Genomic DNA, 111,861 nt, shown 5'->3' with positions numbered 1-111,861 from the left:
CTGGAAAGGCGTGTTCGCTCGGTCATGAGACGATTGCAATTACGCCCTCAAAGAATCCGTTCTTATTTCCGGCATCCACGTATCGCCTACGCAGCATGATTTGGTGTATTTGATTGCCGGGTTAATATGTTGTCGTAGTTGACCTTGGTGAGGTTGCCTTCTTTATCTTTAATCAGCGCACCTTTTGCGTCGCGTTTAAAGATCTTCTTATTGGTGAACTTGTCACACAGGGCGATGAACTCGTCCACTGTCATGTCCAATGGGCGCAAGATTTCTTCCAGGCTTTTCCCCAGATACTCCCACGGGAACTTGCCATCCAGGTTCTTGACGATATCCATGCCATCTTGCCTGGTCAGGCGTTCACGGCGAATGTGCAGGCAGGCGTGGTCGGTGGCACGACTGAAACCAAACTTGAGGAACTTGAAGTAGTCGTGAATCCCGTGCTGATGATTGTCCAGGTTTTCATAGTTGACCATGGAGCCTTCGGCTACTTTTTCATAGGTATGAAAACCATGTGCCTGGGCGATCAGCGAGTTGGACAAGCCATCCCACGGAATGTAGTGCCCAAGGAACAGGCCGGTAACGCCCACGCGTGTCAGATCTTCATCACTAGGGTAGGTGTAGGAGATCAAGTGTTTTGCTTCGATGCCGTCGGTGCCGATGAGGTCGGAAACGCGCATGCCCAGCAGGCCACCGAACTCTTCCAGCCAGCGACGGTTGAGGACGTTATTGCTCGCTGCAGCAGCAGGGCCGCCATATTCGTTTTGCGAGTTCTCTCCCCATACGATCAGTGGGATGTTGAACTGAACGGCTGCTCTGACCGGGATGGTGAAGATTCCCACGTGCTCTGGCCAGGCGATGTCGCCCACCTGGGTCAGGCCAATTCGATTGAGCTTCGCGCGAATCCGTGGGTTTGGGGACATCTCCACGTAGTCGACACCGAGGTGTTTCAGGTTTTCGATGTTTTTCCGGCCAATGTCAGAAAGGTCGCAAGTAGTCGAGGTTACGCACAGTGGGTTCAAACCCAGTTGCAGCATGCGTATCACCTGGTAGGTGCTGTCTTTCCCTCCGCTGACAGGAACAATGCAGTCCCAGTTGTCACCGGTCTTGTTCTTGTACTTGTCGAGAATGACCGCCAGTTCTTTCTTGCGTTGGTCCCAATCGACTTCGTTTCGTTGTTCATAGCTGCGGCAGGCACTGCAGATACCCTCATCATCGATATAGAGATCAGGTTTGGTGTCTGGCATTACGCAGCGCTTGCAATAAGTCAGCATCTTTTAACGTCCTCTCGAAAAACAAATTTACTGGCTGCTATCCCGAAGCCGCACGGCCTTGAAAAGATATTCAGCCATTTCCCAGTCTTCTAGCGTGTCGATATCTTGAACGCGATGTCGTGGCAGTACGATCGGTAGCGATCTTCTGCCAAAAATTACCCGGGTTTCCAGCCATGCGGCGGAGGTTCCCCAATAAAATTGGCCGGCGTCATGGTAGGCATGTTCAAGATCTTGAGAGCGGACAGTGAAGTACTCGGGGTTGAACATATCAACGTGGCCATCGTCATCTATGCGGATGGCGCGTTGAATTGGAAATGCGTAGCTGGTGACCGAAAAAGCGTAATCCCCTCCTTCTTTATCCAGCGCATTCAACCCCTTGAGGATGTCCTGGCTGTCGATAAGAGGGGCGGTGGCATAAAGGCAGCAAACATATTGAGGGTTAGAACCTTGAAGGTTTAACCATTCAATGGCGTGACGCACTACGGGGGTAGTGCCCGTATGATCATCGGATAGCTCCGCTGGCCGCATGAACGGTACGCTAGCCCCATGCTGAACAGCAACTTCAGCTATTTCGGCGTCGTCCGTAGAGACGATGACCTGTTCAAAGCAGCCACTTTTTAACGCTGCCTCGATGCTCCAGGCAATCATCGGCTTGCCGCAGAACTCTTTGATGTTCTTGCGTGAAATACGCTTGCTGCCACCGCGAGCAGGGATGATTGCGACGTTCATGCCGAGAGAGCCTTGCGCAGTGCGAGCACAACCTGATCCTGCTGCTGCTCAGTCATCGTCTGAAACATCGGCAGGCTAATGGCTTCGCGGTAATAGCCCTGTGCTTCCGGGTAATCTTCAGGCTTGATACCCATCTGCCGATAGTAAGGCTGGGTGGACACCGGGATGTAGTGCACATTCACGCCAATGCCTTGCTCGCGCAGGGATTCAAATACCTGGGCATGTGTCTTGTCGATCTTCTCGAGCTGCAGGCGAATTACATACAGGTGCAGGCCGGAATAACTGTCTGGATGCTGCCAAGGCGTAGTCACCGGCAGTTCAGTCAGCAATTGATCATAGCGTCGGGCCAATGCGTGACGTCGGGCCACGTATTGGTCGAGGCGCTGAACCTGGCTAACGCCCAGAGCCGCTTGCAACTCTGTCATACGGTAGTTGTAGCCAAGAGCGATCTGCTGGTAGTACCAAGGGCCATCAGATTCATGAGTCATCTGGGCCGGATCACGGGTAATACCATGGCTGCGCAACAGCGCCATCTTTTCGGCCAACTCCCCGTTATTGGTCAGGGCCATACCGCCTTCAGCAGTGGTGATGATCTTGACCGGGTGAAAGCTGAATATCGTGATGTCGCTAAATCGGCAGTTACCGATGAACTCGTTCTGATACTTTCCGCCGATGGCATGCGACGCATCTTCGATGACCTTGAATCCATAACGCTTGGCTAGCGCATGGATGGCCTGCATATCGCAGGGCTGGCCACAAAGGTGGACGGGAACCACCACTTTAGGCAGTTTTCCTGCGCGCTCCGCCTGCTCCAACTTGAGCTCCAATGCCCGTGGACAGAGGTTGTAGGTGACGGGGTCGATGTCTACGAAGTCCACCTGGGCGCCGCAGTACAGCGCGCAGTTTGCCGAGGCGACAAAGGTGATTGGAGTGGTCCAGAGCCAATCTCCAGAGCCTACTCCCAGCGCCAAGCAGGCGATGTGCAGCGCAGATGTCGCGCTGTTCAGCGCCAGAGCATGCTCAGCACCAACATGTGCTGCTACCGCTTGCTCAAAACGCGGCACCATAGGGCCTTGAGTGAGAAAGTCGGACTGCAATACCTCCACTACCGAATCAATGTCTGCTTGGGTAATGTCTTGGCGGCCGTAGGGGATCATGGATCAGATACTCCCGATTTTTTCGCGATTGAGATCTATCCATGCCTGCAGCGCTTCACCGGTCATCCACTGGCTGTTGCTGTCACTGGCATAGACAAAGCCTTCGGGGACTTTATGACCGTCCTTGATGCGCTCTTCACAGGTCGACCAGTTGTTGATTGTTGGCAGAATCTTGAAGTGCTCCGGGTACTCGTAGGTGTAGTAAGCATCCTCGACGCTGATCATCTGCTCGTGCAGTTTCTCGCCAGGACGGATACCCACTACTTCCTGCTGTGCATCTGGGGCAATGACACGAGCCAGGTCGGTGACCTTCATGGATGGAATCTTCTTAACGTAGATTTCACCGCCTTCCATATCCTCAAAGGCATGCCATACCAACTCCACACCTTCTTCAAGAGAGATCATGAAGCGAGTCATGCGCTCATCGGTGATTGGCAGTACGCCTTTATCCTTGATCGACATGAAGAACGGGATCACCGAGCCGCGAGAACCCATGACATTGCCATAACGAACGACGGAGAAGCGGGTTTCGTGCCCACCGGAATAGGAGTTCCCAGCGATGAACAGCTTGTCGGAAGCCAGTTTGGTGGCACCGTATAGATTGATCGGGCTGCTGGCTTTGTCCGTGGACAGGGCGACAACGCGCTTGATGCCTTTATCAATGCAGGCATCGATCAGGTTCATGGCGCCGTTAATATTGGTCTTCACGCATTCGAAAGGGTTGTACTCGGCCGTCGGGACAATCTTGGTGGCAGCCGCGTGAACGACATAGTCCACACCATCAAGGGCGCGATACAGACGGTCTTTGTCGCGAACGTCGCCAATGAAGAAGCGCACGCGAGGGTCGCCTTCGAACTTCTTCGCCATGTCCCACTGCTTCATTTCGTCACGAGAGAAAATGATGACTTTCTTCGGATTGTATTTGGCGAGGGTCATCGGCACGAAGGTGTTCCCGAAGGAGCCTGTGCCACCAGTGATAAGAATGGTCTGGTCGGTGAGCATGAACTGTAATCCTATTTTAAGCTTTGAAGTTGAACCAAGGCATTGGATGCACTTTGTTTGAAAGCCACCATGTGCCAACGAAAGAGAAACACTGAGTCAGCATGAATGCTTGGGCTGCACCTACCAATCCGTTACGTTCTACCAGGAAGTACATCAGTGGAATGTTTATCAATCCAGTGATCAGGGTGATCAGTGCCAGAATCGAATTTTTATTTTCGAAAAAGACATAGTTGGTGACCATGTAGTAGCAGCCACCAAAGGCGAAGCCAATCGCAATGTAGATCACCAGTTCGCTTGAGGCCTTGAACTCGTGGCCCACCACGAAGCTCATGACCCATGGGGCGAGCAAGCCAAAGGTGGTGGCCATGACGAGCAGGAACACCATGTATAAATAAGAAAAGCCCACAATGCGCGAGCGCGGTATCTCTTCCTTGCTTGCCAGGTTTTTCATCAGCCAGGGTGCATAGACCTTATTGAAGGACTCGGTAACCAGGCCTATCACTTGTCCAAACTGCAGGGCAACCATGTAAAGACCTGCCTGTCCCACGTCAAGCAACTTGACGATGATGAGCCGGTCGGTGGCGACAATGAGCAGCCCGCCAATGACATGCGGAATCAGTGGAATACCGAACTTCAGCGCGTCCCTGCAGTGGGCTCGCCACACCACGGGTTTTCTCAGCAGGCCGTCTTTCCACAGCCAGAACAATCCGATTACGCCAAACAGGGCTATGGCAATGCTTTGCGCCAGTACCCGACCTTCCCACGCCATGCCGACCAAAAGTATGAGCACGAGTGAACCGCCCGCGTTCAGAAGGCTTTGCGTGACTTGAAACGCACCATATTTTTTCGCCTCACCGGCAACTTGCCAGAGAGACAGGCGAATGTTACCGAGGAATTGGAAGCCTGAAACCACTACGGCGACCAACAGCCAGTCCATGGGCAAGCCAGTGATCGGTGCGAGCCAGGGCCGAAGGGCGAGGGTTATAAGGAAGATGGTCGTTGTACTGACGACCAGGATCCCCATGCATGTCACTACGTACTCGGCCAACTCTTCCTTGTTGAGCTGAAAGTAACGAACCCCAATGGCTCCATGGACGCTCAGGCCCGTGAATGCACTGATAATGCTCAAGCAAATGCCAAACATGGCGATGGTGCCGTAGTCCGCCGGGCTCAATACCCGGGTCAGAATGGGCAGGAGAAAAAATGGTATGGCCGCATTCAGGATATTCGCCCCGAAGTAAATGGCCGTGTTACTCACCAGTTTTCTACTGTCGCTCATTGATTCGCAACGCCAGCCGCTACCAGGCACTCAACGATCCTTACCTGATCTTCGATCGTCAGGTAGGGGTGCATGGGCAGGCTCATTACCTGTTCTGCAACTTCATCACCCAGAGGCAAACGGGCGCTATTGTCCGCGACAGCCGGTTGCTTGTTCAGGGGAATCGGGTAATGCACGGCGGTTGGAATGCCCTGTTGCTTCAACTTCGCCTGCACGGCGTCTCGCTCTTTTACCCTGATGGTGTATTGCGCGTAGACACTGGTGTTGTGGGGCTCGACGTAGGGAATCGTTTTGATACCGGCCTCAGTCAACAACTGTTCGTAAGTGTTGGCGACTTGTTGACGCAGCAGGATTTCCTTTTCAAAAAGCTCCAGCTTGGCCAACAGAATTGCTGCCTGCAGGGTATCCAGGCGGCTGTTTACGCCAACCCGGACATGGTGGTAGCGACGATCCTGTCCATGACGAGAGATTTGCCGGAGGATCACCGCCAGGTCATCGTCATTGGTGAACATTGCGCCGCCATCGCCATAGCAGCCCAAGGGTTTGCTTGGGAAAAAGCTTGTGCAGGCGATGCTCGTCAGATTGCAGGAGCGCTTGCCTTTATAGCTTGCACCGAAGCTTTGTGCGGCATCTTCAATCACCGGTACATGGTATTTGGCGGCGATACTGTTGATCGTGTCGAAGTCCGCACACTGACCATACAGGGAGACTGGGATAATGGCTTTGGTACGTGGAGTTATTGCCGCTTCCAGGTGCTTTGGGTCGAGATTGTAGGTGCGAGGGTCGATATCCACGTACACCGGCTTGGCGCCTAGCAGGGCCACCGTTTCTGCGGTGGCGATGTAGGTAAAGCCAGGTGTGATGACTTCATCGCCGGGGGCAATGCCCAGCGCCATCAGGGCGATCTGCAGGGCATCGGTACCATTGGCGCACGTAATGCAATGCTTGGCCCCTACTGATATGGCGAGCTTTTCCTCGAGCTCGGCAACTTCAGGCCCGAGGATGTATTGGCCGTGGGAGAGGACTCGCTGGATGCCTGCGTCGATCTGTTCTTTGATCAGTGCCTGTTGGCTTTTCAGGTCGATAAATTCGATCATGCGCAGCTCTCCTCCTTGCTCAATAGTTTCCCGTGCAGGCTGTAATGAGCCCCGGTATGTTCACAGATAGCCCTGGCCTGGCCTTCCACGGGCAAGTCCAGTTGCTCGCCGAACTCGCTCATCCAGCCAATTTGCCGAGCCGGAACCCCAACCATCAGGGCGTACGCAGGTATATCTTTGTTGACCACCGCGCCAGCGCCGATAAAGGCGAACTCGCCAATGGTCACGCCACAGACGACGGTGCAGTTGGCACCCAGCGTCGCGCCTTTTTTCACCAGAGTGTCCCGGTACTGGCTTTTGCGTTCAATCAGGGAGCGCGGGTTGTAGACGTTGGTGAAGACCATGCTGGGGCCACAGAACACGCCGTCTTCCAGGATGACGTTGTCGTACACCGACACGTTGTTCTGGATCTTGCACTGGTCGCCGATCACTACCTTGTTGCCGACAAAGACGTTTTGCCCAAGCGACACCCCTTTGCCTATGCGCGCGCCGCCGCAGACATGAACGAAATGCCAGATGCGCGAGCCTTCGCCGATCTGGGCGCCGTCATCGACTATGGCGCTGGGGTGAACTTGATAGGGCATGAGAACCTCAGCGAGCCAGATTGGCGAGGAATGGGTGCCCTTCGCCGTCCTGCGACGCAACCGGCGCAGCGCAACGGATGACTTCGACGGTTTCGACGCAGTGCCGCGCGTCCTCGATGCCGTACCCCTTGCCGTCCAGGATTGCCTGGTAGCTGACGGTATGCAGATCGGTAAAGCCTTCGGAGAACTCTATCTCCTGGCCATCAACAGTGATCGAGCGATAGGTCGGCTTCTTGCCCTTGACCGCATCAGGCAGATCATTCCGATCAATGGACAAGAACCAGCGTACCCGGGCGTTCTCGTATTCCAAGTATCCCGCAGCTTTGTAAGCACTGCTGTGGTGGACGACATTGCGCTGCAACTTGCCAAAAATGAAATGCAGCATGTCGTAGAAATGCACACCAATATTGGTGGCCACGCCGAATGACTTGCGCTGGTCGCCTTTCCAGCTCTCCATGTACCAGTTACCGCGGGAAGTGATGTAGGTCAGTTCGACTTCATGCTTGTGGGCACGCTTTTCGTTCTGGACTTTCTCTTTGAGGTCAATGATCGCCTGGTGGTGGCGCAGTTGGAGAATATTCCAGAGGCGCTTGCCCGTCTCGCGCTCGGTCAGGGCCAAGTCGTCCAGCAGGGTGATAGTTGGAACCAGTGGCTTCTCGCAGATGACATCGCAGCCCATGCGCAAGGCTGAGGTGATATGCGGGTGGTGCAAGTAGTTGGGGGAGCAGACGGACACGATATCCAGTGCTTTGGCCGGATCGCGTTTCAAGCGCCAGGCGTAATCGTAGAAGCGTTCGAACTCGGTAAAGAACTCGCTTTGCGGGGAAAGACTGTCGATGATGCCGACCGAATCGTTGATGTCATAGGCACAAACCAGCTCATTACCGGTGTCCTTGATGGCTCGCATGTGGCGTGGGGCTATGTAGCCGGCTGCGCCAATCAGGGCAAAACGTTTCACTAGAACGCTCCAAATAAACTTGTCTGGGATAGACCAGGAATAAAAAATTAAGCCTTGACGATGTGGGCTTCAGGCTGACGGTATTTACCACGGCTATCAATGATCAGCTTGGCGCTGGACTTGATCAACTCATAGTCAAACTTGTCGTGGTCGGTGGCTAGAATCACTGCATCGAAGTGGGTCAGGGTATCGGCGTTCAGAGGCACACTGGAAAGGTTGAAATGGTGTTCACGCATTTTCGGGAAAACAGGGACGTGAGGGTCACTGTAAGAGACGATGGCGCCTTTGGCTTCGATCAACTCCATGATCTCGACAGAAGGTGACTCACGCATGTCATCGACATTCTTCTTGTAAGCGATGCCCAGTACAAGGATGCGGCTACCCTTGAGGGCGCGGCAGTCATCATTCAGAGCATCCACGAGTTTGCTCACCACATACTCGGGCATGGCTTGATTGACTTCGCCGGAAAGCTCGATGAAGCGGGTATGCAAGCCATATTCTCGTGCCTTCCAGGTCAGATAGAAGGGGTCGATCGGAATGCAGTGGCCGCCCAGGCCCGGTCCCGGGTAATAAGCGGTGAAGCCGAAGGGCTTGGTGGCAGCGGCATCCACTACCTCAAAGATGTCGATGCCCATGCGGTCGGCGACGACTTTCATTTCATTGACCAGGCCAATATTGACCGCGCGGTGGATGTTCTCCAGCAGCTTGGTCATTTCCGCAGCCTTGGTCGAGCTCACCAGCACCACCCGGTCGATTGCCTGTTCGTACAGGGCAACGCCTACCTCGAGGCAACTTGCGGTATGGCCGCCAACTACTTTCGGAATCGTGCGTGTTTCAAAGTCGGGGTTGCCCGGGTCTTCGCGTTCTGGCGAGTAGACCAGGAAGATATTCTCGCCAACCTTGAGTCCACCCTCTTCAACGCGAGGCAGCAGTTCTTCCTCGGTCGTCCCGGGGTAGGTGGTACTTTCCAGGGATACCACTTGGCCGGCACGCAAATAGGGCTTTAGCGAGTCGGTAGTGTTGATCACGAAACTCATGTCCGGCTCGCGATACTTATTCAGCGGAGTGGGAACGCACAAGATCAATGCATCGCACTCGCTGACGCGGCTGAAGTCCACGGTCGCTTCAAAGCCACTGGCATGGGCGGCAGCAATCTTGCTGGCAGAAATGTGCTCGATATAGCTTTGGCCAGCATTCAACTGATTGACCTTGTTCTGGTCGACATCAATGCCCAGCACGCGAAAACCAATTGCGTTGTAGCGCAACATCAACGGCAAACCGACATAGCCAAGCCCGATAATGCCGATCAGAGCTTCTCTGCTCTTGAATTTTTCAATGCTTGCCTGTTTGATGTCTGACATCAATTAAAACTCCGACTGGACTTTCGTCTTAATATTGAATAAGTGTTTAATTTTAAGTTGTCATGGTGCTGGAAGTTTTAATTTTATTAAGTGAAATAAACTATTAAAATCCAGGTCTGCCTCGAGCGATAATGCATAAGGCGGTCCCAGCCTCCAGCATGTCTTGCGCAAGACTCCTTTCGCGAGCTCCGTTTGTGACAGCGCGGCACACTGAGTATAAATCGGTGGCCCTGATCGGCCTGGCACACCAGGCGTCCACGGTCAGTTGTTCGCGGTCATTGAGGCAAATGCTGGATTGGCTGTTCCCACCTGTGGACGAGTGCAGGCTTGACGGGCCTATGAGAAGCAGATCGACGTCAAAGCTGCTTATGGCAATGCCGCTTTTGCAGCGAGAGGCTGCTGCGAATGATGCGGTCAAAACTTCTCCCCCTGAGTGCTGCATACCGCAGTAGCCGCCGAATCTGTCGTCATTGAACGGGGCATTTTACCTGTATTCGGTGAAATGTCCGATAGCCTCGTCAAGGTCTTCGCTAGCTGGACGTTTGAAAGAGTCAGGTCGTGGGCTCAAATCGCTGCCGGCAAGGGGATGTGACGAAGAGGCTTGGGATGGGGGGCAAGCTGTTCAAAAAATGCACATCGCTCTGCAAGCCTTGTGGAGCAAAGGCTGTAGCACGTTTCACGCAGGTTATCCACAGGCGGCTCCACAGGGATTGGGGGTAAGCCACCCACAACTGTATGACCGTCTTATGTCATTGATCAAAAAACAGGCGATAGCCGTGAGGCCCCGTGGAGCAAGGTCTGTAGGAGCTTTCTCCCAGGTTATCCACAAGCTGTTCCACAGTGGATGTGGGTAAGGCCCTCAGGCTCAGTAGCATCCTGACGATTCCCAGACCCGCTGCGCACTGTGGTGCAGGATGCCGTGGCGCCGGGCCAGGGCCTGGCGGTCTTTGCTGTAGCCGCCGCCAATCACCCCGACCACCGGGATGTCGCGGCCCAGGCAATGGCGCATGACACGCTCATCGCGCTCGGCGACCCCGGCGTCGGTCAGTTTCAGGTAGCCCAGGGCGTCGTCCTTGTGCACGTCGACCCCGGCGTCGTACAGCACCAGGTCCGGTTGGTAGAGCGGCAGCAGGTAGTTGAGGGCGTCATCGACCACCTGCAGGTACTCGCTGTCGCCCATGCCCATGGCCAGGGGAATGTCCCAGTCGCTGGTGGCCTTGCGCGCCGGGAAGTTCTTTTCGCAGTGCAACGAGACGGTCACCGCGTCCGGGGTATGTTCGAGAATCCGAGCGGTGCCATCGCCCTGGTGCACGTCGCAATCAAAGATCAGCACCCGGCTGACCCGACCGGCCGCCAGCAGGTAATGACTGATGATCGCCAGGTCGTTGAAGATGCAGAACCCGGCCGGGTAGTCGTAATGGGCATGATGGGTGCCCCCGGCCAGGTGACAGGCCAGGCCATGTTCCAGGGCCAGCTCGGCCGCCAGCAGCGAGCCGCCGACCGCGCGCACGGTACGTCGCGCCAGGGCTTCGTTCCAGGGTAGGCCCAGGCGCCGCTGGTCTTCCCGGGACAACTCGCCGCTCATATAGCGTTCGATATAGCCAGGGTCATGGGCCAGGGCCAGGATCTCTGGAGGGCAGAGCTGCGGGCGCAGCAGGTCGGCATCCCGGGTCAGGCCGCTGTCCACCAGGTGGTCGCGCAGCAGGCGAAATTTGTCCATGGGAAAGCGGTGTTCCGCAGGAAACTCGGGGCTGTAGTCATCGTGATAAATCAACGGCAATGGCATGGCAATTTCTGATAGGAACCCGTGAAGGATCCTACCAGCGATGTAGACTTGCTCCCATGGATTATGGAGGGCCCCGATGGAGCCGATATTGCAACTGGAAAGCGCGCGGCTGTTGATGCGCCAGTGGAGCGATGAAGATTTGCCGGCGTTTGCGGCAATGTGCGCCGACCCACAGGTCATGCGGTACTTCCCTGCGCCCTTGAGCCGACTGGAAAGTGCGGCATTGATCGGGCGAATACGCGGTCATTTTGCCGAACATGGCTTTGGTTTGTGGGCGCTGGAGCGCAAGGACAGCGGCGCCTTTATCGGCTTTACCGGCTTGGGCGTAGTGGGTTTCGAAGCGCCCTTTACCCCAGCGGTGGAAATCGGCTGGCGCCTGGCCCGTGAACACTGGGGCCTGGGCTATGCCAGCGAAGCGGCCTGGACCGCTCTGCGCTGCGGTTTTGACCGCTTGTCGCTGAAAGAGGTGGTGGCGTTCACCACAGCCAGCAATCAGCCGTCGCAGAAAGTCATGCAAGCCATCGGCATGCACCATGCTCCAAGCGACGACTTCGAACATCCCGCGCTGGCCGGCGATCACCCGTTGCGCGCCCATGTGCTGTATCGCATCAACCGCGAACAATGGTTGGAAACCTTGCATGGATAGGGCGGCAGGGCGTTTAGAATGTGCCGATTATCAGGATGCCCCCTGATTGAATTGCCCGCCGCAGCCAAGACTGCGCGGTATTGCTCTGTGTGAGGAGATCCTGAATGAGCCACGTGTTGGAAGATCTGGTCGACCTGTTGACCCTGGAACCGATCGAAGAAAACCTGTTTCGCGGTCGCAGCCAGGACCTGGGCTTCCGCCAGCTGTTCGGCGGCCAGGTGCTGGGCCAGTCCTTGTCCGCAGCCAGTCAGACCGTGGAAGAAGCACGCCATGTGCATTCCATGCACGGTTACTTCCTGCGCCCGGGCGATGCCGGTTTGCCGGTGGTCTACCAGGTGGACCGGGTGCGTGATGGCGGCAGCTTCAGTACGCGCCGGGTGACCGCGATCCAGAAGGGCAACCCGATCTTCACCTGCAGCGCTTCGTTCCAGTACGACGAGCAGGGCTTCGAACACCAGAACCAGATGCCGCAAGTGGTGGGCCCGGAAAACCTGCCCTCGGAGTTGGAAATCACCCAGCAGCGCGCGCACCTGATCCCTGAGCACATGCGTGAAAAACTGCTGTGCCCGAAACCCATCGAAGTGCGCCCGGTCACCGAAAAAGACCCGTACAACCCGCAGCCGATGGACCCGGTGAAGTACGTGTGGTTCCGCGCCGACGGCGCCTTGGCCGATATCCCGGCCTTGCACAAGTACCTGCTGGCCTATGCCTCCGACTTCGGCCTGCTGACCACTTCGATGCTGCCCCACGGCAAATCGGTGTGGCAGAAGGACATGCAGGTCGCCAGCCTCGACCACGCGCTGTGGTTCCATGCCGATCTGCGCGCCGACGACTGGTTGCTGTACGCCATGGACAGCCCATGGGCCGGCAATTCCCGTGGTTTCTCCCGTGGCAGCGTGTTCAACCGCGCCGGGCAACTGGTGGCGTCGGTTACCCAGGAAGGTCTGATCCGTCATCGCAAGGACTGGGCATGAGCCTTTCGGACATACGCCATTGGGTGTTCGATATGGACGGCACCCTGACGATTGCAGTGCATGATTTCGCCGCCATTCGCCAGGCCCTGGATATCCCCCCGGAAGACGACATTCTGACCCATCTCGCGGCCTTGCCCGCCGCAGAAGCCGCGGCCAAACATGCCTGGCTGCTGGAGCATGAGCGTGAACTGGCCCTGGGCTCACGCCCGGCGCCGGGGGCGGTGGAGCTGGTGCGCGACCTGGCGCAGCGCGGCTATCGCCTGGGCATCCTGACCCGCAACGCGCGGGAGCTGGCCCATATCACCCTGGAGGCCATCGGTCTGGCGGACTGCTTTGCCATCGACGACGTGCTGGGCCGCGATGATGCGCCGCCCAAACCGCACCCGGGTGGCTTGCTGAAGTTGGCCGAGGCCTGGGAGGTGACGCCCGGCGCCATGGTGATGGTGGGCGACTACCGCTTCGACCTCGACTGCGGCCGCGCCGCAGGCACGCGCACGGTGTTGGTCAACCTGCCGGAGAACCCATGGCCGGAGCTGGCGGATTGGCACGCGGCAGACTGCGGCGCGTTGCAGAAAATGATCTAGCGAGGGCGTTTGTTCCCTTGGAGCCGCTGCGGCCCGAGTCTTCGGCAGCGGCTACAGATGGCTTCTAGTGGCGAGGGAGCTTGCTCCCGCTGGGGCGCGTAGCGCCCCCCAATAAAGTCCGCCCCCTCAGCGGGCGAACAATGCCTTCTGCCCCTCAGGCGAGGTCAACATCCCATCTCCGTTGTGCCCCACCCCCGGCACCTCCACCAACCGATGGCTCAACTGCGGGTGGCGCTGCTTGAGGTAGTCGAAATAGTTGTGCCCGCGAATCAGGCGATAGGCGCCCTGGGCCTCGGCTTCACAACTTTTATCCAGTGCCGGATGGTTCGGATCGGTGTCCTGCTGGCCCAGCAGGTAGGTGATAGTGCGTGACACGTACGCCTGCTCCAACTGCTCCGCACTCTGACCCCGGGCGTAGTCCGGCAGCTGCTGCAGGCCGTATTTCCAGTTGTCGAAGCCCGGGCAATCGGCTGCATCGAACCGCACCGGCCGCTGCGGGCTGAAGTACGCATAGGACGATGGGTTGGCCACCACAAAGCGCAGGCTGATGCCTTCGCGTTGCAGGGTCGGGTGATCGTGGCCGATCAGAGCGAAACGCTGCACCACTTGGCCACCGCCGGAATGGCCGGCGACCACGATTTCCTTCAGCGCCGGAAACAGCGTGTGGTTGCCCAGGTGTTTGATGATCTGGTCGAGGGCGCCATAGGAGCTGACCTGGCCCGGGCCGATGGATGCCTCGCCCGCCATCCAGTCGTTGCCCTTCCAGCGCAGTACCTGGCGGTCCAGGTGGTTGCGCTGCACGTCGGACTCATTGAGAAACTGCGGCGCGATCACCAGGGTGTTCGCGCCTTGCCCGGCCTGGCTGGCGGCCTGTTCGGCGCTGTGCAGGTAGGTCTGGGCATTGCGCAGGCGGCCATGGACGATGATCAGTGCGCGCTGGATCTGCGGCAGCGGCTGTCGCCAATCCTGGCTCAGGCCCACGGCCAATTCACCGCCGTCCAGCGCCAGGCGCTCGGGGCTGATGTCCTTGACCCCATGTTCCGCCGCCTGTGCGCTGGCACAGGCGATCCACAGCGCAACCAGCGTCAGTACGCGCATTTTTAAAGGCTCTTCGCGGCGAAGGTGTCGCACTGGCCGATCTGGCCCTGGCTGAAGCCGGTCTTGAACCAGCGCACGCGCTGCGCCGAGGTGCCGTGGGTGAAGGAGTCCGGCACCACACGTCCCTGGCCTTGTTGCTGCAAACGGTCATCACCGATGGCATTGGCGGCGTTCAGGGCTTCTTCGATATCCCCGGGCTCCAGCCAGTTCAGGCGTTTTTGCGCATGGTTGGCCCAGACTCCGGCCAGGCAGTCGGCTTGCAGTTCCTGGCGCACCAGCAGCCCGCCATCGCCCTGCATCTGCCGGCCTTGCTGGCGTGCAGCCTGGATCTTGGCCGAGACCCCGAGCAGGGTCTGCACGTGGTGCCCGACTTCGTGGGCGATTACATAGGCCTGGGCGAAGTCGCCGGCGGCGGAAAAGCGCTGGGACATTTCGCGGAAGAAGTCCATGTCCAGGTACACCTGCTGGTCGGCAGGGCAGTAGAAGGGGCCGGTGGCCGAGGTGGCGGCGCCGCAGGCGGAGTTCACCCGACCGCGGAACAGAATCAGTTTGGGTTGCTGGTACTGGCGCCCGGCCTCCTGGAAGATCTGGCCCCAGGTGTCTTCGGTGTCGCCGAGGATGGCGCGCACGAACTCGGCCTGTTGATCATTGGCCGGTGGTGCCTGGCGCGTCTGGGTCGTGGCCGGTGCCGATTGCTCCATCTGCCCGGTCAGTTGCCCGAGGATCTGCATCGGGTCCTGGCCGGTGATCCAGCCGATGCCGACGATCAGCAGGATGGCCGTCAGGCTCAGGCCCTTGCCGCCGCCGAAACGCATGCCGCCGCCACCGCCACCGCTGTCATCGCGAGCATCCACCACGTTGTCGCTGCGCCGCCCTTTTTTCCAAAGCATGGGGTGAATCCTCGTTATCGTTGGCTGTGAGTGTTGCTGGTGAGTGGTGCCGACGCCAGTCCGGTCGTCAGGCATTTGCGCGCACGTTACCATTGCCCGCGGCCGCATCGCTGCTGTCCAGACCTATTCGGGGCTCACTATTGAACATCGATACCCGCATCAAATTCCGTCACCTGGTGTGTTTTCTTGAAATGGCTCGCCAGGGCAGCCTCGCGCGTGCCGCCGATGTGCTTGCCGTGAGCCAGCCGGCGATGTCGAAAACCCTCAAGGAACTGGAGCAACTGCTCGATGCCAGCCTGTTCCTGCGCAGCAAGGCCGGGCTCAGCCTGACCGAGGCCGGCCGGGCCTTCTTGCGTTATGCCGGGCCTTCGGTGCAGGCCCTGCGCGAGGGTGTGGATACCCTGCGTGGCGGTGAATATGCGGCCGGAGTGGTGCGCCTCGGGGTGCTGTCGACCGCTGAAAGCCTGCTGCTGCCGGAAGTGGTGCGGCGCCTGCACCAGCGCCACTCGGCACTGGCGGTGAGTGTGGTCACCGGCCCCAGCGCCTACCTGTTGTCGCAGCTGCGGGTCGGGGATGTCGACCTGGTGGTGGGGCGCATGACCGAGAGCCCGGAGATCCAGGGCCTGAGCTTCGAGCACCTGTACAGCGAGTCGATGACCCTGGTGGCGCGCCCGGAGCATCCCTTGCTCGCCGGACCTCTCGATCGCGACGCCGTGGAGCGCTTTCCCCTGGTGCTGCCGCTGGCGGGCACTACCATCCGCAAGTTCGCCGACAGCCTGTTTGTGCAGTGCGGCATCGGCCAATCCCGGCAGCGCCTGGAAACCCTGTCGGTGACCTTGAGCCGGCGTTATGCGTTATCCACTGATGCGCTGTGGATCGCCCCGCTGGACGCGGTGCGCCTGGACCTGGCCAACGGCGAGTTGTGCGAGATCGACCTGGGGTTGCGCGAGCCCGGGGGCTCGGTGGGGATTTCGAGCAACGCCAGCCTGCCGCTGTCGCTGGCCGGGCAATGGTGCGTCGACGTTCTGCGGGAAGTGGGCAGCGCTTATCGTGAAGGGCTTTATCCATAACCATTTGGTTATGGTTGGCGGGCGGCTTTTCAATTTTCCGCTTCCTGTTGTTGGGTGAGACTGCGAGGGCAGCTCCATAAATCCAACAACAGGAGATCGACATGTCTGATGCAGACAGCAGTCGCTTCGTGATTCGCGACCGTAATTGGCACCCCAAGGCCTTGACCCCCGACTACAAGACGTCCGTCGCCCGCTCCCCGCGCCAGGCACTGGTCAGCATCCCGCAATCGGTGAGTGAAACCAGCGGCCCGGATTTCTCCCACCTCAAGACCGGCCGTTTCGACAACGACCTGCTGCTCAACTTCAACAACGGCGGCTTGCCGGTGGGCGAGCGCATCATCGTTTCCGGGCGGGTCTGCGATCAGTACGGCAAGCCGATCCCCCATACCCTGGTGGAGATGTGGCAGGCCAACGCCGGCGGCCGCTACCGGCACAAGAACGACCGCTACCTGGCGCCCCTGGACCCGAACTTCGGCGGCGTCGGCCGGGCCCTGACCGACCGTGACGGCTACTACAGCTTTCGCACCATCAAGCCCGGGCCGTACCCCTGGCGCAACGGCCCCAACGACTGGCGCCCGGCGCACATCCACTTCTCCATCAGCGGTCCGTCCATCGCCACGCGCCTGATCACCCAGTTGTATTTCGAAGGCGATCCGTTGATCCCGCTGTGCCCGATCGTCAAGTCGATTGCCAACCCGGATGCGGTGCAGAGCCTGATCGCGCGCCTCGACATGGGCAACGCCAACCCCATGGACTGCCTGGCCTATCGCTTCGACATCGTGTTGCGCGGCCAGCGCAAGACCCATTTCGAGAACTGCTGAGGAGCTTGCCCATGCCTATCGAACTGCTGCCCGAAACCCCTTCGCAAACGGCCGGCCCTTATGTGCACATCGGCCTGGCCCTGGCCGCTGCCGGCAACCCGACCCGCAGCGATGAAATCTGGAACCAGATGGCCAAGCCTGACGCGGCCGGCGAACAGATCCTGCTGATCGGCCACGTCTACGACGGCAATGGCCATCTGGTGCGCGACTCGTTCCTGGAGTTCTGGCAAGCCAACCACGAGGGGGTCTATGACCCGGTCTTCGATTCGGAAAAAACCTTCAACAGCTTCGGGCGTACCGCCACCACCTTCGACGCCGGCGAGTGGACGCTGAACACCATCAAGCCAGGTGTGGTGCAGAACGCGGCGGGGGTGGCCATGGCGCCGCACATCAACCTGTCGCTGTTTGCCCGGGGCATCAACATCCACCTGCACACCCGGCTGTACTTTGCCGACGAGTCGGAGGCCAACGCGCGCTGCCCGGTGCTGAACCTGATCGAACAGCCGCAACGTCGCGAAACCCTGCTGGCCCATCCCTGCGAAGTCGACGGCCAACGCGCCTACCGCTTTGATATTCGCATCCAGGGTGAAGGCGAAACCGTGTTCTTCGACTTCTAGAAAGACCCCGGCGCCATTGGACTGCCAATGGCGCCTAATGCCCCCTCATTTCAACGATCAAACACGTCCCACTGTGGCGCGAAATCCGGGCTGACCTGGCGCTGGTCCTTCGGCAAGTCCGCAATCAACGCCCGATCCTCATCGTCCAACTGCACCTGCAAAGCCCCAAGATTGGCCAACTGGTTGGCCTGGCTGCTGGCTTTGGGAATGGCCGCGACGTTGTCCTGATCCAGCAACCACTTCAATGCCACCTGGGTCGGCAGCACCCCGTGTTTGGCGGCGATCTGCTGGATCTGCGGGATCTGCGAAACCTTGTTGCGGGCCAGCGGCGTATAGGCGGTCAGCACCATGTCGTGCTGGCGTGCATAGTCCAGCAAGCCGCTCTGGCCCAGCAGCACGTGGTACTCCACCTGGATGGCCGACAACGGCGTACCCAGTTCTTCGACCGCCCGGCGCAGCAGCGCCAGCGGGAAGTTGGCCACGCCTATATGGCGGGCCAGGCCTTGTTCCTTGAACGACGCCAGGGTTTCCAGGGTGCGTTGCAAGTCCATGTCGGGGGTTGGCCAGTGGATGTGGAACAGGTCGACGTAATCGGTCTGCAGCGCCTTGAGGCTGCGCTCCATGGAGTGGCGCATGGCATCGGGTTGCAGTTGGTCCCACCAGACCTTGGTGGTGACGTGGATCTGCTCCCGGGGCACGTCGGTGTTGCTCAGCGCCTGGCCGACCGCCTCTTCGTTGTTGTAGGCCTGGGCCGTGTCGATGTGCCGGTAACCGAGGCTCAACGCCTGTTCCACGGCGCGGGTGCATTCCTCGCCCAGCATCGGCCAGGTACCCAGGCCCAGCTTGGGCATGTGCAGGCCATGTTGGGTCAGGATGGGGCTGTTGGCTGAGTGCTGCATGGTCGATCTCCTATTCGTAAGCGATGGCCCCGGCGATGTGGCGTCCGGCAATGTAGCCGAACGTCAGGGCCGGGCCGAGATTGATGCCGCCGGCGGGGTAGTGGCCGCCCATGATGCTGGCCATGTCGGTGCCCGCTGCGTACAAACCGGCAATCGCCTGGCCTTGGCCGTCGAGCACCTGGGCGTGCTGGTTGACCTTGAGCCCGGCAAAGGTGCCGAAGCAGCCCGGTTGTAACTTCACCGCGTAGAACGGGCCGTGCTCGATGGGCGCCACGCAAGGGTTGGGCTGGTGCAGCGGGTCGCCCTGTTTGCGGTTGTAGGGGGTCGAGCCGCGGCCGAACTCCGGGTCCTGGCCCTGATGCGCGTGCCGGTTGTAGTGCGACAGGGTCTCGCGCAAACCGTTCACATCGATGCCGCAGGCCTGGGCCAGGGCTTCGATGGTGGGGGCGCTTTTCAGGTAGCCGCTGTGGATAAAGGGCGCCACCGGCAACGGGAAGGGGCGGGAGATGCCCAGGCCGTAGCGGCGCTGGAAGCCATGGCTGCAGATCAGCCAGGACGCCACTTCCTCGCCTTCCGGCGCCGCCGCGACCATGGCCCGGACGTAATCGTAGTAACCGTCGGCTTCGTTGACGAAGCGCCGGCCATTGCTCAGCACGCCGATGATCCCCGGTTTGCCGCGCTCGATGATGTGCGGGAAGTGGCCGACGCTGCCGTCCTTGTACGGCACGGCGGACACCGGGGCCCAGGCCACCGGCGACTCCATGTCGCTGTCGACCTGGGCGCCCACGCTTTCCCCCAGGCGCAGGCCATCGCCGCTGGCGCCGAGGGGCGGCAAGGCCAGGTGTTCGTGGCCACTGGGGGTGCGCGGGAACAGCGCCTTGCGGCGTTCGATATCGTTGGGGAAGCCTCCGGCGGCGAGTACTACTGCCTTGGCCGCATTGATGCGGATCTGTCCGCGCGCGGTGCTGACCACTGCGCCGGTGACGGCGCCGTTGTCCTGCAGCAACTCGGTCACCGGCGCCGACTCCCAGAGCAGCACGCCCAGGTCTTCGGCGGACTTGGCCAGGCGCGCCACCAGGGCTACGCCGTTTACCAGTTGCATGGCCCGGCCATGGACGGCGAGGTCCAGCAGGTGGCGGCTGAAGCGCCGGGTCACGTGCCAGGCGGCGGGCAGCGAACGGGTCAGGTTGAGGAAGGCCGAGAGGTCGGCGCCGGCCATGATCGGCATGCCCATGAATGAGGTTTCGCGCAGGGTTCTGCGCAAGCGCTTGAGCAGCTTGCCGACCTGGCGTGCGTCGTAGGGCGCGGCGATTACCGAGCGACCACCGGTGCCGGCCCCGGGGCTGTCACCGTGGATATCGGCAATCCCATTGCCGTCGGCAAATTGCAGGGCGGTGTGGCGCTCGAAAAACGCCACCATGCGCGGCCCGGCTTCAAGAAAGGCATCGATCAGCGCCGGTTGGTAACGCGCGCCCAGTTCATGCTTGAGGTAGGTGCGCGGCAGCTCGACGTCTTCGATAATCCCCGCGCGCTGGGCCAGCGGGTTGCAGGGTACCCAGGCCCAGCCGCCGGACCAGGCCGTGGCACCGCCGAACACCGGGTCCTTTTCCACCACTATCACCTTCAAGCCGTGCCAGGCGGCGGTGACGGCGGCTGAAAGCCCGGCCGCGCCGGAGCCGACAATCAGCACATCGCAGTCGATATCGGGGTGATGCAGGCTGGGTGCGGCAGACATGGGCGAAAAAACTCCGGAGCAGGGGATTTATTATTTTTTGGAACTTGATTCCAAAAAATATACGGAGTCGAATAGCGCACAGCAAGGCACGCTGAGCGAGTGGAGCCGTGCCGATGCTTTTTTTGTGCGGTTATCGAACGATGCCGCGGTGTATTTCCCATTGCGCCGGTTGTCTCTAGAATCGGCCAAATTTCGTCTGGACCCCCACCATGGCCGGCAGTCAAATCGAACGCGTGTTCAGCGTTCTGGAAAGTCTTACCAGTGACCCCCGGGGTGTGCCGATGCAGGCCCTGTCCGAGCAACTCGAGATCCCGAAAAGCGCCACCCATCGTCTGCTGGCGGAGCTGATTCGCCTGGGGTACGTGCGGCAGAATCCGGACAACCTGCGCTATCAATTGTCGACCAAGCTGGTGGCCATGGGCTTTCGCTACCTGGCCAGCAGCGGCGCCGATATCGTGCAGCCGGTGCTCGACCGGCTGGCCCAGGAAAGTGGTGAACTGGTGCGCCTGGGGGTGATCGAGGGCGAGCGCCAGACCTGGATCGCCAAGTCTCAGGGCGCTCGTTCCGGCCTGCGTTACGACCCGGACATGGGGCGCGAGGCGCCGCTGTTCTACACCGCTTCCGGGCATGCCTGGCTGGCCTGCCTGAGCGACGCCGAGGCCCTGGCCCTGGTGGAGCGTCAGGGCGCCGGGGTGCCGGATGAGCTGGGGCCGAATGCGCCGCGCTCGAACATTGAATTGCTCGAACGCCTGCGCCTGGCGCGGGAGCAGGGCTATGCCTGGGTCGAGGAAAGCTCGGCGGTGGGCACTTCGGCCATCGCCGCGGTGGTGCGTCATCCGATGGATCAGCGGGTGGTGGGGGTCCTCAGCATCGCCGGCCCCAGCGCCCGCCTGCCCCTGGCCCGCCTGCACGAACTGGCGCCGCTGCTGCTGAGCTTCGCTGCCGAACTCAGCGCCGCAAGCCAAGCCTCCGAACTCTTCAACTGACAACAGCTTCGCCCTGTAGCCGCTGCCGCCAGGCTGCGCTGGCCCTGCGCCTCGACACTCATACATCTGACGCCACCACGGCGTCCGCATCGGCCAGAGCAGCCTCGTGCCTCGGCAGCGGCTACGGGTTTGCAGCACGGCTTGCTTGTAATGGGTTTGGAAAGTTGTGCGCTGATCGGACAGTATTTTGTTTTGTGCTTGTGTGAAAGTGGAACTGAGTTCTAAATAATTTGAATTGAGCTTCCCGATAACAATCACAAGAGGATCGCGCATTGAGTTCGCCACTGCGTATCGCCCTGATCGGCGCCGGCAACATGGGCCAGCAGCATTACCACCACCTCAAGACGCTTGCCGAAGCCCGGCTTTGCGCAGTGGCCGACCCTGGTCCCCAGGCGGCCGAAGTCGCTGCGCAATGGCAGGTGCCGCATTACGCCGACCACCGGCAGATGCTGGCCGAGTCCCGGCCCGACGGGGTGATTGTCGCCAACCCCAACAACCTGCATGTCAGCACCGCCCTCGATTGCCTGGCTGCCGGCGTGCCGGTGTTGCTGGAGAAACCGGTGGGTGTGCAGATGGACGAGGTGCGCCAGTTGGTGGCGGCCTCCAGTACCAGCGGAGTGCCGGTGCTGGTGGGGCATCATCGCCGGCACAATCCACTGATCGTGCGGGCCCATGAGTTGGTGCACGGCGGCGCCCTCGGGCGGCTGACCACGGTCACCGCGCTGTGGCAATTGCGTAAACCCGACAGCTATTTCGAGATCCCCTGGCGTCGTGAAGCCGGGGCCGGGATGTTGCTGACCAACCTGATCCACGACCTGGACCTGCTGCGTCACCTGTGTGGCGAAGTGCGCCAGGTTCAGGCGATGACCAGCAACGCCGTACGCGGTTTTGCCAATGAGGATTGCGCGGCCGTGCTGCTGCAATTCGACAATGGTGCCCTGGGCAGCCTGACCGGTTCCGACGCGGTGGCGGCGCCCTGGAGCTGGGAACTGGATTCCGGCGAGAACCCGGTGTACCCGCGCCAGGCCGATCAGCCCTGCTACCTGCTGGCCGGCACCGGCGGCGCCCTGAGCATCCCGCAGCTCAAGCGCTGGCAATACGCCGAGAGCAGCGGCGGCTGGCATCAAGCGTTGCAGGTGGTGCAGGAAAGCTTCAGCGAAGATGAGGCCTTGCGCCTGCAACTGCAGCATTTCGTCAAAGTCGCACGGCGTGAAGTCGAGCCCCTGGTCAGCGTCGCCGATGCCGCGCGCACCCTGGCCCTGATCGAGGCGATCCGCGAAGCCGCCGAAACCGGCCGGGCCTGTGCCCCGGCGCTGATTGAGTGAAGCCCATGACCCACGAATCTTTTCCCTGGCCAGCCTCACCGTGCTCGAGCTGTCGCCGCCGCAAATGGTCGAGGTCGCGGCGCGCGCCGGCTACAGTCACGTCGGCCTGCGCCTGGTGCCGGCCACCCCGGAAGAACATCATTTCCCGCTGGTGGCCGACGCCGACTTGCGCCGCCAGACCCTGGCGCGCCTGCGCGATACCGGGATCGGCGTGCTGGATGTGGAAATCCTGCGGCTCAAGCCCGAGACCCGGGTCGCCGACTTCGAAGCGATCCTCGCGGTGGGTGCCGAGTTCGGTGCCAGCGAATTGCTGCTGGCCGGCAACGATCCCGATGAGGCGCGCCTGACCGACAACTTCGCCGCGCTCTGCGACCTGGCCGGGCCCTACGGCTTGCACCCCCATCTGGAATTCATGCCCTGGACCGATGCACGCAACCTCGAACAGGCGGTGCGGGTGGTGGAGAATGCCGGGCGCGCCAACGGCTGCGTGCTGGTGGATGCCTTTCATTTTGATCGCTCGGCATCGTCCCTCGATGACCTGGCCAAGGTCGCGCCGGCACGGCTGCGCTATGCCCAGCTGTGCGATGTGGCGGGCCCGCGGCCGGACGATATGCAAGAGATCCTGCGCCAGGCGCGCAATGAGCGGCGTTTCCCCGGTGATGGCGACTGCGACTTGGCGGGGCTCTTGCATTGTCTGCCGGCCGGCTTGCCACTGAGCCTGGAGATCCCGGCTGTGCGCTTGATGGAGCAGGGCGTGAGTGCCTTGCAACGGGCGCAAATGGCCCTGGACAAGACCCGGGCGCTGTTGGCGAGGATCTAGAGCGGCAGATGAACCTATCGCCGGACAGCGGGTTCCTACAAGATGTCGTGACCTTGCAGGAGCCGGATTGGCGGCGATACGGCCTGAACCAGGATTAAAACAAGGACCTCCAATGACCATCAGCACACCCCTTTCCGGTGTCAACCAGCCTTTGAAAGGCATCCTGCTGGTTGTCCTCGCGACCTTCCTGTTTTCCAGTCACGACGCGTTGTCCAAATACCTCTCCGGTTTCTACCCGATCATCATGGTGGTCTGGGCCCGGTACCTAGTGCACACGCTGCTGATGGCCGGGATCTTCCTGCCGCAATCGGGCCTGCGGGTACTGCGCACCAAGCGCCCGCTGTGGCAACTGGCGCGGGCCCTGTGCCTGCTGGGCACCAGCCTGCTGTTCACCTCGGCGTTATTGTTCATTCCCCTGGCGGAAGCCACGGCGGTCAACTTCCTGGCTCCGGTGCTGGTCACGGCCTTGTCGGTGCCGCTGCTGGGCGAGCATGTTTCCCGGGGGCAGTGGCTGGCGGTGATCTGCGGTTTTATCGGGGTCATTATCATCATCCACCCCGGTGGCGAGCTGTTTACCCCGGCGGTGCTGCTGCCGTTTTGCTCGGCCCTGTGTTTCTGCTTTTACCAACTGCTGACCCGCAAACTCGCGGAGTACGACAGCCCGACCACCAGTAATTTTTTTGCCGGGCTGTGCAACACCCTGGTGATGAGCGCGCTGGTGCCGTTTTTCTGGCAAGTGCCGACCCTGACCCACGGCATCTTGATGCTGGCGCTCGGGACCTGCGGCATGACCGCCCACCTGTTCCTGACCCAGGCCTTTCGCCTGGCGGCGCCGGCCTTGCTGGCGCCGTTCGGTTACTGCCAGATCGTGTTTGCCGGGCTGCTGGGCTGGCTGCTGTTCAGCCACACGCCGGACCTGATCACCCAGGTCGGCATCGCGGTGATTTGCCTCAGCGGCCTGGCCGCGGCCTGGCAACAACGGCGTCGCTGAGCCGGCCTAGAAGCGAAAGCGCAGCACCAGGTTCTGCAACCCGGTGGCCAGTTGCGCAAGCTCCTGGCTGGTGGCGTTGGTGCGGGTCGAGGCGTCGGCGCTTTCCAGTGACAGGTCGCGAATGTTCAGCAGGTTGCGATCCACCTCGCGGGCGACCTGGGCCTGTTCTTCCGAGGCGCTGGCGATCACCAGATTGCGCTCGTGGATCTGCTCCATGGCCCGGGTGATCTGCGCCAGCGCCAGCCCAGCCTGTTCGGCCAAGGACAAGGTCTGGGCCACGCGCTGGCTGTTGCCCTGCATCGAATGCAGCACGCCGTCGGTATCGCCCTGGACCCGGGCAATCATCTGCTCGATCTCCTGCGTCGACTGCTGGGTGCGGTGGGCCAGGGCTCGCACTTCATCGGCGACCACGGCAAACCCGCGTCCGGCTTCCCCGGCCCGCGCCGCTTCGATAGCGGCATTCAAGGCCAGCAGGTTGGTCTGCTCGGCAATCGCGCGGATCACGTCCAGCACCTTGCCGATCTCCCGGGATTGCTCGGCCAGGGTCTGCACCTGTTGCAGGGCATTGCCGACGTCGCCGCTCATGGCCTGGATCGAGTCCAGGGTCTGGTTCACCCGTGCCCGGCCCTGAGTGGCCTCATCACTGGACAGGCGCGTGGTGTCGGATGTCGACACAGCGTTGCGCGCCACCTCTTCAACGGCGCTGGTCATCTCGTTGACCGCCGTCGCCGCCTGTTCGATCTCATTGTGCTGGCGTTGCAGGCGGCTGGAATCCTCAAGGGTGCTGTGGCTCATCTGCTGTGCGGCGGCGGTCAGTTGGGTCGAGGTGCCGCTGATGGATTGCAAGGTGTCGCGCAGGCTGCCCTGCATGCTGGCCAGGGCTCGCAGCAGGCGCGCGGTTTCGTCTTTGCCGCGGCTCTCGATGGTCTGGCTCAGGTCGCCGGCCGCCACCTGCTCAGCCACGCCCACCGCCTGGCGGATCGGCCCGACGATACTGCGGGTCAATAGCCAGGCCAGGGCCAGGGTCAGCAGGGCGACAGCGAGCAGGGCGCCGATTACGGTGAATTTGACCTGGTTGTACAAGGTGTCGGCATGCTGCGCCGACTGGCTGACTTCGGCGGCGGTCAGGTTCATCAACTCGGCGAACTGGTCGCCGGTGCGGGTCGAGTAATCCTGGATCTGGCCGTTGAGCAGCGCGTTCATTTCCACGCTGCGGTTGGCCTGGGACAGCGCCTCGTACTGGTCCAGGGCCTGGCGGTAAGTGCTCACGGTGGCCACGAACTGTTGGTACTGCTGCCGGTTGTAGTCACCCACCAGCGGTGCGAATTTTTCCAGGGCCTGGTCCAGCCAACCTTCAACCTGATGCAGGCGGGCGATGGTGGGCTCCAGCACCTTGGGGTCGCGGTTGAGGGCCATGCGCAGGCTGAGCACGCGGATGCTCAGGACGTAGTCGCGGATTTCTCCCAGGTAGCGGGTGCTGGGCAGGGACACGGTTTCCGTGTGCTGGCCGGTGGCGCGGACTTCGGCCATCTGTTTCAGGGCGAACAGGCCCTGGAGCAAAACCAGCAAGGCGATGACGCCAAAGCTGATCACGGCACGTTGGGCGATGCTCAGGTTAACCAGGGGCATGGGAGGGCCTGCGTAGCGGGAAGAAAAAAATAAGAGGGCGTCGAGAAAAAAAGCGCAGGCCCGTTGAACCGGGCCTGCGCGAAGGGAGCGTCAGTCTTCGATTTTCGGAATTTTGCGCGGGGCCATGAAGTACAGCCAGATCAGGGCAATGAAGTACATCGCCGGGATCAGGGTGAACAGCACGGTGTAGTTGTTGTTGGTCACGGTCAGGATATGGCCCACCAGCTGGGTCATGAACATGCCGCCGACCGCAGCGCACATGCCGCCGAAACCGAACACCGTACTCATCATGTGCTTGGGCGTGTAGTCCATCACCAGGCTCCAGATGTTGGCGGTCCAAGCCTGGTGGGCCCCGATGCCCAGGGAGATGGCGAAGACCGCCAGCCACAGGTTGGCCGTGCCGGCCGCCATGATCACGCCGATGATGCAGCAGGCGAACAGGAACATCGACATCAGCCGAGCCTTGATCGGGTTGATCCCGCGGCCGATCAGGAACGACGAGAGAATGCCGCCGCCGACGCTGCCGAAGTCGGCGGTCAGGTAGATGATGATCAGCGGGATACCCATCTGGGTCACGCTGATGCCCAGGTTGTATTGCTGGTTGAGGAACGGCGGCAGCCAGTACAGGTAGAACCAGAACACCGGCGCGGTGATCGAGTAGGCCAGGGCGAAGGCCCAGGTGCCACGCATGCGCAGGATTCGCGAGAAGGGCACGCGGGTTTGCTCGGGTTCGACTTCTTTCTGGATGTACTCCAGTTCAGCCTGTTTCACCGTCGGGTGATCTTCCGGGTTGTAGTACTTCAGGCCCCAGAACAGCAGCCAGATCCCACCCAGTGCAGCCATGCACAGGAACGCTGCCTGCCAGCCCCAGACGTGCAGGATCAACGGCAGCAACATCGGGGTGAACATGGCGCCGACGTTGGTCCCGGCGTTGAAGATGCCGGTGGCCACGGCGCGTTCGCCGGCCGGGAACCACAGGCGCGTGGTTTTCACGCAGGCCGGGTAGTTGGCGGCCTCGGTCAGCCCGAGGATAAAGCGGCAGACCATAAAGCCCAGGGCCGAGGTGGCCAGGCCGTGGGCGCCGGTGGCCAGGCTCCACAGCAGCACGGCGCAGAAGAACACGCGCTTGACGCCGATACGGTCGATCAGGCGTCCCTGCAGCACGAAGCCGATGGCGTAACCGACCTGGAACCAGAAGTTGATGTTGGCGTAGTCCATCGCCGTCCAGCTCATCTCCTTGGCCAGGATCGGCTGCATCACGCCCAGTGCGGCGCGGTCGATGTAGTTCAGGGTGGTGGCGAAAAACACCAGTGCGAGCATGCCCCAGCGGGTCTTGCCGACCGCCATGGCGCCGCGGATCTTGTCGCCTATACCGCCGTTGGCGGCCCCGAGGCGCGAGGCCATGGAAGAGCTTTGCGAAGGAATCATGTTGGCCATCCGTTCAATGACTGACGAGCGTCGACTCGTCGGGACTCAAGGTCGCTTGATCAATTCAGGAGTGCGGGCCGGCCGCAGGTGAACTCGAAGATTGATCGGCTGAAGGCTTTCGTCGGCTCCCGGGGGGGAAGGGGGCGAAAGCGGTCTGATCCGCTGGGTACGATTCAGCCCAGGGGGCGTAGAGCGTCCGTATGCAGAGTGCCAATAGCGTCTGGGCCAGGCGAGAACCGGAGGGGAAAGCAGGAAAGCGGGGCGTTGAGTGCAAGCATGAGGGTCTACCCGATTTTTGAAATTTTTATGGTGTGTTCTGGGTCTAGGGTGATTGAGGCCGGGGGTTTGCTGCCGACTCAATGTGGGGTGGATGGTGCGCAGTGGACGAAAAATCGTCAATTCACCAATGGCCATTGTGTTCGATAATCGCCCTAAAAACTAACTGGTTCGTACACTTTGAATTGCTGTATAGATGGGCTCGCTGAATAATTCGCTCACCTAATAAAAGACGCGGACCTCGTGGAGCCGCCGTACGTCGTGATCGTACGCGTAGCGCACAAGGGCTGCCTGATGAGCGATGCGGCCGAGCAGATGGCCTGCACCGCGCCCGCCAGGCCCGCTGCGGCCGGTACCGATCGCCGCCTGTGCGGCTACAGAGCAGTCATCACCGGGAGTTGAAACATGCAGCGTTCCATTGCCACCGTATCCTTGAGCGGTACCCTGCCGGAAAAACTCGAAGCCATTGCCGCCGCCGGTTTTGACGGGGTGGAGATCTTCGAAAACGATCTTTTGTACTACGACGGCAGCCCGCGCGAAATCAAACAGATGTGCGCCGACCTGGGCATTGCCATCACCCTGTTTCAACCCTTCCGTGACTTTGAAGGCTGCCGCCGCGACCGGCTGGCGCGCAACCTGGAGCGCGCGGAACGCAAATTCGACCTGATGCAGGAGTTGGGCACCGACCTGGTGCTGGTCTGCAGCAACGCCTCGGCCGACAGCGTCGGCGAGCAACAGATCCTGATCGACGACCTGCACCTGCTGGCCGAGCGCGCCGGAGCCCGGGGCTTGCGTATCGGTTACGAGGCGCTGGCCTGGGGCCGTCACGTCAATACGTATCAACAGGTCTGGGACATCGTGCGCCAGGCCGACCACCCAAGCCTCGGGGTGTTGCTGGACAGCTTCCATACCCTGTCGCTCAAGGGCGACCCGGCGGCGATTGCGCAGATCCCCGGGGACAAGATCTTCTTCGTGCAAATGGCCGATGCGCCGATCCTGGCCATGGACGTGCTGGAGTGGAGCCGGCATTTCCGCTGCTTCCCGGGGCAGGGCGAATTCGATCTGCCGGGTTTTCTCGCGCCGATCATCAAGAGCGGCTACACCGGCCCCTTGTCCCTGGAAATCTTCAACGACGGCTTTCGTGCCGCACCGCCACGGGCCAATGCCGCCGACGGCCTGCGCTCGCTGTTGTACTTGGAAGAGAAAACCCGCGACCGCCTGCTGCAGGAAGGGCAACCGGTGGCCAACCTCGACCAGTTGTTCGCACCGCCGCCGGCCAGCGAGTACGGTGGCACCGAGTTTCTCGAATTCGCCGTGGACGAAGCCCTGGGCGCCAAGCTCAGTGGCTGGCTGGAACGCCTGGGTTTTGCCAAGGCCGGCCAGCATCGCTCGAAAAGCGTCAGTCTGCTGCGCCAGGGCGATATCAACCTGATCCTCAATTCCGAGCCTTACTCTTTCGCCCACAGTTTCTTCGAGGCCCATGGGCCTTCGGTCTGTGCCACGGCGATCCGGGTCAAGGACAGCGCCAAGGCGCTGGAGCGGGCGGTGGCCTATAAAGGCCAGCCTTATCGTGGGCTGGTCGGGCCGAACGAGCTGGAACTGGCCGCCGTGCGCGAGCCCGATGGCAGCCTGATCTACCTGGTGGACCAGGAAAATGGCGGCCAGCACCTGTACGACACCGACTTCAACATGCTGCCCGGTGTGGTCGCCAAAGGCGGCCTGCAGCGCATCGACCACATGGCCATGGCGCTGCCGGCCGACACCCTCGACAGCTGGGTGCTGTTCTACAAGAGCCTGCTGGATTTTGCCGCCGACGATGAGGTGGTGTTGCCCGACCCTTACGGCCTGGTGAAAAGCCGCGCCTTGCGCAGCCGCTGCAGCTCGATCCGCCTGCCGCTCAATATCTCGGAAAACCGCAACACTGCCATCTCCCACGCGCTGTCGAGCTATCGGGGGGCCGGTGTGCACCACATCGCCTTCGATTGTGCGGATATCTTCGCCGAAGTCAGCCGTGCCAAAGAGGCTGGGGTGCCGTTGCTGGACATCCCCCTCAACTACTACGACGACCTGGCGGCGCGCTTCGATTTCGACGATGAGTTCCTCAGCGAGCTGGCCTATTACAACGTGCTCTACGACCGCGATGCCCAGGGCGGCGAGCTGTTCCACGTGTACACCGAGCCGTTCGAAGGGCGGTTCTTCTTCGAGGTCATCCAGCGCAAGAATGGCTACGTCGGATACGGCGCGGCGAACGTCGCGGTACGCCTGGCGGCCATGGCCAAGTCGCGCAGCGGTGCGGTGCGCCAGGCCAAGTTGTAGGAGTTTGGTAACGCGGGGCGGTCCAGGTCGCCCCGGTGCTTTCTTTCGCTGGCACACGCGGCCCATAATCGCCCGCGTGTGCAGCGTTGGCCGTGAGCCCAGAATGACAATGACCCCAGAACTCTCCGTAGCCCCCGAGCAACCGCTGGTGGAGCCGCGCAAGAGTCGCAAGAACAACCCGGAAAAGACCCGCGAGAACATCCTTCAAGAAGCCATTGTCGAGTTCGTGCAGCAGGGCCTTTCCGGCGCCCGCGTGGATGCCATCGCCGAGCGCATCCATACCTCCAAGCGCATGATCTATTACTACTTCGGCAGTAAGGAACAGCTCTACGTCGAGGTCCTGGAAAAGCTCTACGGTGACATCCGCAGTACCGAGAGCCGCCTGCACCTGGCGGAGCTGGAACCGCGGGAAGCGATCCGGCGCCTGGTGGAATTCACCTTCGATCACCATGATCGCAATGTCGATTTCGTGCGTATCGTCAGCATCGAAAACATCCACAACGCCGAGTACGTCAAGCAGTCCAGCGCGATCAAGGCGATGAACAACACCATCCTTCATGCCCTGGGCGAGATCCTCACACGCGGCCTCGAGGCGGGGGTATTCCGCAGTGGGCTGGACCCGCTGGACGTGCATTTGCTGATCAGTTCGTTCTGTTTCTACCGGGTGTCCAACCGGCATACCTTTGGCGAGATCTTCCAGATCGACCTGCCGGACGAAAGCATCAAGCAACGCCACCGGGAAATGATCTGCGAATCGGTGCTGCGCTACCTGCAGGCCTGAAGCGGTCCCTCGAGCGTCGACAAAAAAGCCCGCCCCTGCGTGTGACCGCAGGCGGCGGGCTTTTTACGTCATGGGGCGGGCAGGTCGGATACAACCTCTGGCGGTTCAGCTAAGCTCCGCGCTTCCCTCCCTCAACGCCAAGGAATGCATCATGGGCAATCCCGTCCCAACCCTGAAAGTCATCCTGATCCTGATGATTGTGGTCGACTCGTTCTGGCTCGCCGAACGCTTGCTCGGCCTGCTGAGCACCAGCCTGTTCGACTGGATGCCCAGCGCCCTGATCAGCGTGATCGGCATCTTCAGCAGCGTGTTGATGATCCTGTTCAACATCCTGCTGGTGGCCTTGCTCTCGCGCTTGCAACTCAAGCCCGAATAAGCCGGCGCTCCATGGGCCCTCTGTAGCCGCTGCCGCCAGGCTGCGCTGGCCATTTGCAGCACTGCGTTTCTCCAGGGGCGCCGCGGCATATGTTCAGGGCGCGGCTATAGACTCAGCCGTTCATGCTCTGAAAATGCTCCAGCATGCGCTGGGCGTCCGGGGTCACGCCGCTGAACAGTTCAAAGGCCTTCACCGCCTGGAACACCGCCATGTTGCCGCCGTCCAGGGTCCGGCAACCCAGGGCCCGGGCGTTGCGCAGCAGTTCGGTTTCCAGCGGGAAGTAGACGATTTCCGCGACCCACAGCGCAGGCCGCAGCAAGGCGGCCGGCACCGGCATGCCCGGCAGCTTGGCCATGCCCATCGGCGTGGTGTTGACCAGGCCCGAGGCCCTTGCCAGGGTGCTGCTCAGGTCGACACCGGCCTTGGCGCGACCGGCACCGAAGTGCTGGTTCAGGTTGTCGGCCAGGGCCTGGGCACGGCTCGCTTCCACATCGAAAATACTCAGCTGCTGCACACCCTCGCTAAGCAGGGCATGGGCCACCGCCGCACCGGCCCCGCCAGCCCCCATCTGCACCACCTGGTCCAGGGCCACACCCTGCAGGCCGCGACGGAAGCCTTCGGCAAAACCCAGGCAGTCGGTGTTGTGGCCGATGCGCTTGCCGTCCTTGAGCACCACGGTGTTCACCGCGCCGATGCCACGGGCTTCGGGGGACAGCTCATCGAGCAGCGGGATGATGCTTTGCTTGCAGGGGAAGGTCACGTTGAGGCCGGTGAAACTCATGCGTTCGGCGGCCAGCAGCAAGTCGGCCAGCGCGCTGCTGTCGAGTTGCAACGGGTCGAGGTCGATCAGGCGGTACAGGTACCGCAGGCCCTGGGCATCGCCCTCATGTTCGTGCAGGGCCGGGGTGCGCGAGGCCTGGATGCCGGCGCCGATCAGGCCGGCGAGAATGGCGTTGGTTTTGCTCATGCGATTCACCCCTTCAAACGCTGGCTGAAATGTTCCAGTGCCAGACGATAACCATTGCTGCCGAAACCGCACATCACCGCCTGGGCGATCGAGGACACGAACGAATGGTGACGGAACGGCTCGCGGGCATGGACGTTGGACAGGTGCACTTCGATCACCGGCAATTCACTGGCCACCAGCGCATCGCGGATGGCCACCGAGGTGTGGGTCCAGGCGGCGGGGTTGATCACGATGCCGGCGCAGCGGCCACGGGCGGCATGAATCCAGTCCAGCAGTTCACCTTCGTGGTTGGTCTGGCGAAACTCCACCGCCAGCCCGAACTCTTCGGCGGCGCGGCCGCACAGGGCAGAAATATCTGCCAGGGTTTCATGGCCGTAGGTCGCGGGTTCGCGGGTGCCGAGCAGGTTCAGGTTGGGGCCGTTGAGCACCAGGACGATAGGGGGCATAGGGGGTGAATCTCCGTTGTTATTGTTGGCGTGGCGTGCGAGGCCCGCTTGTGCGGATAAATTGTACTAACTGGTTAATTAGGTCAATTGCAGGGTGTCGACGGAGGAGGCCGCGCGGCATTAAGTGTTCGTTTATCGAACAACTTCCCGTGCCCTGAGCTACAAACCCGAGTCGCCGGAATGGCTGAGCACTTGCTGGCCGTAGTGCTGGTAGCGGCGCGCGCTGGACGTCAGGGCGGCGAGGGCAAGGCCCGGGCAACCCGTTTCAACGGAAAAACAGGCGGCCGTTCGTGCAGGGTGGGCTGCGGCGCGCCCTGATGCCTTACCGAGGTTGTTGCACCCGTGCGGTGGTAGATGGGTGCTGATATCAATTGAAAATGATTCTCGACAAGCCGTAAGATGCCCGCCAATTTCCTTCAAGTTCCAGGGAGTCGGTTTGTCGGACGTGGATCTCAAGGGCCTGTTTCTCAAGCATGCCGCTACCTTGCGTGGGTATCTGGCGCGCAAGGTACGGGACCCGCAGTTGGCTGCCGACCTGGTGCAGGAGAGTTTCCTGCGCCTGGCCGAGCAGACCCGTGGCGAACGCATCGACAATTCACAGGGGTATCTCTACCGAACGGCCAGGAATCTGCTGATCGACCATGTTCGTCAGGAGGCGCGGCGCAAGACTGACACCGTGTCCCATGAAGCGCTGGCTGAAATCGAAGATGAACTGGCCGGGTTGGAGGCGCAGGCGATGGCGCAGCAACAGCGGATGGCATTGAAGCAGGCGATGGCTGAACTGCCACAACGGACCCAGGAGATTTTTCGCCTGAACCGGATCGAGGGCATGACCCATGCCGAGGTGGCCCGGCACTTGAACATTTCCGACAGTTCGGTGCAAAAGCATCTTTCCCGGGCGTTGGCCTATGTCATGCAACGCCTGCAAGGCACCGATGAGCGGCCCGCCGACGAATGAATTACGGTAAATGTCGGGGTTAGACGTCACTGCTTATATATAACGAGAAATCGAGATTCACACGTGAATAGCCAGGGTCCGCAAGAGCGCAGTATCACTGAGGCGGCCGCCGACTGGGCGGTGCGTTTGCACGCCGGTCACTTGAGTGCGGCCGAGCAGGTCGAGCTTGAGCAATGGCAGGCCCGCGATAGCCGGCATGGCCCGGCCTTGCGTTTTGCCGAGCAGACCTGGGCGGCCCTGGGCGAACTGCACCTGGAACCGGACAGTGCCCGGCTGACGCCGGCACGCCGTGCCTCGGCGCCTGCCGCCGAGCCCACACGACCTGCAGCACGCCGGCGGCGCACTGGGCGCCTGGCAGCCAGTGTGGCGGCGCTGACCCTGGCGGTCTGTGTCGGCTGGTGGCAGGGGCCGCAAGCCCTGTTGCGCATGCAGTCCGATTACCTGACCGCCAAGGGTGAGGTGCGTACGGTGCAACTGACCGACGGCAGTCAGGTGGAGCTTGATTCAGGCAGCGCCATCAGCCTCGATTTCACCGATCAGCAGCGCCAGGTACGGCTGCTGGCAGGTTCGGCGGTGTTCGATGTGGCGCCCATGGGCCCCGGGGAAACCCGCCCTTTTGTGGTGGAAAGCGCGGGCGGCCAGACCCGCGCACTGGGCACCCGGTTTGTGGTCGGGCGTGAAAGCAGCCAGCAGGCCTGGGTCGGCGTGCTGCAGCACAGTGTCGCTGTCAGCCTGCAATCCCCGGCGCAGCAGGGGCCGGGCAAACGGGTCCTGGAAGAAGGGCAAAGCGCGCGCTACAACCCGCAGACCGGCGTGGTCGCGCTGCAGGACTTCGACCTGCAGCGCGCCACCAGTTGGCGCCGTGGGGTGCTGGTGTTTGATCGCCTGCCCCTGGCCAATGTGGTCGAGCAGCTCAACCGCTATCGCCCGGGGCGCGTGGTGCTGACCAGCAGCGAGTTGGCCGAGCGCCAGGTCAGTGGCGTGTTCCGCCTGGATATGCTGGACACGGCCCTGTCCACCCTGACTCGGGAATTGCAGGTGCAGCGCTTTGACCTGGCCGGTGTCAGCCTGATTTATTGAGCCCTGTCCCGGGGCTTTTTCGATTGCGATAAAAAAACCTGAAAAAAACTTACTGAGTTTTCGCCCCTGGCACGTCTTGCTAGTGAGATGCATTCGCATACACACAAGATGGCCAGCGTGGGGATAACAACAATGAGGGGAAGCAGTCGCAAGGAAGCCAGTACCGGTCGCCGGTTGGCCCTTGCTGTTCACCTGGGAGTCGCAGGCTGGTTGGCGGGCGTTGGCCTGTTGCACGCCGCCGAGCCGGTTGGCGCCAGCCAGCCGAGTGCCGATCAGCAGTACCTGTTGAACTTCGAAATCCCCGCACAACCCCTGGGGGCGGCGGTCCTGGCCTTTGCCGAACAGGCCGGGCTGCAAGTGTTGTTCGACAGCCAGCGCCTGCAAGGGCTGCAAAGCTCGGCGCTCAATGGTCGCTACAGCGTGCAGGAAGGCCTGGCGCGGCTGCTGGGCAATGCTCCAGTGGAGTACCGCTTCACCGGTGAGCGCCAGGTGACCCTGAGCCGGGTCGCCGGCGGCCATGATGGCGCCCTGGCGCTGGCCACCACGACTGTCACCGGCAACCGCGAAGGCAAGAAAGGCGACTGGGTCTATGGTGATCCGCGTTCGGTGAGCGTGATCGGTCGCGAGCAACTGGACCGCAACCCGCCGCGGCATGCGGCAGACATGCTGGAAGAAACCTCGGGCGTGTACTCGGCGGTCAACCAGCAGGACCCGGGCCTTTCCGTGAATATCCGCGGGATCCAAGACTACGGCCGGGTCAACATGTCGATCGACGGCATGCGCCAGAACTACCAGCAGAGCGGCCACCAGCAACGCAACGGCACCCTGTATGTCGATCCGGAATTGCTCTCCGAGGTGGTCATCGAAAAGGGCGCGACCTCCGGCATGGGCGGCGCGGGAGTGATTGGCGGGATCGCCAACTTTCGCACCGTCGAAGCCAGCGACCTGCTCAAGCCGGGCAAGGAAATCGGCGGGCGCATCCGCCTGACCACCGGGCTGGGCGGGCGCAGTAACGGTACGCATTTTATCGGCAGTTCCGCCTTTGCCATCGGCACCGAGGCCTGGGACATGCTGCTGGCCGCCAGCGAGCGGCACCTGGGGGATTACAACCCGGGCACCCGGGGCAGTATCGGCGAGCTGCGCACCGGCGCGGCGATGGACCCCACCGCCACCGACCGGGTGAAAAACTCCACCGTGGACTACACCGCCTCGGTGATGCGGTCGCGCCTGCTCAAGCTCGGGGTCAACCTGCCGGCGGACCAGCGCCTGCAACTGAGCTACCTGACGACTGAAGTGTCCTACGACGACGCGAACATGATGAACGTCGAGAACGGGCAACTGTGGGAAAAGCTCGGCAGCAGCAAGGTCCGGGCACAGAACTTCGCACTCGATTACAGCTACACCCCGGACAACCCGCTGATCGACTTCAAGGCCAAGCTCTACTACGTCGACAACCGCAACGATCAGAGCACGGTCCGCGTCCGTTCGAGCCCGGGTTACTCCATCACATACCAGACCGATACCTACGGCGCCCAGGCGCAGAACACCTCGACCTTCGCCCTGGGCGAGCTGTCCACGCTCAAGGCCAACTACGGCCTGGAGTTCTTCTATGACAAGGTCCGTCCGGACTCCAGCCAGGCGGTGGCCAGCGGGTCGGCGGTGAATGCTTCGGCGGCGGAGGCCATGACCCCCGAGGGCGACCGGGCCCTGGGCAGTCTGTTCGCACGCCTGGATTACGACTATGACGGCTGGCTGAACATGAACGCCGGGCTGCGCTATGACCGATACCGCCTGCGCGGCGAGACCGGGCTCAATACCCGGACCTTCGTGATTGGCGCCACCCCCCGGCAGATCACCGTGCCGGTGACCTACGACGTGGACAATCAGGAGGGCCGCCTGTCGCCGACATTCGGCCTGTCGGTCAAGCCGGGGGTGGACTGGCTGCAACTGTTCGCCACCTACGGCAAGGGCTGGCGTCCGCCGGCCGTCACCGAAACCATGATTTCCGGGCGCCCCCACGGTGGCGGGGCCGAGAGCATGTACCCCAACCCGTTCCTCAAGCCGGAGCGTTCCACGGCCTGGGAGGTGGGGGTCAATGTGCTCAAGGAGAACCTGTTTTTCAGCGAAGACCGGCTGGGGATCAAGGTTGCCTACTTCGACACCCGGGTCGACGACTTCATCTACATGAACATGGGCGTGCAGCCGCCGGGTTATGGCATGGCCGGCATCGGCAACAGCGCCTACGTCAACAACCTGGAAGAAACCCACTTCCGTGGCGTCGAGTACCAGTTGGACTATGACGCCGGAAGCGCCTACGGCCAGCTGTCCTACACCCACATGATCGGCAGCAACGACTTCTGCGCCAAGACCGCGTGGCTGGGTGGGGTGACCCAAGCCGTCAAGCAAGGCTCGGGGCGTGGAGCCATCGTGGTCGGCATGCGCCCCGATGATGCGGCCAACGCCGCCACCCAATGCAGCGCGATCCTCGGCTCGGCCGAGCACATGCCGATGGACCGTGGCGCGCTGACCCTGGGCGCACGCTTTTTCGAACGCAAGCTGGATATCGGTGCCCGCGCCCGTTACAGCGCCGGGTATGCGGTAGAAGGCACCGCCACCACCACCGTGTCCCAGAGCGGCGTCTACCCGGCGGACTGGAAGCCCTACACCGTCTACGACCTCTATGGCAGCTACCGCGCCACCGATGAACTGACCCTGCGCCTGGCCATGGAAAACGTCACCGACCGCGCCTACCTGGTGCCCCTGGGCGACGTGCTGGCCTTCACCCTCGGCCGTGGCCGCACCTTGCAGGGCACCGTGGAATATCAGTTCTGACCCCTTTTGCCCAATGACGGGCAAAACCGGAGCCGGCAGGAGTCGGCTTCGGAGTGACCAACCTATGTATTGGAGTTTTGCATGAGCATTTCAATTTCTTACAGCGCTACCTACGGCGGCGTCAGCGTTGCGAACTACCTGACTGACTGGTCGGCCTACTTTGGCGACGTCAACCATCGTCCGGGGCAGGTGGTCGACGGCACCAACACCGGCGGCTTCAACCCGGGCCCGTTCGACGGCACCCAATACGCGCTGAAGAGCACCAACAGCGACGCCGCGTTCGTGGCCGATGGTGAATTGCACTACACCCTGTTCAGCGCGCCGAGCCACACCGTCTGGGGTTCGCTGGACACCATCTCCCTGGGTGACACCCTGGCCGGCGGCACCACCGCCAACCCGTACAACCTGGTCAGCCAGGAAGTCAGCTTCACCAACCTGGGCCTCGAGAGCCTGAAAACCGAAGGCCGTGAAGGCGACGTGCACAAAGTCATCTACGGCCTGATGAGCGGCGACAGCTCGGCCCTGGCTGGAGAAATCGACGCCCTGCTCAAAGCCATCGACCCAAGCCTGTCGGTGAACTCGACGTTCGACGACCTGGCGGCTGCCGGTATCGCCCACGCCAACCCGGCTGCTGCCGACGTCGGCCTGGTGGGTGTGCAGGACGTGCCTCAGGACTGGGCCCTGGCGGCCTGAGTGCCGGTTTGAGGCATAAAAAAGCGAATGCCGGATCGCTCCCGCATTCGCTCGCTTGAATCACCTCCGTCGCCCGAGTTTTCGAAGGCCAGGGCGGCGGTGGTGGCAAATTCTGGGGAGCGCCGTGGTGCCTGTCAATGCACGTGGCGCGCCTCTTGCCGATCCGTTCTGCAAGAACGGATGGCGCTCTATCCCTCGACATCCAACAGGACACCTTGATGAGCAGGCCGAATTCACTTGCCGGTTCCGAGACGCTGGCGGCCCTGGCGGCCTATAAAAGCGGCTTCTTCAACATCGGCCTGTTTTCGGCGGTGATCAACCTGCTGATGCTGGCTCCGGCCCTGTACATGTTGCAGGTGTATGACCGGGTGCTGGCCTCGGGCAATCAGATGACCCTGTTGATGCTGACGCTGATGATCCTCGGCCTGTTCGGCCTGATGGGCGCGTTGGAGTGGGTGCGCAGCCAGGTGGTGATCCGCCTCGGCACGCAGATGGACATGCGGTTGAACCAGCGGGTGTACGACGCCGCGTTCGAAGCCCAGCTCAAGGGCAGCCCCCAGGCCGCCGGCCAGGCCCTGAACGACCTGACCGCGCTGCGCCAGTTCGCCACCGGCAATGCGCTGTTCGCGTTTTTTGATGCGCCGTGGTTCCCGGTGTACCTGCTGGTGATCTTTCTGTTTCACCCCTGGCTCGGCCTGCTGGCCCTGGGCGGCGCGGTATTGCTGGTGGTGCTGGCCTGGGTCAACCAGCACATCTGCCAGGCGCCGTTGAGCGCGGCCAGCCAACTGTCCATCAGCACCAGCCAGCAGGCCACGGCCAACTTGCGCAATGCCGATGTGATCGAAGCCATGGGCATGCTGGGTGCCCTGCGCGGGCGCTGGTTTGCCGGGCATCAGGCGTTTCTGGCCCAGCAGAACCTGGCCAGCGAAAAGACTGCCACCGTCAGCGCCTGGTCCAAGGGCGTGCGTCTGGCCCTGCAATCGTTGGTGCTGGGCCTCGGCGCCTTGCTGGCGGTGCAGGGTGAAATCACCCCGGGGATGATGATTGCCGGTTCGATCCTCATGGGCCGGGTGCTGAGCCCGATCGACCAACTGATTGCGGTGTGGAAACAATGGAGTTCGGCGCGCCTGGCCTATGAGCGCCTGTCGGCTTTGCTCCAGGCCCACCCGGCGCGCCCGCAACGCATGAGCCTGCCTGCGCCGCGTGGCGAGTTGCAGGTACAAGCCCTGAGTGCCTGCGCCCCGGGCAGCCGGCGGCCGGCCTTGAGCAACCTCGGGTTCAGCCTGCCGGCGGGCAACGTGTTGGGGGTGATCGGCCCGTCCGGTTGCGGCAAGTCGACCCTGGCTCGGCTGCTGGTCGGGGCCTGGACGCCGCTGACCGGCAAGGTGCGCCTCGACGGCGCCGACCTTGGGCAATGGGATCGCCAGCAACTGGGCCCGCATATCGGCTACCTGCCCCAGGACGTGCAACTGTTTGCCGGCAGCATTGCCGAGAACATTGCCCGCCTGGGGCCGGTGGACTCGGCCAAGGTGCTGGCGGCGGCGCAGATGGCCGGGGTGCACTCGTTGATCCTGCAATTGCCCCAAGGCTATGACACGCAGTTGGGGGAGGGTGGCGCCGGGTTGTCCGGCGGGCAGAAGCAGCGCATCGGCCTGGCCCGTGCCCTGTATGACCTGCCGGCGCTGATCGTGCTCGATGAGCCCAACTCCAACCTCGATGAAGCCGGCGAGCAGGCCCTGCTCCAGGCCATCACCCAGCTCAAGCAACAGCAGCGCACGCTGGTCCTGATTACCCACAAGCCCAACGTCCTGACCCTCACCGACCAGTTGATGATCCTGCGCGACGGTCAGCTGCAGGCCTTCGGCCCGACGGCGCGGGTGCTGGAGGCGAGCCAGAAAGCCAAGGCCCCGCCAGCGCCCCCGGTGAGCAACCCGGTGACCGCGTTGAACATGAATTACCGGCTGGGCGTAGCGACCAGTCCTGAAGGGAAAAAAGCATGAGCCAGTCCCACGCCAGCGCGGCGCCGCCGCTGCCTACCGCCGAGGCCCCGAGCAATGTGCTGCCCCTGGACCACAAACACCATTCACGCCTGGGTTGGCTGCTGGTGCTCGGCGGCTTTGCCGCCTTTCTGGGCTGGGCGGCGTGGGCGCCCCTGGACAAGGGCGTGGCGGTGTCCGGCAAGGTCATGGTTTCGGGCCACCGCAAGGCGGTGCAGCACCCCAGTGGCGGGATTGTCGAGCATATCGAGGTGCGCGACGGCCAGTTGGTGAGTGCCGGGCAGGTGCTGCTGCGCCTCAAGGAAACCCCGTTGCGCACCCAGATGCAGTCCTTGCGTGCGCAGTATCTCGGTTCCCTGGCCAGCGAGGCGCGGCTGAATGCCGAGCGTGAAGGCGCCACCCGCATTGAATTCAGCCCCGAACTGCTGGCCCTGGCCGCCGAGCCCGAGGTGGCCGCGACCATGGCCCTGCAACGCCAGCTGTTCAGCAGCCGGCGCGAGGCCCTGGCCATGGAGCAGCAGGGCATTGGCGAAACCATCGCCGGCACCCAGGCGCAACTCTCGGGCACCCGTGACTCCCAGGCCAGCAAACAGCAGCAGCGCAAGGCCTTGAGCGAGCAATTGCAGGGCCTGCGCGAGCTGGCGCGGGACGGCTACATCCCGCGTAACCGGTTGCTCGACAGTGAGCGGCTGTACGCGCAGATCGACGGTTCGATCGCCGAAGACTTCGGGCGCATTGGCCAGTTGCAACGCCAGATCCTCGAATTGCGCCTGCGTATTCGGCAACTGTCCGAAGAGTTCCAGAAGGAAGTGCGCAGCCAACTGGCCGACACCCGCCCGCGCAGCGAAGACCTGCGCAACCGCCTGGCTTCGGCCGAGTTCGAACTGGCCAACAGTCAGGTCCGGGCACCGGCCGCCGGGGTGGTCGTGGGGCTGCAGGTGTTTACCGAGGGTGGGGTGATCAAGCCCGGCGAAGCGCTGATGGAAATCGTGCCCCAGGGCGAGCCTTTGCTGGTGGAGGCCCGGGTGCCGGTGCAGATGGTCGACAAGGTGCACCCCGGGCTGACGGTGGAACTGATGTTCTCGGCCTTCAGCCAGAGCACCACGCCCCGGGTGGCGGGGGAGGTGACCCTGGTGTCTGCCGATCGCCAGGTCGACGAGCGCACCGACGAGCCTTATTACACCTTGCGTGCCCAGGTCAGCGCCGAGGGCATGCAGCAACTGCAAGGTTTGCAGATCCGTCCGGGAATGCCGGTGGAGGCGTTTGTCCGTACCGGTGAGCGTTCGATGCTCAATTACCTGTTCAAGCCCCTGCTGGACCGCACCCACATGGCCTTGGTGGAAGAATGAAGCCGCGTCCCCTGCAACTGGCCCTGCTAGGGCTGGCGTTTTTGTGTGCTCCGGCGGCCCAGGCCCTGGGTTTGCTCCAGGCCTACGACCTGGCGGTGCTCAACGACCCGACCTTCCATGCGGCACTCAAGGAACGCGACGCCGGTGAAGAAAACCGCGTCATCGGCCGCTCCGCGCTGCTGCCCAATCTGTCCTGGAGCTACAACAACTCGCGCAATGAATCCGAGGTGACCCAGACCCTGCCCCAGGGTGATGTCACCACCGACCGCGATTACCGCAGCTACGCCGCGACCCTGACCCTGCAACAACCCCTGCTCGATTACGAAGCCTATGCGCGTTATCGCCAGGGGGCAGCCCAGGCGCTGTTTGCCGATGAGCGCTTTCGCAGCAAGAGCCAGGAATTGGCGGTGCGCTTGCTGGGGGCCTACAGCCAGGCCTTGCTGGCCCAGGAGCGCATTGAGTTGAGTCAGGCGCAACGGCGCACCTACGCCGAGCGCTTGCAACTCAACCAGCGCCTGCTGCAAGGCGGCGAGGGCACCCGCACCGATGTCCTGGAAACCCAGGCCCGGCTCTCCCTGGCCCTGGCCGACGAGATCGAATCCCGGGACCTGCAGGACACCGCCCTGCGGGAATTGGAGGCGATCGTCGGCCAGCCGTTGCAGATCGATGAGCTGGACCCCCTGGTCCGGCGCTTTGAAATCCAGCCGCTGCAACCCAACCGCTTCGACACCTGGCGCGACCTGGCCCTGGCCAATAACCCGGAACTGGCCTCCCAGCATCACGCCCTGCGTGCCGCGGAATATGAGGTGGAGCGCAAGCGCGCGGGGCACTTGCCCAAGGTCAGCCTGTACGCCAGCAGCCGCCAGACCAGCTCCGATTCGGAAAGCAGTTACAACCAGAAGTACGACACCAACACCGTTGGTATCCAGGTCAGCGTGCCGTTGTTTGCCGGTGGCTCGGTCTCGGCGTCGACCCGTCAGGCTGCCAGCCAGCTGTCCCAGGCCCAGTACGAGCTGGACGCGCAAACTGCCAGCACCCTGATCGAGCTGCGCAAGCAGTTCAACCTCAACAGCAGTGGCGCGGCCAAGGTCCGGGCCTATGAAATGGCCGTCAGCTCGGCCGAAGCCCTGGTGCTGGCCACGCAGAAAAGCGTGCATGGCGGGGAACGGGTCAACCTCGATGTGCTGGACGCCGAACAACAACTGTTCAGCGCCCGCCGCGACCTGGCCGATGCCCGCCACGCCTACCTGCTGGCGCGGATCCAGCTCAAGTACTACGCCGGGCTGCTCAACGAACAGGATTTGCAGCAGTTGGCCGGCTACTTCCACCCCCTGGGCTGACACCGCCCCCCCGCACCAACCCACCCCTGTAGGCGCTGGCTTGCCAGCGATGGCGATTTCGAACCCAGCGAAAGATCCAAGACCGCCTCGCCGGCAAGCCGGCTCTTACAGGGGATGCAGAATGAAAACGGCCGTCTCGAGGACGGCCGTTGGCGCGAGCGGGGCGGATCAGCGCCGGGTCAGCAACACCCCGGATTCCATATGGTGGGTCCACGGGAATTGGTCGAACAGGGCGCAGCGGGTGATGCGGTGGGTGTCGTGCAACTGGGCGATGTTGTCCGCCAGGGTTTGCGGGTTGCACGAGATGTACAGGATGTTGTCGAAGCGTCGGGTCAGTTCGCAGGTGTCCGGGTCCATGCCCGCACGCGGCGGGTCGACGAACACGCTGCCGAATTCGTAGCTTTTCAGGTCCACGCCCTGCAAGCGGCGGAACGGGCGCACTTCGTTCAGGGCTTCGGTCAACTCTTCGGCAGACAGACGCACCAGGGTGACGTTATCCACCGCGTTTTCGCTGAGGTTGCTCAATGCCGCATTCACCGAGGTCTTGCTGATTTCCGTGGCCAGCACTTTGCGTACCCGGGTGGCCAGGGGCAGGGTGAAGTTGCCGTTGCCGCAGTACAGTTCCAACAGGTCGTCCGGGCGCTCGCCCAGGGCGTCGTAGGCCCAGTTGAGCATCTTCTGGTTCACGGTGCCGTTGGGCTGGGTGAAGGCGCCTTCGGGTTGGCGGTAGCTGAAGGTGCGGCCGCCGACGTCGAGCTGCTCCACCACGTAATCGCGGCCGATCACTTCACGCTTGCCCTTGGAGCGGCCGATCACGCTGACCTGCAACTCGGCCGCGAGCCTGCTCGCCGCCGCGTGCCAGTGCTCGTCCAGCGGACGGTGATAGCACAGGGTAATCATCGCGTCGCCGGCCAGGGTAGTGAGGAACTCCACCTGGAACAGCTTGTGGCTCAGGGCGGCGCTGGCCTTCCAGGCCGCCTTGAGCTGCGGCATCAACTGATTGATGCGCAGGCTGGCGATGGGGAACTCTTCGATCAGGATCGGCGTGCGTTTGTCTTCCTGGGAAAACATCGCGTAGTGCCGCTCACCGGCTTCGCGCCACAGGCGGAACTCGGCGCGCAGGCGGAAGTTCTGCAGCGGCGAGTCGAAAACCTGCGGCTCGGGCGCATCGAAGGGGGCCAGCAGGTCACGCAGGCGCGTGACCTTGTCTTGCAGTTGTACGGCGTAAGAGGCGGCGTCAAAAGTCATGCGGGGTAGCCCAGCTTGATCACAAACAGAATCGACAGGATCACCAGGGCCGGGTTCAGCTCACGGGCGCGGCCCGACAGCAGCTTGATCACGGTCCAGGAAATAAAGCCGAAGGCGATGCCGTTGGCGATGGAGTAGGTGAACGGCATCGCCAGGGCGGTGACCACCACTGGCGCGGCGACGGTGATGTCGTCCCAGTCGATTTCGGCCAGGCCCGACGTCATCAGCACCGCCACGAACAGCAGCGCCGGAGCGGTGGCGAAAGGCGGCACGCTGGCGGCCAGTGGCGAGAAAAACAGCGCCAGCAGGAACAGGATCGCCACCACGATGGCGGTCAAGCCGGTGCGGCCGCCGGCACTGACGCCGGCAGCGGACTCGATGTAGCTGGTGGTGGTCGAGGTGCCCAGCAGCGAGCCGGCCATGGCCGCTGTGCTGTCGGCAATCAGCGCACGGCCCATTTTCGGCATGTGGCCGTCCTTGCCCATCAGCCCGGCGCGCTTGGCGACGCCGATCAGGGTCCCGGAGTTGTCGAACAGGTCGACGAACAGGAAGGCGAAAATCACGCTGATCAGGCCGATGTCCAGCGCGCCCTTGATGTCCAGCTGCAGGAAGGTCGGGGCCAGGGATGGCGGCATGGACGTCACGCCACCGAACGCGGTGACGCCCAGCAGAATCGAAACGATGGTCACCACCAAAATGCCGATCAGCACCGCACCGCGCACTTTCAGGGCCTCCAGGGCCACGATCAGGGCGAAGCCCAGGGACGCGAGGATCGGCGCCGGTTTTGTCAGGTCGCCCAGGCCCACCAGGGTCGACGAGTTGCCGACCACGATCTCGGCGTTATGCAGGGCGATCAACGCCAGGAACAGGCCGATACCGGCCGCAATTGCCGAACGCAGCGGCAGCGGGATGCTGTTGATGATCCATTCGCGGATACGAAAGATCGACAGGATGAAGAACAGCACCGCCGAGATGAACACCGCCCCCAGCGCCACTTGCCAGGTGTGGCCCATGTGCAGGACCACGGTGTAGGTAAAGAAGGCGTTCAGGCCCATGCCCGGTGCCAGGGCGATCGGGTAGTTGGCGATCAGGCCCATGATGGTGGAGCCGATGGCCGCCGCCAGGCAGGTGGCAACGAAGATCGCACCCTTGTCCATGCCGGTCTCGCCGAGAATGCTCGGGTTGACGAACAGGATGTAGGCCATGGCCAGGAAGGTGGTGATGCCCGCCAGGATCTCGGTGCGTACGTTGGTGTTGTGTGCCTTGAGTTGAAACAGCCTTTCCAGCATGTCTGCTCCCCGTGGCGCGCCGGGCGCCGTGAATGTATCGACCTAAACAGCAAAGCACAGACCGCCGGAGGCGCCTGAGGAATTTCAGTGGGTCGGAAAAAGCCGCGCATCATACCAGCAGCGTGGGCTAATGGCTGCGATCGTCGGCGATGTTTTGCCTGCCGGGCGAGTGGGGCATACTGCGCCGACGTTTCGGGGGGGATTTATGCACAGCACGATAAAAGCGATGGCCCTGGGCCTGGTGGCAGCGGCCTTTGGTCTGGGGGCCACAGCGGCCATGGCCCGTTCCGCGCCGCCGTTGAGCCAGTTGGAGATCCTCAAGGTCGAGTCGCCGGCCTGTGGTTTCGAGGATGTGTCCGATGGTCGCAGCCAGACCCGTTGTGATCACAGTGGCCCCAACATCAAGGTCTATGTCCTGGAAATCGGCTACGGCCGCCAACCCCATGTGACCCTCGACGGCTTTGAAGTGAACGGCACCCGCTCGGCGGTCTGCGAAAACGGCTCGAGCCTGGTGCCCTGCGGCAATTCCGGGATCACCGTCGGCTATATCTACATCTTCGACCTGGCCGGCAAGCAGGAAGGCACCTTCAGTTTCAGCAATTCCTCGCTCAATGCGCCCGGCAACACCATGAGTACGCAGATCTACATCAAGTAGGCGATCAAGGCCGACTACGCTCTAAAGACCCATCTGTGGACGTGCGCCATGACCTTTAGAGCCCTGATCACCGTCGCTGAAGGCATCGACGACCTGCAAAGCGTGACCCTGATCGATGTCCTGCGCCGCGCCGAGGTCGAAGTGCTGGTGGCCAGCATCGAGTCGCGGCGCATGCTGACCTGCGCCCGCGGCACCCGCCTGACTGCCGACGGCATGCTGGTGGATGTGCTGGCACAAGACTTCGACCTTATCGTCCTGCCGGGGGGCGCGGTCGGCGCGCAACACCTCGGCGCCCATCAACCGTTGCTGCAACGGGTCAAGGACCAGGCGGCCGCCGGGCGCCTGTTTGCCGCTATCGCCGAGGCTCCGGCCCTGGCCCTGCAAGCCTTTGGCGTGCTGCGCCAGCGGCGCATGACCTGCCTGCCCAGCGTCAGCCAGCAACTCTCGGGGTGTAACTTTATCGACCAGCCGGTGGTGGTCGACGGCAACTGCATCACTGCCCAGGGCTCGGGCGCGGCCCTGCTGTTTGCACTGACCCTGGTGGAGCAAATGTGCGGCAAGGCGCGGCGGGCTGCGGTGGCGGCGCAGTTGCTGGTTTAAAGCCGATCAACGGCCCCGGTACGCCCATCAATTGCCCTGAACGCTCATCCCGCAGCGAAGTCGTACCCCTAAGACGGCGGTTTATCAAAACGCCGCGCATGCACGACAACCGTGAGGTGTTTATGAGCGCGACCACTACCGGCGCTGCGGCGCAGACCTTTGCCCGCCACCCGATACGCCTGACCTTGAACCAGCAACCTCGGCAACTCGACGTGCTGCCCTGGACCACCCTGCTGGACCTGCTGCGCGAGCAACTGGACCTGACCGGCAGTAAAAAAGGCTGCGACCACGGCCAGTGCGGTGCCTGCACGGTGTTGCTCAATGGCAAGCGGGTGAACGCCTGCCTGACCCTGGCGGTAATGTGCGACGGCGCCGAGCTGACCACCATTGAAGGGTTGGCCAGTGGCGATCAATTGCATCCTCTGCAGCAGGCCTTTATCAAGCACGACGCCTTTCAATGCGGCTACTGCACGCCGGGGCAGATCTGCTCGGCCCAGGGCCTGGTCAACGAGGGACGGGCCCAGACCCGCGAGCAGATCCAGGAACTGATGAGCGGCAATCTGTGCCGCTGCGGTGCCTACAGCAATATCCGCGATGCCATCGAAGAGGCGTTGCCCGCCTGCCGCCGGCAGGGGGAAAACCCATGAACCCGTTCCATTACAGCAAGCCGCTCGATGTGCAGGAGGCCGTGCACCTCGCGGGGCCGAACACGCGCTTCATCGCCGGCGGCACCAACCTGCTGGACTTGATGAAAGAGAACATCACTCGCCCCGAACGCTTGATCGATATCACCGGCTTGCCCCTGCGGGACGTTCGGGAAACCGCCGCTGGCGGCCTGATGATCGGCGCCCTGGTCAGCAATGCCGACCTGGCCTGGCACCCCCTGGTGGAAGCGCGCTACCCGTTGCTGTCCCAGGCGATCCTGGCCGGTGCCTCGCCACAGTTGCGCAACATGGCCAGTACCGGAGGCAACCTGCTGCAACGAACCCGTTGTTATTACTTCTACGACGCCAGCGTGCCCTGCAACAAACGCCAGCCAGGCAGCGGTTGCCCGGCCCGCGAAGGCTTGAACCGGATCCACGCGATCCTCGGTGCCAGTCAAGAGTGCGTGGCCACGCACCCCTCCGACATGTGCGTGGCCCTGGCGGCCCTGGAGGCGGTGGTCCATGTGCAGGGCGGTGGCGGCAAGCGCCTTATCGAGTTCGCCGACTTTCATCGCTTGCCGGGCGAACATCCGGAGCGGGACAACCTGCTGGCCGATGACGAACTGATCACCGCCATTGAGCTGCCGGCGGCGGGTTTTGCCCGGCACAGCCACTACCTCAAGATCCGTGACCGCGCGTCCTATGCCTTTGCCCTGGTCTCGGTGGCGGTGGGGCTGGAAATGGTCGGGCCGGTGATCCGCGAGGCGCGCCTGGCGCTGGGCGGTGTGGCCCACAAACCCTGGCGCGACAAGGCAGTGGAGCGGCTGCTGGTGGGCAAGCCGGTGAGCCGCGAGCTGTTTGCACTGGCCGCCGACACGCTGCTCGAAGACGCCGAACCGTTGGCGCACAACGCTTTCAAACTCAAGCTGGCACGCCGCGCGATGATTCGTGCCCTGGGCGATGCCGCACTGGAGGGGGCTGCCCGATGAATTCCTTTGCCAAACCCATGGGGCAACCGGTGGACCGGGTCGACGGCATGCTCAAGGTCACTGGCCAGGCGCGCTATGCCGGCGAGTTTCCCGAGGCGGGCTTGCTTCACGGCAGCGTGGTGTCCAGCAGCATTGCCCGTGGCCGGATTGTCAGCATCGACGCTTCGGCGGCCCTCAGCCTGCCTGGGGTGGTGATGGTGCTTGAGCACTTGAATCGCCCGCGCCTGGCCAGTTACGACGAAAGCTACGCGGACGATGACGCGGCCAAAGGGTCGCCTTTTCGTCCGTTGTATAACGAGCGGATTCTCTACAGCGGGCAGCCGGTGGCCCTGGTGGTCGCCGAAAGCCTGGAGCTGGCGCGCCATGCCGGTTCATTGCTGGTGATCGAGTATCAGGCCGAGCCCCACGCCACTGACCTGCTGAGCGCGCAATTCGAGGGCCATCCGGCGCCCGCCGAGGTGCCCGGGCCCCGTGGCAATTTCCAGGCGGAGCTGGCGGGCGCGGCCTTGCAACTGGACCTGCACTACAGCACCCCGATCGAGCACCACAACCCGATGGAGCCCCACGCCAGCACGGTGCTGTATCAGGCCGACGGCAGCCTGCACATTCACGACAAGACCCAGGGGCCGCAAAACTGCCAGCGGTATGTGCAGAAGGTTTTCGGCTTGGGGCGCGAGCAGGTGCGGATCTTCGCCGGCTATGTCGGTGGTGCGTTCGGTTCCGGCCTGCGTCCGCAATATCAGCTGCCGCTGGCGGTGATGGCGGCGCTGGCCCTCAAACGCTCGGTGCGGATCAGCCTGACCCGCCAGCAGATGTTCACCTTTGGTTATCGGCCTCGGACCTTGCAGCGCCTGCAACTGGGCGCCGCGGCCAATGGCCGGCTGCTGGCGCTGGGGCACGCGGCGATCGGCCAGACTTCGCGTTTCGAAGACTTCACCGAGCACGTGGTGGAGTGGAGCGGCATGCTTTATCACTGTGACAACGTGCAACTGGACTACCAGTTGGTGCCGCTGGATGTGTTCACGCCCCTGGACATGCGCGCTCCCGGTGCCGCCCTGGGCCTGATCGGGCTGGAGTGCGCCATGGACGAATTGGCCTGCGCCCTGGCCATCGATCCGGTGCAGTTGCGGCTGATCAATTATTCCGAGCGCAACCAGAACCAGGACAAGGCCTATTCGAGCAAGGAACTGCGTGCCTGTTATGCCCAGGGCGCCGAGCGCTTTGGCTGGGCGCGACGCAACCCCGAGCCCCGCAGCATGCGCGAAGGCCGTGAACTGATTGGCTGGGGCATGGCCGGTGGGGTCTGGGAAGCCTTGCAGCAGAAGGCCAGCGCCAAGGCCCGTCTTGACCACGAGGGGCGCCTGACCGTCAGTAGCGCCACCACCGATATCGGCACCGGCACCTACACCGTAATGACGCAGATCGCCGCCCAAGCCTGCGGTGTGGCCCTTGAGGATGTGGTTTTTGTACTGGGGGATTCCTCCTTGCCCGCTGCGCCCTTGCAGGGTGGTTCGTTCACCGTGTCTTCAGTGGGTACGGCGGTGCAGCAGGCCTGCTCGGCCCTGCGCGAAAAACTGCTGGAGCGCGCCGCCGCTCAAGCGCCGGCCTTCCAGGGTGCAACGCCTGCCCAGGTGCGCTTTGCCGATGGGCAGATGTGGTACGGCGAACACGGCCTGGCCCTGGCCGAGCTGCTGCGCGATACCGAGGAGCAGGCGCTGGAGGTTCAAGTGGATGCCGAGCCGGATAAAAAGCGCGATGCCTACGCCACGGCCACCCATTCGGCGGTATTTGTCGAGGTGCGGGTGGACGAGGACCTGGGGGTGGTCAAGGTCAGCCGGGTGGTCAGTGCGATTGCCGCCGGACGCGTGGTCAATCCGAAAATGGCCCGCAGCCAGATTCTGGGTGGCGTGGTCTGGGGCATCGGCATGGCCCTGCACGAGGAAACCCAGACCGACCACAACCTGGGACGCCACATGAACCACAGCCTGGCCGAGTACCACATCCCGGTGAATGCCGATATCGGTCAGATCGATGTGCTGTTCGTCGAGGAACACGACGAGATCGTCAACGCCCTGGGCTCCAAGGGTGTGGGAGAAATCGGCATCGTCGGCGTGGCGGCGGCGGTGGCCAATGCGATTTATCACGCCACCGGCAAGCGGGTGCGGGACTTCCCGATCACCCTGGACAAGCTGCTTTAGACCTTGGCTTCTTCCACCGGGACATGCATCCGGTCGCGGTTGGCCAGGGTCGGGAACAGTTTGATCCAGACCCCGGTCACGACCAGCGTGCCGACTCCGCCCATGACCACCGCCGGCACGGTGCCGAACCAGTGGGCGGTGAGCCCGGATTCGAACTCGCCGAGCTGGTTCGAGGCGCCGATAAACAGGCCATTGACCGCGCTGACCCGGCCGCGCATTTCGTCCGGGGTTTCCAACTGCACGAAGGAGGCGCGGATCACCATGCTGATCATGTCCGCCGCGCCCAGCACCACCAGTACCGCCAGGGAAAACCAGAACGAGGTCGAGAGGCCGAAGGCGATGGTGGCCACGCCGAACACACCGACGGCGGTGAACATCACCCGACCGACCTTGCGGTCGACGCTGAAGCGCGCCAGCCACAGGGACATGCCCAGGGCGCCGACCGCCGGTGCCGAGCGCAACAGGCCCAGGCCCCAGGGGCCGGTGAGCAGGATGTCTTTGGCGAACACCGGCAGCAGTGCGGTGGCGCCGCCCAGCAGTACGGCGAACAGGTCCAGGGAAATGGCGCCGAGGATGTCCGGCCGGCTGCGGATAAAGCGAATCCCGGCCAGCAGCGAATCCAGGGTGGCCTTGCCTTTGTTGAGCGGGGTCTGCCGTGCCGGCAGGTTGAGCATCAGCAGGCAGGCGATGACGTACAGGATCACCGTCGGGCCATACACCCAGACGCTGCCAAACGCATAGAGCAGGCCGCCCAGGGCCGGGGCGACGATGGTTGCCGATTGTTGCGCCGACTGTGCGGCAGCCACGGCGCGGGGGAACAGCGCGCTGGGGACGATGCTCGGCAGCAGGGCCTGGGTGGTCGGCATTTCGAATGAACGGGCGGCGCCGAGGAGGAAGGCGAGGATAAAGATCATCTCCCGGGTGACGCTGTCGGTGGCGCTGCCAATGGCCAGCGACAGGGCGATCAACGCCTGCAACGACTGGCAGATCGCCGCGACCCGGCGTCGGTCATAGCGGTCGGCCACATGCCCGGTGTGCAGCATGAACAGGACCCGCGGCGCGAATTCGACCAGGCCCACCAGGCCCAGATCCAGCACGTTGCCGGTCAGTTGGTAGAGGTTCCAGCCAATGGCCACGGTGAGCATCTGAAAGCCGCTGGCGGTGAAGATCCGGGCCAGCCAAAACGCGATGAAAGGGCGGTGATGACGGAGCAGAAGCGGGTCTGGGCTGGGCATCTGAGGGCATATCTGAGCGGGGGGTAGGGCGAGGTTATCACCAACATGTAACCAATAGTTGCCGCGACCCGAAAAATCGTTAGCCCCGCATCTATCTCGTCGCCGCTGCCTGCGCTGTCCCTGATGGGCGCCGAAGATATCCCTGGCTGATCCCGGTGTTCTGGAGGGCCAGCGCAGCCTCGCGTGGCTACTCAGGCTGGTGAGGCAAGCTGTCACGCGACAAAAGACCACACAAACCAATGGCGGATTTAGGACTACTCTTTCAACGTTGATTGATCCAGATCAAAACCTTTTCCAAAGGTCGATCTGGCGGCCAGATGGCCAGAAATCCCTACGTTGCGATGGTTTAAAAAGAACGAATCCGAATTCGCCACACTCCATATCCGTGGGGGCAGTGGGTGCAGGCCGCAAGCCTTCAGCCGGTATTACCTGACAGAGGAAAGCTTATGTTCGGTTTGGAGGCACTTGATCTCGCCCGAATCCAATTCGCGTTCACCATCTCGTTCCACATTCTGTTCCCGGCCATCACCATCGGCCTGGCGAGTTACCTGGCGGTACTCGAAGGCTTGTGGCTCAAGACCCGCGACGACACCTACCGCGACCTGTACCACTTCTGGTCCAAGATCTTTGCCGTCAACTTCGGCATGGGTGTGGTCTCCGGCCTGGTCATGGCCTACCAGTTCGGTACCAACTGGAGCCGCTTCTCGGATTTTGCCGGCGCTGTCACCGGCCCGTTGCTGACCTATGAAGTACTCACGGCGTTCTTCCTTGAGGCCGGTTTCCTTGGGGTCATGCTGTTCGGCTGGAACAAGGTCGGGCGCAACCTGCACTTCTTCTCCACGGTGATGGTGGCCATCGGCACGCTGATCTCGACCTTCTGGATCCTCTCGTCCAACAGCTGGATGCAAACTCCTCAGGGCTTTGAAATCATCGACGGCCGGGTGATTCCGGTGGACTGGTTCGCCGTGGTCTTCAACCCTTCGTTCCCCTACCGCCTGGCGCACATGGCCACGGCCGCGTTTGTCGCCACGGCGTTCTTCGTCGGCTCCTCGGCTGCCTGGCACCTGCTGCGCGGGCGGGATAACCCGGCGATCCGGCGCATGCTGTCGATGGCGATGTGGATGGCCCTGATCGTGGCGCCAGTACAGGCGGTGATCGGTGACTTCCATGGCCTCAACACCCTCAAGCACCAGCCGGCGAAAATTGCCGCCATCGAAGGCCACTGGGAAAACATCGGCAACGAGCCGACCCCGCTGATCCTCTTCGGCTGGCCGGACATGAAGGCTGAAAAAACCAAGTACGCCGTAGAAATCCCTTACCTGGGCAGCCTGATTCTCACCCACTCGCTGGACAAGCAAGTGCCGGCGCTCAAGGACTTTCCACCTGAGGACCGGCCGAATTCGACCATCGTCTTCTGGTCGTTCCGGGTCATGGTCGGCCTCGGCTTCCTGATGATCTTCACCGGCCTGTGGAGCCTGTGGCTGCGTCGCCGCGAGCGGATCTACCACAACCGGTTGTTCCTGCACCTGGCGCTGTGGATGGGGCCGTCGGGTCTGATCGCGATTCTCGCCGGCTGGTTCACCACCGAAATCGGCCGTCAGCCGTGGGTGGTCTACGGGCTGATGCGCACGGCAGATGCATCGTCCAACCACAGCTTTATGCAGATGAGCATCACCTTGGTGTTGTTTGTCGTGGTCTATTTCGCGCTGTTCGGTGCCGGCCTGGGCTACATGATGCGCCTGGTGCGCAAAGGCCCTGTGATCAATGAAGGGGCCGAAGTCAGCCACGGGGGACCTGGGCAGAAACGCACGCCGGCCCGGCCGCTTTCCGCTGCCGACGATGACGCCGAAGCTGACCACAGCGACCGCCTGAACAAGGGGAATTGACTCATGGGTATCGATCTTCCGCTGATCTGGGCCGTGATCATCATCTTCGGCATCATGATGTACGTGGTCATGGACGGCTTCGACCTGGGGATCGGGATTCTCTTCCCGTTTATCCCGGGCAAGACCGACCGTGACGTAATGATGAACACCGTCGCCCCGGTCTGGGACGGCAATGAAACCTGGCTGGTGCTGGGGGGCGCGGCACTGTTCGGCGCCTTCCCGCTGGCTTACTCGGTGGTGCTCTCGGCGTTGTACCTGCCGCTGATCCTGATGTTGATCGGCCTGATCTTTCGCGGCGTGGCGTTCGAGTTCCGCTTCAAGGCCAAGGATGACAAGCGTCATCTATGGGACAAGGCGTTTATTGGCGGATCAATCACCGCCACCTTCTTCCAGGGCGTGGCGCTGGGGGCCTTTATCGATGGCTTGCCGGTGGTCAATCGCCAGTTCGCCGGCGGTTCGCTGGACTGGCTGACCCCTTTCACCCTGTTCTGCGGCGCGGCGCTGGTGGTGGCCTATGCCCTGCTGGGCTGCACCTGGCTGATCATGAAGACCGAAGGCAAGCTCCAGGAGCAAATGCACAACTTGGCGCGGCCCCTGGCCTTTGTGGTGCTGGCGGTGATCGGCATCGTCAGTATCTGGACCCCGCTGGCGCACCCGGAAATCGCCACGCGCTGGTTCACCTTGCCGAACCTGTTCTGGTTCCTGCCGGTGCCGATCCTGGTGTTGGTGACCATGTATGGCCTGGTTCGCGCCGTGGCGCGCAACGCCCATTACACGCCGTTCTTGCTGACCCTGGTGCTGATCTTCCTCGGCTACAGCGGCCTGGGCATCAGCCTGTGGCCGAACATCGTGCCGCCGTCGATCTCGATCTGGGACGCCGCCGCGCCGCCGCAAAGCCAGGGCTTCATGCTGGTGGGCACGCTGTTCATCATCCCGTTCATCCTCGGGTACACCTTCTGGAGCTACTACGTGTTCCGCGGCAAGGTCACCCACGAAGACGGTTACCACTAGGGCGCCGCCGGGCGCGCGGTGTGCCGGGCACACCGCAGCCTGCGGGTTATCAGGAGTTCAAGCGATGAGCAACAAACACTCTTTGCAGGAAATCGAAGCCGCCGAGAAAAAGCCCCTGTGGCAACGCCTCGGCTGGCTGGCCGGAATCTGGGTCGGCAGCGTGCTGGCCCTGTTTATCGTCGCCAGCCTGATGCGCATGTTCATGAATGCCGCAGGCCTGACGACCCACTGATCATCCCATCCCGTTGCCTTGCGGCACGGTTTTACAGCCCTCTCATGGAGGGCTTTTTTTGGTCTGCAACCTGCTAGTGCGGGATTATTTGCGGGCCTTGAGGATCACGAACTTGGGTGTCGCCGCCACCTGTTCGACGCCCCGGAACAGGCGCGCCAGCTTGCTGTGATAACCCAGGTGGCGGTTGCCGACGATGTACAGCGCGCCGCCCACCACCAGCGCTTCGCGGGCCTGCTGGAACATGCGCCAGGCCAGAAAGTCGCCAACCACCTGTTGCTGGTGGAACGGCGGGTTGCACAGCACCACGTCCAGCGACTGCGGCTCCTGCCCGGCCAGGCCGTCGTCGGCGCGCACGGTCACTTCGCGTTCGCCGAGAGCCGCATGCCAGTTCTCCCGGGCCGATTGCACAGCCATGAAGGATTCATCCACCAGGGTGTAGTGGGCGTCCGGATTGCGCAGGGCGCTGGCGATGGCCAGTACCCCGTTGCCGCAGCCCAGATCGGCCACCCGGGCCTGGCCCAGGTTGTGGGGCAGGTGCGGGAGGAAGGCACGGGTGCCGATGTCCAGCCCTTCGCGGCAGAACACGTTGGCATGGTTGAGCAGCTCGATGGCCGGCTCATCCAGTTGATAGCGGCTGGGGTACGGCGACACGGCCGGGGTCCTGGCTTCAGGCGTGGCCATCAGCAACCGCGCCTTTTTCACCGCCAGGGACGCCTGCACCGGGCCGATGTAGCGCTCCAGCAAGTCCCCGGCCGCCCGCGGCAAGTGTTTGACCATGGCCGCCGCCACCACCTGGGCGCCTGGAGCCAGTTGGCCCTGCAGACGGATCAACTGTTCTTCCAGCAGGGCCAGGGTCTTGGGCACGCGAATCAGCACCCGGTCGAACGGGCCGTGCAACGGCTCGCTGGCCGGCACCACCGACACCGCGTCAAAGGCGCGACCGTTACGCACCAGGTTCTTTTCCAAGGCCTGGGCGCCTAGAAACGAGTCGCCACTGCTGGTCAACTGCACCCGACCCGCCAGGCTCGCGGCCAGGGCGCCGAAACTGTCATTGAGGATCAGCACCCGGGTCTGCGCATCCGGCTGCTGCTCAGCCAGGTGGTTGAGCAAGTACTCGTCCGCCGCGTCGAAGGCCTGCAATGGCTCGTTCGGTTGTTCGGGCTGGCGGATCAGGTCGAGCTGGGCGAAGGGGCTTTCGAGCAGGGGCATGGGGCGGACTCTGGATAATCGACGAATGTCCTGCCGATGGACGGGGCGTCTGCGGGCAGGAGCGTTCGGGCAGGTGGCACGCAGGCCGCGTGGCGTCTGCTCGAAGAGGGGGCAAATGGTACGTTTTTTTGCCGCTGATTGCCCGCGATCTATGCCATTACAAACCACCGGTGTTTCTGCCCCGTGCTTTGCGGGACACTAGCGGCATTCGCCCAATGGAGCCTGCCATGACTGCCAGTGCAGAAAAGTACACGCGCCAGACCTTGCTTGAGGTCCATCCCCTGACCCCGAGCCTGTTCACCCTGCGCGCCACCCGCGATGTCGGTTTTCGCTTTCGCGCCGGGCAGTTTGCCCGCCTGGGCGTGACCCGGGCCGATGGCAGCACGGTGTGGCGGGCCTACTCCATGGTGTCGTCGCCGTTTGACGAATTTCTCGAGTTTTTCTCCATTGTGGTCCCCGGCGGCGAGTTCACCAGTGAACTGAGTCGCCTCGAAGTGGGCGACAGCTTGCTGGTGGAACGCCAGGCCTTTGGCTACCTGACCCTGGACCGCTTCGTCGATGGCCGTGACCTGTGGCTGCTGGCCACCGGCACCGGGATCGCGCCGTTCCTGTCGATCCTCCAGGACTTTGAAGTCTGGGAAAAATTCGAGCGCATCATCCTGGTCTACAGCGTGCGTGAAGCCAAGGAACTGGCCTATCAGCAGTTGATCCGCGAGCTGGTGCAGCGCGACTACTTGGCGGAAGTCGCCCACAAGTTGCAGTTCATCAGCACCGTGACCCGCGAACAGCATCCGGGCAGCCTCAACGGGCGCATTACCCACCTGATCGAAAACGGCGAGCTGGAGCGCGCCGCCGGCGTGCCACTGACCCCGGAGCATTCGCGGGTGATGCTGTGCGGCAACCCGCAGATGGTCGATGACACCCGGGCCCTGCTCAAGCAACGCGATATGCAACTGAGCCTGAGCCGACGCCCCGGGCAGGTGGCGGTAGAAACCTACTGGTAAAAAAAACGGCGCCTCAGGGGCGCCGTTTTTCCAGGGGTGTGGCGACTTCAGGGTTTGTTGTTCTGCGCTTTGAGCAGATCGCGGATCTCGCCCAGCAGTTCTTCTTCCTTGGTCGGTACCGGTGGCAGGGTAGGGGCCACGGCTTCTTCGCGCTTCAGGCGGTTGATGGCTTTCACGCCCATGAAGATGGCAAAGGCGACGATGACGAAGTCGATCATGCTCTGGATGAATTTACCGTAGGCCAGCACCACGGCCGGTGCATCGCCCACAGCGGCCTTGAGGGTAATGGCCAGGTCACTGAAGTCGACGCCGCCGATCAGCAGGCCGATAGGTGGCATTACCACATCACCGACAAAGGACGAGACGATCTTGCCGAACGCCGCACCGATGATGATACCGACGGCCATATCGACCACATTACCTTTGACCGCGAAGGCCTTGAACTCACTTAGCACGCCCATAGGTTATTCCTTGTTACAGATGAGGTTGGTGAACGCAGTGTAAATCAGCCATTGCGCTCCTGCTTGATACAACTGCTTACAGTGTTCGCTGTTATCGACCGACTTGGCGGCAAATAGTTTACAAAGTGCCAGCAATCGCGCGCGTAATACCCGCACTTGAGCCTATCGCCCAGAACATTCTTTCAATCAGTCGCTTGCGACCTTTCAATTTAGTTTCCAACTCGTTGCTCACTAGCCTCTAACAGGCGCACTCGACTGCGCTGGATTAACCAGAGGAATAAAACAATGAGTACCACCCTTGGCCTTGGGACTCTTTCCCAGCGACGCCTGCTGGGCGTCATGACCGCCAGCCTGCTGTCCCTTTCCGTACAGGCTGCCACCTTGACCCGCGATAACGGCGCCGCAGTGGGCGACAACCAGAATTCGCAAACCGCCGGCGCGACCGGCCCCGTGCTGTTGCAAGATGTGCAACTGATCCAGAAGCTCCAGCGTTTCGACCGCGAGCGCATTCCGGAGCGGGTGGTGCATGCCCGTGGCACCGGTGCCCACGGCACGTTCACGGTGACCGACAGCCTCAGCGACCTGAGCAAAGCCAAAGTCTTTGCCGCAGGCGAAGTGACGCCGGTATTCGTGCGTTTCTCGGCGGTGGTCCATGGCAATCACTCGCCTGAAACCCTGCGTGACCCTCGGGGTTTTGCCACCAAGTTCTATACCGCCGACGGTAACTGGGACTTGGTAGGCAATAATTTCCCGACCTTTTTTATTCGTGATGCCATCAAGTTCCCGGACATGGTGCATGCATTCAAACCCGACCCGCGCACCAACCTGGATGATGATTCGCGGCGTTTTGATTTTTTCTCCCATGTTCCGGAAGCCACCCGCACCTTGACCGAGTTGTATTCCAACTCCGGTACTCCGGCCAGTTACCGGGAAATGGACGGCAATGGCGTGCACGCCTACAAGTTGGTCAACGCCAAGGGCGAAGTGCACTACGTGAAGTTCCACTGGAAGAGCCTGCAGGGCATCAACAATCTGGACCCGCAACAGGTGGTCCAGGTGCAGGGCCGTGACTACAGCCACATGACCCATGACCTGGTGAGCCATATCAACCAGGGCGACTTCCCGAAATGGGACCTGTATGTCCAGGTGCTCAAGCCCCAGGACCTGGCCGGCTTCGATTTTGATCCGCTGGATGCGACCAAGATCTGGCCCGGGGTGCCGGAGCGCAAGGTCGGGCAGATGGTGCTCAACCGCAACCCGGGCAATGTGTTCCAGGAAACCGAGCAGGTGGCCATGGCCCCGGCCAACCTGGTACCGGGCATCGAGCCGTCGGAGGACCGCTTGCTGCAAGGCCGAGTGTTCTCCTACGCCGATACCCAGATGTATCGCCTGGGGGCCAATGCCCTGCAGTTGCCGATCAATGCGCCGAAAGTCGCGGTCAACAACGGTAACCAGGACGGCGCGATGAACAGCGCCAGCAGCTCCACCGGGGTCAATTACCAACCGAGTCGCCTGTTGCCCCGCGAAGAACCGCAAGCTGCCCGCTACAGCCAACAGCCGCTGAGCGGCAGCACCCAGCAGGCAAAGATCCAGCGCGAGCAGAACTTCAAGCAGGCCGGCGAGCTGTACCGTTCGCTGAGCAAGCAGGAGCGCCAGGACCTGATCAACAACTTCGGCGGCTCCCTGGCCACCACGGATGACGAGAGCAAGCACATCATGCTTTCGTTTCTCTACAAGGCCGATCCCGAGTACGGCAGCGGCGTGACCCAGGTGGCCAAGGGCGACCTGGCGCGGGTCAAGGCCCTGGCCGCCAAGCTGACGGATTGACGGCGTGCGCGCGACGCCCGCTCAGGGTGTCGCGTGCTCCTGCTTTGTGTAGACCTGAGGGAGGTGCTCCATGCCTATCTATATCGCGGCACTTTTAATCTGCTGTTCATTCACCGCGCTCGCCGCTCCCGGGCAACCGCCCGCCACGGAGCCGGCAGCGATCAAGGCCCAGTTGCAGGACTACTATTTCGATGCCGCTCGGCGCGGTGATGTTGAGATGCTCGATACCTTTATCGAGGCCGGCTATGCCCTCGATACCCAGGACGAAAAGGGCTACAGCGCGCTGATCCTCGCCGCCTATCACGGCCAGGCTCCGGCGGTTGAACGCCTGCTGGCCGCGGGTGCCGACGCCTGCGTGCAAGATAAGCGGGGCAATACCGCGTTGATGGGCGCGATCTTCAAGGGCGAACTGGGGATTGCCCGGCGCCTGCTGGCCGCCGATTGCAGCCCGGACCAGCGCAATGCCGCCGGTCAGACCGCTGCCATGTACGCCGGCCTGTTCAAGCGCGTGGAGTTGCTGGATGCGCTGGCGGCCAAGGGCGCCGACCTGAATGCCGAGGATCCGCTGGGCAATAGCGCCGCACGTCTGGCCAGCGGTGAAATCCGTACCGCCGCGCCGCACTGATCACCCTCCAGCTGAGCTATCATCGCGGTTTTTGCCGGGGGTTCAGATGGCCAAGGCCAAACGCATGTACGGCTGCACCGAGTGCGGCTCAACCTTTCCCAAGTGGGCCGGGCAGTGCGGTGAGTGCGGGGCCTGGAACACCCTGACCGAAACCATGGTCGAGAGCGGCGGCGCGGCGGCCCCCAGCGGGCGCACCGGCTGGGCCGGGCAGCAGGCGCAGATCAAGACCCTGGCTGAAGTCAGCGTCGAGGAAATCCCGCGTTTCTCCACCGCTTCCGGCGAACTCGACCGCGTGCTCGGTGGCGGCCTGGTGGACGGCTCGGTGGTGCTGATCGGCGGCGACCCGGGTATCGGCAAGTCGACCATTCTGTTGCAAACCTTGTGCAACCTCGCCACGCGCATGCCAGCCCTCTATGTGACCGGCGAAGAGTCGCAGCAACAGGTGGCCATGCGTGCCCGCCGCCTGGGCCTGCCCCAGGACAAGCTGCGGGTCATGACCGAAACCTGCATCGAAACCATCATCGCCACCGCCCGTCAGGAAAAACCCAAGGTCATGGTGATCGACTCGATCCAGACCATCTTCACCGAGCAGCTGCAATCGGCGCCGGGCGGCGTGTCCCAGGTGCGCGAGAGCGCGGCCTTGCTGGTGCGCTATGCCAAGCAGAGCGGCACGGCGATCTTCCTGGTCGGCCACGTGACCAAGGAAGGCGCCCTGGCCGGGCCGCGGGTGCTGGAGCACATGGTCGACACCGTGCTCTATTTCGAAGGCGAATCCGACGGGCGCCTGCGCTTGCTGCGAGCGGTGAAAAACCGTTTCGGCGCGGTCAATGAACTCGGCGTGTTCGGCATGACGGACAAGGGGCTGAAAGAAGTCTCCAACCCTTCGGCGATTTTCCTCACCCGTGCCCAGGAAGAAGTACCGGGCAGCGTGGTGATGGCCACCTGGGAAGGCACGCGGCCAATGCTGGTGGAAGTCCAGGCGCTGGTGGATGACAGCCACCTGGCCAACCCGCGCCGGGTCACCCTGGGCCTGGATCAGAACCGCCTGGCCATGCTGCTGGCGGTGTTGCACCGCCACGGCGGCATTCCGACCCACGACCAGGATGTGTTCCTCAACGTGGTGGGCGGGGTCAAGGTACTGGAAACCGCTTCCGACCTGGCGCTGATGGCGGCGGTCATGTCCAGCCTGCGCAATCGCCCGTTGCCCCACGATTTGCTGGTGTTCGGCGAAGTGGGGCTGTCCGGCGAAGTGCGTCCGGTGCCCAGCGGCCAGGAGCGCCTGAAAGAGGCCGCCAAGCACGGCTTCAAGCGGGCCATTGTGCCCAAGGGCAACGCACCGAAAGAGTCGCCACCGGGGCTCAAGATCATTGCTGTCACCCGCCTGGAACAGGCATTGGACGCACTTTTCGAATAACCGCCACGTGGGCCTTATGAAAGGAAGCAGATGATGGTCAATAAAAGCGGCTGGACCCGGACCCTCGGTTTGGCGCTGATGTTCAGCGCCGCCAGTGCCCATGCCGAACAGGGCGAAGTGCCGGAAGGCTATCGGGTGGCGCAGCAGGTGCTGGTCGGCGACGGCTCGGTGCTGGAGGTGCTGGAGGACCTGCGCATCACTCCGCAGATGCACGCCGACAGTTGGGGCAGCGCGCTGGATGCGGACTCGTTCGATGCGTCGGCGGATCTCGAAAACCATCCCTTGCTGGAGGCGCAGGCCCGGTTGATTGCCGATTCCGGAGAGGTGCTGGCGCAAAAGGACCTTGGCTACCCGCTGGCGACAGTGGAGAAGGCCCCGATCAACGGCCTGCCAGCGCCGGCGTTCTTCCTGACCATCGACATGACGGCGCCCATGGGCAGCTACAGCGGTCCGGCCACCGAGGTCCTGGTGCCGGCACAAAATCAGCTCGACCCGTTGCGTTACCTGGCGGAAACCGGTGAAAAACGTCCGTTGGTGCTGGCCGAGACCGGCAAGGCGGCCTGGAAAGTGGTGCCGGCGAACGATAGCGCCACCGAATCCATCCAGCAGGTGTCATCAGCGCCCGCGCCCCAGGGTGAGGACTTTGTGACCACCTACCGGACCTATCGTTATGTCGATGGGCAGTGGCAAGTAGCGTCCCGCCAGCAGCCGGGTTACTGGGAAAACGAGAGCGAGTTTCCCCAGCCGTCGGCGTTTCCCTGAGGTTCGGGTTTGGGGCGCTGATCAGATTTCGATCAACGCCCCAAGCTCACGCTCCAGCTCCTCGGGGTCGCCCAGGTTCAGCTCCACCAGCCGCCGTAGATGCTCGATCGACTCCAGGCCGATATGCAGGCAGACGAACCCGAGCTGGCCATGGTCATCGTGGGCCAGTTGCACGTCCATCTTCACCTCGGCATCGGCACTCAAATGAATGTCGGCTTCAAAGGGCTGGCTGGCATCGCCCAGCCAGGGCTCTGGGCGCTGGATCAGCATGCCCTTGAGCGACAGGTCGAGCAGTTGGACGGGCCAGCGTCGGGATCCCTGGCTGAGTTCGGTCCTGGCATCAAAAGCAATGCGCTTGAAACGTCGGCGATCGGAATGTTGCTCGCTCATGGCCTGGCCCTCTGCGTGGTGCACTGACTATAGACCCCTGTTCTGCGCTACAGCCAGCGGCGGACCTTGCGGCAATAGTCACGGTAGGTGTCGCCGAACAGGCTTTGCAGCTGCACTTCGTCCGGGTGGATGACATTGCGGTTCATCAGATACAGCAAGGGCGCCAGCAACAGCCACGGCCAGAGACTGCCGAGCAGCAGGGCGATGGCGCAATAGCCGCAGGTGTCGCCGAGGTTGATCGGGTTGCGGGACACGGCGAACGGGCCGTCGCGCAGCAGTTGCCGGGGCTGGTTGAAGTTGCTGTTGGTGGTGTGCTGCTTGCGGAAACGCCACATTGCCCAGAACGACAGGCCCTGGCCAACCACGATCAGCAGCACGGCCAGGGCCTGGGTCCAGCCATTGGCCGGGACGGGCAGGGGCAGCCAGTCGGCAAGAAACAGTGCCAACGTGATGAACAGCAGATACAACAACGGCGGCGGTAGCAGTGGTGGTTCAGCGGGCCTGGCCATGGGGTCTCCTGACAGGGGGCTTGTAGTTGCGACTGTTTTTTCGCCACGGTGGTTCAGCGTGTTTTCGAGCGGGCGGGCAGAAGCGGCGAGCGGCCGTCCCCACAGGGCTGGATTTTCTTAAAAGAAGGCTCTAGACCAACGTGGGGGGTGGTCTTTGAAGCCAGTAGCGCTAAACTCGGTTTGGCTGTCTTTCTGTCCACCCTGGCTGGAATAAAAAAATGAAAAATAATAATAGCCTGCTACGCCATGTACCCTGGCTGCTGCTGGCAATCGTAGGAGCGTGCGCCCTCGGCGTAGTGGCATTGCGTCGCGGCGAGGCAATCAACGCCTTGTGGATTGTGGTCGCGGCAGTGGCCATTTATCTGGTTGCGTACCGTTACTACAGCCTGTTCATCGCCAACAACGTGATGCAACTCGATGCACGCCGGGCAACCCCCGCTGTGCTCAACAACGACGGTCTGGACTACGTCCCCACCAACAAACACATTCTCTTCGGTCACCACTTCGCGGCTATTGCCGGTGCAGGCCCTCTGGTCGGTCCGGTGCTGGCAGCGCAAATGGGCTATCTGCCCGGCACACTCTGGCTGATTGCCGGTGTGGTACTGGCGGGTGCGGTCCAGGACTTCATGGTGCTGTTCCTGTCGACTCGCCGTAACGGCCGTTCCCTGGGCGATATGGTGCGCGAGGAAATGGGCCGGATCCCCGGGACCATCGCGCTGTTTGGCTGCTTCCTGATCATGATCATCATCCTCGCGGTGCTGGCGCTGATCGTGGTCAAGGCCCTGGCCGAAAGCCCGTGGGGCATTTTCACGGTGATGGCGACCATCCCGATCGCGATGTTCATGGGCATTTACATGCGCTACATCCGCCCGGGCCGCATCGGTGAAATCTCGGTCATTGGCGTATTGCTGTTGCTGGGTTCGATCTGGCTGGGCGGGCAGATTGCCGCTGATCCGGTTTGGGCCAAAGCCTTCAGTTTCACCGGGATCCAGATCACCTGGATGCTCATCGGCTACGGCTTCGTCGCGGCGGTGCTGCCGGTCTGGCTGATTCTGGCTCCCCGGGACTACCTGTCCACCTTCCTCAAGATCGGCACCATCATCGCCCTGGCGATCGGCATCCTGGTCACCATGCCCGAGCTGAAAATGCCGGCCCTGACCCAGTTTATCGACGGCACCGGACCGGTGTGGAAAGGCGGCCTGTTCCCGTTCCTGTTCATCACCATCGCCTGTGGCGCGGTATCGGGCTTCCATGCGCTGATCTCCTCGGGCACTACGCCCAAGCTGCTGGATAACGAAACCAACGCCCGCTACATCGGTTACGGCGGCATGTTGATGGAGTCCTTCGTGGCCATCATGGCGATGGTTGCCGCATCGGTGATCGAGCCTGGCGTGTACTTCGCGATGAACAGCCCGGCGGCCGTGGTCGGCGGCGATGTGATGGCCGTGGCGCAAACCGTCAGCAGCTGGGGTTTTGCAATTACCCCGGAAGCCCTGCAAGCGGTGGCCCATGACATCGGCGAGACCACCATCCTGGCTCGCGCCGGTGGTGCGCCGACCCTGGCCGTCGGTATTGCGCAGATTCTGCACAGTGTTCTGCCGGGTGAAAACACCATGGCGTTCTGGTACCACTTCGCGATCCTGTTCGAAGCCCTGTTCATCCTGACCGCAGTCGATGCCGGTACCCGTGCCGGACGCTTCATGCTGCAGGACCTGCTCGGATCCTTCGTGCCGGCGCTCAAGCGTACCGAGTCCTGGACCGCCAACCTGATCGCCACTGCCGGCTGCGTGGCGATGTGGGGTTACCTGCTGTACCAGGGGGTGATCGATCCGCTGGGAGGCATCAACACCTTGTGGCCACTGTTCGGTATCTCCAACCAGATGCTGGCGGGTATCGCGCTGATGCTGGCGACCGTGGTCCTGATCAAAATGAAACGCCAACGCTACATCTGGGTGACCATGCTGCCGGCTGTCTGGCTGCTGATCTGCACCACCACGGCGGGCTTCATCAAGCTGTTCGACGCCAACCCGGCGATCGGCTTCCTGTCCCTGGCCAAGAAGTACAGCGATGCCCTGGCAGGCGGTCAGATCCTGGCTCCGGCCAAGAGCATCGAGCAGATGCAGCACGTGATCTTCAACGCCTACACCAACGCAACGCTGACCGCGCTGTTCCTGCTGGTGGTGTTCAGCATCCTGTTCTATGCGCTCAAGGTCGGCATCGCCGCCTGGGGCACCAAGGAACGTACGGATAAAGAATCGCCCTTCCAGGCCCTGCCGGACGCGTAACCCGAGGATTGCAAACATGTTCAATGACCTGAGTCGCCTCGGTAAATACCTCGGTCAGGCCGCGCGCCTGATGGTCGGCATGCCCGACTACGACAACTACGTCGAGCATATGCAAACCAAACACCCGGACAAGCCGGTGATGAGCTACGAGATGTTCTTTCGCGAACGTCAGGAAGCACGTTACGGCGGCAAGGGTGGTCCGAAGTGCTGTTGAAGCACAGAGACTAGGCAACATCCCACTGTAGGAGCCGGTCGGTCGGCGAGGTCTGAATTGACCTCGCCGGCGGGCTGGGCTCCTACAGTTTTTTCAGCCCAAGGGAGATCTTCGTTTTGTCAGCACCCATCCCCGTCACCGTCCTCAGCGGCTTTCTTGGCGCGGGCAAGACCACGCTGCTGAGGCACCTGCTCAAAGCCGAGCACGGCCTGAAAATCGCCGTGATCGAGAACGAATTCAGCGACGCCGGTATCGACACCCAACTGTTGGGGGCCGAGCCGGTGCAAGTCATGACCCTGTCCAACGGCTGCGTCTGCTGCACCATCCACACCGACCTGACCAAGGCGCTGTACCTGCTGCTGGAGCGACTGGACAGCGGTGAAATCGCCTTCGACCGCCTGGTGATCGAGTGCACCGGGCTGGCCGATCCGGCGCCCGTGGCCCAGACCTTTTTTATCGATGAAGAGCTGCGCGAGCGCTACATCCTCGACGGCATCATCACCCTGGTGGACGCCGCGCATGCCGAGCACCACCTGACCCAGACCGTCGCCCAGGCCCAGATCGGCTTTGCCGACCGGCTGCTGGTGAGCAAGCGCGATCTGGTGGATGAAGCAACCTTCAACGCCCTCAGCGAACGCCTGACCCGGATCAACCGCCGGGCGCCGATTCGCGTGGTGGAGCACGGCCAGATCGACCTGGCCGAGCTGCTGGATGTGCGCGGGTTCAACCTCAATGCCGACCTGGGCGGCGGCGTCAGCTTGCGTCCGGTGAGCAAGGCGCCTTCCATCGATCGTATCTCCAGCCTGGTGCTGCGCACCGACCAGCCGCTGGATATCGAAAAACTCAGCGAGTTCATGAACGAGCTGCTGGAAGATCACGGCAAGCAATTGCTGCGCTACAAAGGCGTGCTCAATATCGCCGGCGAACCGCGGCGCATGGTGTTCCAGGGCGTGCTCAAACTCTACGGCTTCGATTGGGACACCGAATGGGCCGAAGGCGAAGCCCGGGAAAGCGTGATTGTGTTTATCGCCGACGACCTGCCGGAAGAAAAGATTCGTGCAGGATTTGCACGAGTGGCTGCGAGCTAAGGCCCACCCCTCTGTGGACAGGCCCGGCCACCGCACAGGCGTGCGGCAGCCGGCCGGCCCGAGCCGGGCTTAACGTGCGCCCAGCAGCCTGGTTTCCAGATGGTCCAGGTGCTGGTTCATCAAAACCTCCGCTGCCTGGGCATCCCCGGTTTCCAAGGCATCGACAATCGCCGAGTGTTCCTGCCAGGCGCAGTAGTTGCAGGCCCGGGATTCATGGTGGGCGATGGCCAGGGACGTCAGCGGCACCAGGCTGGCCAGAAAATGCGCCAGCGGCCCGTTGCCCGCCACCTCGGCCAATTGCAGGTGGAACTCGCCGGACAGGCGAATGGCCGGCCCGCGCTGATCCCGTTCGATGGCCTCGCGTTCGCGGGCAATCAGTTGGCGCAGGGGCAGCAAGTGCCGGGGTCGTGGTTGCTGGCAGGCCAGGCGCACCAGGGTGATTTCGGTCAGGCGTCGGGCATGCAGGATCTGCCGGGTCTGCTCGATGTCCGGCGCCGCCACCTGTGGCCGGTGGTTGGGGCGCAGGATGATCACCTGTTGATGGGACAGGCGGGCCAATACCTGGCGAATGATGCTGCGGCTCACCCCAAAGGCCAGACCGAGGCTTTCTTCGGTGACGCGGCTGCCGGGGGTGATGCGCTGTTCGAGAATGGCTTCAAAAATCTGTGGATAGACATCGTCGACCAGCAGCTTTCTCTGGCCCCGGCCCAGGCGGGGCAGGGCGCCGCTGGGGATGAATGCATGATTGTTCAAGGCGCAGCTGGCCATGGCCTGTCTCCAGTCCGGTTGCCGATATGAAGTGGTCTACATCGGGTCAGTGACCCAGGTTGTCATCCGGGATGTTCAGTTCGATGCCCATGCGCTGGCCTTCCTGGAGGATATGCTTGCGCATCTCGGCGCTGGCCAGCGCGCTGTTCTTGTTGCGGATGGCCCGCACCACCGCTTCGTTTTCCTGCAGGCGCTCGGCCAGGTGTTCCGGCGAGTTGCGCAGGATGTCCGCGCTCTGTTTCAGCGCGTTGCTGGTCTGTTGCACCACGTTCTGGAAGATCGGGTTGGAGGTCAGGGCGAACAGCTCTTCATGGAAGGCGATGTAGGCGTTCATCCCGGCTTCGCTGTCATTGGCGTCGAGGGCTTCGCGCATGTCCATCAGGGTCAGGCGCAATTGCCCGACTTCCTTGCTGCTGATGGACTGGGCCACCAGGCCGACGATAAAGGGCTCAAGGGTGTAGCGCAGTTGCAGCACGTCTTCCAGGCTGGCACCGGCGACGCTGCTGGTGCTGATCGATGATTCGCCGAGGGTGGCTTCGAGCACCAGCACGCCCTTGCCGGGCAGGGAGCGCACCAGCCCCAGGGTTTCCAGGACGATCACCGCTTCGCGCAGGCTTGGACGACTGATGCCCAGTTGTTCGGCCAACTCGCGTTGCCCGGGCAGCATGTCGCCGCAGCGCCATTGGCCACGGGCCAAGGCTGCCCGCAGTTTTTCCACCACTGAATTTACCACCGTCGACGAGCTGATCACTGTGCACTCCATGGGTATCGGTAACGCCGCCATCGGCGGGCGCTGATTGTTGTGCCTGCCGTCGGCAGGCACAAGTGTTGCCTAGAACTCCTGCTGATGGGCGGACGCTGCCGGTTTACGCGGCTGGAAGCCGTAACCCTGCTGGCCGCTCAAGACCTTGTTGGCGCGCTGCAGGTCGATGTCTTTTTCCCAGCGGGCGATGGCCACGGTGGCCACGCAGTTGCCGATCAGGTTGGTCAGGGCGCGACCGATGCCCATGAACCAGTCCACCGCCAACACCAGGACCAGGCCGACCACCGGAATCGCCGGGATCGCAGTCAGGGTCGCGGCCAGAATCACCAGCGCCGAGCCGGGTATGCCGTGGGCACCTTTGGAGGTAATCAGGGACACCAGGAGAATGGTCAGCAAGTCCGACATCGACAGCGGCGTACCCGTGGCGTTGGCGATAAACACGATGGCCAGGGTCAGGTAGATGGAAAACCCATCGAGGTTGAACGAGTAGCCGGTGGGGATCACCAGGCCCACCGTGGAGCTGCCGATCCCCAGGTGTTCGAGCTTGCGCATGATCTGCGGCAGCACGGCGTCGGATGAGGCGGTGCCGAGCACGATCAGCAGTTCTTCACGCAGGTACTTGAGGAACGGCAGCATGCGCAGGCCCGACAGGCGCATCACCAGGCCCAGGATCACTGCGACGAACGCGAAACAGGTCAGGTAGAACAGCCCCACCAGGCTGCCCAGGTGCTGCAGCGAATCCACGCCGTACTTGCTGGTGGTGAAGGCGATGGCGCCAAACACGCCGATCGGCGCCAGGCGCACGATCATGCCCATGATGCGGAAGATCACGTGGCTGAGTTCGTTGATCAGCCGCGAGATGCCGGAGGCGGCTTCACCCACCAGGTTCAGGGCGCTGCCGAAGAGCACGGAAAACAGCAGGACCTGGAGGATGTTGTTGTCAGCGAAGGCACCGATCACCGAGGTCGGGATCAGGTTCATCAGGAACTGCGCGGTGCCCTGCATGTGCTGGCCGCGTTGGGCGATGTCACCCATGTCGGCGCTGGACAGCTGATCCAGATGGATGTTGGCGCCGCTGCCAATGCCGGTGCTGAAGGCCATGACCAGGCCGATCACCAGGGCAATGGTGGTGAGGATTTCGAAGTAGATGACTGATTTGAGGCCGATACGCCCGACCTTTTTCAGGTCGCCGGCACCGGAAATGCCGCTGACCACCACGCAGAACACGATCAGGCCGATCAGCATCTTGATCAGCTTGATAAAGCCATCGCCCAGCGGTTTGAGTTGTGAGGAGAATTCGGGAAGGGTGAGTCCGCAAACGACGCCGAGCATCAGTCCGAGAACAACCTGGAGGAAAATTGAACGCGAGCACCATCTGAGCATGAGGAGGATCCTGATCGGTGTCCTGTCTGCCGTGCGCGTGAGCGCTTGCGGATCCAGGACTTAATTATTGTGGTCTTACCGGTATGTCCAGTGCAGGCGCAGTCTACGCTCGGATTTTATGGGTTTACAAGGGGGATGTCGGAAATTGGCATGACCGGTCTGACCAGTGGTGTTACTCAGACAGTCGGGGGTTTTAAGGGGGACGGTGTGCCTGGGGTGTTTGTGGGGAGGAGGGCCTGCGCTGGTTTTATCTGGCACACAAAACCCCCACGCACAAAAAAGCCCGGCACCAGGGCCGGGCTTTTCTACTGCGTTATGCGGGCTATTAAGCGCCGTATACCGGCAGCTTCTTGCAGATGGCCTTGACCTTCTCGCGAACGGCGTCGATCACCGCTTCGTTATTCAGATCAGCCAGGATGTCGCAGATCCAGCCAGCCAGTTCCTTGCACTCGGCTTCCTTGAAGCCGCGAGTGGTCACGGCTGGAGTGCCGAAGCGCAGGCCGGAAGTGACGAACGGGGAACGTGGGTCGTTCGGTACCGAGTTCTTGTTCACGGTGATGAAGGCTTTGCCCAGAGCGGCGTCAGCGTCCTTACCGGAGATTTCCTGCTTGATCAGCGACAGCAGGAACAGGTGGTTTTCAGTACCGCCGGAAACCACGTCGAAACCGCGCTCGATGAACACGCCGGCCATGGCCTTGGCGTTCTTGATCACTTGTTCCTGGTAGGTCTTGAACTCAGGCTGCAGGGCTTCCTTGAAGCAGATGGCCTTTGCGGCGATCACGTGTTCCAGCGGGCCGCCCTGGGCGCCCGGGAATACGGCGGAGTTCAGCTTCTTCTCGATGTCGGCGTTGGCGCGAGCCAGGATCAGACCGCCACGTGGACCGCGCAGGGTCTTGTGGGTCGTGGTGGTGACCACATCGGCGAATGGCACCGGGTTCGGGTAGACGCCAGCGGCGACCAGACCGGCTACGTGAGCCATGTCCACGAACAGGTACGCACCGACCTTGTCGGCGATTTCGCGGAAGCGCGGGAAGTCCAGGATCTGCGAGTAGGCAGAGAAACCGGCCACGATCATTTTCGGCTTGTGCTCGACCGCCAGGCGCTCGACTTCGTCGTAGTCGATCAGGCCGTTGGCGTCGATGCCGTATTGAATGGCGTTGTACAGCTTGCCGGAGGAGGAAACGCTGGCGCCGTGGGTCAGGTGACCGCCGTGGGCCAGGCTCATGCCCAGGATGGTATCGCCAGCCGACAGCAGGGCCAGGTATACCGCGCTGTTGGCTTGGGAGCCGGCGTGGGGCTGGACGTTGGCGTAATCGGCGCCGAACAGCTCTTTGGCGCGGTCGATGGCCAGTTGCTCAACCACGTCGACGTATTCGCAGCCGCCGTAGTAACGCTTGCCTGGGTAGCCTTCGGCGTATTTGTTGGTCAATACCGAGCCTTGAGCTTCCATCACCGCTGGGCTGGTGTAGTTTTCCGAAGCGATCAGCTCAATGTGCTCTTCCTGGCGCTGAGCTTCTTGCTCCATGGCGGCAAAGAGATCGGCGTCGTACTTGGCAATAGTCAAATCACGGCTGAACATGGCGGTCCTCAAGGATCGGGGGCAGAAAAGGGAGGCATTCTAACCCAATGGGTTTTAGATGGCATATGAAAGGACATCATGTCGCACAGAAGCAGCGTTCAAGTGACGAGCTGCAAGCGGCAAACGGGTCGTTTTTCTCTTGCAGCTTGTCGCTTGAAGCTTGCCGCGGCTTCTAGTCGAACATGAAGAGTGCGTCGTTGCTGAACTGGGCTTCGAAGCGATTGGCCGGCATCGGGCGGCCGAACAGATAGCCCTGGACCTCGTCGCAACCGTGTTCACGCAGGAAATCCAGCTGTTCGTGGGTTTCCACACCCTCGGCGATCACCGCCAGGTTCAGGCTGTGGGCCATGGCAATGATGGCGCGGGCGATTTGCGCGTCCTGCTCGCCGGACGGCAGGCCATCGACGAAGGTTCGGTCGATTTTCAGCACGTCGATCGGGAACTGCTTGAGGTAGTTCAGCGATGAGTAGCCGGTGCCGAAGTCATCGACGGCGATGCTCAGCCCCAGGTTTTTCAGGCCGGCGAGAATCTGCATGGCCTCGCTGACTTCGCGCATCAGGATACTTTCGGTCAGTTCCAGCTCCAGGCACGCCGGCGGCAGGCCGGTTTCCTTGAGGATGGTGGCGATCCGCGTGCCCAGCTGGCCGTCGGAGAACTGCCGCGCCGAGATGTTCACCGAGACTTTCGGCACCCGGACCTTGGCCTGGTGCCAGGATTTGAGCTGGCGACAGGCCTCGCTGATCACCCAGTCACCGACATCTACCACCAATCCGAGTTCTTCGAGTACCGGGATGAAGTCCCCCGGCGGCACCAGCCCGCGCCGCGGATGCCGCCAGCGCAGCAGGGCCTCGGCCCCGGTCAGGCGCTTGCCGTCACCGCTGAATTGCGGCTGGTAGTAAAGGACGAATTCTTCCTGCTCCAGGGCGTGGCGCAGGTCGCTTTCCAGCTCCAGGCGCTCCAGGGCGCTGGCGTTCATGTCCGCCTGGTAGAACTGGAAGTTGTTCTTGCCGCGTTCCTTGGCGTGGTACATCGCGGTGTCGGCGTTCTTCATCAACTGGCTCAGTTCATTACCGTCCTGCGGGCTCAGGGCGATGCCGATACTGGCGGTGACAAAGAACTCGCGGCCCTCGAGCACAAAGGGTTTGACCAGGCTGGCGAGAATCTGCTCGGCGACGTGGATCGCCCGGTTCAGCGCCATTTCACGGCTGGCGCGAGGCTGCAGGAGCAGGGTGAACTCATCGCCGCCCATGCGCGCCACGGTGTCGTCATCGTCGACGCAGCCCAGCAGGCGCGTGGCCATTTCCTTGAGCATGCGATCGCCTGCGGCATGACCCAGGGAGTCGTTGATCGGCTTGAAGCGGTCGAGGTCGAGGAACATCAGCACCACCCAGGACTTCTGCCGTTCCGCCGATTGCAGAGCGGTGTGCAGGCGGTCCTGGAACAGGGTGCGGTTGGGCAAGTGGGTCAGGGCGTCGTAGTAGGCCAGGCGGTGGATCCGCTGCTCGCTGGCCTTGCGCTCGCTGATGTCACTGAAGAAGCACACGTAGCTGGCCAGGTCGCCTTCGTCATCCAGCACCGCGGTAATCCCGACCCAGGCCGGATAATGCTCGCCATTGCGCCGCTTGAGCCAGACTTCGCCTTCCCAGGTACTGTGCTGGTGCAGTTGCTTGAGCACATAGCGCAGGTGGGCTTCCTGCTGTTCGTCGACGGTCAGCATGTTCGGCAGCTGGTCGAGTACCTGGGACACCGCGTAACCGCTGACCCGGCTGAAGGCCTCGTTGGCCTGCACGATATAGCCGGCCGGGTCGGTGATCAGGATCGCCGAGGTCGAGTGTTCGAAAACCGTGGCAGCCATGCGCAGGTCTTTTTCCGCACGGCGTTGCTGGCTGATGTCGCGGCCGACGCCGAGCACGCCTTCGAACGCCCCGTGCTCGTCCCACACCAGCACCAGGCGCAGCTCGATGGGAATCTTGCGGCCGTCGGCGCGCAGGCAATCGAACAGGAACAACTGGGTCTGCACCTGGCTGCGCAACTGCGCCAGTTGCTCGGGTTTGTCCAGGGCCTTGCTGACCCGGTCCATCAGGGCATAGATGCCGGTCAGTTGCTGCGGGTTGGCGATGGTCGATTGCCAGCCGTTCTGGAAGATCCAGTCCACTCCATAACCCAGCACCGCCAGCACCGACGGGCTCACGTAGTTCAACGACAGCTTGCTGTCGGTGGAGAAAATCACGTCGCTGATGCTTTCGGCGAGCATCCGGTAGCGTTGCTCGCTGTCGCGCAGGGATTCGCTGGCCTCGATCTGGTCGGTGATGTCCTTGGCCACGCCGATGATCCGCGTGACCTGGTCGTGCCGATCCCGGGCCAGCGCCTGTTCGCGGATCTCGAAACGCCGCCATTGGTCGCTGCGGTGGCGAAAGCGCAGTTGGCATTGCAACAGCTGGGCATAACCCGAATGCCGCTGCTCCTGGCGCAGGCGGTGGTAGAGGTCGGCGTCTTCCGGGTGCAGCAGGATCTCCCAGAAGTACTCGCCCATCTGGTGCAGTTCGGTCTTGTTGTAGCCCAGGGTCTGCCCCAGGTGATGGTTGCTGAAAATCATGCGCTGGCTGATCACGTCCTGCACATACAGGTGATCGGGCACGGTGCGCACCACGTCCGACCAGAAACCTTCACGCTCCAGCAGCGACAGTTCGATCAGCTTGCGGCTGGTGATGTCACTGATGCTGAGGATCACCGCGCGGTAATCGCTCGGGTCTTCCGGCAGGCGCAGCACCAGCCACAGATGCTGGTCCTTGCCCTGGGCATCGCTGAGCTTGATTTCCAGCTCCAGCTGCTTTTGGCGGGTGAGCACGGCATCCAGCAGTTGAATGCCGATGGCGTTGCCGTTGAGCGGGCAGCCGTCGATCAGCAGTTTCCAGGCGCTTTCGCAGGCGTCGACATTCAGCAGGCGCAGGGCGACCTGGTTGACTTCGGTAATGCGCAGTTCCTGCAACAGTTGCAGGCGCTGCTCGGAGCTCTGTTGCAGCCAGTGCCTGAGCTGCTCGCTGGTGCGCAGTTGCAGCTTGTCGAGCAGAATCGGGAGGCCGGAGATATCCAGCACGCACAAGGCCACGCCGGTGCCTTCGAAAATATCCTGGTAGCGGCGCCGACCTTCGTGCAATTGGCGCTGGCGCCGGCGCATGTTCAGCAGGGCGATCACCGGAATCAACGAGAAAGCCAGGCCCAGCAGGCATTTGCCGATAAAGGCCGGCAACAGTTGCTCGATGACCGCGCGCTCATCGAACAGGCCGCGCAATTGCCAATCGCTATTGCCCAGGGGCGTGACCAGCACGGTGTTGGCCATTTCATCGGGCGAAAGCTGGCCGGGTGTGGCGCTGCTGCTTTCATCGCGGCTGATGACTTGCTGGGTCAGGCGGTTTTGCACCACCCACACCGGGCGGAAGCTTTCATCGCTGTGCCGGGTCAGGGTCTGGAAGAAGCTCGGGGCCACCCGCAATACCCAGTAGCCCTTAACCGCGCCGCTGGGCTGGTGCAGTAACAGATACACCACCGAACCCTCCGGGCCGTTGCCGAAGAAGTAGCGCTGGGCGTGGCTGCGCTCGACCAGTTTCGCCAGCCAGGCCGCATCCTGGCTGTCGGTGGCGCTGTCACTCAGCACTTGGCCCTGGGCATCGAGCAGGGCGACGCTGCGAACATCCGGCAGGGACAACTGGAGTCTTTTCAGCAGTTGCTGCTGTTGCTCGGTGTCGTGGGGCTGTTCGACGATCGGTAGCAGGTTGAGGGCAATCTGCGCGTTCAGCGCCAGGTTCAGGCTGAGGTGATCAGCCAGATCGGCGCTGTAGTCGATGGCATGTTGGTGCTGGTCTTTACGGGTTTGCTGCAGTTGGTCGAGCAACTGCCAAAACAGCAGGGCGAGCAGAAGCAGTACCAGCGTTGCCAATCCCCCCTTCAGGGTGCCGCGCAGGGGAGAGCCGGGCGCAGAGGCGATTGCGCGCACGGAAGATGGCGGAATGACATTGGACAAGCTGTGATCCTGCGGTTTGGCTGGACTGGCGCGACGTGCACTATAAGCCGGACGCCCGAAGGGCGGCTAGCATGCCTTGAGTTGTGGCAAAGTGCCAGCCCCGCCTGGCTGGACCTTAGTCATCCGTTGAGGTAGCTTTGCCGGTTACGCGGGAGCGTTCCAGCTCCAGACAATCAGGCATTTACCGCTCGCGGGTATTGATCACGATCAACGCCCGTGCCGCGCATGGCCTGGCCCGGGCTCTGCCCGATCTATTCATCAGTCACTGACGCTAGGTTCACCATGGCTCAATACGTCTTCACCATGCATCGGCTGGGAAAAGTTGTTCCGCCGAAGCGGGAAATCCTCAAAAACATTTCGCTGTCATTCTTCCCCGGCGCCAAGATCGGCGTACTGGGCCTCAACGGTTCGGGTAAATCCACCCTGTTGAAAATCATGGCCGGCGTTGACACCGAGTTCGACGGTGAAGCACGCCCGATGCCAGACCTGAACATCGGCTACCTGCCGCAAGAGCCACAGCTGGACCCGACCAAGACCGTGCGTGAAGTGGTCGAGGAAGCGGTCAGCGTGATCAAGGACGCCCAGGCGCGCCTTGACGAGGTGTATGCCGCCTACGCCGACCCGGATGCCGACTTCGACAAGCTGGCCGCCGAACAGGCCAAGCTCGAAGCCATCCTCCAAGCCAGCGATGGTCATAACCTGGAGCGCCAGCTGGAAGTCGCCGCCGATGCGCTGCGCCTGCCGGCCTGGGACGCCAAGGTCGAACACCTGTCAGGTGGCGAGAAGCGTCGTGTGGCCCTGTGCCGCCTGCTGCTGTCGGCCCCGGACATGCTGCTGCTCGACGAACCGACCAACCACTTGGACGCCGATTCCGTCGCCTGGCTGGAACACTTCCTCCACGACTTCCCGGGCACTGTGGTCGCGATTACGCACGACCGTTACTTCTTGGACAACGTTGCTGGCTGGATTCTGGAGCTCGACCGTGGCGCCGGCATTCCTTATGAAGGCAACTACTCGGGTTGGCTCGAAGCCAAGTCCGACCGTCTGGCTGCCGAATCCAAGCAGCAGTCGGCTCACGAAAAAGCCATGAAGGAAGAACTGGAGTGGGTGCGCAAAGGCGCCAAGGCCCGCCAGTCCAAATCCAAGGCTCGTCTGCAACGCTTCGAGGAAATGCAGTCCCAGGAATTCCAGAAGCGCAGCGAGACCAACGAGATCTACATCCCGGCCGGTCCGCGCCTGGGTGACAAGGTCATCGAATTCAAGAACGTCACCAAGGGCTATGGCGATCGCGTCCTGATCGACAACCTGTCGTTCAGCATGCCTAAAGGTGCCATCGTCGGCGTGATCGGCGGTAACGGTGCAGGTAAATCCACCCTGTTCCGCATGCTGATGGGCAAGGAACAACCGGATTCGGGCAGCATCGAAGTCGGCGAAACCGTGCAGCTGGCTTGCGTGGATCAGAGCCGCGACGACCTGGATGGCAGCAAGACTGTTTTCCAGCAGATCTCCGACGGTTCCGACCAGATCCGCATCGGCAACTACGAGATTCCGTCCCGTACCTACGTCGGTCGTTTCAACTTCAAGGGCGGCGATCAGCAGAAGTTCGTCAAGGACCTGTCCGGTGGTGAGCGCGGTCGCTTGCACCTGGCCCTGACCCTGAAGGAGGGCGGCAACGTCCTGCTGCTCGACGAACCGTCCAACGACCTCGACGTTGAAACCCTGCGTTCCCTGGAAGAAGCCCTGCTGGACTTCCCGGGCGCCGCCATTGTGATCTCTCACGATCGGTGGTTCCTTGACCGCGTCGCGACCCACATCCTGGCGTACGAAGACGACTCGCAAGCGGTGTTCTTCGAAGGCAACTACACCGAGTACGAAGCCGATCGCAAGAAGCGCCTTGGCGAAGCGGCTGCCCAGCCGCATCGCGTACGGCACAAAAAACTGGCCTGATCGGGTCGGTTGGAACAAAAGCGGAGCCTTCGGGCTCCGTTTTTTTTGCCTGGCGATTGTTGCCAGAGGGGAAGTTGAACAAGGGGAACTGCTCAATCGGCGAGCGGTTTCAGAGGTGACCGGAATCGGGCGATCGGGTTAATGTTGATCCTCGTTTCGGTGCACAAAAATCGGCTTTTCAGGGGCTGATTTATATCTAATGCACCATTTAAATTCATAACTGCGACATTTTGCGCTGTCGCGGTGCGAATCGAATTGCTAAAGTCCCGGGCAAATCTCCGTTAACGACAATAAATTTGCCGAGACTTTTCCATGATCGAATCCGTCGAAGACTTCCTTGCCCGCCTGAAAAAACGCGATCCAGACCAGCCTGAATTCCACCAGGCGGTGGAAGAGGTACTACGCAGCCTGTGGCCTTTTCTGGAAGCCAATCCCCATTACCTGACCTCGGGTATTCTCGAACGCATCTGCGAGCCGGAGCGTGCGGTGGTGTTCCGTGTGTCGTGGGTCGACGATCAGGGCAAGGTCCGGGTCAACCGCGGTTTCCGCATCCAGATGAACAGCGCCATCGGTCCCTACAAGGGCGGTTTGCGCTTCCACCCTTCGGTCAATCTGGGGGTGCTTAAATTCCTCGCCTTCGAACAGACCTTCAAGAATTCCCTGACCTCACTGCCCATGGGCGGCGGCAAAGGCGGTTCGGACTTCAACCCCAAGGGCAAGAGCGACGCTGAAGTCATGCGCTTCTGCCAAGCGTTCATGAGCGAGCTGTATCGTCATATCGGTGCAGATGTGGACGTGCCCGCGGGCGATATCGGCGTCGGCGCCCGGGAAATCGGCTTCCTGTTCGGGCAGTACAAGCGCCTGAGCAACCAGTTCACCTCGGTCCTGACCGGCAAGGGCATGAGCTACGGCGGCAGCCTGATTCGTCCCGAGGCCACCGGTTTCGGCTGCGTGTACTTTGCCGAAGAGATGCTCAAGCGCCGTGGCGACCGGGTCGAAGGCAAGCGCGTGGCGATATCCGGTTCGGGCAACGTGGCGCAGTACGCGGCGCGCAAAGTCATGGACCTGGGGGGCAAGGTGATTTCCCTGTCCGACTCCGAGGGCACGCTGTATTGCGAGTCCGGCCTCAGCGAAGAGCAATGGCTGGCGGTGCTGGAGCTGAAAAACGTCAAGCGCGGGCGCATCAGCGAGCTGGCCGAGCAGTTTGGCCTGGAGTTCCGCGCTGGCCAGAGCCCTTGGTCCCTGGCGTGCGATATCGCATTGCCCTGCGCGACCCAGAACGAACTGGACGCCGACGCTGCTCGCACCCTGCTGCGTCAGGGCTGCATCTGCGTGGCCGAAGGCGCGAACATGCCGACCACCCTGGAGGCTGTGGATATCTTTATCGACGCCAATATCCTGTTCGCCCCGGGCAAGGCGTCGAACGCCGGCGGCGTGGCGGTGAGCGGGCTGGAGATGTCGCAGAACGCCATGCGTCTGCTGTGGACTGCTGGCGAAGTGGACAGCAAGCTGCACAACATCATGCAATCGATCCACCATGCCTGCGTGCATTACGGCGAAGAGAACGGTCGGATCAACTACGTCAAGGGCGCGAACATCGCCGGCTTCGTCAAGGTTGCCGATGCCATGTTGGCCCAGGGCGTGGTCTGAGGCGCTTCAGGCCGGTTCGATGCGGATGATCTCGATCGTCTGATCGCCTGCCGGCCGATGCCACAGCACCTCATCCCCCGGTTGCGCGCCCAGTAGCGCGCGACCCAGGGGCGAGCCCCAGTTGACCAGGCCATGGGCGGCATCGGCCTGGTCTTCCCCCACCAGTTGCACCTGCTGCTCGCTGCCCTGTTCATCGGCGAAGGTCACGCGGCTGCCTATCTGCACCTTGGTGGTGGAAGTGGCCTGGGTCACCACCTGGGCGCTTTGCAGGCGTTGCTGGAAATACCGCAGGTCACGTTCGATATCAGCTTGACGCTGTGGGTCCGCCTGGTCGCCCAGGCTCGCTTGTTCGCTGTGCTGGCTGTGCAGCTGCGCGACTTTGGCCTGCAACTGGGCCAGGCCGGTCGGGGTGACGTAGTTGGGTTGGGCGCTGACGAGGCGTTCGACCGGCTGGTCGGCCTGTGCGGCGGCCTGATCTTCATTGACGAAGGCACGGCTCATGGCATTTCTCCCTTGATGGAGGTTGGGCCATGGTCGCAGCCTTTTAGTTTCGGGCAATGTCCGAAAGCGACCTATTGCGAACGATAGGCCCGCGCCGCGCCTTGATCCTTCTCTTGCTGCCAGGCGCGCTCGCGCTCATCCCAATGGCGATCCCGGTAATCGGTGCGGTCCTGGTTTTCGAGCATGGCCTGGCATTGGCGGAAGCCATCGCTCCAGCCTTCGGCGTATTGCGGGTCCTTGAGATAGCGCGGGACGTTTTTGCGGAACTCGCCACTGATCGACCCGGCGGCCTGGCGACCGCTGATGCACCCGTCATCGAAACCGTCGGCGAAGGCCGGCGGGTAACCCAGGGCCAGCAAATGCTCGTGGGTCGACTCGCACCCACTGATCAGCAACAACAAGACGGCTGCCCAACCAAAACGCTTCATCTGCGACTCCTGGACGCTTGATGAGTGAAGTTTAGAAGCGCTTTCGTCGCGGCCTTGTGAAAAACAGGTGAGCGGTTTGTTTGGGGTTGCCGTGGGTAGGTGCTGTGGAGTGTCAGGGAGGTTATCGGCGTGATTGATGCCAGCGCAGCTTGGCGGCAGCGGTTACAGGAGGAGCTGTAGCCGCTGCCGCCAGGCTGCGCTGGGTCTTCCAGGCGCCGTGTTGGTGCAGGCGGATTGGGAGCTTCTTAGTAGTGATACCACTTGAGTTCCAGCATCACTTCGTTGACCGGTGTGGCCAGCTGGCTGAATTCGCGCTGGGCACTCAGGCGCAGGCCGAGGTTGCGTGACAGTTCCCATTGCTGGTTGAGGCTCAAGCTGCGGCGCACTTCGCCGTTGGTGAAGTAGTCGCCCTTGGCCTCGACGCTGAAGTTGCCCAGCGGGTTTTTCCACAGGAGCCCGGAGTTGAACCCGGCCGCGGGGGCGATAAAGCCAGCGAAGTCGTTGTTGTGTTCGATGCGAACGGTGCCCAGGGCAAAGCCCAGGGTGTTTTCGCCCAGTTGCCAGGTGCCGCCGGCACCGCCATTGACGTGGCTGACCAGGGTTTCATCGTCATGCTTGCCGGGCACTCGCTCCAGGCCGCCGGTGACCTGCCACGACCAGGGTTGCAGCAACTCGTTGCGCGGGGTCAGGGAGCGGATGGTCGCAAGATCCAGTTGCTGCAGTTGCCAGTGATTGCCTTCGTACTGGCGCAGCTTCATCTGCAGGATTTCGATCTGTGCGCCCAGGGGGAAGCCTTCGGCGTTGTCATTCAGATCGTGGTAGGCCATGCGCAGGCCATACTCGCCAAACGCCTGGTCGCCCCGGGTGCCGATGCCGGCCTGCCAGGTGCGCGACTCGTGGCCATCTTCCGGCAGCCCCGGCCGCTCGATCTCAAGCTCCGGCGCCGGGTTCTGATTGATCGCCCGCAACAGCTCGAAGCTGCGTTGTGAACGCTGTGGGTCGCGCTCCTGGCCGTTGGCGCGGTAGCGCTCCAGGCGGTAGGCCGCGTCGATGATCAGGGCCTGGCGGTCCCGTGGTTGGGCCTTGAAGGCTGGGTCCTGCAGTTGCTTCTGATTGGCACTGACCTTGAGCACCCAATCCTGCTCGGCACCCGACAGCGGTTGCGCGCGGCTCAGCAACTCACGCTCGCGGGACGGGCGATAGTCGATCTTCTCCACCAGCCCGGCTTCTTTCACCGCCTTGACCGTATCGGTAGGGATCGCGGTCAGGGGGAACTGCTCGGTCAGTTTCAGGCCGGGGCGCGCCACCTGCAGCAATTCCAGCAGGCGATAGGAGCAGTTTTCGTCGAAGAAAAAGTAATCGAACTGGATCTGCTTCAGCTCCCAGACATGCTCGACCATGCGCTCGGTCTCGACCTGGGTCAGGTTCAGCCGGTATTCCCATAGGTCGCGGTTTTCCAGGCTGCGGTATTCCGAGAGTTTCTCCTGGTAGGGGACCAGGGCGAACAGGCCTGGATAGCCGCCCATCAGGCCTTTCCAGGCGTAGAGGATGCTGTTGTCCGAGCCTTCGATATAGGCCCCGAAGTTGATCGCGTAGCTGAGCAGGGCCGTGTTGTTGCTTTGCACGTCGGCCTGGTCGATGCGCAGCAGGGTGTGGCCGAACATCGAGGATGGGCTATTGAGGTAGGCCGCCGGGAAGATCATCACCGCGCTGTGGGGCGCGACATCCTTGAACCACTGCTTGAACTCGCTGCAGTCCACCGCCGGCAGATCGTCCAGCTTGAGCTGCGCCTTGAGCCAGCGGGTGCGGGCCGGATAAACGCATTGGGCGTGTTTCTCGCCGGCGCTCGCGGGGGCGTAGATCGCCTCGAGGGTGGCCTTGAGTTCTGCATCGGGATGGTGCGCGCCATCGGCGGCGAGAAAGAACTTCTGGTCGCTGACATAGCTGCGCCAGCCGCCGAGCTTGCCACTCTCGTAGTGCCCCAGGGAGATCCAGAACGGATCATTGGCCAGTTGCTGCAAACGTTGATTGTCGATATGAGGCGCGGCGTACAGCGGGGCGCAGGCACACAGCGCCAGATAGGCAAGGCGTTTGAGCATGGTGGGCAACTTAAGTCGAAAAAAACAAAGACCCAAAGGGGGTTAGGTCGAAAAAATAAAAAGCCCGCCCCCAGAGGGAGCGGGCGTTGCGAGCTTAAGCCGGGGTAGCGTATTTAGCCAGGCGCGTGTCGCTTTTCAGCACGGCCAGGGTATTGGTGTGCACATCGTCCGCCGTCACGTCAGCTTTGCTGAAGATCTGCTGGAAGTGCTCGTGGGTGACTGCGGCGAAGTGCGCGCGATCTTCCGGAGCGACACCCAGTACCACAGCGTAAGTGGTCAGGGCTTCGCCTTGGCCTTTTGCCATGTCTTCGGACAGTTCGTTCATCATGCCATTCATGGCAATCCAGGATTTACCGCCATACGTCAGCGCGGCGTTGGTCGAGCAACCGTTGGTACCGGACGTCATACCGAACGTGGCGTTACCGGAAGTGCCGTTGGTGGTGGATGCCAGGAAGTGTGCTGGGGTCCCACGCTGACCTTCGAACAGCATGTTGCCCCAGCCGCAATCCGGACCGCCTGGCGCCTGAGCCATGGCATTGATGGAAACAGCGGTGAAGAGAGTACCGAGAAGAATCCGTTTCATAGCTTTGTTCTCTTTGTGTGCAAACCAATGGACAAGGGGGTCTGGCCCATTTCTGCGCCAGTGGGCCGGTTATTAGTCCAGCCGCGCAGTTTGGAGTTTAGGCAGGTTCCAAGGGTTCCGTTACTTTTTACAAAACATTCATGCATATGAAGGTTTTTTTCCCGTTCACCCAGGCTTTTACGTTTGTCTATGCTTTCGCCTGAGGCGCGCCTTGCCAGCCGGGTATACCCGGCGCCAGAATGCCGCCATCTGCCCCGCCTGATGTAAGGAAGCCCGATGCCTGATCCTGTTGCTGCCAGCTTGCGTCTAGCGCCCGAAGCGCTGACCCGTCCGTTTTCCGCTGAACAGTTCAGCTTCTCGACCACCAATGATCTGGAGCCCTTTCGCGGTGTGCTTGGCCAGGAACGTGCTGTTGAAGCGCTGCAATTTGGTGTGGCCATGCCACGCCCCGGTTACAACGTGTTTGTCATGGGTGAGCCCGGCACTGGCCGGTTTTCTTTCGTCAAACGCTACCTGAAGGCTGAAGGCAAGCGCCTGCAGACCCCGGCGGACTGGGTCTACGTCAATAATTTCGATGAGCCGCGCGAGCCCCGCGCCCTGGAATTGCCGTCGGGCACTGCCGGTGCGTTCATCGGCGACATCAACGGTTTGATCGACAACCTGCTGTCGACCTTTCCGGCAGTGTTCGAACACCCGTCCTACCAACAGAAGAAAAGCGCCATCGACCGTGCGTTCAACCAACGCTACGACCGCGCTCTGGATGTGATCGAACGCCTGGCCCTGGAAAAGGAAGTCGCGCTGTACCGCGACAGCAGCAACATCGCCTTTACCCCGATGAGCGAGGGCAAGGCGTTGGACGAAGCGGAATTCGCCCAGTTGCCCGAGGCTGAGCGCGAGCGTTTCCACGAGGACATTTCAGCGCTGGAAGAACGCCTCAACGAAGAGTTGGCGAGCCTGCCGCAATGGAAGCGCGAGTCGAGCAACCAGTTGCGCCAGCTCAACGAAGAAACCATCACCCTGGCCCTGCAACCTTTGCTGGCGCCACTGTCGGAAAAGTACGCGGAAAACGCAGCGGTCTGCGGGTACCTGCAAGCCATGCAGGTTTACCTGCTGAAAACCGTGGTCGAGCAACTGGTCGACGACAGCAAGACCGACGCCGTGGCCCGCAAGCTCCTGGAAGAACAGTACTGCCCGAGCCTGGTGGTCGGTCACCCGGCCAGCGGTGGCGCACCGGTGGTGTTCGAGCCGCATCCGACCTATGACAACCTGTTTGGCCGGATCGAGTACAGCACCGACCAGGGCGCGCTTTACACCACTTACCGTCAACTGCGGCCGGGCGCCTTGCACCGGGCTAACGGTGGTTTCCTGATTCTTGAAGCCGAGAAGATGCTCAGCGAGCCCTTCGTCTGGGATGCCCTCAAGCGTGCCCTGCAATCGCGCAAGCTGAAGATGGAGTCGCCATTGGGCGAGCTCGGGCGCCTGGCCACGGTGACCCTGACACCACAAGTGATCCCGCTGCAGGTCAAGGTCATCATCATCGGTGCGCGGCAGCTGTACTACACGCTGCAGGACCTGGATCCGGACTTCCAGGAGATGTTCCGGGTGCTGGTGGACTTCGACGAAGACATCCCGATGGTCGACGAGAGCCTTGAGCAGTTCGCCCAGTTGCTCAAGACCCGTACCTCGGAAGAAGGCATGGCGCCGCTGACTGCCGATGCGGTGGCGCGCCTGGCGACTTACAGCGCACGCCTGGCCGAGCACCAGGGGCGTTTGTCGGCGCGCATTGGCGATCTGTTCCAGCTGGTCAGCGAGGCCGACTTCATTCGCCACCTGGCCGCCGATGAAATGACCGATGCCGGGCATATCGAACGCGCCCTCAAGGCCAAGGCCACTCGCACCGGCCGAGTGTCGGCGCGGATTCTCGATGACATGCTGGCCGGGATCATCCTGATCGATACCGACGGTGCCGCTGTCGGCAAGTGCAACGGGCTGACGGTGCTGGAAGTGGGCGATTCGGCGTTCGGGGTTCCCGCGCGGATTTCGGCGACGGTCTATCCGGGCGGCAGCGGTATCGTCGACATCGAGCGCGAGGTTAACCTCGGGCAGCCGATCCACTCCAAGGGGGTGATGATCCTCACCGGTTACCTGGGCAGTCGTTATGCCCAGGAATTCCCCCTGGCGATCTCCGCCAGTATTGCCCTGGAGCAGTCCTACGGTTACGTCGATGGCGACAGCGCGTCCCTGGGCGAGGCTTGCACGCTGATCTCGGCGCTGTCCAAGACGCCGCTCAAGCAATGCTTCGCCATTACCGGCTCGATCAACCAGTTTGGCGAAGTGCAGGCGGTGGGCGGGGTCAACGAGAAGATCGAAGGCTTCTTCCGTCTCTGCGAGGCGCGCGGCTTGACCGGGGAGCAGGGCGCCATTATTCCTCAGGCCAACGTCGCGACCCTGATGCTGGATGAGAAAGTGCTGCAAGCGGTGCGTGCCGGGCAGTTTCATGTGTATGCGGTGCGCCAGGCCGACGAGGCGTTGAGCCTGTTGGTCGGCGAGCCTGCCGGCGAGCCGGATGCAGATGGGCAGTTCCCGGAAGGCAGCGTCAACGCGCGGGTGGTGGAGCGCTTGCGGGTGATCGCGGAAATGATCAGCGAAGAAGACCTCAAGGAAGCCGAAAAAGAGCTGGCGCAACAGGCGCTGGCTGAAGCCAAACCGGTCTGACCCAGACCTGCGTCGCGGGCTTTGTCCCGCGTCGCAGCGTCAGTCGGCTGGCGTCAACTTTCGCCAACAGACCATTCGGCGCCTGTTTATCCGGTCAACTTTGCTTATCGGGCTTTTCCTCTATTCTCAGGGCAAGGAGAACGACAGTCGTCACTGGATCGCAACAGTCTTCCGACGAAGACTGAACACCGGATCTAACGAGGGTCGCCGCCATGTCGCGCAACCTCTGCCTTACCCGCCAATGCCTGGGCCTGGTCACCCGTATCGAATGCAGCGTTCGTCCGCTGGCCGGCGATACCGGAATGTGGACCTTGCTGTTCGCCGCCGGAATGGCCGGTGAACAACCTTCTGCCATCAAATCCCAGGGGCCTTTCTGCGGTCCGGTGGTGGCTGAATCCATACTCGACTCGATTGTCGAGAGCCTCACCACCCACGGTTACCAACTGGCCGATGACCCGCAGATCTGGTGCCTGCACCTGCAAGCCCAACTGCGCCAGATCAACGGTGATCGCGGGCGCAACTCCGGCGACTTCCAGTTCCACCCCGAGCACTGAACCCTACTGATCGGCCCGAGGCGGTTCGACTTTGTCGAGCTTGACCTCAAAGCCATACTCGACGGGGTTGAGCTCGGTGCGTTGGTAGGTCTCCAGTTCTGTTGGCTGACCATAGAAATAGTGCACGTCGAACAGCGCCGGGCCGGTGGCCGATGCGCCGTGGCTGACGGCAAAAATTTCCTTCAGGTATTGCCCCGTGTCGTCTTTGGCGTAAAAGCGCCAGGCGTCGGCGGGAAACTGCGCCTGGTCGACGATCAGCGCATTGCCTTTGAGCTCCAGGCCCTTGGGCAATTGCTGGGTCTTGAGGGTGTTTTTCTCGATGCTGGCCAGGAACAGCGGTATAGAACCGACGGCGTAGGCCGGGGTCTCCGGGAACAGGTTGAGGTCGTAGGTGATGGTGCCGCGCAACGGGTCGATCTCGAGGGCTTCGGTGGGCAGTTCGATGGGTTCGCCGCGCTTGCCCTGGGCGCCCTGGGTGAAAAATGTCACTGGGGTATCGCCGGTATTGAAGGACGAACCCAGCAGTTCGTCATTGAACGTACGCGGGTGATCGAATTCGATGCGCGCGGCACTGGCATCCTCCACCGACTGGCTGATGCTGACACTTTTCTTCAGGGTGTCTTCGTCGAGGTCCGCGGCTTTCAGGTAGGTCGCGGCCTGGTCGTCATAGACCACGACCGGCATCGGCAGCGGCCGGATGTTCTTGTCGGTGCTCATGTGGTCGAAGCGCTGAACCGGCAGGTCGAGATCCTTGCGGGTAATGCTGGCCTGGGAAAAGTCGAAAACGCTGACCTCCAGCTTGTCGATCACTCCGTTGAAATAGACCTTGGCGTAATGGCTGGTCTGCTGTTCGTCGAACGCTTTTTGCTCGGTTTCGAGCTGCCGTTCGAAATCGTCGCTCCAGGCTTTCTGTTTCTTCATTTGCGCCAGTTGTTGCTCATAAAAGGCCACTTGCTGGGCGCTTTCGTTGAGTGAGCCGGCGCGCGCCAGAAACTGCCCGCTGGTGTCTCGGGCCTGGACCAGCAACGGATTCGGCGAGGTATCGCTGATCTGCTCGGGCAGCGCGGTGCTGTTGCGCATTTCGATCTCGGCCCAGTTCTTGTCCAGTTTGAGCAGGGTGACCTGAATATTGTCCTCGGTGCGGGTCTTGCCCAGGTCGGCCTTGCTCAGCTCGAAAGTCTGTACCCGGCGCGGCGCTATGACTTCGACCTTGCCCTGCAGGCTGACCGGTTGAGGCTGATTTTTGTTGGCGACTTCCAGGCCCTCGATGAACGGGTAGGTCACCGTCAGATCGTCGGGGTTGGTGAGGTTGGAACTCGACGGGCTGAGCTGAATGCCGGGGTCGGTTTCCGACCACTCAGGCTGGAAAGGGATGACTTTTTTGTTGCTCAAGGTAACGGACTGCCATTCCAGGCCATGGGGAAAGGGGAATTCGGCGGGCATGGTAAAGCTGAAGGGGAACACCGGTTGCAGGTCGGTCAGGTAGTCGGAACTGGTGGGTTTGCGCAGCACGAACAGGCCATTGATGTAGGTGTCGACCAGGGCTTGCGGGCTGGGATAGTGCTTGAGCAGCGCCAGGGCGTCGTCGGCGTACTCGGTATCGATGGGTTTGCTTTGCAGTCGTAGCTGGGCGCGCTCCAACAGCAGCAGAGAGCCGCCCAGGTCGGCAATGGCGCCTTTGAGTTTCGGGTCCTGGATAGCGTCCAGGGACTTCTCGAATTGCGCGGTTTTCTCTTCGAGGCTGACCTGGCGCTTCTCTTCACTGGGTGAGCAACCGCTGCCGAGCAACAGCGCCATGCACATTCCGATACTCGCCAGAGGCAATCGCAAATCCATTTTCCAGTCTTCCTGTCCGATGTCAGTGAGCGGCGTGAATGGTTTCGACACTAGCAGAAAAAACACGGCGACAGACCCGCAGGTTGCGGATTTGTCGGTGGTTTATGGGCTCGGGGACGGCTGATATACTCGCCGCCGTTTTCAAACTTCGTGTGAGATCCAATGGAACGTTTTATCGAAAATGCAATGTATGCCTCACGCTGGCTACTGGCGCCGATCTACTTCGGGCTGTCGCTGGGCTTGTTGGCGCTGGCATTGAAGTTCTTCCAGGAAGTCTTCCACGTTATCCCTAACGTGTTCTCCATGGCCGAGTCGGACCTGATCCTGGTGCTGCTGTCGTTGATCGACATGGCACTGGTGGGCGGCCTGCTGGTGATGGTGATGATTTCCGGTTACGAGAACTTCGTTTCCCAACTGGACATCGATGAGAGCAAGGAAAAGCTCAACTGGCTGGGCACCATGGACTCGTCGTCGCTGAAGATGAAAGTGGCGGCGTCGATCGTGGCGATTTCCTCGATTCACCTGCTGCGCATCTTCATGGACGCCAAGAACGTCGATCCCGAGCATCTGAAGTGGTACGTGATCATCCACATGACCTTCGTGATCTCGGCGTTCGCCATGGGTTACCTGGACAAGCTGACCAAGCACTGATCGCTCAAGCGCCGCAGTAACCGAACCGCCCGGATGTTGCAAACGTCCGGGCGGTTTTGTTTATGGGGCTGGCGAGTTTCAGGCAGTGGGGATCAGGGGACTTCCGGAGCGTGCAGCTTGACCTCGAAGTCATACTCAAAGGGCGTGACGTCTACCAGTTGATAGGCTTCGACGGTGGTGGGTTGCCCGTAGTAGTACTGCACCTGGAACAGCTCCTCGCTCTGCTTGCCTTGATGCTGGACCTGGTGGAATTTCTTCAGGTAGCGGCCACTGCTGTCCTTGGCGAAGAAGCGCCAGGCAACCTGCGGGAACGGCGTGCTCTGGATGATCAGGGCGTTGTCCCGCACGCTCAGACCCTGGGGCAGGGCGCTGGCTTCGAATAGGCTTTTTTCAACCTTGGGGTGAAGCAGGGTCATGGTGCCGGTGGCATAGGCTGGTTGCCGAGGCAGCTCAGAGGGGCTGTAAGTAATGCTGCCGCGGAAAGGGTCGAAATCGAAGGTGCGCAAGCCCATATCCAGCAGTTCGCCACGGGTGTTGAGTGCGCCCTGGGTATAGAACTCCAATGAGCGCTGAAAGTCGTACCCAGCCGCCGACCAGGCGAAGGGCGCGTCGGAGTGAAAGAGGATTCGGGCGTATTGGGCGCTGACCGCTTCTGAGCTGACACGAACGCTCTGGCGCATCTGTTCCTGGCTTATGGCATAGCGACGGGTCTGCTCGGCGATGCTGTCGTCATGCACCACGGCGTGACCCGGCATGGGCTGCAAGGCGTTGCCAGTGATCCATTCCTTGAACGAATAGACCGGGGTTTTCAATGCCTGGCGTTGCACCTGTACGGTGGAGAAGTCTAGGGCGGTGACCTTGAGGTTTTCCAGTTCTCCGTAGAAGGACACCTTCTTGTAGTGACTGCCCCGGGCCTGGCGCCAGGCGTCCAATTGCTGCTGTTGTTGGTTGATAAAGGCCGGGTCGTATTTTTTCTGTTGCAACAGTGCCAGCAGTTGCTCGTCCTCGAAGTCCAACTGTGCCTGGGGCTTGGTGGTCGCGTGGGAGGCTTTCAAGTAGTTGCCGTCCCGGTCTTGAGCCTGGATCAGCAGCGGGTCCAGCTGCATGTCTGCGAGCTCGGCACTCAGCGGGGCACTGTTGACCAGCTCGAACTCGGCAAAGTTTGGCTCGGCCTTGAGCAGCTTCACACTCAGATTGCCCTGGCTCTGGGTACTGCCGACGTCACCACGGGTGAAGCTGAACACCTTGACCTGGCCGGGAACCACCGTTTGCGCAGTACCGTTCAAGGCCACGACTTCGGGGGTGTTCTCGGTCCGCTCTTTATCCGGGTAGATGAGTTGATAGTGTCCGGGCTTGTGCTGTTCCAGGCGCCGGGACTGAGGGCCTCCTGCGGGCTCCTTGTCGGCTTGCAGGGCGATCACCGATCCGTCCTTCAAACTGGCCGACTGCCAGTCGAGCTCGGTCGGGAACAACGGTTCGAGTGGGTCTTTGTTGAACGGCGAACTGAGATCCATGTCGATTCTGCGGAAGACGGTAGCGTCATAACTCTTGAAGAACAGGCTGGCCAGCCAGTGCCCGGCCGCATCGGCGGGAACCGGGTATTGCTCGATGAGGTCATTGGCGTCGAGGCTGTGTTCGACCTTCCAGGCTGAGTTCATCCTCAGCAAACCGCGCCGCTCGTCGTACCAGGCCTGCAACTGAGTGATGGCCAGGTTTTCGAGTGTCGAGTTGGGCAACTCCCTGGCCTGGGCGATGCGTTGATCGAAGGTTTGTTCCAGGCGTTTTTCGGGGCTGAGCTCGACGCTCAGGTACAGCGCCAGGACGCCTGCTGCGAGGAGGCCGATGCCGGTGGCGACGCAGGTCATGAGTTTCATGGGCGGGCGCACTTTTTTAGGGCGCGTGGCAGGTCAACATCCATTTGCAGAGATCCATTGGCGTAGAAAGGGCTGGAAAGCGGCGGCGACACTAACAGAAAACCCGGGTCTTTTCCTTTTGCCGATGCCTGCTCCAAGTGCTGCGCCGTTGGTCCAGATCGAGAGACCGGCTCTTGTGCTTTTATCGCGCCAGGCATATGCCTGTAGCGTCACGGGCCTGAATTGCACGAGGTGGGTTTATGAACCTGCAAGAAATGAATGCCTACGCCATCGCCGGCAAGGTCGATGAGTTGAACCTGATTTCTCTGGAAGGCGGCATCTATCTGCTGGAGGCGCGCATGCATGGGGCGGCCTACCCCCTCAGCGACGGCCATGGGCAGATGTTCCACCTGCGTTCGGTGGAACATGCGCGTCAGGTGTTGCAGGCGTTTCCGACATTGCCGTTCAACCTTGTGCACACCTCGGTGCATGACGAAATGTGCGGCCTGTCTGCCAGCGCCGAGGAAAGCCTGAAGGTGCCACTGGCGTTGCGCTCGGCCTGATAGCGCCATACGCCCCCCTGATCTTCGCCCGGGCTTCTGTGCTAGTCTGCTCGCCCTTTTGGTTCCGGGCGCCCCGGGATGCGCTGTGCACGCACGGCAAGTTCCCGAGCCGTCCGCACAGCGGAGCAGTTCCATGTCCGAAGTAAATCTGTCCACCGACGAAACCCGCGTCAGCTACGGCATCGGCCGTCAGTTGGGCGACCAGCTGCGCGACAACCCGCCGCCGGGCGTGAGCCTGGACGCGATCCTGGCCGGCCTGACCGACGCTTTCGCCGGCAAGCCAAGCCGTGTAGGCCAGGACGAGCTGTCCGCCAGCTTCAAGGTCATTCGTGAAATCATGCAGGCCGAAGCGGCCGCCAAGGCTGAAGCAGCTGCAGGCGAAGGCCTGGCTTTCCTGGCTGAAAACGCCAAGCGCGATGGCATCACTACCCTGGCTTCCGGCCTGCAATTCGAAGTGCTGACTGCGGGCGAGGGCGCCAAGCCATCCCGTGAAGACAGCGTGCGTACTCATTACCACGGCACCCTGATCGACGGCACTGTGTTCGACAGCTCCTACGAGCGCGGCCAGCCTGCAGAGTTTCCGGTGGGTGGCGTGATCGCCGGCTGGACCGAAGCCCTGCAACTGATGAACGCCGGTAGCAAATGGCGTCTGTACGTGCCGAGCGAACTGGCTTACGGCGCGCAAGGCGTAGGCAGCATCCCGCCGCACAGCGTCCTGGTGTTTGACGTCGAGCTGCTCGACGTACTCTAAGTCGTAGCGAATGCGGGAGCCGGTTCGCCGGCGATGCAGGCGGCGGGGTTCAGCCTTGAACCCGTGCGCATACCATCGCTGGCAAGCCAGCCCCCGCAGGTTTTGCAGTGACGCTCATACCTGAAACTTGCTGCTGAGTTCTGACGCCGGGCGCAAGGCTCTGGCGTAACAGAACAAAAACAGGTTGCGCACCAGTTCCTTGAGCACCATTGGCTCGCTGGAACTCAAGCCGTTGAAATCCAGGTCACCCTGGTCCTGCAGCTCGTTCAGAGCCTCTTCTTCCAGCACCGCACAGACCTCCCCGGTTTCCCGATGAAGGATTCTCAGGTAAGGGTGTGGGCGATCCAGCCACGCGTCGATCAAATAAGTCATGGTTCTCATCTCCTTGATGGGTTCAATGAGAATAATTCTTATTCAATGAATAGCAAGTACCTATTGGCGGTTTCTGCTTTTTTCTAGGCAGAAATTGCTGTCGATCAACTCGACTGGCCTTTTGCTATTGGGAGGGGATTAGTGGGGGATGAGGCGGGGAGATGGCGCCATCCCGCGTAGTACGCGGGATGGGCAGGGGGATCAGACTTTGCGCACGAACTCTGACTTGAGTTTCATCGGGCCGATGCCGTCGATTTTGCAGTCGATGTCATGGTCGCCATCGCACAGGCGGATATTCTTGACCTTGGTGCCGACCTTGACCACCAGGGACGTGCCCTTGACCTTGAGGTCCTTGATCACGGTGATGGTGTCGCCATCTTGCAGGACGTTACCCACCGAGTCTTTTTTCACGCTTTCATCGGACGCTACTTCGGCTTCGCCGCTGGCGGACCACTCGTGGGCGCATTCCGGGCAGATCAGCTGTGCGCCGTCTTCATAGGTGTATTCGGAATTGCATTTTGGGCAGGGTGGCAACGTGCTCACTAAAGCTCCTTGAGTTTCAGGATGGCTAAAAAGCGCACATTGTATAGGGTTTTAGCCGGGAGAGGGGCGGGATGCCCGTTGGAGCCGGCTGGCCGGCTCCAGTGCATGCGGGGGATCAGTGCGTGCGGGCGACCGCGAACTCGCTCAGCTCCACCAGCGCATCGCGGTATTCGCTTGGCGGCAGGGCTTCGAGGCAGCTGATGGCGCGGGCTACGTAGTCGCGGGCCAGTTGTGCGGTGTAATCCAGGGAACCCGAGGCTTCCACGGCAGCGCGGATGCTTTCCAGGTCTTCGATGCCGCCTTTCTGGATCGCCTGGCGAACCAGCGCGGCCTGTTCGGCGGTGCCTTCGCGCATGGTGTAGATCAGCGGCAGGGTCGGCTTGCCCTCGGCCAGATCGTCACCGACGTTCTTGCCCAGGGTCTCGGCGTCGCCACGGTAGTCCAGCAGGTCGTCGACCAGTTGGAAGGCCACCCCCAGGTGATCGCCAAAGGTGCGCAGCGCTTCGCTTTGCTCCGGCGTGGCGCCGGCCAGGGCTGCAGCACTGTGGGTCGACGCTTCGAAGAGCATCGCGGTCTTGCCGCGGATGACCTCCATATAGGTTTCTTCGGTGGTGCTGGCGTCACGGACTTTCGACAGCTGCAGCACTTCGCCTTCGGCGATGATGCGGGTGGCTTGGGAAAGAATCTTCATGACCGGCATCGAGCCCAGCTCGACCATCATTTCGAACGAGCGCGAGTACAGGAAGTCGCCCACCAGTACGCTCGGTGCATTGCCCCACATGGCGTTGGCCGTGGAGCGGCCACGGCGCATGCCGGACATGTCGACCACGTCGTCATGCAGCAGGGTGGCGGTGTGCAGGAATTCGATGGTAGCGGCCAGCAGGCGCATGTCGTCGCCTTCGCGACCCAGGGCCTTGCCACACAACAGCACCAATAAAGGACGCAGGCGTTTGCCCCCGGCCGAGGTGATGTAGTCGCCGATTTTCGATACCAGCGGCACTCGGGAAGTCAGCTGCTTCTTGATGATGCCGTCGACGGCGCTAAAATCGTCCGCCACCGCGCGGTAGAAAGCTTGGGGTTGCATCAGCGAGAGTCGCTCCAGAAGGGTTGCGCGGCATGCTAGGACCCGCGTCCGGGCCTGTCAAGGCGCTATGGACAGGCACTTGCATCGGCTTTGCTCCTTGCGTACAATCGCGCACCCTGAACTTCCTGGGCAGCACCTGCCTTACGCAATTGCACTTGGGCCGTTCCAGCCCCATGCAGCCATGCCAGCCAATACCTCTTCTTATAAAGAGCTGGGTGAGCAGGATTATCGGAGAAATACCATGTCGTACGCAGTAATCGTTACTGGTGGCAAGCAATACAAAGTCGCCCCAGGTGAATACCTGAAGATTGAAAAACTGGAAATCGCTACCGGCGAATCCGTAACTTTTGATCGCGTTCTGTTGGTCGCCAATGGCGATGACGTGAATATCGGTGCTCCAGTTGTTGCTGGCGCTACCGTTGTGGCTGAAGTGATCTCCCAAGGTCGTCACGATAAAATCCGCATCATCAAGTTCCGTCGTCGTAAGCACCACATGAAGCGTATGGGCCACCGCCAGTGGTACACCGAGATCAAAATCACCGGTATTCAGGCTTAATTTCAGCCTAATTCCTCACTAGGAGAATTGAACTCATGGCACACAAAAAAGCTGGTGGTAGTACCCGTAACGGTCGCGACTCAGAAGCCAAACGCCTTGGCGTGAAGATGTATGGCGGCCAGGTCATCATTCCGGGCAACATCATCGTGCGTCAGCGCGGCACCCAATTCCACGCTGGCTACGGCGTTGGCATGGGCAAAGATCACACTCTGTTCGCTAAAATCGACGGCGTGATCAAGTTCGAAGTAAAAGGCGCTTTCAACCGCCGTTACGTGAGCATTGTCCCGAAGACTGAAGTCGTCGCGGCATAATTGCGTAGTTGCTGGAAAAGCCCTGTCTCGCGACGGGGCTTTTTCGTTTGTGGGGTGAGTCTCTTGCAAAGCTGTTTGTGATGGGCGAAAGCAGCTGGATTTGCGGTCGTTGCTTGAGGTCGCTGCGCTCATTTTTGCAAGAGTCTTATGTCTTGATTTTTCGGCTCGTCCGTATGGCGAGAGGCGTTCTGTTATGAAGTTTGTTGATGAAGTATCGATTCGAGTAAAGGCCGGCGACGGCGGCAACGGTTGCATGAGCTTCCGTCGCGAAAAATTCATTGAAAACGGCGGCCCGAACGGCGGCGACGGTGGTGATGGCGGCTCGGTCTATATGGTTGCCGACGAAAACCTCAACACCCTGGTGGACTACCGTTACACCCGGCACTTCGATGCCGAGCGTGGCTCCAACGGCGGCAGCACCGATTGCACCGGTAAAAAGGGTGAAGAGCTGGTGCTGCGCGTGCCGGTTGGCACCACGGTCATAGATTCCGCTACCCAGGAAGTGATTGGTGACCTGACCAAGGCCGGTCAGAAACTGCTGGTGGCCCACGGCGGCTGGCACGGTCTGGGTAACACCCGATTCAAGTCCAGCACCAACCGTGCGCCGCGCCAGACCACTCCGGGCAAGCCGGGTGAGGCGCGTGACCTCAAGCTGGAAATGAAGGTCTTGGCGGACGTGGGGCTGCTGGGTTTGCCGAACGCCGGTAAAAGTACCTTTATCCGTTCGGTTTCGGCCGCTAAGCCGAAAGTGGCCGACTACCCGTTCACCACTCTGGTGCCAAACCTGGGTGTGGTCAGTGTCGATCGCTGGAAAAGCTTCGTGGTTGCGGATATTCCGGGCCTGATTGAGGGCGCTTCCGATGGCGCTGGTCTGGGGATTCGTTTCCTCAAACATTTGTCCCGTACACGCCTGCTGCTGCACCTCGTGGATATGGCGCCGCTGGATGACTCCAGTGCGCCGGATGCTGCAGAAGTGATTGTCAGCGAGCTGACCAAGTTCAGCCCGTCGCTGGCTGAGCGTGATCGCTGGCTGGTGCTGAACAAGTGCGACCAGATCCTTGAAGAAGAGCACGATGCTCGGGTCAAGGAAATCGTTGATCGTCTGGAGTGGACCGGTCCGGTCTACGTGATCTCGGCCATCTCCAAGCTGGGTACCGAGCGTCTGTGTCACGACATCATGCGTTACATGGAAGATCGTGCCGATCGCCTGGCCAATGACCCGGCCTACAAGGAAGAGCTGGCCGAGCTCGATCAGCGCATCGAAGACGAAGCCCGTGCTCAGTTGCAGGCCCTGGATGACCAGCGTGCCCTGCGCCGTAGCGGCGTGAAGTCGGTCCATGACATCGGTGACGATGACTGGGACGAAGAAGATGTGGATGACGAAGATGGTCCGGAAATCATTTACGTGCGTGACTGATTCCTTGCAGTAAACTTAAGCGCCGCTCAATCGAGCGGCGTTTTAGTATCCGGAAATCGATAGTCACGAATAACGTTACGGGCAGTGCTGGGTCGTACTGTCCTCAAGCTAAGGTTGAAGAAGATGCGGAGCAAGGTGACGGGTGCGCAGCGCTGGGTCGTGAAGATCGGCAGTGCACTGCTGACGGCGGATGGCAAGGGCCTGGATCGTGCGGCAATGGGTGTGTGGGTCGAGCAGATGGTGGCCTTGCACGAGGCTGGCGTCGAGTTGGTGCTGGTTTCTTCGGGGGCGGTAGCGGCTGGCATGAGCCGTCTGGGCTGGACCTCGCGACCCAGTGCGATGCACGAGTTGCAGGCGGCCGCTGCCATTGGCCAGATGGGCCTGGTGCAGGCCTGGGAGTCGAGCTTTGCCGAGCATGGCCGGCACACTGCGCAGATCCTCCTGACCCATGACGACCTCTCCGATCGCAAGCGCTACCTCAACGCTCGCAGTACCTTGCGTGCCCTGGTCGAGCTCAAGGTGATCCCGGTGATCAACGAGAATGACACCGTGGTGACCGACGAAATCCGTTTTGGCGACAACGACACCCTGGCGGCGCTGGTAGCGAACCTGGTCGAGGCTGATCTGCTGGTGATCCTCACCGACCGTGATGGCATGTTCGATGCTGATCCACGCAATAACCCGGACGCCCAGCTGATTTACGAAGCGCGGGCCGATGATCCGGCGCTGGATGCGGTGGCGGGCGGCACCGGCGGTGCGCTGGGGCGTGGCGGCATGCAGACCAAGCTGCGCGCGGCGCGTCTGGCGGCGCGCTCCGGGGCGCACACCATTATTGTCGGCGGGCGTCTGGAGCGAGTCCTGGATCGTCTGAAGGCGGGTGAGCGCATCGGTACCTTGCTCTCGCCGGAGCGCGGCATGCTGGCGGCGCGCAAGCAGTGGCTGGCAGGGCACTTGCAGACTCGCGGCACTCTGGTGCTGGATGCGGGAGCGGTCTCGGCGCTGTCCCAGGGCAACAAGAGTTTGTTGCCGGTGGGTGTGAAGCAGGTCCAGGGCGGTTTCCGTCGGGGCGAGATGGTGGTCTGCGTGGCGCCGGACGGGCGGGAGATCGCTCGCGGCCTGGCCAACTACAGTGCGCTTGAGGCGCAGAAGATCATTGGTCAGTCGTCTGATGCAATTGTCGGTCTGCTGGGCTACATGGCTGAGCCGGAGCTGGTGCATCGCGATAACCTGATCCTGGTTTAAGCAGTGATTCGAGTCATTTAGGGAAAAAACCAATGCGCGTAGCAAAAGGGTTGTTGGGTGTGCTGTTGGCGATGCCGCTCCTGGCGTCCGCTGAGGAAATTGGCCAGGTGTCCACGGTGTTCAAATTTGTCGGGCCGAACGATCGCATTGTGGTCGAGGCGTTCGATGATCCTCGGGTCGAGGGTGTGACTTGCTACCTGTCGCGAGCCAAGACGGGTGGGGTGAAGGGTGGTCTGGGTCTGGCCGAGGATCGTGCCGAGGCGTCGATTGCCTGCCGTCAGGTCGGGCCTATCAGCTTCAAGGGCGAGCTCAAGGATGGCGAGGAGGTATTCAAGGAGCGTACTTCGCTGGTGTTCAAGACCATGCAGGTGGTGCGCTTCCTCGACAAGAAGCGCAATACGCTGGTGTACCTGGTCTACAGCGATCGCTTGATCGAGGGCAGCCCGCAGAATGCGGTGACGGCGATTCCGATCCTGCCGTGGGTTCAGCCACAGTAACTGCTTTTGTCGACCGGCTCGCCCTCTGCAAGGGGTGAGCGGGTTGGTGGTGCTACTGCTGAATCGCAGGCAATAAAAAACCGACCCTAGGGTCGGTTTTTTAACAAGCGTGTCGCTTAGGCTGCAGCAGCAAGGTTCAACGCCTTGATGTGGCCATTCAGACGACCTTTATGGCGAGCAGCTTTGTTCTTGTGGATGATGCCTTTATCGGCCATACGGTCGATAACTGGCACGGCCAGAACATAAGCAGCTTGCGCTTTTTCAGCGTCTTTTGCGTCGATGGCTTTAACTACATTCTTGATGTAGGTACGAACCATGGAACGCAGGCTGGCGTTGTGGCTGCGACGCTTCTCAGCCTGTTTTGCACGTTTTTTGGCGGAAGGTGTGTTGGCCACCGTCGAGCTCCTCGAAAGACTTTTTGGGAAATAGCAAACAAAATAGGCCGCGAATCATGCCGATGAGTTGAAGTCTTGTCAAGGGCGGGTGATGCGTTCCGCTGAGTGGTCGATCTGAAGAGGCGGGATATTTATTTCCGGCGCTTGACCTGTAAACTCGCGAGCTTTGGCTCTGTGCTGTTGCGGCGCGGAGTATCGCATAAGTGGGCGCATTGTTCGCCTGCTGTTTATCTACAGGCAAAAAACCTTTCAATGAACCTGCTCAAATCGTTGGCCGCTGTCAGCTCTATCACCATGATTTCCCGGGTGTTGGGGTTTGTTCGTGACACCATCATCGCGCGTGCCTTCGGTGCCGGCATGGCTACCGATGCCTTCTTTATTGCCTTCAAGTTGCCCAATCTGCTGCGCCGGATCTTTGCCGAGGGGGCTTTCTCCCAAGCGTTCGTGCCGATCCTGGCGGAATATAAAAGCCAGCAGGGCGAGGAGGCGACTCGGACCTTCATCGCTTATGTGTCAGGTCTGTTGACCCTGGTGCTGGCGCTGGTCACGGCCCTGGGGATGATTTTCGCGCCTTGGGTGATCTGGGCGACGGCGCCGGGTTTTGCCGATACGCCGGAAAAATTCGCCCTGACCTCTGACCTGCTGCGGGTGACCTTCCCTTATATATTGCTGATTTCCCTGTCCTCGCTGGCGGGGGCGATCCTCAATACCTGGAACCGTTTCTCGGTGCCGGCCTTTGTGCCGACCCTGCTCAATGTGAGCATGATCATCTTTGCCCTGTTTCTGACGCCTTACTTCGACCCGCCGGTGATGGCCCTGGGCTGGGCAGTATTGGCCGGTGGCCTGGCGCAGTTGCTGTACCAGCTGCCGCACCTGCGCAAGATCGGCATGCTGGTGCTGCCACGGCTGAACCTGCATGACACTGGGGTCTGGCGGGTGATGAAGCAGATGCTGCCGGCGATTCTCGGGGTCTCGGTGAGTCAGATTTCACTGATCATCAACACTATTTTTGCCTCGTTCCTGGTCGCAGGCTCCGTGTCCTGGATGTACTACGCCGACCGCCTGATGGAGTTGCCGTCCGGTGTGCTGGGGGTGGCATTGGGCACTATTCTGTTGCCGACCCTGGCCAAGACCTACGCCAGCCAGGATCGCCACGAGTATTCGCGAATTCTCGATTGGGGCTTGCGCCTGTGTTTTGTACTGGTGCTGCCTTGTGCCCTGGCCCTGGGAATTCTTGCCGAGCCGCTGACGGTTTCGCTGTTCCAGTACGGTGAATTCAGCGCGCTGGATGCCGCCATGACTCAGCGGGCGCTGGTTGCCTACTCTATTGGCCTGCTCGGGATTATTGTGATCAAGGTCCTGGCGCCGGGCTTCTATGCCCAGCAAAACATTCGGACGCCGGTCAAAATCGCGATTTTTACCCTGATCGTCACGCAGTTGCTCAACCTGGTATTTATCGGTCCCTTGAAGCATGCAGGGCTGGCCCTGGCGATCAGCGGTGGTGCCTGCATCAACGCCGGCTTGCTGTTCTATCAGTTGCGCAAGCAGAAGATGTTCCAGCCGCAGCCGGGCTGGGGGCTGTTCGCCCTCAAGCTGGTGATCGCGGTGCTGGTGATGTCGGCGGTACTGCTGGGGTTGATGTACGTGATGCCGGCCTGGGACCAGGGGCATATGCTGCAACGCTTTCTGCGCCTTGGGGCGTTGGTGCTGGCCGGGGTGGTGACGTATTTCGGCATGCTGGCGCTGCTGGGCTTTCGCCTGCGGGACTTCAATCGCAAGGGCTTGAACTGACGCCTGCCTGGCGTTGAGCCGTGATCGGACCCTGGTTTTATCGGTTCGATCACTTTGGGTGGTGGTGTTGCCTGTCGCCGACCGCCGGGTGTGGTTATAATCGACCACTTTATGAGCAAGAAGCGCGTTATGCAGCTGGTTCGAGGTCTCCACAACCTGCGCCCCCAGCATCGGGGCTGTGTCGCCACTATTGGCAACTTTGACGGTGTTCACCGTGGCCACCAGGCTATCCTGGGCCGGCTGCGTGAGCGCGCGCTCGAGTTGGGCGTGCCCAGCTGCGTGGTGATTTTCGAGCCGCAGCCCCGCGAGTTCTTTGCGCCGGACACCGCTCCAGCCCGCCTGGCACGCCTGCGTGACAAGTTGCAGCTGCTGGCTGACGAGGGCGTCGACCGCGTGTTGTGCCTGGCATTCAATCAGCGCCTCAGCAAGCTCAGCGCCAGTGAATTCGTCGATACCATTCTGGTGGATGGCCTGGGAGTGCAGCATCTGGAAGTCGGCGACGACTTCCGTTTTGGCTGCGACCGGGTAGGGGATTTCGATTTCCTGCAACAGGCCGGGAGCGCCCGGGGGTTTACCGTCGAAGCGGCGCAGACCGTGGAACTGGACGGTTTACGTGTCAGCAGCACCCAGGTCCGTAACGCCCTGGCCGCGGCTGACTTTGAGTTGGCCGAACGTTTGCTGGGTCGCCCGTTCCGTATTGCCGGACGGGTTCTGCACGGTCAGAAGCTGGCGCGCCAATTGGGTACGCCTACCGCCAATGTGCAGCTCAAGCGCCGTCGCGTGCCGCTTTCCGGGGTGTACCTGGTGAGTGTCGAAATCGACGGCCAGCCTTGGCCCGGCGTCGCCAATATCGGCGTTCGGCCTACGGTTGCAGGTGATGGCAAGGCCCACCTGGAAGTCCATCTTTTAGATTTTGCCGGCGATTTGTATGACCGGCGTTTGACGGTGGTTTTCCACCACAAGCTGCGTGAAGAGCAGCGTTTCGCCTCTCTGGAGGCGTTGAAGACGGCGATCAATGCGGATGTTGCCGCCGCCCGTGCCCAAGTTGCACGTATCCATAGCGCCAATCGCTAATGAAGAGCCTTAAATGACCGACTATAAAGCCACGCTAAACCTTCCGGACACCGCCTTCCCAATGAAGGCCGGCCTGCCTCAGCGCGAACCGCAGATTCTGCAGCGCTGGGACAGCATTGGCCTGTACGGTAAGTTGCGCGAGATTGGCAAGGATCGTCCGAAGTTCGTTCTGCACGACGGTCCTCCGTATGCCAACGGCACGATTCACATCGGTCATGCGCTGAACAAGATTCTGAAAGACATGATCATCCGCTCGAAGACCCTGGCGGGTTTCGACGCACCTTATGTTCCAGGTTGGGACTGCCACGGCCTGCCGATCGAACACAAGGTCGAAGTGACTCACGGCAAGAACCTGGGCGCGGATAAAACCCGCGAACTGTGCCGTGCCTACGCCACCGAGCAGATCGAAGGCCAGAAGTCCGAATTCATCCGTCTGGGCGTGCTGGGCGATTTCGCCAACCCCTACAAGACCATGAACTTCAAGAACGAGGCCGGTGAAATCCGTGCCTTGGCCGAAATCGTCAAGGGCGGTTTCGTGTTCAAGGGCCTCAAGCCCGTGAACTGGTGCTTCGACTGTGGTTCGGCCCTGGCTGAAGCGGAAGTCGAGTACGAAGACAAAAAGTCCTCGACCATCGACGTCGCCTTCCCGATCGCCGACGCCGACAAGCTGGCCGAAGCCTTTGGCCTGGCGACCCTGGCCAAACCGGCCTCGATCGTGATCTGGACCACGACCCCCTGGACCATCCCGGCCAACCAGGCGCTCAACGTGCACCCGGAATTCACCTACGCCCTGGTGGACGTCGGTGACAAGCTGCTGGTGCTGGCTGAAGAGTTGGTCGAGTCGTGTCTGGCACGTTACAACCTGCAAGGCTCGGTGATTGCCACCACTACCGGCTCGGCACTGGAACTGATCAACTTCCGCCACCCGTTCTACGACCGCCTGTCGCCGGTGTACCTGGCCGAGTACGTCGAACTGGGCGCCGGCACCGGCGTGGTTCACTCCGCGCCTGCCTACGGCGTGGACGACTTCGTGACCTGCAAAGCCTACGGCATGGTCAACGACGACATCCTCAACCCGGTGCAGAGCAACGGCGTCTACGTGCCGTCCCTGGAGTTCTTCGGTGGCCAGTTCATCTGGAAAGCCAACCCGGCGATCGTCGAGAAACTCTCGGAAGTCGGCGCGCTGATGCACACCGAAACCATCGTCCACAGCTACATGCACTGCTGGCGCCACAAGACCCCGCTGATCTACCGCGCCACCGCGCAATGGTTTATCGGCATGGACAAGGAACCGACCAGCGGCGAAACCCTGCGCAAGCGTGCCCTTGAGGCCATCGAAGAGACGCAGTTCGTGCCGGCCTGGGGCCAGGCGCGCCTGCATTCGATGATCGCCAACCGTCCGGACTGGTGCATCTCCCGCCAGCGCAACTGGGGCGTGCCGATCCCGTTCTTCCTGAACAAGGAAAGCGGTGAGCTGCACCCACGTACCGTCGAGCTGATGGAAGTCGTGGCCCAGCGCGTTGAAGAAGAGGGCATCGAAGCCTGGTTCAAGCTGGACGCCGCCGAGCTGCTGGGCGACGAAGCGCCGCTGTACGACAAGATCAGCGACACCCTCGACGTCTGGTTCGACTCGGGCACCACCCATTGGCACGTACTGCGCGGCTCGCACCCGATGGGCCACGACACCGGCCCGCGTGCCGACCTGTACCTGGAAGGCTCGGACCAACACCGTGGCTGGTTCCACTCGTCGTTGCTGACCGGTTGCGCCATCGACGGCCACGCGCCGTATCGCGAGCTGCTGACCCACGGTTTCACCGTGGATGAAAGCGGTCGCAAGATGTCCAAGTCCCTGGGCAACGTGATCGCGCCGCAGAAAGTCAACGACACCCTGGGCGCCGACATCATGCGCCTGTGGGTGGCCTCCACCGACTACTCCGGCGAGATCGCGGTTTCCGAGCAGATCCTGCAGCGCAGTGCCGACGCCTACCGGCGGATCCGCAACACCGCGCGCTTCATGCTGTCGAACCTGACCGGCTTCAACCCGGCCACCGACATCCTGCCGGCCGAGGACATGCTTGCCCTGGACCGTTGGGCCGTGGACCGCACCCTGTTGCTGCAGCGCGAGCTGGAGCTGCATTACGGCGAATACCGCTTCTGGAACGTGTACTCGAAGATCCACAACTTCTGCGTGCAGGAGCTGGGCGGTTTCTACCTCGATATCATCAAGGACCGCCAGTACACCACCGGCGCCAACAGCAAGGCACGCCGCTCGGCGCAGACCGCGCTGTATCACATCTCCGAAGCGCTGGTGCGCTGGATCGCACCGATCCTGGCCTTCACCGCCGACGAACTGTGGGAGTACCTGCCGGGCGAGCGCAACGAATCGGTCATGCTCAACACTTGGTACGAAGGCCTGAGCGAATTGCCAGCCGACTTCGAACTGGGCCGCGAGTACTGGGAAGGCGTGATGGCCGTCAAGGTCGCCGTGAACAAGGAACTGGAGAATCAGCGTGCGGCCAAGGCCGTCGGTGGCAACCTGCAGGCCGAAGTCACCCTGTATGCCGAGGACGGCCTGACCGCTGACCTGGGCAAACTGAGCAACGAACTGCGCTTCGTGTTGATCACCTCGACCGCCAGCCTGGCCCCTTTCGCCCAGGCTCCGGCTGATGCGGTGGCCACCGAAGTACCTGGCCTGAAACTCAAGGTGGTCAAGTCGGCCTTCGCCAAGTGCGCCCGTTGCTGGCACTGCCGTGAAGACGTCGGCGTGAACCCTGAGCACCCGGAAATCTGCGGTCGCTGCGTCGACAACATCAGCGGTGCGGGCGAGGTTCGTCACTATGCCTAACGCCGCGGGCCGTTTCGGCCGTCTGGGCTGGCTGTGGTTGAGCCTGCTGGTCCTGGTCATTGACCAGGCCAGCAAGTTCCACTTCGAAAGCTCGTTGTCGATGTACCAGCAGATCGTGGTGATCCCGGATTACTTCAGCTGGACCCTGGCCTACAACACCGGTGCGGCCTTCAGCTTCCTGGCTGACAGCTCCGGCTGGCAGCGCTGGCTGTTCGCCCTGATCGCGGTAGTGGTCAGTGCGGTGCTGGTGGTCTGGCTCAAGCGTCTGGGGCGCAATGAAACCTGGCTGGCCGTGGCCCTCGCGCTGGTACTCGGCGGCGCCCTGGGTAACCTCTACGACCGCATTGCCCTGGGCCATGTGATCGATTTCATCCTGGTGCATTGGCAGAACCGCTGGTATTTCCCAGCGTTCAACTTTGCCGACAGCGCCATCAGCGTCGGTGCAGTGATGCTTGCGCTGGATATGTTCAAAGGCAAGAAGACCGGAGAAGCCGTTCATGACTGAGCAGGTATTGGCTGAACAACGCATTGGCCAGAACACGGAAGTCACTTTGCATTTCGCATTGCGCCTGGAGAATGGCGATACGGTAGACAGCACCTTCGACAAGGCCCCGGCGACCTTCAAGGTCGGCGACGGCAACCTGCTGCCAGGTTTCGAAGCGGCGTTGTTCGGTTTCAAGGCGGGCGACAAGCGGACTCTGGCGATCGAGCCGGAAAACGCTTTCGGTCAGCCGAACCCGCAGAATGTGCAGATCATCCCGCGCTCGCAGTTCCAGGATATGGAGCTGTCTGAAGGGCTGCTGGTGATTTTCAACGATGCGGCGAATACCGAGCTGCCCGGCGTGGTCAAAGCTTTCGATGACACTGAGGTGACCATCGACTTCAACCACCCGCTGGCGGGCAAGACCTTGACCTTTGATGTCGAGATCATCGACGTCAAGGCGCTTTAAACGTAATCCCCGGCAAGCGGGCGCCTATGCTTTAGGCGCCCGCTTGCCGGGGATTCATCGCTACAGTGGCAACGATCTAACTTCTTGCGCGCAAGACACGAGGCACAGCATGCAAATCAAACTCGCCAACCCCCGTGGCTTCTGCGCCGGCGTGGACCGCGCGATCGAAATCGTCAATCGTGCCCTGGAGGTCTTCGGACCGCCGATCTACGTTCGTCATGAAGTGGTGCACAACAAATTTGTCGTCGAAGACCTGCGTGCTCGCGGCGCGATCTTTGTCGAAGAGCTGGAACAGGTTCCGGACGACGTCATTGTGATCTTCAGTGCCCACGGTGTTTCCCAGGCCGTGCGCACCGAAGCCGCCGGCCGTGGCCTCAAGGTGTTCGATGCCACGTGTCCGTTGGTGACCAAGGTGCATATCGAGGTCGCGCGCTACAGCCGCGACGGCCGTGAGTGCATCTTGATCGGCCACGCCGGGCACCCGGAAGTCGAGGGCACCATGGGCCAGTACGATGCCAGCAATGGCGGCGCGATCTACCTGGTCGAAGACGAGAAGGACGTCGCCGCCCTGCAGGTGCGCAACCCCGAGAAACTGGCCTTCGTGACCCAGACTACCCTGTCCATGGACGACACCAGTCGGGTGATCGACGCGCTGCGTACGCGTTTCCCGGCTATTGGTGGCCCGCGCAAGGACGACATCTGCTACGCCACGCAAAACCGCCAGGATGCGGTCAAGCAACTGGCGAACGAGTGCGATGTGGTGTTGGTGGTGGGCAGCCCCAACAGTTCCAACTCCAACCGCCTGCGTGAGCTGGCTGAGCGCATGGCCACCCCGGCCTACCTGATCGACGGTGCCGAAGACATGCAGCGCAGCTGGTTCGACGGTGTCGAGCGGATCGGCATCACCGCCGGTGCATCGGCCCCGGAAGTGCTGGTACGGGGCGTGATCCAGCAGTTACAGGCCTGGGGCGCCACCGGTGCCGATGAATTGGCCGGCCGCGAGGAGAACATCACGTTCTCCATGCCCAAGGAACTGCGGGTTCGCTCGCTGCTCTGATCAGTCGCTGCCTGCGCACACGGCCTTTCCGGCCTGTTCGCTGCGCAGGCTGACTCGCCCGGTTCGGGCCAGCACCACCTGATACTCGCTGGTCGATTGCTCGCTGGCACAGATATGCAGAGTGCCGGCCTGGAAGGCTCCGCTGGGTAACAGTGGCTGGCCCAGGCTGCTGAAACGCACGAAACTCTTCACCGGGCGATTGCCCACCACCACGACCTTTCCTCCCGCCAGGTGCTCCACCAGCACCGGGTTGTCGCTGTCCTGCGGCCCTCGGCCAGTGACATCCAGAATGATCCGCCAGCCCCGACCCCAGTCGTCGTCCTGTGCCTGAATCACCGTCGTGGTATGACGCAGGATGGCCTCACTGCGGGCTTGGCGCAGGCCGCTGGCGAGCCCTTGAGCCATCTCCTGTTGGCGGTTCGAGATCAACAACTGGCCCAATGACGCGGCGCCAAACTGCAGCAGCATGCCGAGCAGGGCCAGCGCCGCCAGCAGCTCCATCAAACTGAAACCTCTTTGATCCATGGGTTTTCCCTCCTTGGAAAGGTGAATGCCAACGCCATCCGTGCGCGAGCATTGAGCAAAACGGCAAACAGCCGGTCTATGAGTGTTCGAGGTTGTAGCCCGTTATAGCCGAAGGCGTTTGCAGGACAGGCAATGAATTTGCGTACAAAGGGTTTCTCCCTGATCGAGATGTTGGTGACCCTGGCCATTGGTGGGCTGTTGTTGACCTTGATCCTTCCGGCATTCAGCCAATCGTTGCAGCGCAGCCAGGCCGACAGCGAGCTCAATGAATTGCTGCGAGCCCTCAATTACGCGCGTTTCGAGGCCATTGAGCGCGGTATTACCACCCACCTCCGGCCCATGGATGATTCGCGGCAATGGGCGGCTGCCCTCGGCGTGTATGACGGCGCAGCGCCCCAGGCGAATGTATTGCGGGTTGTTCCCGCGCTCTCTCGGGGTGCGATTCTGGCGCTACCCTCAGGCATCGATGCTGTGGCTTTCAGTCCGCTTGGGGGGCTGGCTGGGGCGGATCGACCGTTGCTGATCCGCTATGAACGCGGGGCGCTGCAGCGCTCGATCAGCGTCTGCCTCAATGGACGGATTATTTTTGCAGGGAGCTGCCAATGACTGACAGGCGCGGGCAACGCGGTATGAGCCTGATCGAAGTGCTGGTTGCGCTGTTGATTCTGGGCATGGGGCTGCTGGGAGCGGCAGCGGTCCAACTCAAGGCGCTGAAGTACACCGACAGTGCACGGATGGCCAGCCAGGCCAGCTTTGTGGCTTACGACATGCTGGACCGGATTCGCGCCAACGCCGGTGCCGACTACAGCGTGCCGACACCGGCCGCGGGTAACCTGGAGCAGGCCCGGGATCAGGACCTCTATGACTTCGCGAGCAATATCGCCAGTTTTGGCGGGCCGACGGCCACTGGCAGCATCAGCGTAAACCAGCGGCTGTACACCATCACCGTGACCTGGGATGACACCCGCGCGGGCGGTGCTGACGAGGCGCAACGCAGCTTCGTCCTGAGCAGCCGAGTCGCGGCCGACGAGCCTGGTCAGCCATGAAGGGGCCGATGCGCGGCTTCGGCCTGATCGAAATGATGCTGGCCCTGGCCTTGAGCCTGGTGGTGGTGCTGGGTGTGACACGGATTTTCATTTCGGCCAAGAACACCTACCTCAGCCAGAACGCCGCGGCGACCCTGCAGGAGGATGGGCGTTTTGTCCTGAGCAAGCTGATGCAGGAGGTGCGTATGGTCGGGATGTTCGGATGCCTGGCAACGGTGGTTGATGCCAGTGCGGCTGGGGACTTTACCGCCAATGCGGCGACTCCGGTGCGCTGGGACAATGCCAGTCGGCGCCTGACTTTAGTCACCGCAGACGTCGGCCTGGATGGCGGGGTGCCGACCTGGACGGTGCTGTCCGACTGCCGTGACACCTCCACCGCGTACAGCGGGGCCCGGGTCGCGGGAGTGGGGCAGCAGGCGTTTGCGATCCGTCGACTGTCCTACCGCCTGGACAACCGCCAACTGGTGATGGGCACCGGTACCGGCAACGATCAGGCGGTACTGGTGAGCGATGTCGAGGCGTTCGAGGTCAGCTTTGGCATGGCCCGTTCGGCGTCGGAGACGGGCGCTTCCCGCTACAGCCCCAACCCCGAAGACCCGCAGTTGATTCGCAGTGTGCGCCTGAGCCTGACCCTGGCTGATCCTTTGCAGCGGGTTGCTAGCCAGACGTTCACCGTGGTGGCTGCCTTGCGCAACCGGCTGCGGTGATGGCGATGCGCAGAGAGCCACCACGGCTTGGGCGTGGCCGTCAGCAGGGCATGGCATTGCTGGTCAGCCTGGTGTTCCTGTTATTGCTCACCTTGATCGGGGTGTCGTCCCTGCGTAACGCGACGCTGCAGGAAAAAATGGCCGCCAGCCTGAGTTTGCGCAATCAGTCGTTCCAGGCCGCGGAGTCGGCCCTGCGGGCGGGTGAGGGGGCGGTCCAGCAAGGGCATTACACGCTGCCTGCCTGTGCACGTTGCCCACCCCCTGCGGAGTCTTCCGGCGTGACCGCCGCTGGTGCCAACAGCCATTCCGGCGTGACTTGGGTTGCCACCGACCAGGGGTTTTACGGGGTGCAGAACCTGGGGGCAACCCTTGATGCAGTCAACCTGCCGCCCCATACCGCAGCCACCCTGTATCGGGTCACGGCGGTGGGTGTGGCCGGGCATTCGCGCACGGTGCTGGAGAGTATTTATGCCAAATATTGAGCCTCATGTGCGGAGCTGGCGAAAGGCGCGCTGGCGGGCCATGGCAGGTTGCTGCCTGGTGCTTGCGCTGCCTGTTCAGGCGCGCGGCGCTGCTGCGCCTTGCGTGCAGCCTCTGGACCCGGTGCCGAGTGGCTGGTCGGTACCGATGCCCTATGAGCGCGGGCAGCATCGCCGTCTGCCTGATCCCCTTGACCCCTGTTCGACTAATGATCGCGGGAAACTGCTGGAGCTCGGCCCGTTCGGCGGTAAGATGCTCGACCACGCAGTTCGCGACCCGGACCGGCTCTCTGATGAGGTGGTGTTTGTGGGTGAGGTTCCAGGCCCGGATGGCAGTGCCCCGGGCACGTCTGGCGAGCCCCTGAACCGCGCCGATGACCCTTTGGCCTCGCAGCCGCAACCGCCGGGAAGTGCCGGCCGCCGCATCATGTGGCGACAAATACAGTAAGCGAGATTCACCCATGCGCAGATCCAACCAAGGTTTTACCCTGATCGAAATCATGATCGTGATTGCGATCATCGGGCTAGTCCTCACCTTGAGCCTTCCGGCCATTACCGAATACACCAAGAAGCCGCACCGCACTGAGATCGCCGGCCTGCTCTCCGACCAGGCGCAGTTGCTTGAGCGTTTCTATTCGAAAAACGGCGTCTATACCGGTGCCGCTGACCTGAGTAGCGGTAACGATGACTACAGCATCACCGCGACCCTGGCCGACAAAACCTTCCTGCTGACCGCGACGCCCAAGGCCGAGAGCAAAATGGCCCGGGATAAATGCGGCAGCTTCAGCATCAGCGAAACCGGCGCCACCACCATCAGCAATCAGGCCGAGGGTGTAACGGCCAAGGATTGCTGGGGTCGTTGAGCCTTTGGGTGGGCGTGCTGCGCCCGGCGTCTTTTTAATGACTGGATCGGCTATGGCTAAGCAACAGCAAGTGGTGGTGGTTGGGGGCGGGGTGATCGGCCTGCTGACAGCGTTCAATCTGGCTTCGGCCGGGCGGCGAGTGGTGCTGTTGGACCGTTCGAACCTGGGGCAGGAGTCGTCATGGGCGGGTGGCGGCATCGTCTCGCCGCTTTACCCCTGGCGCTACAGCCCTGCCGTCACCGCGCTGGCCCACTGGTCCCAGGATTTTTATCCACAGCTGGCCGAGCGTCTGTTCGCCAGTACTGGCGTTGATCCGCAAGTTCACACCACCGGGCTCTACTGGCTGGACCTGGATGATGAAAGCGCTGCGCTGGAGTGGGCGCGGCGTGAAAATCGGCCGTTGAGCGTGGTGGACATCGACGCGACCCATACTGCGGTGCCGGTGCTGGGCCCCGGTTTTTCGCGGGCGATCTATATGGCCAACGTGGCCAATGTGCGCAACCCGCGCCTGCTGAAGTCGCTCCGGGCGGCGTTGCTGGCGCTGCCCGACGTCACCGTGCATGAACAGTGCGCGGTCAGTGGTTTTATTCGTGATGGGCAGCGGATTGTCGGCGTGCATACCGCCAACGGCGATGTTCATGGCGACCAGGTGGTGCTGGCCGCCGGTGCCTGGAGCGGCGAGTTGCTGGGCAGCCTGGGCCTGACGCTGCCGGTGGAGCCGGTTAAGGGGCAGATGATCCTCTATAAGTGCTCTGAGGACTTCCTGTCGTGCATGGTCTTGGCCAAGGGTCGTTATGCGATCCCGCGGCGGGACGGGCATATCCTGATCGGCAGCACCCTGGAGCATGAAGGCTTCGACAAGACCCCGACTGAGTCAGCGCTGGAGAGCCTCAAGGCGTCTGCTGTCGAGCTGATTCCCGCCCTGGCCGGGGCTGAGGTGGTGGGGCATTGGGCGGGCCTGCGGCCAGGGTCGCCGGAAGGTATTCCCTACATCGGGCCGGTGCCGGGGTTCAGTGGCTTGTGGCTCAATTGCGGGCATTACCGCAATGGCCTGGTGCTGGCACCGGCTTCCTGCCAGCTGTTCACCGACCTGATGCTGGGTCGCGAGCCGATCATCGATCCTGCGCCGTACGCGCCAAGCGGACGGCTTTAATCCAGACCGAGTTTCTGCATCCGGTAGCGCATCGAACGAAACGACAGGCCCAGGCGCTGGGCCGCTGCCGTGCGGTTCCAGCGAGTGTCTTCCAGGGCCAGGAGGATCAGCTCGCGCTCAACCTGTTGCAGGTGCTGGTCAAGGTGGGTCACCTGGGCCAGGTCAGTTCTGGCGCCGGCTGGCCGGTGGTCATCCAGTCCCAGGTCCCGTGGCTCGATCAGCCGGTTGTCGCACAGGGTGTAGGCGCGCTCCAGCAGGTTTTCCAGTTCTCGCACGTTGCCGGGAAAGTGATAGTCCTTGAGCGCTGCCAGCGCATTGGCGTGCAGCTGCGTCGGTAGCGCGCCGTGCTCGGCGGCCAGTCTTTGCAGAACGCGCCTGGCCAGGGGCTCGATGTCGTCTTTGCGTTCCCGCAGGGGCGGGACCCGCAATTCGATCACATTCAATCGGTAATAGAGGTCCTGGCGAAAGCGCCCAGCGCTGACCTCGGCCTGCAGGTTCTTGTGGGTGGCGCAGAGAATCCGCACATCGACCGCCACCTCCTGTTGGCTGCCGACCCGACGCACGGCCTTCTCCTGAAGTGCCCGGAGCAGCTTGACCTGCATGGACAGCGGCAGGTCGGCCACCTCATCCAGCAGCAGCGTGCCGCCATGGGCCGCCTGGAACAATCCGGGCTGGTCGCTGACAGCGCCGCTGAAGCTGCCCTTGCGGTGGCCGAAAAACTCGCTCTCCATCAGCTCCGTCGGGATCGCGCCACAGTTCACCGGCACCCACGGCTGCTCGGCCCGCGGACCCTGGGCGTGGATCAGCCGGGCCACCAGCTCTTTGCCACTGCCGGATTCGCCGCTGATATAAACCGGAGCCTGGCTCTGGGCCAGTTTGCCGATGTGTCGGCGCAGCGTGCGCATGGGCTCCGAATCGCCAAGCAATGGGCTGTCGCCACTGTCACCGGCTCGGTGCAGGGTGCGATTGATCAGGGCGCGCAGGTGTGTGAGGTCCAGCGGGGTAGGCAAGCTATCGTTGTTGGAACCTTTGACCCCCTCGATGACAGTGGCCGGGGTGCCGCAGGCGCTGATCATTGCGGTCTGGACTTGGGGGTGATGCTGTTGAATGTGTTGCAACAACTCCAGGCCGGTGCCATCCGGCAGCTGGCTGGCGCTCAGGCACAGGTCGAAGGGGCCTGCGGCCAGCCACCGACGAGCTTCGCCGAGGCTGCGGGCGCTCTGAGTGTGAAGGTTCATGCGGCCCAGATTGATTTCCAGGAGCGCGCGAACCTCCGCTTGATCATCGACCACCAGTACTTTGTGCCGTGGGCTCATGTTTGCTTGAAACTTCATCCGTGAACGCAGTTAGGGCATGGGCGCTCGCCATCCTGGCGAGAGTTGA

Annotated in this window: 103 protein-coding genes; 61 read left to right on the top strand and 42 right to left on the bottom strand. The window is 61.9% G+C overall.

Going from position 1 to position 111,861, the window contains the following annotated elements; genetic code table 11:
• Positions 1-86: 86 nt before the first annotated feature.
• From AC19YX_RS29560 to AC19YX_RS29515, 10 genes are all read right to left on the bottom strand, one after another.
• On the bottom strand, positions 87-1,274 hold the full coding sequence (locus tag AC19YX_RS29560; RefSeq protein WP_500607664.1) for an N-acetyl sugar amidotransferase: 1,188 nt from the start codon (positions 1,272-1,274) through the stop codon (positions 87-89).
• Between the two features lie 27 nt (positions 1,275-1,301).
• A complete protein-coding gene (gene pseF / locus AC19YX_RS29555) occupies positions 1,302-2,003 on the bottom strand; it encodes a pseudaminic acid cytidylyltransferase (protein WP_078471690.1) in 702 nt (233 codons plus the stop codon).
• Positions 2,000-3,160: a UDP-4-amino-4,6-dideoxy-N-acetyl-beta-L-altrosamine transaminase gene (pseC, locus tag AC19YX_RS29550; RefSeq protein WP_500607663.1), complete on the bottom strand. Its 1,161-nt coding sequence runs from the start codon at positions 3,158-3,160 to the stop codon at positions 2,000-2,002. Before pseC ends, pseF begins: the two co-directional genes overlap by 4 nt.
• 3 nt (positions 3,161-3,163) lie before the next feature.
• Positions 3,164-4,162 (bottom strand): UDP-N-acetylglucosamine 4,6-dehydratase (inverting), encoded by a 999-nt coding sequence (gene pseB / locus AC19YX_RS29545; RefSeq protein WP_078471692.1) that lies wholly within the window; start codon positions 4,160-4,162, stop codon positions 3,164-3,166.
• A gap of 16 nt (positions 4,163-4,178) precedes the next feature.
• Positions 4,179-5,441 carry a lipopolysaccharide biosynthesis protein gene (locus AC19YX_RS29540; protein ID WP_078471693.1) on the bottom strand — a complete coding sequence of 421 codons (1,263 nt, stop codon included), beginning with the start codon at positions 5,439-5,441 and terminating at the stop codon, positions 4,179-4,181.
• Positions 5,438-6,538 (bottom strand): DegT/DnrJ/EryC1/StrS family aminotransferase, encoded by a 1,101-nt coding sequence (locus tag AC19YX_RS29535; RefSeq protein WP_500607662.1) that lies wholly within the window; start codon positions 6,536-6,538, stop codon positions 5,438-5,440. The genes AC19YX_RS29540 and AC19YX_RS29535 overlap by 4 nt, the downstream gene beginning before the upstream one ends.
• Positions 6,535-7,122 (bottom strand): UDP-2-acetamido-3-amino-2,3-dideoxy-D-glucuronate N-acetyltransferase, encoded by a 588-nt coding sequence (gene wbpD, locus AC19YX_RS29530; RefSeq protein WP_500607661.1) that lies wholly within the window; start codon positions 7,120-7,122, stop codon positions 6,535-6,537. The genes AC19YX_RS29535 and wbpD overlap by 4 nt, the downstream gene beginning before the upstream one ends.
• A gap of 7 nt (positions 7,123-7,129) precedes the next feature.
• Entirely contained in the window at positions 7,130-8,080 is a 951-nt protein-coding gene (locus tag AC19YX_RS29525) for a Gfo/Idh/MocA family protein (RefSeq protein WP_500607660.1), read from the bottom strand.
• A 47-nt stretch (positions 8,081-8,127) separates the two neighbouring features.
• Positions 8,128-9,441 carry a UDP-N-acetyl-D-glucosamine 6-dehydrogenase gene (gene wbpA, locus AC19YX_RS29520; protein ID WP_500607659.1) on the bottom strand — a complete coding sequence of 438 codons (1,314 nt, stop codon included), beginning with the start codon at positions 9,439-9,441 and terminating at the stop codon, positions 8,128-8,130.
• A gap of 865 nt (positions 9,442-10,306) precedes the next feature.
• A complete protein-coding gene (locus tag AC19YX_RS29515; RefSeq protein WP_500607658.1) occupies positions 10,307-11,227 on the bottom strand; it encodes a histone deacetylase family protein in 921 nt (306 codons plus the stop codon).
• Positions 11,228-11,303: 76 nt separating this feature from the next.
• Here AC19YX_RS29515 and AC19YX_RS29510 point away from each other — a divergent pair, with 76 nt between their 5' ends.
• The 3 genes from AC19YX_RS29510 to AC19YX_RS29500 all read left to right on the top strand — a co-directional run bounded on the left by AC19YX_RS29510 (position 11,304) and on the right by AC19YX_RS29500 (position 13,431).
• Positions 11,304-11,873, top strand: a complete 570-nt coding sequence (locus AC19YX_RS29510) for a GNAT family N-acetyltransferase (RefSeq protein ID WP_078471699.1) — start codon at positions 11,304-11,306, stop codon at positions 11,871-11,873.
• A gap of 104 nt (positions 11,874-11,977) precedes the next feature.
• Positions 11,978-12,847 carry an acyl-CoA thioesterase II gene (tesB, locus tag AC19YX_RS29505; RefSeq protein WP_078471700.1) on the top strand — a complete coding sequence of 290 codons (870 nt, stop codon included), beginning with the start codon at positions 11,978-11,980 and terminating at the stop codon, positions 12,845-12,847.
• The gene (locus AC19YX_RS29500) at positions 12,844-13,431 is read left to right on the top strand and encodes an HAD family hydrolase (protein WP_201128120.1); all 588 of its coding nucleotides are present in this window, start codon (positions 12,844-12,846) and stop codon (positions 13,429-13,431) included. The genes tesB and AC19YX_RS29500 overlap by 4 nt, the downstream gene beginning before the upstream one ends.
• 126 nt (positions 13,432-13,557) lie before the next feature.
• On the opposite strand, the gene AC19YX_RS29495 is transcribed toward AC19YX_RS29500, so the two are convergent.
• Both AC19YX_RS29495 and ypfJ read right to left on the bottom strand, forming a co-directional pair.
• Positions 13,558-14,529 carry a hypothetical protein gene (locus AC19YX_RS29495; RefSeq protein WP_078471702.1) on the bottom strand — a complete coding sequence of 324 codons (972 nt, stop codon included), beginning with the start codon at positions 14,527-14,529 and terminating at the stop codon, positions 13,558-13,560.
• 2 nt (positions 14,530-14,531) lie between these two features.
• On the bottom strand, positions 14,532-15,419 hold the full coding sequence (ypfJ, locus tag AC19YX_RS29490; protein WP_078471703.1) for a KPN_02809 family neutral zinc metallopeptidase: 888 nt from the start codon (positions 15,417-15,419) through the stop codon (positions 14,532-14,534).
• 140 nt (positions 15,420-15,559) lie between these two features.
• Between ypfJ and pcaQ the strand changes: the two genes are divergently transcribed.
• The 3 genes from pcaQ (at position 15,560) to pcaG (ending at position 17,927) form a co-directional block, all read left to right on the top strand.
• Positions 15,560-16,489 carry a pca operon transcription factor PcaQ gene (gene pcaQ, locus AC19YX_RS29485; RefSeq protein ID WP_201128116.1) on the top strand — a complete coding sequence of 310 codons (930 nt, stop codon included), beginning with the start codon at positions 15,560-15,562 and terminating at the stop codon, positions 16,487-16,489.
• Positions 16,490-16,590: 101 nt separating this feature from the next.
• On the top strand, positions 16,591-17,310 hold the full coding sequence (gene pcaH, locus AC19YX_RS29480) for a protocatechuate 3,4-dioxygenase subunit beta (protein WP_020296942.1): 720 nt from the start codon (positions 16,591-16,593) through the stop codon (positions 17,308-17,310).
• Positions 17,311-17,321: 11 nt separating this feature from the next.
• On the top strand, positions 17,322-17,927 hold the full coding sequence (pcaG, locus tag AC19YX_RS29475; protein WP_078471705.1) for a protocatechuate 3,4-dioxygenase subunit alpha: 606 nt from the start codon (positions 17,322-17,324) through the stop codon (positions 17,925-17,927).
• Positions 17,928-17,977: 50 nt separating this feature from the next.
• Here pcaG and AC19YX_RS29470 read toward each other — a convergent pair whose 3' ends face one another.
• Entirely contained in the window at positions 17,978-18,826 is an 849-nt protein-coding gene (locus tag AC19YX_RS29470) for an aldo/keto reductase (protein WP_500607657.1), read from the bottom strand.
• Positions 18,827-18,836: 10 nt separating this feature from the next.
• Complete coding sequence (locus AC19YX_RS29465; protein WP_500607656.1) at positions 18,837-20,561, bottom strand: FAD-dependent oxidoreductase; 1,725 nt, start codon at positions 20,559-20,561, stop codon at positions 18,837-18,839.
• Between the two features lie 209 nt (positions 20,562-20,770).
• On the opposite strand from AC19YX_RS29465, the gene AC19YX_RS29460 reads away from it, so the two are divergent.
• The 4 genes from AC19YX_RS29460 to AC19YX_RS29445 all read left to right on the top strand — a co-directional run bounded on the left by AC19YX_RS29460 (position 20,771) and on the right by AC19YX_RS29445 (position 24,683).
• The gene (locus tag AC19YX_RS29460; RefSeq protein ID WP_500607655.1) at positions 20,771-21,547 is read left to right on the top strand and encodes an IclR family transcriptional regulator; all 777 of its coding nucleotides are present in this window, start codon (positions 20,771-20,773) and stop codon (positions 21,545-21,547) included.
• A 272-nt stretch (positions 21,548-21,819) separates the two neighbouring features.
• Entirely contained in the window at positions 21,820-22,872 is a 1,053-nt protein-coding gene (locus AC19YX_RS29455; RefSeq protein ID WP_500607654.1) for a Gfo/Idh/MocA family protein, read from the top strand.
• 64 nt (positions 22,873-22,936) lie between these two features.
• A complete protein-coding gene (locus AC19YX_RS29450) occupies positions 22,937-23,692 on the top strand; it encodes a sugar phosphate isomerase/epimerase family protein (protein WP_500607666.1) in 756 nt (251 codons plus the stop codon).
• Positions 23,693-23,804: 112 nt separating this feature from the next.
• A complete protein-coding gene (locus AC19YX_RS29445) occupies positions 23,805-24,683 on the top strand; it encodes a DMT family transporter (RefSeq protein WP_078471711.1) in 879 nt (292 codons plus the stop codon).
• Positions 24,684-24,689: 6 nt separating this feature from the next.
• On the opposite strand, the gene AC19YX_RS29440 is transcribed toward AC19YX_RS29445, so the two are convergent.
• Together AC19YX_RS29440 and AC19YX_RS29435 are read right to left on the bottom strand one after the other, a co-directional pair.
• The gene (locus AC19YX_RS29440) at positions 24,690-26,312 is read right to left on the bottom strand and encodes a methyl-accepting chemotaxis protein (protein ID WP_078471712.1); all 1,623 of its coding nucleotides are present in this window, start codon (positions 26,310-26,312) and stop codon (positions 24,690-24,692) included.
• 90 nt (positions 26,313-26,402) lie between these two features.
• Complete coding sequence (locus tag AC19YX_RS29435) at positions 26,403-27,740, bottom strand: MFS transporter (RefSeq protein ID WP_078471824.1); 1,338 nt, start codon at positions 27,738-27,740, stop codon at positions 26,403-26,405.
• Between the two features lie 537 nt (positions 27,741-28,277).
• Between AC19YX_RS29435 and AC19YX_RS29430 the strand changes: the two genes are divergently transcribed.
• From AC19YX_RS29430 to AC19YX_RS29415, 4 genes are all read left to right on the top strand, one after another.
• A complete protein-coding gene (locus AC19YX_RS29430) occupies positions 28,278-28,418 on the top strand; it encodes a hypothetical protein (protein ID WP_500607653.1) in 141 nt (46 codons plus the stop codon).
• Positions 28,419-28,421: 3 nt separating this feature from the next.
• Positions 28,422-30,332, top strand: a complete 1,911-nt coding sequence (gene quiC / locus AC19YX_RS29425) for a 3-dehydroshikimate dehydratase QuiC (RefSeq protein ID WP_500607652.1) — start codon at positions 28,422-28,424, stop codon at positions 30,330-30,332.
• A gap of 103 nt (positions 30,333-30,435) precedes the next feature.
• Complete coding sequence (locus AC19YX_RS29420) at positions 30,436-31,113, top strand: TetR/AcrR family transcriptional regulator (protein ID WP_078471714.1); 678 nt, start codon at positions 30,436-30,438, stop codon at positions 31,111-31,113.
• A gap of 151 nt (positions 31,114-31,264) precedes the next feature.
• Entirely contained in the window at positions 31,265-31,489 is a 225-nt protein-coding gene (locus AC19YX_RS29415) for a hypothetical protein (RefSeq protein WP_078471715.1), read from the top strand.
• Positions 31,490-31,601: 112 nt separating this feature from the next.
• Here the strand turns inward: AC19YX_RS29415 and AC19YX_RS29410 are convergent, their stop codons facing one another.
• Positions 31,602-32,456, bottom strand: coding sequence for a shikimate dehydrogenase (locus AC19YX_RS29410; protein WP_500607651.1), 855 nt, complete (start codon positions 32,454-32,456; stop codon positions 31,602-31,604).
• A gap of 5 nt (positions 32,457-32,461) precedes the next feature.
• Positions 32,462-32,902, bottom strand: a complete 441-nt coding sequence (aroQ, locus tag AC19YX_RS29405; protein WP_078471717.1) for a type II 3-dehydroquinate dehydratase — start codon at positions 32,900-32,902, stop codon at positions 32,462-32,464.
• A 436-nt stretch (positions 32,903-33,338) separates the two neighbouring features.
• Between aroQ and AC19YX_RS29400 the strand changes: the two genes are divergently transcribed.
• The 7 genes from AC19YX_RS29400 to AC19YX_RS29370 all read left to right on the top strand — a co-directional run bounded on the left by AC19YX_RS29400 (position 33,339) and on the right by AC19YX_RS29370 (position 43,151).
• The gene (locus tag AC19YX_RS29400; protein ID WP_020296957.1) at positions 33,339-33,860 is read left to right on the top strand and encodes an RNA polymerase sigma factor; all 522 of its coding nucleotides are present in this window, start codon (positions 33,339-33,341) and stop codon (positions 33,858-33,860) included.
• Positions 33,861-33,923: 63 nt separating this feature from the next.
• Positions 33,924-34,940, top strand: coding sequence for a FecR family protein (locus AC19YX_RS29395; protein WP_500607650.1), 1,017 nt, complete (start codon positions 33,924-33,926; stop codon positions 34,938-34,940).
• Between the two features lie 132 nt (positions 34,941-35,072).
• Positions 35,073-37,772: a TonB-dependent receptor gene (locus tag AC19YX_RS29390; RefSeq protein ID WP_078471719.1), complete on the top strand. Its 2,700-nt coding sequence runs from the start codon at positions 35,073-35,075 to the stop codon at positions 37,770-37,772.
• A gap of 81 nt (positions 37,773-37,853) precedes the next feature.
• Positions 37,854-38,465, top strand: coding sequence for a heme acquisition protein HasA (locus AC19YX_RS29385; RefSeq protein ID WP_078471720.1), 612 nt, complete (start codon positions 37,854-37,856; stop codon positions 38,463-38,465).
• A gap of 218 nt (positions 38,466-38,683) precedes the next feature.
• Positions 38,684-40,465, top strand: a complete 1,782-nt coding sequence (locus AC19YX_RS29380) for a type I secretion system permease/ATPase (RefSeq protein ID WP_078471721.1) — start codon at positions 38,684-38,686, stop codon at positions 40,463-40,465.
• A complete protein-coding gene (locus AC19YX_RS29375; RefSeq protein WP_500607649.1) occupies positions 40,462-41,811 on the top strand; it encodes an HlyD family type I secretion periplasmic adaptor subunit in 1,350 nt (449 codons plus the stop codon). The genes AC19YX_RS29380 and AC19YX_RS29375 overlap by 4 nt, the downstream gene beginning before the upstream one ends.
• On the top strand, positions 41,808-43,151 hold the full coding sequence (locus tag AC19YX_RS29370) for a TolC family outer membrane protein (RefSeq protein WP_500607648.1): 1,344 nt from the start codon (positions 41,808-41,810) through the stop codon (positions 43,149-43,151). The genes AC19YX_RS29375 and AC19YX_RS29370 overlap by 4 nt, the downstream gene beginning before the upstream one ends.
• Before the next feature lie 168 nt (positions 43,152-43,319).
• On the opposite strand, the gene trmA is transcribed toward AC19YX_RS29370, so the two are convergent.
• A complete protein-coding gene (gene trmA / locus AC19YX_RS29365; protein WP_078471724.1) occupies positions 43,320-44,399 on the bottom strand; it encodes a tRNA (uridine(54)-C5)-methyltransferase TrmA in 1,080 nt (359 codons plus the stop codon).
• On the bottom strand, positions 44,396-45,688 hold the full coding sequence (locus AC19YX_RS29360; protein ID WP_201128096.1) for an NCS2 family permease: 1,293 nt from the start codon (positions 45,686-45,688) through the stop codon (positions 44,396-44,398). Before AC19YX_RS29360 ends, trmA begins: the two co-directional genes overlap by 4 nt.
• 205 nt (positions 45,689-45,893) lie before the next feature.
• On the opposite strand from AC19YX_RS29360, the gene AC19YX_RS29355 reads away from it, so the two are divergent.
• The 5 genes from AC19YX_RS29355 to AC19YX_RS29335 all read left to right on the top strand — a co-directional run bounded on the left by AC19YX_RS29355 (position 45,894) and on the right by AC19YX_RS29335 (position 50,774).
• Complete coding sequence (locus AC19YX_RS29355) at positions 45,894-46,343, top strand: DUF4879 domain-containing protein (protein WP_078471726.1); 450 nt, start codon at positions 45,894-45,896, stop codon at positions 46,341-46,343.
• A 48-nt stretch (positions 46,344-46,391) separates the two neighbouring features.
• On the top strand, positions 46,392-46,943 hold the full coding sequence (locus AC19YX_RS29350; RefSeq protein WP_078471727.1) for a DJ-1 family glyoxalase III: 552 nt from the start codon (positions 46,392-46,394) through the stop codon (positions 46,941-46,943).
• Positions 46,944-47,065: 122 nt separating this feature from the next.
• Positions 47,066-47,590 carry a (2Fe-2S)-binding protein gene (locus AC19YX_RS29345; RefSeq protein ID WP_078471826.1) on the top strand — a complete coding sequence of 175 codons (525 nt, stop codon included), beginning with the start codon at positions 47,066-47,068 and terminating at the stop codon, positions 47,588-47,590.
• Positions 47,587-48,576: an FAD binding domain-containing protein gene (locus tag AC19YX_RS29340; RefSeq protein WP_078471728.1), complete on the top strand. Its 990-nt coding sequence runs from the start codon at positions 47,587-47,589 to the stop codon at positions 48,574-48,576. Before AC19YX_RS29345 ends, AC19YX_RS29340 begins: the two co-directional genes overlap by 4 nt.
• Positions 48,573-50,774, top strand: a complete 2,202-nt coding sequence (locus AC19YX_RS29335; protein WP_500607647.1) for a xanthine dehydrogenase family protein molybdopterin-binding subunit — start codon at positions 48,573-48,575, stop codon at positions 50,772-50,774. The genes AC19YX_RS29340 and AC19YX_RS29335 overlap by 4 nt, the downstream gene beginning before the upstream one ends.
• On the opposite strand, the gene AC19YX_RS29330 is transcribed toward AC19YX_RS29335, so the two are convergent.
• Positions 50,771-52,009, bottom strand: a complete 1,239-nt coding sequence (locus tag AC19YX_RS29330; protein WP_078471730.1) for an MFS transporter — start codon at positions 52,007-52,009, stop codon at positions 50,771-50,773. The two genes, AC19YX_RS29335 and AC19YX_RS29330, sit on opposite strands and share 4 nt — an antisense overlap.
• A gap of 446 nt (positions 52,010-52,455) precedes the next feature.
• On the opposite strand from AC19YX_RS29330, the gene AC19YX_RS29325 reads away from it, so the two are divergent.
• The 3 genes from AC19YX_RS29325 to AC19YX_RS29315 all read left to right on the top strand — a co-directional run bounded on the left by AC19YX_RS29325 (position 52,456) and on the right by AC19YX_RS29315 (position 55,138).
• Complete coding sequence (locus AC19YX_RS29325) at positions 52,456-53,895, top strand: cytochrome ubiquinol oxidase subunit I (protein ID WP_078471731.1); 1,440 nt, start codon at positions 52,456-52,458, stop codon at positions 53,893-53,895.
• Between the two features lie 3 nt (positions 53,896-53,898).
• Positions 53,899-54,906 carry a cytochrome d ubiquinol oxidase subunit II gene (gene cydB, locus AC19YX_RS29320; protein WP_078471732.1) on the top strand — a complete coding sequence of 336 codons (1,008 nt, stop codon included), beginning with the start codon at positions 53,899-53,901 and terminating at the stop codon, positions 54,904-54,906.
• A 64-nt stretch (positions 54,907-54,970) separates the two neighbouring features.
• A complete protein-coding gene (locus AC19YX_RS29315) occupies positions 54,971-55,138 on the top strand; it encodes a DUF2474 domain-containing protein (protein ID WP_020296413.1) in 168 nt (55 codons plus the stop codon).
• 84 nt (positions 55,139-55,222) lie between these two features.
• Here AC19YX_RS29315 and AC19YX_RS29310 read toward each other — a convergent pair whose 3' ends face one another.
• Positions 55,223-56,347 (bottom strand): methyltransferase, encoded by a 1,125-nt coding sequence (locus AC19YX_RS29310; RefSeq protein WP_201128092.1) that lies wholly within the window; start codon positions 56,345-56,347, stop codon positions 55,223-55,225.
• Between the two features lie 227 nt (positions 56,348-56,574).
• On the opposite strand from AC19YX_RS29310, the gene AC19YX_RS29305 reads away from it, so the two are divergent.
• On the top strand, positions 56,575-57,351 hold the full coding sequence (locus tag AC19YX_RS29305; protein WP_500607646.1) for a ferredoxin--NADP reductase: 777 nt from the start codon (positions 56,575-56,577) through the stop codon (positions 57,349-57,351).
• A gap of 47 nt (positions 57,352-57,398) precedes the next feature.
• On the opposite strand, the gene mscL is transcribed toward AC19YX_RS29305, so the two are convergent.
• Complete coding sequence (mscL, locus tag AC19YX_RS29300) at positions 57,399-57,812, bottom strand: large-conductance mechanosensitive channel protein MscL (RefSeq protein ID WP_078471735.1); 414 nt, start codon at positions 57,810-57,812, stop codon at positions 57,399-57,401.
• Between the two features lie 339 nt (positions 57,813-58,151).
• Between mscL and katB the strand changes: the two genes are divergently transcribed.
• The 4 genes from katB (at position 58,152) to AC19YX_RS29280 (ending at position 62,440) form a co-directional block, all read left to right on the top strand.
• Positions 58,152-59,639 (top strand): catalase KatB, encoded by a 1,488-nt coding sequence (gene katB, locus AC19YX_RS29295; RefSeq protein WP_201132074.1) that lies wholly within the window; start codon positions 58,152-58,154, stop codon positions 59,637-59,639.
• Between the two features lie 70 nt (positions 59,640-59,709).
• Complete coding sequence (locus tag AC19YX_RS29290; RefSeq protein ID WP_201128088.1) at positions 59,710-60,264, top strand: ankyrin repeat domain-containing protein; 555 nt, start codon at positions 59,710-59,712, stop codon at positions 60,262-60,264.
• A 46-nt stretch (positions 60,265-60,310) separates the two neighbouring features.
• A complete protein-coding gene (gene radA, locus AC19YX_RS29285; RefSeq protein WP_078471738.1) occupies positions 60,311-61,678 on the top strand; it encodes a DNA repair protein RadA in 1,368 nt (455 codons plus the stop codon).
• Between the two features lie 30 nt (positions 61,679-61,708).
• Positions 61,709-62,440 carry a hypothetical protein gene (locus tag AC19YX_RS29280; RefSeq protein WP_078471739.1) on the top strand — a complete coding sequence of 244 codons (732 nt, stop codon included), beginning with the start codon at positions 61,709-61,711 and terminating at the stop codon, positions 62,438-62,440.
• 21 nt (positions 62,441-62,461) lie between these two features.
• On the opposite strand, the gene AC19YX_RS29275 is transcribed toward AC19YX_RS29280, so the two are convergent.
• Positions 62,462-62,830: a PilZ domain-containing protein gene (locus tag AC19YX_RS29275; RefSeq protein ID WP_078471740.1), complete on the bottom strand. Its 369-nt coding sequence runs from the start codon at positions 62,828-62,830 to the stop codon at positions 62,462-62,464.
• A 47-nt stretch (positions 62,831-62,877) separates the two neighbouring features.
• Complete coding sequence (locus AC19YX_RS29270; RefSeq protein ID WP_421548998.1) at positions 62,878-63,339, bottom strand: methyltransferase family protein; 462 nt, start codon at positions 63,337-63,339, stop codon at positions 62,878-62,880.
• A gap of 218 nt (positions 63,340-63,557) precedes the next feature.
• Here AC19YX_RS29270 and AC19YX_RS29265 point away from each other — a divergent pair, with 218 nt between their 5' ends.
• The 3 genes from AC19YX_RS29265 to yjiA all read left to right on the top strand — a co-directional run bounded on the left by AC19YX_RS29265 (position 63,558) and on the right by yjiA (position 66,926).
• Positions 63,558-65,624: a carbon starvation CstA family protein gene (locus AC19YX_RS29265; RefSeq protein ID WP_500607645.1), complete on the top strand. Its 2,067-nt coding sequence runs from the start codon at positions 63,558-63,560 to the stop codon at positions 65,622-65,624.
• A 16-nt stretch (positions 65,625-65,640) separates the two neighbouring features.
• Positions 65,641-65,838: a YbdD/YjiX family protein gene (locus tag AC19YX_RS29260; protein ID WP_007895266.1), complete on the top strand. Its 198-nt coding sequence runs from the start codon at positions 65,641-65,643 to the stop codon at positions 65,836-65,838.
• Between the two features lie 116 nt (positions 65,839-65,954).
• Positions 65,955-66,926 carry a GTPase gene (gene yjiA, locus AC19YX_RS29255; protein WP_500607644.1) on the top strand — a complete coding sequence of 324 codons (972 nt, stop codon included), beginning with the start codon at positions 65,955-65,957 and terminating at the stop codon, positions 66,924-66,926.
• 69 nt (positions 66,927-66,995) lie between these two features.
• Here the strand turns inward: yjiA and AC19YX_RS29250 are convergent, their stop codons facing one another.
• From AC19YX_RS29250 to AC19YX_RS29230, 5 genes are all read right to left on the bottom strand, one after another.
• Complete coding sequence (locus AC19YX_RS29250) at positions 66,996-67,694, bottom strand: GntR family transcriptional regulator (protein ID WP_500607643.1); 699 nt, start codon at positions 67,692-67,694, stop codon at positions 66,996-66,998.
• 46 nt (positions 67,695-67,740) lie between these two features.
• Positions 67,741-68,445, bottom strand: a complete 705-nt coding sequence (locus tag AC19YX_RS29245) for a FadR/GntR family transcriptional regulator (protein ID WP_078471744.1) — start codon at positions 68,443-68,445, stop codon at positions 67,741-67,743.
• An 81-nt stretch (positions 68,446-68,526) separates the two neighbouring features.
• Positions 68,527-69,840 (bottom strand): C4-dicarboxylate transporter DctA, encoded by a 1,314-nt coding sequence (locus tag AC19YX_RS29240; RefSeq protein WP_421549000.1) that lies wholly within the window; start codon positions 69,838-69,840, stop codon positions 68,527-68,529.
• Positions 69,841-70,165: 325 nt separating this feature from the next.
• The gene (gene glyA / locus AC19YX_RS29235) at positions 70,166-71,419 is read right to left on the bottom strand and encodes a serine hydroxymethyltransferase (protein WP_201128075.1); all 1,254 of its coding nucleotides are present in this window, start codon (positions 71,417-71,419) and stop codon (positions 70,166-70,168) included.
• A 172-nt stretch (positions 71,420-71,591) separates the two neighbouring features.
• Entirely contained in the window at positions 71,592-75,440 is a 3,849-nt protein-coding gene (locus tag AC19YX_RS29230) for a sensor domain-containing protein (protein ID WP_500607642.1), read from the bottom strand.
• 282 nt (positions 75,441-75,722) lie between these two features.
• On the opposite strand from AC19YX_RS29230, the gene ettA reads away from it, so the two are divergent.
• Both ettA and gdhA read left to right on the top strand, forming a co-directional pair.
• A complete protein-coding gene (ettA, locus tag AC19YX_RS29225; RefSeq protein ID WP_020296430.1) occupies positions 75,723-77,387 on the top strand; it encodes an energy-dependent translational throttle protein EttA in 1,665 nt (554 codons plus the stop codon).
• A 312-nt stretch (positions 77,388-77,699) separates the two neighbouring features.
• The gene (gene gdhA / locus AC19YX_RS29220; protein ID WP_078471748.1) at positions 77,700-79,037 is read left to right on the top strand and encodes an NADP-specific glutamate dehydrogenase; all 1,338 of its coding nucleotides are present in this window, start codon (positions 77,700-77,702) and stop codon (positions 79,035-79,037) included.
• Between the two features lie 6 nt (positions 79,038-79,043).
• On the opposite strand, the gene AC19YX_RS29215 is transcribed toward gdhA, so the two are convergent.
• The 4 genes from AC19YX_RS29215 to AC19YX_RS29200 all read right to left on the bottom strand — a co-directional run bounded on the left by AC19YX_RS29215 (position 79,044) and on the right by AC19YX_RS29200 (position 82,648).
• Positions 79,044-79,538: a GreA/GreB family elongation factor gene (locus AC19YX_RS29215; RefSeq protein WP_078471749.1), complete on the bottom strand. Its 495-nt coding sequence runs from the start codon at positions 79,536-79,538 to the stop codon at positions 79,044-79,046.
• A 71-nt stretch (positions 79,539-79,609) separates the two neighbouring features.
• The gene (locus AC19YX_RS29210) at positions 79,610-79,966 is read right to left on the bottom strand and encodes a hypothetical protein (protein ID WP_078471750.1); all 357 of its coding nucleotides are present in this window, start codon (positions 79,964-79,966) and stop codon (positions 79,610-79,612) included.
• Between the two features lie 245 nt (positions 79,967-80,211).
• Positions 80,212-82,065, bottom strand: coding sequence for an Lnb N-terminal periplasmic domain-containing protein (locus AC19YX_RS29205; RefSeq protein WP_078471751.1), 1,854 nt, complete (start codon positions 82,063-82,065; stop codon positions 80,212-80,214).
• A 94-nt stretch (positions 82,066-82,159) separates the two neighbouring features.
• Positions 82,160-82,648 carry a DUF3015 domain-containing protein gene (locus AC19YX_RS29200; protein ID WP_078471752.1) on the bottom strand — a complete coding sequence of 163 codons (489 nt, stop codon included), beginning with the start codon at positions 82,646-82,648 and terminating at the stop codon, positions 82,160-82,162.
• 276 nt (positions 82,649-82,924) lie between these two features.
• On the opposite strand from AC19YX_RS29200, the gene AC19YX_RS29195 reads away from it, so the two are divergent.
• Positions 82,925-85,363 (top strand): Lon protease family protein, encoded by a 2,439-nt coding sequence (locus AC19YX_RS29195; RefSeq protein WP_078471753.1) that lies wholly within the window; start codon positions 82,925-82,927, stop codon positions 85,361-85,363.
• Positions 85,364-85,575: 212 nt separating this feature from the next.
• Positions 85,576-85,917, top strand: a complete 342-nt coding sequence (locus tag AC19YX_RS29190) for a PA4575 family protein (RefSeq protein WP_020296437.1) — start codon at positions 85,576-85,578, stop codon at positions 85,915-85,917.
• A 3-nt stretch (positions 85,918-85,920) separates the two neighbouring features.
• Here AC19YX_RS29190 and AC19YX_RS29185 read toward each other — a convergent pair whose 3' ends face one another.
• A complete protein-coding gene (locus AC19YX_RS29185; RefSeq protein WP_421549004.1) occupies positions 85,921-87,753 on the bottom strand; it encodes a hypothetical protein in 1,833 nt (610 codons plus the stop codon).
• A 162-nt stretch (positions 87,754-87,915) separates the two neighbouring features.
• Here AC19YX_RS29185 and AC19YX_RS29180 point away from each other — a divergent pair, with 162 nt between their 5' ends.
• Complete coding sequence (locus tag AC19YX_RS29180) at positions 87,916-88,404, top strand: TIGR00645 family protein (protein ID WP_020296439.1); 489 nt, start codon at positions 87,916-87,918, stop codon at positions 88,402-88,404.
• Between the two features lie 92 nt (positions 88,405-88,496).
• On the opposite strand, the gene AC19YX_RS29175 is transcribed toward AC19YX_RS29180, so the two are convergent.
• Positions 88,497-90,278: a hypothetical protein gene (locus AC19YX_RS29175; RefSeq protein ID WP_500607641.1), complete on the bottom strand. Its 1,782-nt coding sequence runs from the start codon at positions 90,276-90,278 to the stop codon at positions 88,497-88,499.
• 239 nt (positions 90,279-90,517) lie between these two features.
• Here AC19YX_RS29175 and AC19YX_RS29170 point away from each other — a divergent pair, with 239 nt between their 5' ends.
• Both AC19YX_RS29170 and bamJ read left to right on the top strand, forming a co-directional pair.
• Complete coding sequence (locus AC19YX_RS29170; RefSeq protein ID WP_020296441.1) at positions 90,518-90,820, top strand: DUF6482 family protein; 303 nt, start codon at positions 90,518-90,520, stop codon at positions 90,818-90,820.
• 133 nt (positions 90,821-90,953) lie between these two features.
• Complete coding sequence (gene bamJ, locus AC19YX_RS29165) at positions 90,954-91,571, top strand: BamJ family beta-barrel-assembly machinery protein (protein WP_020296442.1); 618 nt, start codon at positions 90,954-90,956, stop codon at positions 91,569-91,571.
• A gap of 114 nt (positions 91,572-91,685) precedes the next feature.
• Here bamJ and AC19YX_RS29160 read toward each other — a convergent pair whose 3' ends face one another.
• The 3 genes from AC19YX_RS29160 to AC19YX_RS29150 all read right to left on the bottom strand — a co-directional run bounded on the left by AC19YX_RS29160 (position 91,686) and on the right by AC19YX_RS29150 (position 93,570).
• Entirely contained in the window at positions 91,686-91,943 is a 258-nt protein-coding gene (locus tag AC19YX_RS29160; RefSeq protein WP_020296443.1) for a PA4570 family protein, read from the bottom strand.
• Between the two features lie 201 nt (positions 91,944-92,144).
• Positions 92,145-92,486 (bottom strand): zinc ribbon domain-containing protein YjdM, encoded by a 342-nt coding sequence (locus tag AC19YX_RS29155; RefSeq protein WP_020296444.1) that lies wholly within the window; start codon positions 92,484-92,486, stop codon positions 92,145-92,147.
• Positions 92,487-92,601: 115 nt separating this feature from the next.
• Complete coding sequence (locus AC19YX_RS29150) at positions 92,602-93,570, bottom strand: polyprenyl synthetase family protein (RefSeq protein ID WP_020296445.1); 969 nt, start codon at positions 93,568-93,570, stop codon at positions 92,602-92,604.
• 241 nt (positions 93,571-93,811) lie between these two features.
• Between AC19YX_RS29150 and rplU the strand changes: the two genes are divergently transcribed.
• From rplU to AC19YX_RS29125, 5 genes are all read left to right on the top strand, one after another.
• Positions 93,812-94,126, top strand: a complete 315-nt coding sequence (rplU, locus tag AC19YX_RS29145) for a 50S ribosomal protein L21 (protein WP_003230856.1) — start codon at positions 93,812-93,814, stop codon at positions 94,124-94,126.
• Positions 94,127-94,161: 35 nt separating this feature from the next.
• A complete protein-coding gene (gene rpmA / locus AC19YX_RS29140) occupies positions 94,162-94,437 on the top strand; it encodes a 50S ribosomal protein L27 (RefSeq protein ID WP_003215862.1) in 276 nt (91 codons plus the stop codon).
• Positions 94,438-94,630: 193 nt separating this feature from the next.
• A complete protein-coding gene (gene cgtA, locus AC19YX_RS29135; RefSeq protein ID WP_020296447.1) occupies positions 94,631-95,854 on the top strand; it encodes an Obg family GTPase CgtA in 1,224 nt (407 codons plus the stop codon).
• Positions 95,855-95,977: 123 nt separating this feature from the next.
• The gene (gene proB / locus AC19YX_RS29130) at positions 95,978-97,096 is read left to right on the top strand and encodes a glutamate 5-kinase (protein WP_078471757.1); all 1,119 of its coding nucleotides are present in this window, start codon (positions 95,978-95,980) and stop codon (positions 97,094-97,096) included.
• A gap of 32 nt (positions 97,097-97,128) precedes the next feature.
• Entirely contained in the window at positions 97,129-97,593 is a 465-nt protein-coding gene (locus AC19YX_RS29125) for a CreA family protein (RefSeq protein ID WP_078471758.1), read from the top strand.
• Between the two features lie 116 nt (positions 97,594-97,709).
• On the opposite strand, the gene rpsT is transcribed toward AC19YX_RS29125, so the two are convergent.
• Positions 97,710-97,988 (bottom strand): 30S ribosomal protein S20, encoded by a 279-nt coding sequence (rpsT, locus tag AC19YX_RS29120; RefSeq protein ID WP_003215870.1) that lies wholly within the window; start codon positions 97,986-97,988, stop codon positions 97,710-97,712.
• A gap of 252 nt (positions 97,989-98,240) precedes the next feature.
• Here rpsT and murJ point away from each other — a divergent pair, with 252 nt between their 5' ends.
• From murJ to ispH, 6 genes are all read left to right on the top strand, one after another.
• Positions 98,241-99,779, top strand: coding sequence for a murein biosynthesis integral membrane protein MurJ (gene murJ, locus AC19YX_RS29115; protein ID WP_078471759.1), 1,539 nt, complete (start codon positions 98,241-98,243; stop codon positions 99,777-99,779).
• A 129-nt stretch (positions 99,780-99,908) separates the two neighbouring features.
• The gene (gene ribF / locus AC19YX_RS29110) at positions 99,909-100,853 is read left to right on the top strand and encodes a bifunctional riboflavin kinase/FAD synthetase (protein ID WP_020296451.1); all 945 of its coding nucleotides are present in this window, start codon (positions 99,909-99,911) and stop codon (positions 100,851-100,853) included.
• Positions 100,854-100,866: 13 nt separating this feature from the next.
• On the top strand, positions 100,867-103,698 hold the full coding sequence (gene ileS, locus AC19YX_RS29105; protein ID WP_500607640.1) for an isoleucine--tRNA ligase: 2,832 nt from the start codon (positions 100,867-100,869) through the stop codon (positions 103,696-103,698).
• A complete protein-coding gene (gene lspA, locus AC19YX_RS29100) occupies positions 103,691-104,203 on the top strand; it encodes a signal peptidase II (RefSeq protein WP_020296453.1) in 513 nt (170 codons plus the stop codon). The genes ileS and lspA overlap by 8 nt, the downstream gene beginning before the upstream one ends.
• A 7-nt stretch (positions 104,204-104,210) precedes the next feature.
• Entirely contained in the window at positions 104,211-104,648 is a 438-nt protein-coding gene (gene fkpB, locus AC19YX_RS29095) for an FKBP-type peptidyl-prolyl cis-trans isomerase (RefSeq protein ID WP_178102971.1), read from the top strand.
• A gap of 109 nt (positions 104,649-104,757) precedes the next feature.
• Positions 104,758-105,705, top strand: a complete 948-nt coding sequence (gene ispH / locus AC19YX_RS29090; protein WP_020296455.1) for a 4-hydroxy-3-methylbut-2-enyl diphosphate reductase — start codon at positions 104,758-104,760, stop codon at positions 105,703-105,705.
• On the opposite strand, the gene AC19YX_RS29085 is transcribed toward ispH, so the two are convergent.
• Positions 105,706-106,230 (bottom strand): GspH/FimT family protein, encoded by a 525-nt coding sequence (locus AC19YX_RS29085; protein WP_500607639.1) that lies wholly within the window; start codon positions 106,228-106,230, stop codon positions 105,706-105,708.
• 132 nt (positions 106,231-106,362) lie between these two features.
• On the opposite strand from AC19YX_RS29085, the gene AC19YX_RS29080 reads away from it, so the two are divergent.
• From AC19YX_RS29080 to thiO, 6 genes are all read left to right on the top strand, one after another.
• Positions 106,363-106,836, top strand: coding sequence for a GspH/FimT family pseudopilin (locus AC19YX_RS29080; protein ID WP_500607638.1), 474 nt, complete (start codon positions 106,363-106,365; stop codon positions 106,834-106,836).
• A complete protein-coding gene (pilV, locus tag AC19YX_RS29075) occupies positions 106,833-107,276 on the top strand; it encodes a type IV pilus modification protein PilV (RefSeq protein WP_500607637.1) in 444 nt (147 codons plus the stop codon). Before AC19YX_RS29080 ends, pilV begins: the two co-directional genes overlap by 4 nt.
• Positions 107,273-107,983 carry a PilW family protein gene (locus AC19YX_RS29070; protein WP_500607636.1) on the top strand — a complete coding sequence of 237 codons (711 nt, stop codon included), beginning with the start codon at positions 107,273-107,275 and terminating at the stop codon, positions 107,981-107,983. The genes pilV and AC19YX_RS29070 overlap by 4 nt, the downstream gene beginning before the upstream one ends.
• Before the next feature lie 5 nt (positions 107,984-107,988).
• Positions 107,989-108,465, top strand: a complete 477-nt coding sequence (locus AC19YX_RS29065) for a pilus assembly PilX family protein (protein WP_238596169.1) — start codon at positions 107,989-107,991, stop codon at positions 108,463-108,465.
• A 458-nt stretch (positions 108,466-108,923) separates the two neighbouring features.
• Positions 108,924-109,325, top strand: a complete 402-nt coding sequence (locus AC19YX_RS29060) for a type IV pilin protein (RefSeq protein WP_500607635.1) — start codon at positions 108,924-108,926, stop codon at positions 109,323-109,325.
• Between the two features lie 52 nt (positions 109,326-109,377).
• Positions 109,378-110,478, top strand: a complete 1,101-nt coding sequence (gene thiO, locus AC19YX_RS29055; protein ID WP_500607634.1) for a glycine oxidase ThiO — start codon at positions 109,378-109,380, stop codon at positions 110,476-110,478.
• On the opposite strand, the gene AC19YX_RS29050 is transcribed toward thiO, so the two are convergent.
• The gene (locus tag AC19YX_RS29050) at positions 110,475-111,794 is read right to left on the bottom strand and encodes a sigma-54-dependent transcriptional regulator (RefSeq protein WP_500607665.1); all 1,320 of its coding nucleotides are present in this window, start codon (positions 111,792-111,794) and stop codon (positions 110,475-110,477) included. The two genes, thiO and AC19YX_RS29050, sit on opposite strands and share 4 nt — an antisense overlap.
• Positions 111,795-111,861 lie beyond the last annotated feature (67 nt).

This window comes from Pseudomonas sp. MF09150, assembly GCF_059862355.1.
This window is presented reverse-complemented; position numbering and strand designations above follow the sequence as displayed.

Coding starts and splice junctions, on each gene's coding strand:
- AC19YX_RS29560 (WP_500607664.1), bottom strand. CDS start 1,274: ATGCTGACTTATTGCAAGCGCTGCGTAATGCCAGACACCAAACCTGAT.
- pseF (WP_078471690.1), bottom strand. CDS start 2,003: ATGAACGTCGCAATCATCCCTGCTCGCGGTGGCAGCAAGCGTATTTCA.
- pseC (WP_500607663.1), bottom strand. CDS start 3,160: ATGATCCCCTACGGCCGCCAAGACATTACCCAAGCAGACATTGATTCG.
- pseB (WP_078471692.1), bottom strand. CDS start 4,162: ATGCTCACCGACCAGACCATTCTTATCACTGGTGGCACAGGCTCCTTC.
- AC19YX_RS29540 (WP_078471693.1), bottom strand. CDS start 5,441: ATGAGCGACAGTAGAAAACTGGTGAGTAACACGGCCATTTACTTCGGG.
- AC19YX_RS29535 (WP_500607662.1), bottom strand. CDS start 6,538: ATGATCGAATTTATCGACCTGAAAAGCCAACAGGCACTGATCAAAGAA.
- wbpD (WP_500607661.1), bottom strand. CDS start 7,122: ATGCCCTATCAAGTTCACCCCAGCGCCATAGTCGATGACGGCGCCCAG.
- wbpA (WP_500607659.1), bottom strand. CDS start 9,441: ATGTCAGACATCAAACAGGCAAGCATTGAAAAATTCAAGAGCAGAGAA.
- AC19YX_RS29515 (WP_500607658.1), bottom strand. CDS start 11,227: ATGCCATTGCCGTTGATTTATCACGATGACTACAGCCCCGAGTTTCCT.
- AC19YX_RS29510 (WP_078471699.1), top strand. CDS start 11,304: ATGGAGCCGATATTGCAACTGGAAAGCGCGCGGCTGTTGATGCGCCAG.
- tesB (WP_078471700.1), top strand. CDS start 11,978: ATGAGCCACGTGTTGGAAGATCTGGTCGACCTGTTGACCCTGGAACCG.
- AC19YX_RS29500 (WP_201128120.1), top strand. CDS start 12,844: ATGAGCCTTTCGGACATACGCCATTGGGTGTTCGATATGGACGGCACC.
- AC19YX_RS29495 (WP_078471702.1), bottom strand. CDS start 14,529: ATGCGCGTACTGACGCTGGTTGCGCTGTGGATCGCCTGTGCCAGCGCA.
- ypfJ (WP_078471703.1), bottom strand. CDS start 15,419: ATGCTTTGGAAAAAAGGGCGGCGCAGCGACAACGTGGTGGATGCTCGC.
- pcaH (WP_020296942.1), top strand. CDS start 16,591: ATGTCTGATGCAGACAGCAGTCGCTTCGTGATTCGCGACCGTAATTGG.
- pcaG (WP_078471705.1), top strand. CDS start 17,322: ATGCCTATCGAACTGCTGCCCGAAACCCCTTCGCAAACGGCCGGCCCT.
- AC19YX_RS29470 (WP_500607657.1), bottom strand. CDS start 18,826: ATGCAGCACTCAGCCAACAGCCCCATCCTGACCCAACATGGCCTGCAC.
- AC19YX_RS29465 (WP_500607656.1), bottom strand. CDS start 20,561: ATGTCTGCCGCACCCAGCCTGCATCACCCCGATATCGACTGCGATGTG.
- AC19YX_RS29460 (WP_500607655.1), top strand. CDS start 20,771: ATGGCCGGCAGTCAAATCGAACGCGTGTTCAGCGTTCTGGAAAGTCTT.
- AC19YX_RS29450 (WP_500607666.1), top strand. CDS start 22,937: ATGGTCGAGGTCGCGGCGCGCGCCGGCTACAGTCACGTCGGCCTGCGC.
- AC19YX_RS29445 (WP_078471711.1), top strand. CDS start 23,805: ATGACCATCAGCACACCCCTTTCCGGTGTCAACCAGCCTTTGAAAGGC.
- AC19YX_RS29440 (WP_078471712.1), bottom strand. CDS start 26,312: ATGCCCCTGGTTAACCTGAGCATCGCCCAACGTGCCGTGATCAGCTTT.
- AC19YX_RS29435 (WP_078471824.1), bottom strand. CDS start 27,740: ATGATTCCTTCGCAAAGCTCTTCCATGGCCTCGCGCCTCGGGGCCGCC.
- quiC (WP_500607652.1), top strand. CDS start 28,422: ATGCAGCGTTCCATTGCCACCGTATCCTTGAGCGGTACCCTGCCGGAA.
- AC19YX_RS29420 (WP_078471714.1), top strand. CDS start 30,436: ATGACAATGACCCCAGAACTCTCCGTAGCCCCCGAGCAACCGCTGGTG.
- AC19YX_RS29415 (WP_078471715.1), top strand. CDS start 31,265: ATGGGCAATCCCGTCCCAACCCTGAAAGTCATCCTGATCCTGATGATT.
- AC19YX_RS29410 (WP_500607651.1), bottom strand. CDS start 32,456: ATGAGCAAAACCAACGCCATTCTCGCCGGCCTGATCGGCGCCGGCATC.
- aroQ (WP_078471717.1), bottom strand. CDS start 32,902: ATGCCCCCTATCGTCCTGGTGCTCAACGGCCCCAACCTGAACCTGCTC.
- AC19YX_RS29390 (WP_078471719.1), top strand. CDS start 35,073: ATGAGGGGAAGCAGTCGCAAGGAAGCCAGTACCGGTCGCCGGTTGGCC.
- AC19YX_RS29385 (WP_078471720.1), top strand. CDS start 37,854: ATGAGCATTTCAATTTCTTACAGCGCTACCTACGGCGGCGTCAGCGTT.
- AC19YX_RS29380 (WP_078471721.1), top strand. CDS start 38,684: ATGAGCAGGCCGAATTCACTTGCCGGTTCCGAGACGCTGGCGGCCCTG.
- AC19YX_RS29375 (WP_500607649.1), top strand. CDS start 40,462: ATGAGCCAGTCCCACGCCAGCGCGGCGCCGCCGCTGCCTACCGCCGAG.
- AC19YX_RS29370 (WP_500607648.1), top strand. CDS start 41,808: ATGAAGCCGCGTCCCCTGCAACTGGCCCTGCTAGGGCTGGCGTTTTTG.
- trmA (WP_078471724.1), bottom strand. CDS start 44,399: ATGACTTTTGACGCCGCCTCTTACGCCGTACAACTGCAAGACAAGGTC.
- AC19YX_RS29360 (WP_201128096.1), bottom strand. CDS start 45,688: ATGCTGGAAAGGCTGTTTCAACTCAAGGCACACAACACCAACGTACGC.
- AC19YX_RS29355 (WP_078471726.1), top strand. CDS start 45,894: ATGCACAGCACGATAAAAGCGATGGCCCTGGGCCTGGTGGCAGCGGCC.
- AC19YX_RS29350 (WP_078471727.1), top strand. CDS start 46,392: ATGACCTTTAGAGCCCTGATCACCGTCGCTGAAGGCATCGACGACCTG.
- AC19YX_RS29345 (WP_078471826.1), top strand. CDS start 47,066: ATGAGCGCGACCACTACCGGCGCTGCGGCGCAGACCTTTGCCCGCCAC.
- AC19YX_RS29340 (WP_078471728.1), top strand. CDS start 47,587: ATGAACCCGTTCCATTACAGCAAGCCGCTCGATGTGCAGGAGGCCGTG.
- AC19YX_RS29335 (WP_500607647.1), top strand. CDS start 48,573: ATGAATTCCTTTGCCAAACCCATGGGGCAACCGGTGGACCGGGTCGAC.
- AC19YX_RS29330 (WP_078471730.1), bottom strand. CDS start 52,009: ATGCCCAGCCCAGACCCGCTTCTGCTCCGTCATCACCGCCCTTTCATC.
- AC19YX_RS29325 (WP_078471731.1), top strand. CDS start 52,456: ATGTTCGGTTTGGAGGCACTTGATCTCGCCCGAATCCAATTCGCGTTC.
- cydB (WP_078471732.1), top strand. CDS start 53,899: ATGGGTATCGATCTTCCGCTGATCTGGGCCGTGATCATCATCTTCGGC.
- AC19YX_RS29315 (WP_020296413.1), top strand. CDS start 54,971: ATGAGCAACAAACACTCTTTGCAGGAAATCGAAGCCGCCGAGAAAAAG.
- AC19YX_RS29310 (WP_201128092.1), bottom strand. CDS start 56,347: ATGCCCCTGCTCGAAAGCCCCTTCGCCCAGCTCGACCTGATCCGCCAG.
- AC19YX_RS29305 (WP_500607646.1), top strand. CDS start 56,575: ATGACTGCCAGTGCAGAAAAGTACACGCGCCAGACCTTGCTTGAGGTC.
- mscL (WP_078471735.1), bottom strand. CDS start 57,812: ATGGGCGTGCTAAGTGAGTTCAAGGCCTTCGCGGTCAAAGGTAATGTG.
- katB (WP_201132074.1), top strand. CDS start 58,152: ATGACCGCCAGCCTGCTGTCCCTTTCCGTACAGGCTGCCACCTTGACC.
- AC19YX_RS29290 (WP_201128088.1), top strand. CDS start 59,710: ATGCCTATCTATATCGCGGCACTTTTAATCTGCTGTTCATTCACCGCG.
- radA (WP_078471738.1), top strand. CDS start 60,311: ATGGCCAAGGCCAAACGCATGTACGGCTGCACCGAGTGCGGCTCAACC.
- AC19YX_RS29280 (WP_078471739.1), top strand. CDS start 61,709: ATGATGGTCAATAAAAGCGGCTGGACCCGGACCCTCGGTTTGGCGCTG.
- AC19YX_RS29275 (WP_078471740.1), bottom strand. CDS start 62,830: ATGAGCGAGCAACATTCCGATCGCCGACGTTTCAAGCGCATTGCTTTT.
- AC19YX_RS29270 (WP_421548998.1), bottom strand. CDS start 63,339: ATGGCCAGGCCCGCTGAACCACCACTGCTACCGCCGCCGTTGTTGTAT.
- AC19YX_RS29265 (WP_500607645.1), top strand. CDS start 63,558: ATGAAAAATAATAATAGCCTGCTACGCCATGTACCCTGGCTGCTGCTG.
- AC19YX_RS29260 (WP_007895266.1), top strand. CDS start 65,641: ATGTTCAATGACCTGAGTCGCCTCGGTAAATACCTCGGTCAGGCCGCG.
- AC19YX_RS29250 (WP_500607643.1), bottom strand. CDS start 67,694: ATGGCCAGCTGCGCCTTGAACAATCATGCATTCATCCCCAGCGGCGCC.
- AC19YX_RS29240 (WP_421549000.1), bottom strand. CDS start 69,840: ATGCTCAGATGGTGCTCGCGTTCAATTTTCCTCCAGGTTGTTCTCGGA.
- glyA (WP_201128075.1), bottom strand. CDS start 71,419: ATGTTCAGCCGTGATTTGACTATTGCCAAGTACGACGCCGATCTCTTT.
- ettA (WP_020296430.1), top strand. CDS start 75,723: ATGGCTCAATACGTCTTCACCATGCATCGGCTGGGAAAAGTTGTTCCG.
- gdhA (WP_078471748.1), top strand. CDS start 77,700: ATGATCGAATCCGTCGAAGACTTCCTTGCCCGCCTGAAAAAACGCGAT.
- AC19YX_RS29215 (WP_078471749.1), bottom strand. CDS start 79,538: ATGAGCCGTGCCTTCGTCAATGAAGATCAGGCCGCCGCACAGGCCGAC.
- AC19YX_RS29210 (WP_078471750.1), bottom strand. CDS start 79,966: ATGAAGCGTTTTGGTTGGGCAGCCGTCTTGTTGTTGCTGATCAGTGGG.
- AC19YX_RS29205 (WP_078471751.1), bottom strand. CDS start 82,065: ATGCTCAAACGCCTTGCCTATCTGGCGCTGTGTGCCTGCGCCCCGCTG.
- AC19YX_RS29200 (WP_078471752.1), bottom strand. CDS start 82,648: ATGAAACGGATTCTTCTCGGTACTCTCTTCACCGCTGTTTCCATCAAT.
- AC19YX_RS29195 (WP_078471753.1), top strand. CDS start 82,925: ATGCCTGATCCTGTTGCTGCCAGCTTGCGTCTAGCGCCCGAAGCGCTG.
- AC19YX_RS29190 (WP_020296437.1), top strand. CDS start 85,576: ATGTCGCGCAACCTCTGCCTTACCCGCCAATGCCTGGGCCTGGTCACC.
- AC19YX_RS29185 (WP_421549004.1), bottom strand. CDS start 87,753: ATGGATTTGCGATTGCCTCTGGCGAGTATCGGAATGTGCATGGCGCTG.
- AC19YX_RS29180 (WP_020296439.1), top strand. CDS start 87,916: ATGGAACGTTTTATCGAAAATGCAATGTATGCCTCACGCTGGCTACTG.
- AC19YX_RS29175 (WP_500607641.1), bottom strand. CDS start 90,278: ATGAAACTCATGACCTGCGTCGCCACCGGCATCGGCCTCCTCGCAGCA.
- AC19YX_RS29170 (WP_020296441.1), top strand. CDS start 90,518: ATGAACCTGCAAGAAATGAATGCCTACGCCATCGCCGGCAAGGTCGAT.
- bamJ (WP_020296442.1), top strand. CDS start 90,954: ATGTCCGAAGTAAATCTGTCCACCGACGAAACCCGCGTCAGCTACGGC.
- AC19YX_RS29160 (WP_020296443.1), bottom strand. CDS start 91,943: ATGACTTATTTGATCGACGCGTGGCTGGATCGCCCACACCCTTACCTG.
- AC19YX_RS29150 (WP_020296445.1), bottom strand. CDS start 93,570: ATGCAACCCCAAGCTTTCTACCGCGCGGTGGCGGACGATTTTAGCGCC.
- rplU (WP_003230856.1), top strand. CDS start 93,812: ATGTCGTACGCAGTAATCGTTACTGGTGGCAAGCAATACAAAGTCGCC.
- rpmA (WP_003215862.1), top strand. CDS start 94,162: ATGGCACACAAAAAAGCTGGTGGTAGTACCCGTAACGGTCGCGACTCA.
- cgtA (WP_020296447.1), top strand. CDS start 94,631: ATGAAGTTTGTTGATGAAGTATCGATTCGAGTAAAGGCCGGCGACGGC.
- proB (WP_078471757.1), top strand. CDS start 95,978: ATGCGGAGCAAGGTGACGGGTGCGCAGCGCTGGGTCGTGAAGATCGGC.
- AC19YX_RS29125 (WP_078471758.1), top strand. CDS start 97,129: ATGCGCGTAGCAAAAGGGTTGTTGGGTGTGCTGTTGGCGATGCCGCTC.
- murJ (WP_078471759.1), top strand. CDS start 98,241: ATGAACCTGCTCAAATCGTTGGCCGCTGTCAGCTCTATCACCATGATT.
- ribF (WP_020296451.1), top strand. CDS start 99,909: ATGCAGCTGGTTCGAGGTCTCCACAACCTGCGCCCCCAGCATCGGGGC.
- ileS (WP_500607640.1), top strand. CDS start 100,867: ATGACCGACTATAAAGCCACGCTAAACCTTCCGGACACCGCCTTCCCA.
- lspA (WP_020296453.1), top strand. CDS start 103,691: ATGCCTAACGCCGCGGGCCGTTTCGGCCGTCTGGGCTGGCTGTGGTTG.
- ispH (WP_020296455.1), top strand. CDS start 104,758: ATGCAAATCAAACTCGCCAACCCCCGTGGCTTCTGCGCCGGCGTGGAC.
- AC19YX_RS29085 (WP_500607639.1), bottom strand. CDS start 106,230: ATGGATCAAAGAGGTTTCAGTTTGATGGAGCTGCTGGCGGCGCTGGCC.
- AC19YX_RS29080 (WP_500607638.1), top strand. CDS start 106,363: ATGAATTTGCGTACAAAGGGTTTCTCCCTGATCGAGATGTTGGTGACC.
- pilV (WP_500607637.1), top strand. CDS start 106,833: ATGACTGACAGGCGCGGGCAACGCGGTATGAGCCTGATCGAAGTGCTG.
- AC19YX_RS29070 (WP_500607636.1), top strand. CDS start 107,273: ATGAAGGGGCCGATGCGCGGCTTCGGCCTGATCGAAATGATGCTGGCC.
- AC19YX_RS29065 (WP_238596169.1), top strand. CDS start 107,989: ATGCGCAGAGAGCCACCACGGCTTGGGCGTGGCCGTCAGCAGGGCATG.
- AC19YX_RS29060 (WP_500607635.1), top strand. CDS start 108,924: ATGCGCAGATCCAACCAAGGTTTTACCCTGATCGAAATCATGATCGTG.
- thiO (WP_500607634.1), top strand. CDS start 109,378: ATGGCTAAGCAACAGCAAGTGGTGGTGGTTGGGGGCGGGGTGATCGGC.
- AC19YX_RS29050 (WP_500607665.1), bottom strand. CDS start 111,794: ATGAGCCCACGGCACAAAGTACTGGTGGTCGATGATCAAGCGGAGGTT.